This window comes from Streptomyces azureus, assembly GCF_001270025.1.
In the GTDB taxonomy this organism is placed as follows: domain Bacteria; phylum Actinomycetota; class Actinomycetes; order Streptomycetales; family Streptomycetaceae; genus Streptomyces; species Streptomyces azureus.
The window spans coordinates 1-81183 of sequence record NZ_DF968304.1 but is presented as its reverse complement, the minus strand read 5'-3'; the positions used below and the strand labels follow the sequence as shown (position 1 = coordinate 81183).

Genomic DNA, 81183 nt, shown 5'->3' with positions numbered 1-81183 from the left:
GAGATGAGCTCGGGGGTGGCGGGGGGCATTCCGTTCGCTTTCTCAGTAGCTGGCTGCACAGCAGGACCCGCAGGCCGCTCGGCCTGCGGGTCCTTCCGTCACACGGCTCGGAGCCGGCGTCAGGCCGCCTTGGGGGCGTTGACGTCGCTCGGCAGCGCCTTCTGGGCGACCTCGACGAGCGCGGCGAACGCACCGGCGTCGTTGACGGCCAGCTCGGCCAGGATCTTGCGGTCGACCTCGACGTTCGCGGCCTTCAGACCCTGGATGAAGCGGTTGTAGGTCATGCCGTTGGCGCGGGCAGCGGCGTTGATGCGCTGGATCCACAGCTGGCGGAAGTCACCCTTGCGCTTCTTGCGGTCGTTGTAGTTGTAGACCAGCGAGTGGGTGACCTGCTCCTTGGCCTTGCGGTACAGGCGCGAACGCTGACCGCGGTAGCCGGAGGCCTGCTCGAGGATCGCCCGGCGCTTCTTGTGGGCGTTCACTGCCCGCTTGACGCGTGCCACTTTTTAACTCCTTGTAGCGGGGCCGCGGTGGTCTTCACACGGCCCGAAATCGATTGGGTCCCGGTCCTGACGTGCGGCGCTGACGCGCCGGGACGTCACTTGCCGAGAAGCTTCTTGATCTTCTTGGCGTCGCCCGGGGCCATCTCGGCGTTGCCGGTGAGGCGACGCGTCACACGGGACGACTTGTGCTCGAGCAGGTGGCGCTTGCCGGCACGCTCGCGGAGCACCTTGCCGGAGCCGGTGATCTTGAAGCGCTTGCTGGACCCGCTGTGCGACTTGTTCTTCGGCATAGCGCCGTTCTCTCCTCGTCGGTGGCGCTCCGGTGCCCGGTCGCGAAAACCGGGCACGGTGGAGCGTCGTCTTGTTTCGGTTGCTTCCTGGGGACTCGCGTCCCCCGGGATCACGCGTCGGCGGAAGCCTCGGCCGGCGCCTCGGCGGAGTCCTCGGCGAGGTCGGCCTCAGCGGCGTTCTGCGACTTGCCGGGGTTGGCCTTTGCCTCGGCCTTGCGGGCCTCTTGCGCCTGGCGAGCCTCGGCCATCGCCTCGGTCTTCTTCTTGTGCGGACCGAGAACCATGATCATGTTTCGGCCGTCCTGCTTCGGGTTCGACTCGACGAAACCGAGGTCTGCGACGTCCTCCGCGAGCCGCTGGAGCAGTCGGTAGCCCAGCTCGGGCCGGGACTGCTCGCGACCACGGAACATGATCGTGATCTTGACCTTGTCGCCCTGCTTGAGGAACCGGACGACGTGACCCTTCTTGGTGTCATAGTCGTGCGGGTCGATCTTCGGCCGGAGCTTCATCTCCTTGATGACCGTGTGCGCCTGGTTCTTGCGCGCCTCACGGGCCTTCATGGCCGACTCGTACTTGAACTTCCCGTAGTCCATGAGCTTGCACACGGGCGGACGGGCGTTCGCCGCGACCTCGACCAGGTCCAGGTCGTACTCCTGCGCAAGCTCCAGTGCCTTGGCCAGGGGGACGATGCCCACCTGCTCGCCACTGGGACCGACAAGTCGCACCTCGGGAACGCGAATCCGGTCGTTGATGCGGGGCTCGGCGCTGATGGATCCTCCTCGGTAGCACCACGCGACGGTCTGGCGGACGGCCGCGTAACGTCTCTTTTCGATAGACCTAACCGCGCCGAAGCACAAAAAATGCCCCGGACGATTCCCAGGCGGGGCTCCTCGAACTACCGGAGCACCGCCGCGGGGAACCGCGGGGCGCGCTTTCGGACGGATCGCCGCCGCTGGGACGGGACCGTCTGACCGGTGACCCGACGCCCTGGGGGCGGTCAGGTGGGAGTTCGAAAGCCTCCACTTGTGGGTCGGGCTCGCGGGCCGCTAGGCATACGGGTCCGACCGGTCGTTACACGAGATTACCAGCATTGGCCAGGAACGGCTAATTGCGGCGCCCCGGGGCCTGGTACGTCGCCCGCCCCGGCCTGCGCCTATCGTGTGGGGCATGAGTGAGACCCCTCCTGAGTCCCCCGACTTCGACGCCATGGCCCGCGACATCGCCGAGGTCCCGGCGGTCGAGGTGATCGTGACGGTCGCCGTCAACCTGATGAGCGCCGCCGCGGTGAAGCTTGGTCTGACCGAGGAGGGCGACAAGCACAAGGACCTGGACGAGGCCCGCAAGCTGGTGCACGCGCTGGCCGGTCTGCTGGACGCGTCCACCACCGAGATCAGCTCGTTCCACGCGGCACCCCTGCGAGACGGCCTGAAGTCGCTCCAGCTGGCGTTCCGCGAGGCGTCGCTCGTCCCGGACGAGCCGGGCAAGGGCCCGGGCGAGAAGTACACGGGCCCGGTCTACGGCTAGTACGGCCGGCCCGCTCAGGCTACTCAGCGTTCGTACAAGGGCTCGCCCGGTGGCGTCGCCCCGGCCGGCAGGAGTGCCAGGTCGAGGCCGCGCACCAGGCGGGCCCTCAGTGTCTCGTCGGCCGCGAGGCGCCGGGCGACCGCCCGGGCGGCTTCGGCGGGGGCGGCGGACGGGTCCAGGACCAGGGCGAGGGTGCCGTCGGCCTGGCCGGGCCCGAGGTGGGCGCGCAGAACGGCGGGCTCGGCGGCCACGGCCTCGCGTACGGCCTCGACGACGGCCGGGTCGGCGAGCGGGTCGGTGGTCGTGCGGCCCTCCGCGAGGGCGAGCAGGGCGGGACCGGTCAGCTCGAAGGGCACGGGCCCGGCCAGGTCGAGCACGATCGTGTCCGCCTTCTCGTGCGCGGCGGCCTGGAGGGCCTGGTGCAGGGGTACGGCGACGGGGCGCGCCGCCGGGTCCCAGCGGGCGAGGGAGTCCGTGGAGGTGAAGGCGGGGAGGGCGGTGCGGTTCCCGGCCTTCAGGGTCGGTACGGCCATGTCGCTGGTCTTCTCGCGGCGCAGTCCCCGCTCGTCCTCCTCGACCTCGCCGAGCACGGCCACGACGGGGACGAGCAGCCGGGCGCCCTTGAGGGCGTCGAGGACCGGGCCCACGGCACCGCGGTCCTCGGACCAGGCGCCGAGTGCCGCGCTCAGCCGGGGGTCGGCGGAGCCGTCGTCGTCGGAGAAGCCGGAGTCGGGGATGTTCTTGTTCGCCACGGTCGTCGACCCTATCGGCCGGGTGCCGTCGCCTCGGCGGGCGGTCCTGTTGCCCGGCGCTAGTGCCCCGGCAGGCAACGTTCGCCCCGTCGCGACGCCCGGTACGCCCTCTCGCCGCACCGGACGCCGCTCCTTGACGGGCAAACGTTGCCTGCCGGGGCACTAGAAGTCGTCGTGGCCGGCGCGGCGGCCGCGCCACAGGACCACGGCCGCGATCAGCAGCACGCCGCCGGCGCCGCCCGCGAGGGGCGCGGCCCAGTCGGCGGTGTCGGCTCCGGAGCCGATCGCGTCCGGGCCGCTGCCGAAGTACTTCGCGCCGTACGCCGCCGAGCGGAGGCCCTGCGGCTTCAGCCGGTCGGCGGCCTTGATGGCGGCGGCCGGGTCGACGAAGCCGAAGCCGCGGGAGTCGTCGCGGCCCCCGGCGGGGGCGCTGCGGGCGGTGTCCTCCAGGAGCGACTTGATCTGGGCCGGGGTCAGGCCGGGGTGGGCGGCCTTGACCAGGGCGGCGGCGCCGGAGACGAAGGCGGCGGCGGCGCTGGTGCCCCAGCCCTCGTAGTACTTGTGGTCGGGGTCGGCGATGACGACGTCGACGCCGGGGGCGCTGACGGTGGCGTACCAGCGGCGGGTGGAGAAGGGGGCGCGGGTTCCGGCGCGGTCGACGGCGGTGGCGGCGATGACGCCCGGGTAGGCGGCCGGGTAGGAGATGCGGTCGCCCTTCTCGCCGCCGTTGCCGGCGGAGGCGACGACGACCACGCCCTTCTTCAGGGCGTACTGGATGGCCTGGTCCTCGGTGGGTTCGGGGTGCGCGGAGGCGGAGTCGTCGCCGAGGGAGAGGTTGATGACGTCGGCGCCGTGGTCGGCGGCCCAGCGGATGCCCTCGGCGAGGGCGTTGCCGCGGGTGCTGCGGGCCTTGGCGCGGGAGGGGTCGCCGTCCTCCAGGATCACGCGGACGGGGAGGATCTTCGCCTCGGGGGCGATGCCGAGGACGCCGTCGGCGTTGCCCGGGCCGTGTCCGTGCCCGGCGATGATGCCGGCCATGGCGGTGCCGTGCCGGGCCCAGGCGCGGTCGCCGGGTTCGGCTCCGAAGCGGATCAGGTCCTTGCCGGTGAGGACGTTGCCGATCAGGTCGGGGTGGTCGGCCTCGACACCGGTGTCCAGGACGGCGACGGTGACGCCCTCGCCCTTGGTGGTCCGCCAGGCCTCCTGGGTGTGCATGGCCTCCAGGGCCCACTGCTGGGCGCGGATGCCGTCGGCGTGGGCGGTGGCGGAGGGGACCAGGACGAGGCCGGCGGCGAGGAGAACACTCAGGAACCCGCCCGCGCGGGACATGACGGCTTTCACGACGGCTGCTCCGTGGCCGAGCGGACGTTCTTGCGCAGGCCGCGTTCGACGCGGTCGGCGAGGCCCTGTGCCTCGTTGCCGAGGCCGGCCTGGGCGGGGGCGGTGGTGGCGCCGGACTCCATGGCGTCCTCGGCGGGCTGCGGGTCGTCGACGGTGCGGCCGTCGGCCCAGCCGGAGACGGCGTAGACGACGACCGGGGCCTCGGTCAGCACGGAGACGGTCCAGGCGGCGCGCTGCTCCGCGCCGAAGTCGGCGGCGGGCGTGTCCTTCGCGGCGTACGGCAGGGGCATCAGGTCGCTGCGCCGGTCCAGGCGCTCCTTGCGGAAACGGTTCGCGAGGGAGGTCATGCCCGTGGCGTCGGCCTCGGTGAAGAGCAGGCCGACGGTGGTCACGTAGCTCTCGGTGGCGTCGGTGTAGGTGGCCCGCAGGAGCCGCTCACAGCCGACGGGGGCGAGAGCCTTGCGCAGCAGGGGGTCGAAGGCGTCCTTGCAGCCGCTGTCCGGGGCGACGGCGATACGGGTCCAGGTGCGGTCGGCACCGCCGGGGCCGGCGCCCTGACCCTGCACGATGGGCGGGAAGAGCTGGTCGACGGGAACGCTGTGCCAGAGGCTGCCGGCCGTGGTGAAGGTGGAGCGCGAGCCCTCCTCCCCGGAGTCCCCCACGAGCCAGCTCCCGGTGACCGCGCCCGAGATGAGCCCCAGCCCGAGCACGAGACAGACGGCGGCAGCGGCTGCCTGTGACGCCCCGCGCCGCCCGAGCGGCCGGGGCCGCGCGTCGGCGTCGTATCCCTCGGGCTCCCCGAAGGACACGACGGGGCGTGCGCCGGCGGGAGCGGGACCGGGGGACAGGGGGGCGCTCCAGGACAGGGACGGGTCGGGAGAGACGTTGGTGGGGTTGTGGGCGGGCTGCCGGCCGGGGGCGGGCCGGTGAGCGGGCGCCGAGGGCATGCGCATGCCACGCCCGGTAGTGGCACCGGTGCCGGCGTCGGCACCGACCTGCGGCTCCCGCGAGGGGCGCGGCGGCACACCGGGCCGCGCGGGACGGGGGCGGCCGAAGGGTTCAGCAGGCTCGGAGGCCGGGCGCTCGGCCTGCTCGGCGGGTGACGGGCCGGCGGGGACCGGACGCAGGCGGGCGGTCGTCTCCGAGGAGTTCTCGGCGGGGGCACCGGTACGGCGTGACGTGGGGGCGTACCCCGGCCGGCCGGCCGTCTCCGACGAGGCCCCGCCCGGAGCATCCGGACGCCCCGGACGGTCGGACGAGCCCGGCGTGGGGAGGTGACGCGGTCGCGGAGGGGCGTCGGGTGGGGTGGACGGCCTGTTCGGCTCGGATCGCGTCACGCGGCCGACGCTGTGCTGCGCGTCCGGGAAGCGGTCGGAGGCGCGGGGCGGTGGCGGGGCGGCGGGCTCGGTACGCCGGGGTGCGGCGGGCTCGGTACGCCGGGCCATGGTGTCGCCGAAACTGGGGAAACGGGGGCGGCCGTTCGAGCCGTCGGTCCCGCCGGAGGCCGCGGGAGCAGCCGTTTCCTGCCCGGCGGCGGCAGATCCTGACGAGTCCGTGTCCCGCTCCGGCGACGGGCGCCGCGTCCCCGCACTCGGCCCACGCACGCCGGAACGCCCCCGGTCGTCCGAAACCGACGGGGTGTCACCCGTGGTCGCGTCGGAAGATGCCGTCCGGGCGTCCTCGGGCGAGGACGGGGGGCGCGAAGGGCGTGGCGGAGTGCTGGGACGTGGGGGGAAAGAGGCACGCTGTGCTTCCGTGCTCATGCACCCCCCGTTTCCTCGTACCCGGGCCGCTGCGTAATGCGCGGGCCGGTGTCGTCCTGCCCGAGGCCCGGCACTGAGTCGTCCCGGGCACACATACCCGTACGGATGGAGCGTCATCCCAGCGCGGAAGTCCGGCCGGCGCCGCTCCGCCGTACGTGCGCGTCACTCTACGGCGTGTTCCTGCGCGAACGGGAACCAGTCCACGAGCCCGGGGCATCTGCCCGGAACGTCCCCCTACCCTGCGGTAATCCTGTCTGGCAGGCTGCGTTCATGACTGCGCGCGCCTCCGACCGGGCCCGTTACGACCGGGCCACCGCCCATCTCGACGCCCCTCTCGCGATCGTGGACCTGGACGCCTTCGACGCCAACGCCGCCGATCTGGTCCGTCGCGCCGGGGGCAAGCCCGTCCGGGTCGCCAGCAAGTCCGTGCGGTGCCGGGCCCTGCTGGAACGCGTCCTGGCCCGGGACGGTTTCGCGGGGATCATGTCGTTCACCCTCGCCGAGTCGCTGTGGCTGGCCCGGTCCGGGTTCGACGACGTGCTGCTCGCCTACCCGTCCGCCGACCGGGCCGGGTACGCCGAACTCGCCGGTGATCCGAAGCTCGCCGCCGCCGTCACCGTGATGATCGACGACGTCGCCCAGCTCGACCTGATCGACGCGTCGCGGGGCGGTGGGCGTGAAGTCGTGCGCGTCTGCCTGGAGTTGGACACCTCCCTGAAGCTGCTCGGTGGGCGGGTACGGGTCGGGGCCCGGCGTTCGCCGCTGCACTCCCCCGCCGAGGTCGCCGACGTGGCCCGGGCCGTGGCCCGCCGGCCGGGCTTCGAGGTCGTGGGGATCATGGCGTACGAGGGGCACGTCGCCGGTGTCGGGGACGCGGTGGCGGGACGGCCGCTGCGGTCCCGTGCCGTCCGGCTGATGCAGGCCGCCGCCAAGCGTGAACTCGCCGAGCGCCGTGCGGAGGTGGTGCGCGCGGTGCGGGCCGTCGTGCCGGGGCTGGAGTTCGTCAACGGCGGCGGCACCGGCTCGGTGCAGCACACGGCGGCCGAGGACGCGGTGACCGAGATCGGCGCCGGGTCGGGGCTGTACGTGCCGCGGCTGTTCGACAACTACACGTCGTTCAGCGGCCGTCCGGCGGCCCTCTTCGCCCAGCCCGTCGTACGGCGGCCGGGCGTCGGGGTGGTGACGGTCCTCGGCGGCGGGTACCCCGCCTCCGGCGCGGCCGGGCCCGACCGGCTGCCCGTGCCGTATCTGCCGGAGGGGCTGCGTTACGACCCTCAGGAGGGGGCCGGCGAGGTGCAGACGCCGCTGCTGGGCTCGCCCGCCGACGACCTGCTGATCGGTGACAAGGTGTGGTTCCGGCACGCGAAGGCCGGTGAGCTGTGCGAGCGGTTCGACGTGCTGCATCTGGTCGAGGGGGACGCGGTGACGGCGACCGTGCCGACGTACCGCGGCGAGGGCCACACGTTCCTGTAGCCGGCCCAAGGTCGGTACCGGTCAGCCGCGTTCAGTCCGACGGGCCGATGCTGCTGCCCACGCCGCCGCCCGTGTCCGCGTCGCCGAACGGCCGTATGCCCTTGGTGATGCGGTCCATGTCGGCGAGCGGCGGTCCGTCCTCGCCCGCGTCGAAGACGTAGCGGACGAGGACGGGCGCCTCGGTGCCGACGCTGGACGGGAAGACGAGCGACTGGACGTATCCGCCCGGCCCCTTGGCGGTCCGCACGCGCCAGCGCACGAGGTACCCGGCGCGGCCGGCCACCGCGACCGGCCCGGACTTGACGACCTGGTGCGACTCGATGCCCCCGTAGAGCTCGCGGCCGAGTTGGTCGCGGTCGTAGGCCTCGTCGGCGGCGTCCTTGATGTCCGCCTTGGCGAGGGCCTCGGGGGACTTCTCGTCGTTCTCGGTCACCGTGCGGGAGAAGACGAGGCCGTGGCGGCAGAGGCCGACGCCGCCGGGGCAGTCGTAGGTGCCGTCGGTCGTCATGACGACGTCGTCCTGCGCCACGTACTGCGGCCGGGCCCAGCCGTCGAGCAGGGGGAAGGTGACGCCGTTGAGCTGGTCCTCGACGACGGCCGGGTCGTCGGCGGACGGCTCGGAGGTGGACGCCTCGGGAGTCGGCTCCGGCGGGCCGGTCGTGGCCGGGGGCGCGGATGTCGGGGCCGTCCTCGTCTCCGTGCCGTCGCCGTCGTCGCCCAGCACGACGGCTCCGGTGACGATCGCCGCGACGAGGACGGCCCCGGCGGCGATCAGGGCGACGGCCTTCCCGCGCCCGGTGCCGCCGCCCGGGGGCGGGGGCACCGGGCCCGTGGGGGCCTCGGGCGCACGGCGGTGCTCGGTCCAGGCCGTGCCGTCCCACCAGCGTTCCAGATGCGGGCCGTGCGGGTCGGGATACCAGCCGGGCGGTGGCGTCATGCTCATCCCGGCACTGTAGAGCCAGTTCCCGGCCGTCCGGACCGGCCTCTTACAGGGGTGTGACGTACGCCCCCGCGATCCCGCCGTCGACCAGGAAGTCGGTGGCGTTCACGAAGGAGGAGTCGTCGCTGGCGAGGAAGGCCACGGCGGCGGCGATCTCCTCGGCCTCGGCGAACCGGCCCAGCGGGATGTGCACCAGGCGGCGGGCGGCGCGCTCCGGGTCCTTGGCGAACAGCTCCTGGAGGAGCGGGGTGTTGACCGGCCCGGGGCACAGGGCGTTGACCCGGATGCCCTCCCGGGCGAACTGCACGCCCAGCTCACGGGACATGGCGAGGACGCCGCCCTTGGAGGCCGTGTACGAGATCTGGCTGGTGGCGGCGCCCATCCTCGCCACGAAGGACGCCGTGTTGATGATCGAGCCCTTGCCCTGGCGCCGCATGTACGGGATGGCGGCCTTGCAGCAGAGGTAGACGGAGGTGAGGTTGACCTCCTGGACGCGCTTCCAGGCCTCCAGCCCGGTCTCCAGGATGGAGTCGTCGTCGGGTGGGGAGATGCCGGCGTTGTTGAAGGCGATGTCGACGCTGCCGTAGGTGTCGTGGGCCGTCCTGAAGAGGGCCTCCACCTGCTCGGGGTCGGTGACGTCCACCTTCACGAAGATGCCGCCGGTCTCCTCGGCGGCCGCCTTGCCGCGGACCTCGTCGACGTCGCCGCAGACGACGTGCGCGCCCTCGGAGGCGAGGCGGCGGGCGGCGGCGAGACCGATGCCGCTGCCGGCTCCGGTGACGACGGCGCTGCGGCCGACCAGCCGGCGGCAGATGCTTTCCTGAGCGGTCACTGTGCGGGGCCCTCCGTGCTGATGAAGACGTTCTTGGTTTCGGTGAAGGCGGCCAGGGCGTCGGGGCCGAGCTCGCGGCCGACGCCCGACTGCTTGTAGCCGCCGAAGGGGGTCCAGTAGCGGACGCTGGCGTGGGAGTTGACGGACAGGTTGCCGGCGCGGACGGCCTGGGAGACACGCAGGGCACGGCCGACGTCCCGGGTCCAGATGGAGCCGGAGAGGCCGTACGGGGTGGCGTTGGCGAGCCGGATCGCGTCGGCCTCGTCGGTGAAGGGCAGCAGGACGGCGACCGGGCCGAAGATCTCCTCGCAGGCCGCCGCCGAGTCGGGCCGCTCCCCGGTGAGCACGGTCGGCGGGAACCAGAAGCCGGGCCCCTCGGGTGCGCTGCCGCGCAGGGCCGGGGCGTCGTCGGGCACGAAGCCCCGGACGCGGTCGAGCTGCTGCCGGGAGATCAGCGGGCCCATCTGCGTCTTCTCGTCGGCCGGGTCGCCCACCACCACGGCGGCCAGCGTCTCGGCGAGCAGCTCGCGGACCTCGTCGTAGACCTGCTCCTGGACCAGGATGCGGGTGCGGGCGCAGCAGTCCTGGCCGGAGTTGTCCAGGAAGGAGAAGGGGTCGACGGCGGCCTTCAGGTCGGAGTCGGCGAAGACGATGTTCGGGCTCTTGCCGCCGAGTTCGAGGGTGACGGGCTTGATCTGCTCGGCGCCGAGCGCCGCGATCCGCCGACCGGTCCTGGTGGAGCCGGTGAAGACGATCTTGGCGACGCCGGGGTGCCGTACCAGCGCGTCGCCGGTGATGTCGCCGTGTCCGGGCAGGACCTGGAAGAGGTGTTCCGGGAGCCCGGCCTCCAGGGCGAGTTCGGCGAGGCGCAGCGCGGTGAGCGGGGTGGTCTCGGCGGGCTTGAGGAGGACCGCGTTGCCGGCCGCGAGGGCGGGGGCCGTGCCCCAGGCGGCGATCGGCATGGGGAAGTTCCAGGGCGCGATCACGCCGACGACGCCGAGCGGTTCGAGGATCGTGACGTCGAGGCCGCCGGGCACCGGGATCTGCCGGCCGGTGAGCCGCTCCACTCCCCCGGCCGCGTAGTCCAGCAGGTCGCGGACGTTGCCCGCCTCCCAGCGGGCGTTGCCGATGGTGTGGCCGGCCTCGCGGACCTCCAGGCGGGCCAGTTCCTCCAGGTGCTCGTCGACGGTGGCCGCGAAGCGGCGCAAGTGCCGGGCGCGGTCGCCGGGGGTGAGGGCGGCCCAGATCCGCTGTGCCCTGGCGGCGTGGGTGACGGCCGCGTCGACGTCGGCGGGGCCGGCCGCCGCGATGGCGGCGATGACCTCCTCGGTCGCGGGGTTCAGTACTTCCAGAAGGTGCTCGGAAGACAAGTAGGACCTCACATGCGTTCGAAGGAGCGGCGCAGCTCCCAGTCGGTCACCGCGGCGTCGAAGGCGTCCAGTTCGACGCGCGCCATGTTGCGGTAGTGCGCGACGACCTCGTCGCCGAAGGCGGCCTTGGCGATGGGGCTGTTCTCCCAGAGCTCGGCGGCCTCGCGCAGGGTGGTGGGAACGTGGGCGAAGTCGGCGGCGTAGGCGTTGCCGGGGCAGGGCTCGGGCAGCTCCAGCTTCTGCTCGACGCCGTGCAGTCCGGCCGCGACCAGTCCGGCCACGGCGAGGTAGGGGTTGACGTCGCCGCCGGGCAGCCGGTTCTCGAAGCGCATCGAGCGGCCGTGGCCGACCACGCGCAGCGCGCAGGTGCGGTTGTCGTAGCCCCAGGCGACGGCCGTCGGGGCGAAGGAGCCGGGCTGGAACCTCTTGTAGGAGTTGATGTTGGGGGCGTAGAGGAGGGAGAAGTCGCGCAGCGCGGCGAGCTGGCCGGCGAGGAAGTGGCGCATGACGTCCGACATGCCGCCTTCGCCGTCCCCTGCCATGGCGTTGTGGCCGTCGGCGTCCGCGAGCGAGAGGTGGATGTGGCAGGAGTTGCCCTCGCGCTCGTTGTACTTGGCCATGAAGGTGATCGACATGCCCTCCTGGGAGGCGATCTCCTTGGCGCCGGTCTTGTAGACGGCGTGCTGGTCGCAGGTGACCAGGGCCTCGTCGTAGCGGAAGGCGATCTCGTGCTGGCCGGGGTTGCACTCGCCCTTGGCGGACTCGACGGTGAGGCCGGCGGCCGCCATCTCGTTGCGGATGCGGCGCAGCAGGGGTTCGATGCGGCCGGTGCCGAGGACCGAGTAGTCGATGTTGTACTGGTTGGCCGGGGTGAGGCCTGCGTAGTTGCTGTCCCAGGCCTGTTCGTAGGTGTCCTTGAAGACGATGAACTCCAGCTCGGTGCCGACCTGGGCGGTGTAGCCGAGCTCGGCGAGGCGCTCCAGCTGGCGGCGCAGGATCTGGCGGGGCGCGGCGACCACGGGCGAGCCGTCGTTCCAGGCGAGGTCGGCGTGGAGCATGGCCGTGCCCTCGTTCCAGGGGACGCGGCGCAGGGTGGCCAGGTCCGGGTGCATGGCGAAGTCGCCGTAGCCGCGGTCCCAGGAGGACATCGCGTAGCCGTCGACGGTGTTCATCTCGGTGTCGACGGCGAGCAGGTAGTTGCAGCCCTCGGTGCCGTGCTTGAGGACCTCGTCCAGGAAGAAGCGCGCGGCGAACCGCTTGCCCTGGAGCCGCCCTTGCATGTCGGGGAAGGCCAGGACGACAGTGTCGATCTCACCGCCCGCGACGAGGGCGTGCAGCTCCTCGACGCTCAGCGGGGGTGTGCGGTCTGCCACGGGAGGGCCTCCTTGGCTCTGGTTCCGCCGGAAGCCATAAGGTATTCCTGAGAACCATTGCTTGGGAAGGGGGTACGGCCACATGCCGGAGGAAGCTGGCGGCGAGACGCGGGACGGGCTGACGCCAGTGCTGCGGCCGGTGCGTGCGGGCAACGGTTTCGAGGAGGCACTGGAGCAGATCCTCCAGGTCGTACGGCTGGGCCTGGTACCGGGGGGCGAACGGCTGCCGGCCGAGCGGGAGCTGGCGGAGCGGCTGGGGATCAGCCGGGTGACGCTGCGCGAGGTGCTGAAGGTGCTCCAGGACCAGGGCCTGGTGGAGTCGCGGCGGGGCCGGTACGGCGGCACGTTCGTGCTGCCGCGTCACGACGCCGGCGGCGAGGACGAGCTACGGCGCCGGATCGCCGAGGTCGACATAGAGGACATGCTGCGGTTCCGGGAGGTGCTGGAGGTGGGCGCGGCGGGGCTGTGCGCCACGCACGGCCTGTCGGACGAGCAGGAGGAACGGTTGCGTCAGGCGCTGTCCCGCACGCACGACGCGCCGCTGGGCGACTACCGGCGGCAGGACACGCTGCTCCATCTCACGCTGGCCGAGCTGTGCGGCTCGCCGACGCTGACCGCGCAGTACGCGGCGGTTCGGGCCACGGTCAACGACCTGCTCGACTGCATCCCGCTGCTCGTGCGCAACCTGGAGCACTCGCAGCGGCAGCACACCGCCCTGGTGGAGGCGGTGCTGGACCGGGACGCGGACGGCGCACGGGAGATGATGCGGGAGCACTGCGCGGGGACGGCGGCGCTGCTGCGCGGCTTCCTGGGCTGAGCCGGGACGGGTCCCGGCGTTGCGAGGATTTACTGGTGATTAACGCAGGGGTATTGCCTTCCTGTAGCGGACACGGCAAAGGTATGGATCCATTCCATTGGGTCGAACCCTCTCGACCCCGTGTCCGCCTCCCGTGGGGAGTCTGCCCATGTCCCAGGAATCCACCAGCACACCCGCCGCCGTGCAGGCGGACGACTATCTGGAACGCAGGGCGCTCCGCCGCGGCAGCGCCGGCTGGGTGCTGCTCACCGGACTCGGCGTCGCCTACGTCGTCTCCGGCGACTACTCGGGCTGGAACTTCGGCCTGGCCGAGGGCGGCTTCGGCGGCCTGGCGATCGCCATGGTGCTCATGGGCGCGATGTACGCGTGCATGGTCTTCGCCCTCGCCGAGCTGTCCTCGATCCTGCCGACGGCGGGCGGCGGCTACGGCTTCGCCCGGCGGGCGCTCGGCCCGTGGGGCGGCTTCCTGACCGGTACGGCGATCCTCATCGAGTACGTCCTCGCGCCCGCCGCCATCGTCATCTTCATCGGCGACTACGTCGCATCGCTGGGCCTGTTCGGCCTGGAGTCCGGCTGGCCGGTGTACCTGGTCTGCTTCGCGATCTTCCTCGGCATCCACCTCTGGGGCGTGGGCGAGGCGCTGCGCTTCAGCTTCGTCGTCACGGGCATCGCGGTGGTCGCCCTGGTCGTGTTCGCGCTGGCGGCACTGCCCGAGTTCTCCTTCGCCTCACTGGACGACATCCCGGTCGACTCCTCCGCCGCGGGGTCGAACTCCTGGCTCCCGTTCGGCCTGCTCGGCATCTGGGCGGCGTTCCCGTTCGGCATGTGGTTCTTCCTGGGCGTCGAGGGCGTGCCGCTGGCCGCCGAGGAGACGAGGGACCCGGCCCGTACGCTGCCGAAGGCGATCCGCTGGTCGATGGGCATCCTGGTCGTGCTGGCGGTGGTGACCTTCGTCGCGGCGGCGGGAGCACGCGGTTCCGCGGCGATCCAGGAGGCGGGCAACCCGCTGGTCGAGGCGCTCCAGCCGGACGGCGAGGCGACGACCCTGAGCCGGATCGTCAACTACGCGGGCCTGGCCGGCCTGGTGGCGTCGTTCTTCTCCCTGATCTACGCGGGCTCGCGCCAGCTGTTCGCCCTGTCCCGCGCGGGCTACCTGCCCCGCTTCCTGTCCCTCACCAGCCGCCGCAAGGCGCCGTACCTGGGCCTGCTGGTGCCCGGCACGATCGGCTTCCTGCTGGCGGCGGTGTCCGGGAACGGCGCCCGGATGCTGAACATCGCGGTCTTCGGCGCGACCATCTCCTACGCGCTGATGTCCCTCTCGCACATCGTGCTGCGCCGCCGCGAGCCGGAGCTGCCGCGGCCGTACCGGACGCCCGGCGGGGTGCTGACCTCCTCCGTCGCCCTGGTGCTGGCCTGTGCGGCGCTGGTGGCGACGTTCCTGGTGGATGTGACGGCGGCGTTCATCGCGCTCGCGGTGTACGTCGTGGCCCTCGCGTACTTCGGGCTGTACAGCCGGAAGCGGCTGGTGGCGCAGGCGCCGGAGGAGGAGTTCGCCGCGCTGGCCGCGGCCGAGGCAGAGTTGACACGGGACTGAGACGTCGACTGTTGAGGGGGTTCTCGTGGCCAGGCCGTTGATCGGTGTCAGCACCTATCTGGAGTCCGGTGCGCGCTGGGGAGTGTGGGAACTGGAGGCCGCGCTGCTGCCGGTCGGCTACCCCCGGCTCGTGCAGCGAGCGGGCGGCCTGGCCGCGATGCTCCCGCCGGACGACCCCGCGCACGCGGCCGCGGCCGTGGCCCGGCTGGACGGGCTGGTCATCGCGGGCGGGCCGGATGTGGAGCCCGTACGGTACGGCGCCGAGCCGCATCCGCGCACCGGGCCGCCGGCGCGGGAGCGGGACGCGTGGGAGCTGGCCCTGATCGACGCGGCGCTGGTGGCGGGTGTGCCGTTGCTGGGCATCTGCCGGGGCATGCAGCTGCTGAACGTCGCCCTGGGCGGGACGCTGGTGCAGCACCTCGACGGGCACGCGGAGGTCGTGGGCGTCTTCGGCAATCATGCCGTCAAGCCGGTGCCGGGGAGTCTGTACGCCGGTGCCGTGCCGGAGGAGACGTTCGTACCGACGTACCACCACCAGGCCGTGGACCGCCTGGGCGAGGGGCTCGTCCCGTCGGCCTACGCGGATGACGGCACGGTGGAGGCGCTGGAACTGCCGTCCGGTGAGGGGTGGGTGCTGGGGGTGCAGTGGCACCCGGAGATGGGGGAGGACGTGCGGGTGATGCGGGCGTTGGTGGAAGCGGCAGCGGCGGCCTGAGCCGGTGCGCGCAGGCTGGTCAAGCCGTGTGCGCGCAATGACCAGCGCAACCCAGCGCTCTTTTCCCTTCCCGTTTGGAGCATCGCAGGTGAGAAGTGCGGCGCCGGCCGCTCTGGTCCTGCTGCGCGCACGGGAGGAGTATGGGAGACGAGCGACCAAGGGAGGCCCGCCATGAAGACCGCAGCCTCGGACTACGACCTCTGGCTGTACTCGCACACGCCCTCCCAGGCCGAGGGCGAGCGCGATGAACCGTCCGAGCGTGCGGCAGTGGAGCAGCACCCGGACGTCCCCAGGACCGAGCCGTCCCAGGCGGAGGGCGAGCGGGTGGACGACTTCCGGACCGCATGACCGCCGACAAACGATCAATGAACGGCGCGGGGCAGCGCGTGAGCGGCCTTCGGGGCTGAGGAACATCTCGGTCAGATGACGCGTCTGTACACGCGAGGTGCCTGTCATCTCCGCTGAGGGACAAAGCAGACGTCAGTCGACTGTCTCCTCCGGCTCTGGCCAGCAGGGCGGGGGCGAGACGACTACCCCCGCGTCAGCGACAGCAGATCCCGGGCGGGCCCGGTAGGGCGATGACCGGTCGGCCACACCGCCCTGAGGTCCCGCGCCAGCGCGACCCCCTCGACCGGCACCCGCACCAGACGCCGCATCGCCAGCTCCTCCCCCACCGCCAGTTCACTCAGCACCGCCGGCCCCGCCCCGCTCACCGCCGCCGCCTTGACCGCCGTGGTGGACGACAGCTCGATCAGCGGCCGGGCCAGACCCCCCAGCGCCGCGTCCAGGACCTGGCGCGTACCGGAGCCCTTCTCACGCAGGATCAGCGGGGTCGACGCCAGCTCCCCCGCCGCCAGCGGCCGCCGCCGTCGGGCCCAGGGGTGGGCAGGAGCCGTGACCACTATCAGCCGGTCGTGGGCGATGACCACCGAGTCCAGCCCCGTCGGGACCGTCAGCCCCTCGACGAACCCCACATCCGCCTCGTCCGACAACAGCCGCTCAGCGACCACCGTCGAGTTCCCGGCATGCAGGGACACCGCCGTGTCGGGCCGCTGTGCGCGCAGCGCGAGCAGCCAGCCCGGGAGCAGATACTCGGCGATCGTCATGCTCGCCGCCACCCGCAACCGTGAGTCGCGGCGATCGCGCAGCGCCTGCGCCCCCACGTCGAACGCCTCCGCCGCCTCGACGATCCGCCGCGCCCAGTCCGTCACCAGCGCACCGGCGTCCGTGAGCCGGGACCCGCGCGGTGAGCGGTCGACCAGCGCCACGCCGAGCTGCCGCTCCATCGACCGGATCCGGCTGCTGGCCGCGGGCTGGGTGATGCCGAGTTCCCGCGCCGCCCGGCCGAGGCTGCCGAGCCGCGCCACCGCCAGCAGCAACTCCAGACCGCCCAGATCCGGCACCCGGTGCGCCAGGGACCCGGCGGTCGGGACCCCGCCCTGCTCTTCCGTCCTGCTCATAAACCCAGCTTATGTCGCCATAGGGGCACGCTCCCTGGTGGTGGGGTGCCCACGGCCCGACCGTGGAGTCATGGTCATCGCAGCCCAGCCCCTTCCGTGCGCAGTCTCCGTCCGTCACCTCGGGCCCAACTGGTACGCCACCGTCATGGGCACCGCCGTCGTCGCCACCGCCGGGGCCGCCCTGTCGCCGCACGTCCCCGGGCTGCGCGGCGCGCTGGCCGGTGTCTGGGCCCTCTCGCTGCTCGTGCTCGTCACCCTGCTCAGCGCCCGGGCCGTGCACTGGGCCCAGCACCGGGACCAGGCCCGCGCCCACCTCCTCGACCCGGCGACGGCCCCGTTCTACGGCTGCCTCGCCATGGCCCTGCTGGCCGTCGGCGGCGGCGCACTCGCCGTCGGCCGGGACTGGATCGGCGTGCGGGCGGCCGTCGCGCTCGACGCCGTCCTGTTCACCGCCGGTACGGCTCTCGGGCTGGCCGCCGCCGTCGCGGTGCCGTATCTGATGGCCGTACGGCACCGGGTCCAGCCGGGGCAGGCCACACCCGTCTGGCTGCTGCCGCTGGTCGCGCCCATGGTGTCGGCCGCCGTCGGGCCGCCGCTGGTGCCGCATCTGCCTCCCGGGCAGGCCCGGGCGACGCTGCTCCTCGTCTGCTTCGCGCTGTTCGGGCTCAGCCTGCTCGCGACCCTGGTCATGCTGCCGCTGGTCTTCGGACGGCTGATCACCGGCGGGCCGCTGCCGCTCGCCCTCACCCCGACGCTGTTCCTGGTGCTCGGGCCGCTGGGCAGTCCACGACCGCCGCCGGGGCGTTCGCGGACGTCGCCCCAGGGGTCGTACCGGCGCCGTACAGCCAGGGCTTCGGTGTGCTCGCCGTGCTCTACGGCGTGCCCGCGATGGGTTTCGCGTTGCTGTGGTTCTGCCTCGCCACCGCCCTGGTGCTGCGCGCCCGGCGGCACGGGATGCGGTTCTCGATGACCTGGTGGTCGTTCACCTTCCCGGTCGGCACCTGCGTCACCGGCGCCGGGGCGCTGGGCCGGCACACCGGGCTCGTGGCCTACGCGGGGCCGGCGGTCGTGCTGTACGCGGTGCTGGTCGCCGCGTGGGGCACCGCCGCCGTGGGCACCGTGCGCGGGCTGCTCAGGGGCGAGCTGCTCGCAGGGCCCGGCCCAGTACCCGTGGCGCCTCGGCCAGCGACGGCCCGTACCACGTCAGGTGCCGTCCGCTGACGAGCGCGCAGGGCAGGCCCGGGAAGGCCTCGGGGCCGTCGTCGGCGGTGAAGCGGTAGGGCTCGTCCGGGAGGATCACCATGTCCGGTGCTGCGGCGCGGAGTTCCTCCAGCGGGATGCGGGGGTAGCGGTCGGGGTGCGTCGCGTGGAGGTGGTCGACGCCGAGGCGGGCGAGGACGTCGCCCGCGAAGGTGTCGCGGCCCAGGACCATCCACGGGCGGCGCCAGATCGGTACGACCGCCGTCAGACGGGCCGGGGGCGGCGGCAGGGACGACCAGGTCTCCTCCGCCTCGTCGAGCCAGCGCGGGCGGGCCGCCACCCCGCAGGCGTCCAGGACGCGTGCCAGTTCCCGGAAGGCCTGCGGCACGTCGCGGATCTCCGTCACCAGGACCTCGACGCCCGCCGCGCGCAGGGCCGCGAGGTCGGGTGCGCGGTTCTCCTCCTCGTTGGCGATCACCAGGTCGGGAGCGAGGGAGACGATCCGCTCGGTCTTCGGGTTCTTCGTGCCGCCGACGCGTACGACATCGAGTCCGGGCGGATGCGTGCACCAGTCGGTGGCGCCGACCAGGGCGCCGGGCGCGGACCGGGCCACGGCCTCGGTCAGCGACGGGACCAGCGAGACGACCCTCACCGGCGTGGCCGGTTCCGGACCGCCTCGATGTGCTCCGCCACGGCGACGACGATCACCCGGGTGTCGGACTCCGCCGCCCGCCAGCGGTGCCGCACACCGCCGGTGAGGTACAGCGTGTCGCCGCGGCCGAGCCGGTAGGCGCGGCCCTCCGCCTCGATCTCCACCGCGCCGTCGGCGACGTACATCAACTGGTCGTTGCGGTACTGGAACTCACGGCCGGCGTCGTGGTCGCCGGTGAACTCGGAGGCGTGCATCTGGTGGTGACCGCGCACCAGGGACCGGGTCCGGGGCTGGGGCAGCGGTTCCGTGTCGTCGGCGCGGACGACGTCCACGCTGCACGCCGGGTCGGCCGCGGCGAGGAGCTCGACCGCGGTGGTGCGCAGGGCGTCGGCGACCTTCTCCAGGGAGCTTGTGCTGGGCCGCGCCCGGTCGTTCTCGACCTGGCTGAGGAACGGGACCGACAGGCCGCTGCGCTCGGCCACGACGGCGAGGGTGAGCTCCAGCGCGCGGCGCCGCCGGCGCACGGCCGCGCCCACCCGAAGGGGCTGTTCTTTGTGGTCGCCCATCGCTCCGGCTCCCTCCTTCGCCCGTCGATCCGGTCCCTGTGCGCCGGTGTCCCGGCGCACGGCTTCTGTTGAGTTGTCTGCACCCTACGCATGTTCGGCAAACCGTTGCATGCGCCCGTCACATCGATGTCATACAACGCGGTGTGCGACCTCACAGTTCGCGCCAGGGGACCCGCCGTCCCCGGGGCCGCGTCCCTGTTCCTCCTACGGGAGGAACAGGGAGGGAGAAGGGGTTCGCGGGGTGGCGTAGCGCTGTGTGGTTGTCCGGATCCTGCTCGTGGGTCCGGGCCCCGGGTGGGGGTCCGGATACGGGTGAGGGTACGCGTACGGGGCGGGACGCGGCGTGTCGCGTCCCGCCCCGCGACGGACTCACTGCGGCGTCATGCGCTCCACCATGTCGGGGTGCTGCTTCAGCCACGCGGCGACGGCCTCTTCCTCGTGGCCCTGGCCGCGGTCCTTGATCTCGCTCTCCAGGCCGCCGAGTTCGTCCTCGCTCATCCTGAAGTTCTTGATCCACTTCGTGAGCTGCGGGTACTGCTCGGGGAACTTATCGTTGGAGATGGTGCGGATCGTGTTGCCCTCGCCGAAGGCCTTCTTGGGGTCCTTCAGCTTGGTCAGCTTGTAGTCGCTGTACGCCCAGTGCGGCGACCAGAGGGTGACGGCGATCGGCTCCTTCTTGGCGTAGGCGCGCTTCAGCTCGGCCAGCATGGCCGGAGTGGAGCCGTCGACGACCTCGTACTCCTTGTCCAGGCCGTAGCCGGGCAGGACCTTGTTCTTCAGCAGGTCCATCTCGCCGGTGCCGGGCTCGATGCCGATGATCTTGCCGTCGAAGGTGCCGGCCTTGCCCTTGAGGTCCTCCAGGGAGTCGACGCCCTTGACGTAGGAGGGCACGGCGATCTCCAGGGAGGTCGGTTCGTACCAGGTGCCGAGGTCCTTGAGCCGGTCCTTGTTCGTGTCCCAGTAGTTCTTCTGGGCGTAGGGCAGCCAGGCGTCGAAGTTGAGGTCGAGATCGCCCGAGGCCAGACCGGTGTAGACGGGGCCGACGTCCATCTGCTTCAGGTTCATCCTGTAGCCGCGCCGTTCGAGGACGTTCTTCCACAGGTACGTGACGGCGATGTCCTCGTCCCAGGGGAACCACGCCACGTTCAGCGGTCGCTTGGCCTCGGCGGGCGTGCTACCGCCGGTGCCCTTGACCGGGGCGAGCTTGTCGACGTAGCCGGGGTGCTGCTTCAGCCAGGCGCGGACGGCTTCCTGCTGGTTGCCCTCGCCCGCCTTGTTGATCTCGGCTTCCAGGCTGGTGAGCTCCTTCTCGCTCATCTTGAACTTCTTCAGCCAGCCGGCGACCGTCGGGTCGTCGTCCGCGAAGCCCTTGCGGGCCAGCGTGTGCACGCCGTCGCCCTTGCCCCAGGCGCCCTTGGGGTCCTTGAGTTTCTTCAGGTCGTAGTCGTTGTACGCCCAGTGCGGTGACCAGAGCGTGACGACGATCGGTTCCTTCTTGGCGTACGCGCGCTTCAGCTCGGCCAGCATGGCGGGCGTGGAGCTGTCGACGACCTTGTACTCCTTGTCCAGGCCGTACTCCTTGAGGACCTTGCTCTTGAGCAGGGCCATCTCGCCGGCGCTGGACTCGATGCCGGTGATCTTGCCGCCGAACTCCGACGCCTTGCCCTTGAGGTCCGCCAGGGAGTCGATGCCCTTCACGTAGGAGGGCACGGAGAGCTCCAGGGACGTCTTGCCGTACCAGGCGCCCAGGTCGTCGAGCTGCTTGCCGTACTTCTTCCAGTACTGGGCGTGGGTCGTGGGCAGCCAGGCGTCCGTCTGGAAGTCGACGTCGCCCTGGGCGAGGGAGGTGTAGAGCGGTCCGGCGTCGAGCTGCTTGGCCTCGACCTGGTAGCCGCGCTGCTCCAGGACCTCCTTCCAGAGGAAGGTGGAGGCGACGCCCTCGTCCCAGGGGATGTAGCCGATGCTGATCTTCTTGCCCTGGCCGATGTCCTTGGTGCCGGCCGCGGCGGTCGAGCTCGTGCCGCCGCCGAGGACCCCCATGCCGCCCGAGACGAGGGCGAGGACGACGACGCCGATCACGGCGACGGCCGGGCGGGGCCGGTACGACCAGATCTTCAGCCCCTGGGCGGCGCGCAGCCTGGCGGCGGCGCGGCGGCCGAGCGGGGAGACCTGGGTGCCCAGCGCGCTGGTCATGCGGTCGAGGTAGATCGCGAGGATCACGATGCCGACCCCGGCCTCGGCGCCCAGGCCGACGTTGAGCTGGCCGATGGCCTGGTTGACGTCGCCGCCGAGGCCGCCGGTGCCGACCATGCCGGCGATGGCGGCCATGGACAGGCCGAGCATGATGACCTGGTTGACGCCGGCCATGACCGTGGGCAGGGCGAGGGGGAGCTGGACGCGCAGCAGGGTGTTGCGGGGTGTGGTGCCGAACGCGTCGGCGGCCTCGACCAGGTCCTTGTCGACCTGGCGGATGCCGAGTTCGGTCATGCGCACGCCCGGGGCGAGCGCGAAGATCAGGGTGGCGACGATGCCGGCGGAGGCGCCGGTGCCGAAGAAGAGGATCGCCGGGATGAGGTAGACCATCGCGGGCAGCGTCTGCATGAAGTCCAGGACGGGCCGGACCAGACCGCTGACGCGGTCCGAGCGGGCAGCCCAGATGCCCACCGGTATGGAGATCACCAGCGCGATGACGGTCGCCACGAGGACGAGCGCCAGGGTGATCATCGCGTTCTCCCACAGGTCGAGGGAGTCGATGAACGCGAATCCCACGAAGGCGAGGACACCGGCGAGAGTGCCGCGCAGCCAGAAGGCGATCACGGCGAAGATGCCCGCGAGGAGCAGCGGTTGGGGGGCCTGGAGGACGGCGTTGATGCCGTCGTAGAGGCCGAGGAAGACGGTCTTGCAGAAGTCGAACAGCCATCCCATGTGGGTGGTGAGCCAGTCGACGGCGTCGTTGACCCAGGTGCCGAGCTGAATCCTAGGCACGGGCGGTCACCTTCTCTCCGCCCTTGTCCCGCGGGGAGTCGCAGGGCTCCGGGGTGGCGTCCCGCTCGTCACCGAGGAAGCCGACCAGGCGCTGCCGGGGGACGACGCCGATCAGCTTGTTGTCCTCGTCCACGACCGAGACGGGGTGGGAGAGCCGGGCGCTGATCGCGCAGAGCTCCGTGAACGGGGTGTCGGTCGTGGCGGTCCGGCAGTGGCAGCCGGGGTCGTCGCCGGTGACCGAGGTGTCCATGAGCTCGCCCGCGGTCAGGACGCGGGAGCGGTCGACGTCCTGGGTGAAGGAGGCGACGTAGTCGTTGGCCGGGCGCAGCAGGATGTCCTGCGCGGTGCCGTTCTGCACGATGCGGCCGTCGCGCATGACGGCGATGCGGTCACCGAGGCGCATGGCCTCGTTCAGGTCGTGGGTGATGAAGACGATCGTCTTCTTCAGCTTCTGCTGGAGCTCCAGCAGCTGGTCCTGCATGTCGCGGCGGATCAGCGGGTCCAGGGCGCTGAAGGACTCGTCCATCAGCAGCAGGTCGGCGTCGGTGGCGAGCGCGCGGGCGAGGCCGACGCGCTGCTGCATGCCGCCGGACAGCTCGTCGGGCCAGGACTTCTCCCAGCCGGCCAGGCCGCACAGGGCGAGCGCCTCGTCGGCGCGGCGTACGCGCTCGGCGCGGGGCACGCCCTGCACTTCCAGACCGTAGGCGGCGTTCTCGCGCACGCTGCGGTGCGGGAAGAGCGCGAAGTGCTGGAACACCATGCTGATCTTCTTGGAGCGGACCTCGCGCAGCTCACGGTCGCCGAGCGTGGTCAGGTCCTGGTCGTCGAAGCGCACGTGTCCGGCGGTCGGCTCGAGCAGGCCGTTCAGCATGCGCAGCAGGGTGGACTTGCCGGAGCCGGACAGGCCCATGACGACGAAGATCTCGCCGGGCTCCACGGTGAAGGACGCGTCGATCACGGCGGCCGTCACGCCCTCGGCGCGCAGCTCGTCCCGGTCCACCCCGTCGCGGAGCCGCTGGACCGCCTGGTCCGGTCTCCTGCCGAACACTTTGTACAGGCTCTCCGCCTGAAGCCTCGCTGACACGTGCACCTCAATTTCCACGGCAAAAGAACAGAGCGAGGACAGGGCGCAAAAGTTGAACTGCGCAACCAGCCTCGCTGCGGGACGGCGCCTCCCCCCGATTCCGAATCCCAAACGCGCAAGTGGGGCGCGTCACATATGAGGCGAGTGACTGTCGGAGGCGTACGGCATGATGCGTGACGTGACCGGACGACTGATGCTCCTCGACACCGCCTCCCTGTACTTCCGCGCCTACTTCGGCGTCCCGGACTCGGTGAAGGCACCTGACGGCACGCCGGTGAACGCCGTGCGCGGGCTGCTCGACTTCATCGACCGCCTGGTCCGGGACCACCGGCCGGACCACCTCGTGGCCTGCATGGACGCCGACTGGCGGCCGCACTGGCGGGTGGAGCTGATCCCCTCCTACAAGGCGCACCGCGTCGCCGAGGAACACGCGACCGGCCCGGACGAGGAGGAGGTGCCCGACACACTGTCGCCGCAGGTGCCGGTCATCGAGGCGGTGCTGGACGCGGTGGGCATCGCGCGCGTGGGCGTCCCGGGGTACGAGGCCGACGACGTGATCGGCACGTTCACCGCACGGGCGAAGGGCCCGGTCGACATCGTCACGGGCGACCGCGACCTGTACCAGCTGGTGGACGACGCGCGCGGGGTGCGCGTGCTGTACCCGCTGAAGGGCGTGGGCACGTTGCAGCACACCGATGAGGCGGTGCTGCGTGAGAAGTATGGGGTCAACGGCAGCGGGTACGCGGATCTGGCCCTGCTGCGCGGCGACCCCAGCGACGGCCTGCCGGGTGTGCCGGGCATCGGCGAGAAGACGGCCGCCAAACTGCTGGCCGAGTTCGGGGACCTGGCCGGGATCCTGGCGGCGGTCGATGACCGGGGGGCGAAGCTGACGCCGACGCAGCGCAGGCGGCTGGACGAGGCGCGCCCGTACCTGGCGGTCGCGCCGAAGGTGGTCCGGGTCGCGCACGACGTACCGCTGCCGGACGTCACGACGGCGGTGCCGCGGACGCCGCGCGACCCGGCGGAGCTGGAGGCACTGGCGGCCCGCTGGGGACTGGGCGGGTCACTGGAGCGCCTGCTGACGACGCTCGCGGCGTGACCTGTGCGGGGGCCGGTGGCTCTCCTGAGGCCGGTGGCCCTCATCACTTCTCATCCGAGAGGTGTTAAGTGGGGGCGAGGTGCTAACTTAGGTAAGCCTAACTATGCGAATCAGGGAGGTCCTCATGGCAGAGCGACCGGGACGCCAGCCGCGCAAGCCGCACTCCGCTCAGGTCGTCCGCACCGAGCGGCTGACCCCGCACATGCAGCGCGTGGTGCTCGGTGGCGAGGGCCTCGCCGACTTCGCGGCGGGCTCCTGCACCGACCACTATGTGAAGCTGCTGTTCCCGCCGGAGGGCGTGACCTATCCGGAACCCTTCGACATGCAGCGCATCCGCGACGAGCTGCCGCGCGAGCAGTGGCCGGTGACCCGGACGTACACGGTGCGCCACTGGGACGCCGAACACCGGGAGCTGACCCTGGACTTCGTCATCCACGGCGACGAGGGCCTGGCCGGCCCGTGGGCGGCGCGCGTCCAGCCGGGCGAGACCGTGCGGTTCACGGGGCCCGGTGGGGCGTACGCGCCCGACCCGGACGCCGACTGGCATCTGCTCGTCGGCGACGAGAGCGCGTTGCCCGCGATCGCCCGCTCCCTGGAGGCACTGCCGCGCGGGGCCAGGGCGTATGCCTTCGTGGAGGTCTCCGGCCCCGAGGAGGAGCAGAAGATCGACTCGGACGTGGAGGTCGTCTGGCTGCACCGCGGTGACCGGCCGCTCGGCGAGGCGCTCGTCGAGGCCGTGCGGGGCCTTGCGTTCCCCGAGGGCCGGGTGCACGCCTTCGTCCACGGTGAGGCGCACTTCGTGAAGGAGCTGCGGCAGTTGCTCCGCGTCGAGCGGAGCGTCCCGCGCGAGGACCTGTCGATCTCCGGCTACTGGCGCCGCGGCCACAACGAGGACGGCTGGCAGGCCTCGAAGCGGGAGTGGAACGCGCGCATCGAGGCGGAGCAGGAGCGCACCCCCGCCGCCTGAGCGACGCGAGCACGTCACTCCGCCCCGGGCCCGCCGCGGTCAGTCTCCCCGCACGCGCGCGTGCAGATGCATGTCGTGCCAGCCGTCCGGATGCAGGATGGCGCTGCGCTTGGTGCCTTCGAGGGCGAAACCGCTCCGCGAGGCGACACGGCAGGAGGCCTCGTTGCGCACGGCGTGCAGCAGTTCGAGACGGTGGAAACCGATCTCGTCGAGCGCCCAGCGGGCGAGTGTGGTCGTGGCCCGGGCGGCGACGCCCCGGCCACGTGCCGCCGGGACGGTCCAGTACGCCACTTCCGCCATGCCGTCGTCGAGCCGTATCTCGCGCAGTGCCACCCGCCCCAGCAGCCGGTCGGAGTCCGCGTCTACGACGGCCCACTGCGCCTCCCGCCCCTCCTCCCACGCCTGATGCCAGTCGCGGACCCACCCGGCGACCTCCTCCTCGGAGTCGGCGGCCCGGGCGTGCCACTGGTGCATCACGGGGTCCTGGAAGACCTCGAACACCGCAGCGGCGTCCTCGCTCCGCCAGCGGCGCAGGTGGAGTCCGTCGCCGGTGGCCAGGATGGGCTGCGGGCGCCCGGTGAAGACCTTGGGTGTCAGGACCGGGCTGATGAGGAAGGGCATGCCCACATCCTGGCAAGGGGCCGGGGACGGCCCCAGTGGTTTTCCGCCGCTGCCCGCCCCCTCGTACGCTGGGGCGCGATGAGACGCCGGACCCGCATTCCGCCCGCTCCCCTGCCGCAGCGCCACGGGGTGGACCCGGTGCGCGTGCGACTGCCCGCCCAGGGGGCCTGGGCCACGGTGCGCGAGCACCTGGTGGAGCGGCTCTCCGGTGCCGGTGACGGGGCAGTCGACGGGATGTTCGACGCGGGGCAGATCGTCGGGGCGGACGGGCGGGTCGTAGCGGCGGACGCGCCGTACGTACCCGGGATGTTCGTGTGGTTCCACCGCGAGCTGCCCGACGAGGTGCCGGTGCCGTTCCCGCTGGAGATCGTGTACCGGGACGAGCACATCGTCGTCGTCGACAAACCCCACTTCCTCGCCACCACCCCGCGCGGCAGCCATGTCGCCGAGACCGCGCTGGCCCGGCTGCGCCGCGAGCTGGACCTCCCGACGCTCGGCGCCGCGCACCGCCTGGACCGGCTCACCGCCGGCCTGGTGCTGTTCACCGTGCGCCCCGAGGAGCGCGGCGCGTACCAGACGCTGTTCCGCGACCGGCGGGTGCGCAAGGAGTACGAGGCCGTCGCCCCGTACGATCCCGGCCTCGCCCTGCCCCGGACCGTGCGCAGCCGGATCGTGAAGGAACGCGGCGAGCTCACGGCCCGGGAGGCGGCGGGCGAGCCCAACGCCGTCAGCCGCGTCGAACTCGTCGGACACCGCCAGGACGGGGCCGGCGGACTCGCCCGGTATCGTCTCGTGCCCGGCACCGGGCAGACCCATCAGCTGCGCGTGCACATGACCGCGCTGGGCGTGCCGATCCTCGGTGACCCGCTCTACCCCGAGGTCACGGCTCCCGTGCCGGCCGGTGACTTCCGGCGCCCGCTCCAACTGCTTGCCCGGGCCCTGGAGTTCACCGACCCGGTCACGGGCGTGGAGCACCGGTTCCGCAGCGGCCGGGCGCTCGCGGCCTGGGCGTCGTACGACCGGTGGGCCGCCGGGACGTACGACGGCCCGTCGGGCGGTCAGTAACCCCGCCACCAGCTCAGGAAGCGCTGCCAGACGCCCCTGCGGCGGGCCGGTCCCTCCGCCGCCGGATGTGGGGGCTCAGGAACCGGCTGGGGTTGCGCCGGAGCCGGCTGAGGCTGCGGCTGTGCGGAGACCGGTGCCGGCTGGGGCTGCGACTGCGTGGTGCCGATCTGCCAGTCCGAGCGCTGTGCGGGGACCGGCTTGTGGTTCGGCGTCTGCGTCACGTCCTGCGGCGGCTTGGGCGCGAACTGCACCGGCAGTGCCACGAGGTGCCGGGAGGCGATGGACGCCGTCCAGCACAGCTCGTCCTCGTCGCAGTCGAGTTCGACGTCCGGCAGCCGCATCAGCAGCGCGTCGACACCGACGTCGGCGATGGAGCGGCCGATGTCCTGACCGGGGCACTCGTGCGGGCCGCCGCCGAAGGCGAGGTGGGACCGGTTGCCCTGCATGCTGGCCTTCAGGTCCGGCCGCACCCGCGGGTCGACGTTGGCCGGAAGCGGGGCGAAGAGCAGTCCGTCGCCCCGGCGGACACGCTGCCCGCCCAACTCGGTCTCCTGCTTGGCGAAGTAGGCGAAGACCGTGCTGAACGGCGGCTCGTTCCACAGCGACTGCTCCACCGCCTCCGGCACCGTCATCTGGCCGCCGTTGAGCTGGGCCCGGAAGCGCGGGTCGATCAGCACGGTGAGCAGCACGTTGGACAGCAGGTTGGCGGTGGCCTCGTAGGCGGCGAAGAGCACCAGGCGCAGGTGCTCCCTGACCTCGTCGTCGGTCAGCCGGGCCGGGTGGGTGATCAGGTAGCTGGCCAGGTCCTCCTCCGGCTGGGCTCGGCGCCGGGCGGTGAGCCGGCTCAGGGCGTCCATGACGTAGGAGTGGCTGGCGATCGCCGTCTCGGTGCCCTTGAGCGCGTCGCGGGCGGCCTCGACGAGACGGTCGTTGTACTCCTCGGGCATGCCGAGGATCTCGCACATCACCGCCATCGGCAGGTGCTCGGCGAACTGGCCGACGAGGTCGGCCTCGCCCTGCTCGCAGAACCGGTTGACGATGGCCTGCGTGCTGCGGTTGATGTAGCGGCGCAGGCTGCGGAAGTCGATGGTCGAGATGGCGCCCTGCACCGCGCCGCGCAGCCGCTTGTGCTCGTCGCCCTCGGCGTGCGAGGCGATGGGCTGCCAGGCGATGTGCGGCATCAGCGGGTGATCGGGCTTGACCAGGCCGTCCCTGAGCGGGGTCCAGATACGGCTGTCCCGGCAGAACTGCGTGGGCGAGCGCACCATGTGCAGGTTCTCGGCGTGGCCGAGCACGATCCAGATCGGTACGTCGTCGTGGAGCAGCACCGGCGCCACGGGGCCGTGCTCCTCCCGCAGTTGCTCGTACAGCGCTGCCAGGTCCTCCGACTCGTGCAGCCGGTGCAGTCCCCCGGGCCCGAGGCCGTGCGCGGGGCAGCCGGGGGGCGGGCCGGTCCGGGGGGCGTCCGTACCGGTCGGGGCATGGGATTCAGGCGTCACAGTGGTCGCTCCGAAACTGAGGTGAATCCAGGTGTAAGGGGGGAAGGTGGGGCGTGCGCGGACACGGGATCAGGTGAGCGAGCCCGTCATGGCGAGCGAGTGCAGGAAGCGCATGAGGGTCATCAGGACGTCACGACTGGAGGCCCGCCGCCGCGCGTCACACTCCATGATCGGGATGTCCGGGGAGAGGTCGAGCGCCGTGCGCAGCTCCTCGACGGGGTAACGGGGCGCGTCCGGGAAGGAGTTGATGGCGACCACGAACGGCACGCCGCGTTCCTCCAGGCGCCCCATGACGTCGAAGCTGACCTCCAGCCGGCGGGTGTCGACCAGGACCACCGCGCCGAGCGCACCCTCGAACAGGCCGTTCCACAGGAACCAGAAGCGCTGCTGTCCGGGTGTGCCGAAGAGGTACAGCACCAGCTCGTCGGTGATGCTGATCCGCCCGAAGTCCATCGCCACGGTGGTGGCCGTCTTGGACGCCGAACCGAAGTTGTCGTCGACACCGATGCCGGCCTGCGTCATGGTCTCCTCGGTGGTCAGCGGTGTGATCTCGCTGACCGAGCCGACCATGGTCGTCTTGCCGACGCCGAAGCCACCCACGATCACGATCTTGGCCGCGGCCTGTGCCGTGTGGGGCAGCTGGTCCTCGGCCCGGGGGCCCGGGATGGTGTCAGAGCCTTTGAAGTCCATTCATCACCGCTTCGAGGAGGGAACGGTCGGTGCGTGCCTGACGCACGATCGGGGCGCGCGCCTTCACCAGTTCCGCCGTCAGCAGCTCGGTGAGCAGCACGCCCATCGCGCTGAACGGCAGGTGGAGGTAGGCCGACAGCTCGGCCACGGACAGGGGGGCGGCGCAGAGCCGGAGCACCGCCGCCTGCTCGGGAGAGGCGGAGGGCGGCGGATCCGTGGCACGCGCCACGATTAACGTCACCAGGTCGAGCTCGGCCCGTTCACCGTCCGGGCCGGCCACCACGTACATCCGCTCCGGATTCTTGACCTTGCCATCGCCCTCCTGGGGCGTGGACGGTTCCGGGGCCGGGTCGCGCCTCTGGCGTTGCGGAGGAGTCATACGATCTGCCCGTTCCGCCGGGGCGGACTGGTGAGATGCCCGCCGATCCGGACGACCAGATCGCGCATCATCGCGCTCATCCGGCCGGGTTCGCACCGCACGTCGGAGAGCACCGCGAGGAAGGCGTTGGCTCCGGCGTTCATCAGGTAGAAGTAGCCTCGGTCGATCTCGATCATGACGAGCTTCATCTCGCCGTCGCCGACGCTGAGTTCCTGGCAGATGCTGCCCGCGAGCGACTGCAGTCCGGCGCAGGCCGCGGCGACCCGGTCGGCCGCGTCGGGCTCGCCGCCGTAGCGGGCGATGCGCAGACCGTCGGCCGAGAGCACCACGATCATCTCGATGCCCGGCACGCCGTCGGCGAGCTGCTTGAGCATCCAGTCGAAGTTGCCTCGCTGCTGGATCACTTGAGGTCCCCCTCGTCGTCGGCCTCGGTGGGGGCCGGGTCGTTGATCAGGTGCAGGTACTTGGTCGGGTTCCGCAGGAAGTCGGTGGGGTGGGTGCCGGGTTCGATGCCCTGCTTGAGTCCCTCCCAGAAGGCCTCCAGGCCCTTGCCGGGGGCGTCGGGGGCGTTCATGTCGAGCAGGGGCTTGGGCTCGGGCTCCGCCGCCGCCCAGGGGTTCTCCTCGCCCCGTGCGGCGGCCTCCCGGTCTTCCCGCTCATAGGCGGCCTGCTGGGCGATCCGCTCGGTGAGGGACGTCTTCACCCGGCTGCGGCGCTGCGGCAGGCCGTTCGACGTCCACTCGGTGACCTCGGGGACGTCGTCGTCCTCCAGCGAGACCGTTGCGGGGATGCGCGGGCTGGTGGGGCGGCGCTTCTTGGGCGTGCGCTTCGGCCCCTCGGGGATGCCGACCGTCATGGGGATGCCGGTGGCGCCGATGCCGTGGGCGAGTCCGACACCGGGCTCGTGGGTGATCATCCCGCTCGGCACGATGAGGATGGCGCGGACGCCGCCGTACGCGGAGGCGCGCAGCGAGACCTGCATGTTGTACGCCGTGCACAGGCGGCCCACGACTGCGAGGCCGAGGCGCGGGTGCTCGCCGATGTCCTGAAGGTCGACGCCCGCCTTGGCGGCCTCCAGCATGCCCTCGATCCGGGCGCGTGCCTCCTCGTTGAGGTTGACACCGCCGTCCTCGATCTCGATGCAGACGCCGGTCTGCACCTCGGTGGCGGTGACGTGCACCTTCGTCTGCGGCGGCGAGTAGCGCGTGGCGTTGTCGAGGAGCTCGGCGGCGGCGTGGATGACCGGCTCGACGTAGATGCCCTTGACGCTGACCTTGGCGATGGAGGACAGCTGGATGCGCCGGTACTCCAGGATGCGGGACATGGCGCCGCGCAGCGTGCTGTACAGGGACACCGGCTCGGGCCACTGCCGTCCGGGGCGGCCGCCGCCGAGGACGGAGACGGAGTCGGCGAGGCGGCCGATCAGGGCGTTGCCGTGGTCGATGCGCAGCAGGTCGTCGAAGACCTCGGGGTTGCGGCCGTGGTCCTCCTCCATCTCCCGGAGTTCCTCGGCCTGTTGGTGGATGATCGCCTGGACGCGGCGGGCGACACTGACGAAGGAGCGCGCGGCGGCGTCACGCATGGTCACTTCGCGGTCGACGATCTTGAGCACCGTCAGCAGGGTCTCGGCCTGCGGGGCGGGGAGGTCGCGGTACTCGGGGTTGGCCAGGCCGAGCTTGCGGATCACCTCCCTGGGGGATTCTCCGGTGCTCAGCAGCTGGAGCGCCGCGGGAATGATCTCCCTCGAGAAGCGGACCAACTCGTGCTCGTGGGCGGCGATCCGCTGTTCCAGATGCGCGCTGTGACGGGCGTGCTCGCCCCGCTGCTTCCGCAGGACACGGCCGCGGCGCACCGCCTCGGCCGCTGTCGCGATCACCAGCACGGTGGCGATGCCACCGCACCAGCCGACGGCGAGCCGGGCCGGCGCCGTCACCAGGGCGACAGCGGCTCCGGTCGCCACGGCCATAGCTATGGCCGGCAGCAGCAGCACGCGCGCGTAGGGAAGTTCACCGCGACCGGGAGGGGATTGAACACTCACCATGTGGGCCTTCTGAAAGGAGTCGGCTGGGGTTCGGCAGGACTTGCAAAGGGGTATGTCATGAAGCTGTAGGACTCTTCCGCACATTGGGGAACAAGCGCACGAATTCATCTCAAGCCGGTGCGCTGCGGGCGAGCTTAGTCCGACCGGATCATCGCCATGTCATATTCAGCAACTGCCGGAAACCGGTCGCGAAGGGATAGTACGCTCAGACTTTTACACGCTGCGCCATCATTCGAATGCGATGCGTAACGACGAACGGACATGCGAAAGTCCCTCACCCCGACGGGTGAGGGACTTCAGAACAACGCCCTCAAGGGGTGCGGGCCGTGTCGATTTGCGGCTCCGCCGCGTGGGCGCGAGCAACCACTGACAACCGGCACTCGCGCAGCAAGCTCACCCCACCGACGAGTAGGCGACGACTCCCCGCAGCAACAGATCAACGGCCTTACGGGCGTTCTTCACCACCGAAGACCCTTGCGGCGCCGCCGCCGCGATCTGCCCCAGCACATCGATGACCTGCTTGCACCACCGCACGAAGTCCCCCGCAGGCATCTCCGCCTCGCGCAGCACCTCGTCGAGCCCCTTCCCGGAGGCCCACATGTACGCGGGCCAGGCGAACCCCAGGTCCGGCTCACGCTGCCCGACACCCTCGGTCTGGGAGATCCGGAACTCCTCCTCCAGGGCGTCCAGCCGCCCCCAGATCCGCACCATCTCGCCCAGCGCGGCCTTGGCCTTCCCCGACGGCAGCTTCGGCGCCAGCGCGTCGTCCCCGACCCGCGCCTCGTACACCAACGCCGAGACGCACCCGGCCAGTTCAGCAGGGCCGAGCCCCTCCCAGACGCCCTCGCGCAGGCACTCGCTGGCGAGCAGGTCCAGCTCGCCGTACAGCCGCGCGAGCCGCTTGCCGTGCTCGGTGACCTCGTCGCCGCGCAGGTAGTCCATCTCGGCCAGCAGGGCCACGATCCGGTCGAACGTCCGCGCGATCGTGTTCGTACGCCCCTCGATGCGCCGCTCCAGCTGCGAGGTGTCCCGCAGCAGCCGGTGGTAGCGCTCGGCCCAACGGGCGTGGTCCTCACGGTCGTTGCACCCGTGGCAGGGGTGCGCGCGCAGCGCCGTCCGCAGCCGGGCGATCTCGCGGTCGTCGGCCGCCTGGGAGCGCCGCTTGCGGTGCCGGTCGGCCGGGATGTGCCCGGCCTTGGTGCGCAGTGCGGACGCGAGGTCCCGACGGGACTGCGGGGAACGGGGGTTGAAGGACTTCGGGATCCGCATCCGCTCCAGCGCCTCGACCGGCACCGGGAAGTCGATGGCCGCCAGCCGCTTCACCTGCCGCTCGGCGGTCAGCACCAGCGGGCGCGGCCCGTCGTGGTGTTCGAAACCGCGGTGACCGTTCGAACGGCCCGCGGGCAGGCCCGGGTCCAGCACCAGCGCCAGGCCCGCGTACTTGCCGGTGGGCACATGGATGACGTCACCGGGCTTCAGCTTCTCCAGCGCGACGGCGGCCTCCGCACGCCGCTGTGCCGCACCCTGCCGGGCCAGCTCGTTCTCCCGGTCCTTCAGTTCGCGGCGCAGCCGCGCGTACTCCTCGAAGTCGCCGAGGTGGCAGGTCATGGAGGCCTTGTAGCCCTCCAGGCCTTCCTCGTTGCGCTGCACCTGCCGGGAGATGCCGACGACTGACTTGTCCGCCTGGAACTGCGCGAAGGATGTCTCCAGCAGCTCGCGCGAGCGGTGCCGCCCGAACTGCTCGACCAGGTTGACCGCCATGTTGTACGACGGCTTGAAGCTGGACCGCAGCGGATACGTGCGCGTGCCGGCCAGGCCCGCGAGGTGCTCGGGGTTCATGCCGCGCTGCCAGAGCACGACGGCGTGGCCCTCGACGTCGATGCCGCGCCGCCCGGCCCGGCCGGTCAGCTGCGTGAACTCGCCCGGGGTGATGTCCGCGTGCTGCTCGCCGTTCCACTTGACGAGCTTCTCCAGCACCACCGAACGGGCGGGCATGTTGATGCCGAGGGCGAGGGTCTCGGTCGCGAACACGGCCTTGACCAGGCCGCGCACGAACAGCTCTTCGACGACCTCCTTGAAGGTCGGGAGCATGCCCGCGTGGTGGGCGGCGATGCCGCGCTCCAGGCCCTCCAGCCACTCGTAGTAGCCGAGGACGTGCAGGTCCTCGTGCGGGATGGAGGCCGTGCGCTCCTCGACGAGCGCGCGCACCCGGTGGCGGGCCTCCTCGTCGTTGAGCCTGAGGCCCGCGTACAGGCACTGCTGGACGGCGGCCTCGCAGGCGGCGCGGCTGAAGATGAAGGTGATGGCGGGCAGCAGCCCCTCGGCGTCGAGCCGCTCGATGACCTCGGGCCGGCTCGGCGTCCACACCCGGGAGCGCTGCCTGCGCTCACGCTCGCGGTCGGCCTCGCGCAGCCGGCCGCGCCGACGGTCCTGGTACGACGGCCGGGTCGCCTCCATCCGCGCCATGCGCGTGAGGTCGGGGTTGACGGCCTTCTTGTGGCCCTCGCCCTCTTCGAACAGGTCGTACATCCGCCGCCCGGCCAGCACGTGCTGGAACAGCGGCACGGGCCGGTGCTCGGAGACGATCACCTCGGTGTCGCCGCGGACCGTGTCGAGCCAGTCGCCGAACTCCTCGGCGTTCGACACGGTCGCCGAGAGCGAGACGAGCGTGACCGACTCGGGGAGGTGGATGATCACCTCTTCCCAGACGGCGCCCCGGAAGCGGTCGGAGAGGTAGTGCACCTCGTCCATGACCACGTAGCCGAGGCCCAGGAGGGTCTGCGAACCGGCGTACAGCATGTTCCGCAACACCTCGGTGGTCATCACGACCACCGGGGCGTCGGAATTGACGCTGTTGTCACCGGTGAGCAGGCCCACCTTGTCCGTGCCGTAGCGGCGGCACAGGTCGGCGTACTTCTGGTTCGACAGCGCCTTGATGGGCGTCGTGTAGAAGCACTTCTTGCCCTGCTGGAGGGCGAGGTGGACGGCGAACTCGCCGACGATCGTCTTGCCGGAGCCGGTGGGCGCGGCGACCAGCACGCCCTTCCCCGCCTCGAGCGCCTGGCAGGCCTCGATCTGGAAGGGGTCGAGGCCGAAGTCGTACATCTCGCGGAAGGAGGCGAGCGCGGTGGCCTGCTCGGCAGCGCGCTTACGGGCTGCCGCGTACCGCTCGGCCGGTGAGAGATCCTCTGTCATCGTGCTTTCGAGCGTACCGGGCCGCACTGACAACAGGACGATCATTATCCGGATCACTGGGCAGCGGCCAGCCACACAGAACTGACCAGCAAGCGCTTACCGCTGGTGAGGTTCGTCGGCACCGCGCCGGCTGCGGCCGCCGCTGATGCCGTACACCGGGGAAGCACCACCTGTTACAACTGGTCCTGGGGGAAACAGCAAGGGGCTGCAGCGGACGACGGAGAGCGGCGCCATCGCCTGCGTGTGGGTGGCTGGCAAGGACACAAGTACGCTTCGAAGCCGAGGTCCAGCACGTTCCACGACGTGAACAGGTGCCCGCCGGGAACGGGTGACCGACCCGAGCGCAGGTATGGGAAAGGTGCCCCCACCCGCACTGGGTGGGGGCACCTCCTCTTTATCGCTTCGTCTTGATCAGGTCATGAAGGCTTCGATGTCTATGTGACGTCGTCGTACCCGTTCACACGGTCTCGGGTCGTGTCCGCCTGCTGCGGCAGGGCGAGGCCGGTGGTTACGGCTTCGACCTCACCGATGTCCTCCGGGGTGAGATCAAGCTCCGAGGCCTCGTCGTCCGCCGGCTTCGCCGCCTCGCGACGGGCACGCCGCCTGTCGTTCGCGAGGGCGATCGCGCTCGCTGCGAAGTACATGACCCAGATGGGGCCCGCCAGGGCAAGCATGGAGATCGGGTCAGTGCTGGGAGTGGCGATCGCGGCGAACAGAGTAATGCCCATGATCATGCCGCGCCACCAGCCGGCCATCCTCTTGCCGGAGAGGACACCGCCGAAGTTCAGCATGACCAGCAGCAACGGCAGCTCGAAGGAGAGTCCGAAGACGATGATCATCCGCATGACCAGCTGCAGGAGATCATCCAGGGGAAGCTGGTTGTCGCTGCCGATGATCGAGAACTCGAGCATCACAGACGCCATCTTGGGCAGCGACCAGTAGGCGAAGAACCCGCCCATGAGGAACAGCGGGAACCCCGCGGCCACGAAGGCGAGTGAGTACTTCTTCTCATGCCGGTGCAGGCCCGGCGCCACGAAGGCCCACAACTGGTACAGCCACACCGGAGCCGCAAGGGCCACACCCGAGGACAGCGAGACCGTGAGAGCGAGGGTGAACGGGCTCAGCAGACCGTTCTGGACGATCCGCGCACACTGGGTTTCCTCGGTGCCCTTCGCCAATTCGGCGAAGCTGTACTGGCATCCCACCGCATCAAGGATGGGATCAGTGAAGAACTGGATGATGTCCTTGTAGAAGAAAGCGGCGACGATTGTCGTGACAACGATCGCCAGCAGGCTTTTCACGAGCCGGTTGCGGAGCTCGCGAAGGTGCTCCGCGAGGGGCATCCGCCCCTCGGGATCCGTCTCCTTCTTGCGGGCAGACTTCAGCAACCCACGTTCCCATCTCGTGCGGCGGGCCGGAGGTCACCGGCCCTGCGTCAGCGCTTGGTCGTGTCCGTCGGCTCGTTGACCGGGCGCGAGCTGGTCACGTCACCGGGCGCTGCCTGGATGGTGCGCTGCGAGGGCTGCTCGTCGTTGTTCGGCGGGCCGGCCGGGGTCGTGGAGGACTTGTTCTCGTCCTTCATCGCCTTCGCCTCGCTCTTGAGGATGCGGGCGGACTTGCCGAGCGACCGAGCCATGTCCGGAAGCTTCTTCGCGCCGAACAGCAGGATGATGACGACGAGGATGAGAATGATCTCGGGGGCTCCGAGCCTTCCGAACATAAGTCTTTACCTTCTCACCGAGGCGGCTGTGGTGGGGTGCTGTCCGACCGGTCGGACATGTGTCCGAACGATCGTGCTGACAGCGATCGTAACGCTCGGGGGTAAACCTGAGGCAATCCCTCTGCATCCCCCGTGCGTACTCCCGTCCGCGGCCAGTGCCTCGTTAACCGGACCGCGACCAGCAGCGTACCTGTCCGAACCGCCGAGGTGACAGGGCGAAGTGCCCCGAAGCCCGACTAACAGCCGCCCGCCGGACAGCTCACAGGGCGTCCACCGACCGGGCCGCGCTCTCGGCCGCCCGCTCCAGGTCCTCCGCGGCACGGTTGATACGGCGCGCCGAGTCCGTGACCTGGCTGCCCAGGCGCTGTGCCTCGACGAAGACCCGCACGGCGAGCACCCCGAGCACGGCGAGACCCACGAATCCCACGGCAATCGCGAACATCGGCCAGAACATGACGCCGAGCCTAGACCCTCCCGGAACATCGAACGGCCAGACCCCTACAAGGTCGAATGCAGCCGCAGGGTCCGCACCCCGCCGCCGGTGAGCAGCTCCACGATCCGCTCCCCCGCGGGCTTACGGACGGACGCACCACACTCCGGGCAGGTGAAGGAGTAGAAGGTGGTGCGGCTCGTGGCGCCGATGGCGAGGCGCAGGGCGCCTGCGGTGAGTTCGAAGCGCCCCCGGCAGTCCGGGCAGCCCGCCCGGAACACCACCGGAGTCACGCTTGTCATCCCGGCGAACGCGGACTCCACCGTCATGCCCATCGCACCGGACGTCACCGACTCGCTCACAGCCCTGGCTCCTCTTTCTCGGGTCGTTCGCCTTCAGGGCACCCGGGTGGCGCCGGTGCGGGCCGGCTCGTCACCGGCGTCGACCAGGTCCGCGCGCCGCCGGCACGGCGGTGCCGGAGGACGGCCCTGGCAGCCGGCCGTCGGCGCCCTGGGCACCCGCGGGTCACGCTCGCCTGCCGTCCGGCCCGCCCGCCACCACGTGCGGCCCGCGCACCTCGGCCGCCTCCACCCCGTCGGCCGCAGCCAGCGCCTCGATCCCGTCGTACGCCGCCAGCGCCTCGCGGGCAGCCTGCCGGGCGCTGTCAGCCAGCTCGGGCGGCGACACGATCCGGCCGTCGCGCCCGAGCCGCAGCGCAAGGCGCCGCAGCGACGCCGGCTCGGGGGTCCGCAAAGTGATACGCAGCCCGCCGTCCGGGAGCTCATCCGCACTGTCGTGCGGGTAGTACTCGGCGACCCAGCGGCCGCCGGGCCCGACCTCTACCACGACCTCCGGATCCTCGGCCGCGGGCTGCACCAGCGCCTCGGACAAGTCCCGCAGCTCGATCTCCGGCGGTGCCGACGGCTCGTCGAGGATCTTGATCTCGGCGACCCGGTCCAGCCGGAAGGTGCGCCGCGCCTCCGAGCGACGGCACCAGGCCTCGACATACGTGTGCCCGACGCTGACCAGGCGGATCGGGTCGATCTCCCGCTCGGTGACCTCGTCGCGCGCGGGCGAGTAGTAGCGGATCCACAGCCGGCGGCGCTCGGCGATCGCCCGGTCGACGTCCGCGAACACGCCGCCCTCGGACTCGAAGGTCACCGACAGCCGCGAGCTGGCGCCCGCGGCCTCTCCGGCCGCGGTCTCCACCTTGGCCGTGGCCCGCAGCAGCGCCTGCCGGTCGCTCTCGCGCAGTCCGGGCAGCGTGGCCACGGCCCGGGCGGCGACGAGCAGGGCGGTGGCCTCGTCGGCGGCGAGCCTGAGCGGCTCGGCCGCCTCTGCCGCCAGGGCGGCCGGGTTGTGCCACCAGATGCGCTCGCCGTCGGTGTCGATGTCGAGCAGGTCGCCGCCGCGGAAGCTGGTGCCGCACATGGGCAGCACGTCGAGGTCGGAGACCAGCTCGTCCTCGGTGATGCCGAAGGCGCGCGCGACGTCCTCGACCCGGGCCCCGGGGCGCTCCCTCAGATACGTCACCAGGGAGAGCATCCGTCTGGTCTGGTCGATGGCGTTCACGGGCCTGACCGGTTTACCTGCCACTGTCTCGTCCGCTCCCCCTCAGCCCTTGGCCACGGCCCGTAGCCGGTCCACCACGTCGGCCCGCAGCTCCGCGGGCTCCAGGACGACCACGTCCGGCCCGAACTCCACCAGCCAGGCGTCCAGCCCGTGTCCGTACGGAATCTCCAACTCGTCCCAGCCGTCACCGAGTTCCCGTACCGAGGTGGCCTTCGCCCGAAGGGGGTACCCCGCGTCCGAGCGCAGCCGGATCCGCGCCGAGCGGTCGGTGATCTCCCCGGCCCAGCTCGCGACGGTCTCACGGACGGTGACGACGTCCGGCACGTCAGCGGTGTACCGGCCGCCGCGCGAGCGGACCTTGCCGGTGATACGGGACAGCCGGAAGACCCGCTCGGCGCCTCGGTCACGGTCCCAGCCCGCCAGGTACCAGTGGCCCCGCCAGCACTCCAGCGCCCAGGGCTCCACATGCCGCTGCTCGGGGTGGGCGGCGGTGGCCTTGCGGTAGTCGAACACGACGGGCCTGCGGTCCCGGCAGGCGAGCATCAGCGGTTCGAACGCCGCCTCGTGCACGGGGATGCGCGGTTCCAGGGCGCCGTGCGACCCGTACGGGTCGACCTCCTCGGGGAGTCCCGCCGCGCGCAGTTTCTGGAGGGCGCCGCTGGCGGCGCCGGCGAGCCGCGCCTGCTGCCACACCTTGGCGGCGAGCCCGAGCGCGGCGGCCTCTTCGGCGTCCAGGGTGATGGGCGGGAGGCGGTTGCTGTCGCGGCGGGCCAGGTAGCCGACCTCGCCGTCGAGGCTCTCGACGGTCTCGATGACCAGTCCGAGTTCGCGCAGGTCGTCCTTGTCGCGCTCGAACATGCGGTTGAAGGAGTCGTCGTTGCCGCCCGAGCCGTTGCCGGGGCCGAAGGCCTCGACGTAGGCCTCGATGGAGTCGCGCAGCTCACGCTTGCTGAGCGGCCGCCGCGTCCCGAGCAGACACAGCGCCAGGTTCATCAGACGCTCGGCCTTGGCAATGGCCATCGAAGCGCTTCGCCTCCCTATGGTGCTTACGAGCGATGACCGTACCGCCACACGGTGGCCCGGCAAAAGCCGAGGGCCCATGCCCGAACAGGCATGGGCCCCACGTGATCGAGTCTGTTCGGATCGTGCTCAGACTCCGAGCAGGTCGACCACGAAGATCAGCGTCTCGCCGGGCTTGATCGCCGGGGTCGGGCTCTGGTTGCCGTAGGCGAGGTGGGCGGGGATGGTCAGCTGACGGCGGCCGCCGACCTTCATGCCCTGCACGCCCTGGTCCCAGCCCTTGATGACCCGGCCGCCGCCCAGCGGGAAGCGGAAGGGGGTGCCGCGGTTCCAGCTGGCGTCGAACTCCTCGCCCGTGCTGAAGGCCACGCCGACGTAGTGCACGGTGACGGTCTGGCCCGCCTGCGCGACCGGACCGTCGCCTTCCCAGATGTCCTTGATCTCGAGGTCCGCCGGGGGCTCGCCGCCCGGGAAGTCGATCTCGGGCTTGTCGATGCTCACGTCTCTAGCTCCTGCTTGTCTGCGGAAAGGCGAACACGCACAGTCTTACATCCCCCGCGCGTCACAGCTTCGCGAGGATGTCCACCGAAAAGACCAGCGTGGAGTCCTTCTTGATGCCGCTGCCCGGCTGCGGGTTGTCCCCGTAGCCCAGCTTCGGCGGGATGACGATGAGGACGCGGCTGCCGACCTTCTTGCCGGTCAGGCCCTGCGCCCAGCCCTTGACGACCTGCTGGAGCGAGAACGACACCAGCTGCTTGTTGGCGTACGACGAGTCGAACTCCTTGCCGCCGTCCCAGAGGACGCCCTTGTACTGCACGAGGACGCTGTTGTCGGCGGCGACCTCCTCGCCGTCCCCCTCCAGGACGTACTCCGCGACGAGCTTCTCAGGCGCGGCCGACTTGGGCACCTCGATGGAAGGTGCCTTGCCGTCGGTGTTGGTGCCGACCTTGGGCAGGTCCGCGTTGTCCTGCGGGACCTCCTTGCCCTTGGCGGAGCTCTTGGCGTTGAACGTGTCCTGCACGTCGACGACGAAGACCAGGGTGTCGGTGCCCTTGATGCCCGCCTGCGGGTTGCCCTGCGAGCCGTAGCCCCAGGTGGGCGGGACGGCCATCTCGACACGGCTGCCGGCCTTCTTGCCGGCCAGCGCGTACCGCCAGCCGTCGATGATCTTCCCCTGGGCGAGCTGGATGGCCAGGCGGGTCTTGCGGTCGTAGGAGTTGTCGAAGACCTTGGCGGTGTTCCAGACCTGGCCCAGGTAGTTCGCGACGACGAAGTCGTTCTCCGCGATGGCCTTGCCGCTGCCCGCGACCAGGGTCTTCACCGCGAGCTGCTTCGACGGCTCTCCGCTGCCCTTGGCGATCGTCGGCTTCTCGTCGAACTTCGTGCCCGCGGTGACCGCCGGCAGCGGACCGTCGACGATCTTCGGCGGCGGGGCCGCGGACGGGGCCGACGCCGAGGGCGACGGGCTGTCGCTGGCCTTGCTCGAGTCGGACTTGTCGTCGCCGCATGCGGCGAGCGTGGCAAGTCCAGCGGGTACGGAGATGAGAAGTGAGCGTCGGCGCACTGTGGGGGCCTCGTAATCGGTCGATCTCGTTGATGGCGTGCGCGCAACTCTACGGCGTGAGCAGGGCGCCGTACTTGTAACGTACGGCGCCCGTGTGGCGTTCCGGCGATTTCACCGCCGGCGCATTTCCTCACATTCCGGCGATCAGCTTCTCCACCCGGTCGTCCACAGAACGGAACGGGTCCTTGCACAACACGGTGCGCTGGGCCTGGTCGTTGAGCTTGAGGTGCACCCAGTCGACCGTGAAGTCACGGCGCTGTTCCTGCGCGCGCCGGATGAAGTCGCCGCGCAGCCGGGCCCGAGTGGTCTGCGGCGGTACGGACTTGCCCTCGAAGATCTTCAAGTCGTTGCAGATACGCGCTGCCTGACCCTTCTTCTCGAGCAGGTAGTACAGGCCACGACGGCGGTGGATGTCGTGGTAGGCGAGGTCTATCTGCGCGACGCGCGGATGCGACATGGTCATGTTGTGCTTGGCCCGGTACCGCTCGAGGAGCTTGTACTTCATGACCCAGTCGATCTCGGTGCCGATGCGGTCGAGGTCCTCGCTCTCGATCGCGTCCAGCGTGCGGCCCCACAGCTCCAGGACCTGCTCCACGGTGCCGGTGCGGATGCCCCGGCGGTCGCAGAAGTCCAGGGCCTTCTCGTAGTACTCGCGCTGCACCTCCAGGGCGGAGGCCTCGCGTCCGCTGGCCAGGCGGACCTTGCGGCGGCCGGTGATGTCGTGGCTGACCTCGCGGATCGCCCGGATCGGGTTCTCCAGGGTGAGGTCCCGCATCACCGTGCCCGCCTCGATCATGCGCAGCACCAGGTCGGTGGCGCCGACCTTGAGCAGCATGGTCGTCTCGGACATGTTGGAGTCGCCCACGATGACGTGCAGGCGGCGGTAGCGCTCGGCGTCCGCGTGCGGCTCGTCACGCGTGTTGATGATCGGCCGGGAACGGGTCGTCGCCGAGGAGACGCCCTCCCAGATGTGCTCGGCCCGCTGACTCACGCAGTACACGGCACCGCGCGGCGTCTGGAGCACCTTGCCCGCGCCACACAGCAACTGCCGTGTGACCAGGAACGGAATCAGAATGTCCGCGAGCCGGGAGAACTCCCCGTGCCGGGCGACCAAGTAGTTCTCGTGGCAGCCGTAGGAGTTTCCCGCCGAATCGGTGTTGTTCTTGAAGAGGTAGACGTCGCCCGCGATTCCCTCCTCGTGCAGGCGTCGTTCGGCGTCCACCAGGAGTCCTTCGAGAATGCGCTCGCCCGCTTTGTCGTGGGTGACCAGTTCGGTCACGTTGTCACATTCGGGTGTGGCGTATTCCGGATGTGAACCCACGTCGAGATAGAGGCGGGCGCCGTTTCGCAGAAAGACATTGCTGCTGCGGCCCCATGACACGACACGGCGGAAGAGGTACCGCGCCACCTCGTCAGGAGACAGGCGGCGCTGTCCCCTGAACGTGCACGTGACGCCGTACTCGTTCTCCAGCCCGAAAATGCGGCGGTCCATGAGGGAACATTACGCCCGATCCCCTGAACTGAAACGGGGTTCGACGGCACGGTTTGGATCATTTTCCGAACCGGCGGCAACCACCGCTCCCCCACCGGGAGCTGCGAGTACCCGCCCGGTGGCGGTCAAAACCAGCAGGGACACACCACCCGCGACACCCGGCAGGGCGAAGCCCCACAGGGCCCCGCCCGTCTCCACGACGGGCCCCGCGACGCCCGCTCCGACCGAGTGGCCCACGGTGAACGTCGTCACCAGCCAGGAGAACGCCTCGGTGACCGTGCCGCGCGGCGCGTGCCGGTCGACCAGGACGAACGCGCAGGCGATGGCGGGCGCGAGGAAGACCCCGGCGAGCGCCGTCAGCGCCACCATCGGCACCGCGTCCGGCATGAGCATCAGCGGCAGGTAACACACCACCAGAAGCGCCACCAGCACCCGCAGTCGCCGCGCGGGCTCACCGGCCCACTGCCGGGCCCCGTAGACGGAGCCGCCGACCAGCGCCCCGAACCCCAGGGCCGCCATCAGCCAGCCGTACACGACGTCACCCCCGTGGTCGTCCGCGTAGGGCACCGAGGCGACCGTGATGGACCCGAGCGCCATCCCGATGAACAGGAACGCCGCCAGCAGCGCCAGCAGCCCCGCCGAGCGCAGGGCACCGAGCCAGTGCGCCTCACGCGGCGCCGACCGCCACGCGCGCGAGGGCGGCGACACGACCACGGACAGCGCCCCCAGCACCCCGACCACGTTCAGCACGAGCAACGCGGCCTGGGCCGACCACAGGGACACGCACAGCGTCACGAGCAGCGGCCCGACGGTGAACATCACCTCCTGGGCCACGGCGTCCATGGCGTACGCGGTGTGCACGTGTTCCTCCTTGCGGAGGACGGACGACCACAGAGCCCGCAGCCCGCCTTCGAGGGGCGGAGTGAAGAGCCCGGCGGCCGCGACGGCGGCATAGGCGAGGGGCAGCGACCCGATCCCGCCGAAGGCGAAGACGGCCATGGCGAGCCCGGACAGGACGGCCGCCGGCAACTGCACACGCGGCTGTCCGCGCAGGTCCACGAGCCGGCCCAGCACCGGCTGCCCCACGGCGTTGGCGACGCCGTACACGCCCACCAACGCCCCCGCGAGGCTGTACGAACCGCCTTCGGCCCGTACGAACAGCAGGATCGCGACGGCCGCGGTGGCATTGGGCAGCCGGCCGACGAGCGTGCCGACGAGCAGCCGGGCGGCGTGTCGCGCCCGAAGGATCTCCAGGTATCCCGTGGCCATGTCCCCGCCCTAGGTTTTACGTATAACTTCGAGTTCCATACGTACCATGGCCGCTGTTCACGAGTCCAGACGAAGGAGCAGCCCGACGGTGGCACGAGGCAGCACCCGCCCCACGAGCCGGGACGTCGCCCAGGCCGCCGGCGTCTCCCAGGCGGCGGTCTCCCTGGTCCTCGGGGACAAGTGGCGCGGGCGCGTCTCGGAGGCCACGGCGGAGCGGGTCCGCGAGGCCGCGCGCGGCCTGGGCTACCGCCCGAACCTGGCCGCCCGCAATCTGCGGCTGGGCCGCACCCGCACGGTCCTCCTGGTGGTCCCGGCTCTGACCACGGAGTTCTTCGCCGGCGTCTACACGGGCGCCACCCGCGTCGCTGCCGAACACGGCTTCGGCGTGGTCCTCTACCCCTCCCCCGAGGGCATCGGCCCGGCCCCGGACCCCTTCGCCTCCGCCCAGGCCGCTCTGGACGGCGTCATCGCCTCCTCGATGGCCGCGGACGCCCTGACTGCGATCCGCGGGGAGGCGCTGCCACTGGTGATGCTGGACAGCGACCCGGCGGGAAGCCTGGGGGCGGCGACGGTGAACCTGGACATCGCCGACGGTGTCCGCCAGTCCGCGGAACATCTGCTGGCTCTCGGCCACCGACGGTTCCTCCACCTCGCGGCGGACGTACCGTCCTGGACCTTCGAGGTACGCGCCCGGGAGCTGGCGGCTCGCCTGGGTGAGGTGCCGGGTACGTCCGTCCGCACGGCCCGCTCACCGATCTCCATCGAGGGCGCGGTGGCCGCGGCCGAAGCCGCCCTCTCGCGGCCCGGTCCCCTCCCCACGGCCGTGATCTGCGACGACGACCAGCTGGCCGCCGGCACGTACAAGGCAGCGCGCCGCCTGGGCCTGCGCGTGCCGGACGACCTGTCGGTCACCGGCCTGGACGATCTGGCCCTGGCCACGGCGATCGACCCTGAGCTGACGACGGTCCGTCTGGACGCCGAGCTGTTCGGTGAACGGGGCATGCGGGCGCTGCTGGCCGTCCTGGAGGGCCGTGAGCCGCAGAGCGGGGACATTCCGGTGCGACTGGTGGTACGGGGCTCTACGGCGCCACCGGGCTTGCCGTAGGTGCTCGGCCGCTGGTGGTGAGGCCCGGCTGGGTCCGCAACCCGGCGGAACGGGGTGCCGCCGGCGGCTGCCGGGGCGGGGTGGGTCCGCAACCCGGCAGAACGGGGTGCCGCCGGCGGCTGCCCGTGCCGCCCCAGCGGCACGACTGCCCGCAGCTGAGCGGAGCCGCACCCGCGCGCGGCGAGAAGGGGACGTGTCGGGGGGCCGCCCGCAGCGGTAGACGCGTCACGGACAGTGAGCCGGCATCCGACCCCATCGCGCCGTTCCGAGGACGGACACCCACCCCGGCGCGACCCCGTCCCACCACCGGCGCAGGCGGGACACCAGCCCCCACCGAAGCCGCGCAGGCCGCCGCAGGCCCCCGGCCCAACCGGCGGAGGCAAACGGCCCCGGCCGCCGAAACGGCCAGGGCGCGCGGCAGTGGACGATTACTCGCTGTCCCCGGACGCCTCCGCCTCGGCTTCCGCATCCGCATCCGCCTCGGCCTCAGACGCCGTGGTCGCCCCGCCCGCCTCCAGCAGCCGGCTCAGCTGGCGCCCGCTGATCCGCTTGAACTTGCGCTTCTGCGGCCGCGTACGGTCCAGCACGGCCACCTCCAGCCGCTCCGCGGGAATCTCCCGCTCGCTGCCGTTGGTGTCACGGGACAGGGACTGCACCGCCAGCTTCAGCGCCTCGGCCAGCGTCATGCCGTCCCGGTGGCGCTGGTCCAGGTAGCTGCTGATCTGCTCCGCGTTGCCCCCCACCGCGACCGCGCCGTGCTCGTCCACGATGGACCCGTCATGCGGCAGCCGGTAGATCTGGTCCTGCTCGGTCGTCTCCCCGACCTCGGCGACGACCAGCTCCACCTCGTACGGCTTCTCCCCGACACTCGAGAAGATCGTGCCCAGCGTCTGCGCGTACACGTTCGCCAGGCCCCGGGCCGTCACATCGCCCCGGTCGTAGGTGTAACCCCGCAGGTCGGCGTAACGGACACCACCGATCCGCAGGTTCTCGTACTCGTTGTACTTGCCGGCGGCCGCGAAGCCGATCCGGTCGTAGATCTCGCTGAACTTGTGCAGCGCACGGGACGGGTTCTCACCGACGAACACGATGCCGTCGGCGTACTGCAGCACGACCAGGCTGCGACCACGGGCGATGCCCTTCCGGGCGTACTCCGCCCGGTCGGCCATCTGCTGCTGGGGTGAGACATAGAACGGCGTCGACACCGGTTATCCGTCCCTCTCTTGAAGATTCCGTCGGTTCACTGGACCACGCTCATGAAGACAGCCCGCCGCTCACAGCAACGCGGCCCGCGGCCCGTCGGGATGCTCCAGACGCCGCTCCAGAACCGAGCGCGCGATCTCGGACGACTCGTTCTCGGAGAGGCGGCGGAAACCGTCCTCGGTGATCACGGTGACGATGGGATAGATCCGGCGGGCGACATCGGGACCACCGGTCGCCGAGTCGTCGTCTGCCGCGTCGTAGAGCGCCTGGACCACGAGCGTCGTGGCCTCAGCCTCACTCAGGTCCTCCCGGAAGAGCTTCTTCATCGCGCCGCGAGCGAAGATCGAACCGGAACCCGTGGCCGCGTAACCCTGTTCCTCGGAGCGCCCGCCCGTGACGTCGTAGGAGAAGATCCGCCCCTTCTCCCGGTCCACGTCGTACCCGGCGAACAGCGGCACGACGGCCAGGCCCTGCATGGCCATGGCGAGGTTGGACCGGATCATCGTCGACAGCCGGTTCGCCTTGCCCTCCAGCGACAGCTGCGCGCCCTCGACCTTCTCGAAGTGCTCCAGCTCCAGCTGGAACAGCTTCACCATCTCCACGGCCAGACCCGCCGTACCGGCGATGCCCACGGCCGAGTACTCGTCGGCCGGGAAGACCTTCTCGATGTCCCGCTGCGCGATGACGTTGCCCATGGTGGCCCGCCGGTCACCGGCGAGGACGACACCACCGGGGAACGTCACGGCCACGATCGTCGTGCCGTGCGGCGCCTCGATCGCGCCCTGCACCGGCGGCAACTTCTTGTTGCCCGGCAGCAGTTCGGGCTGGTGATCGGACAGGAAATCCATGAAGGAGGCAGACCCTGGCGTCAGGAAGGCAGCTGGCAGACGCCCGGTGCTACGAGTGTTGGCTTCCACGCGATTCCTTCCACGTATGCGACAGCCCGCCCTGTGACGTCGGGCCGATCCTTGGAACAACCCCGGTCCGGCTTGCGACCGGGGGCACGGTATGCCTCGGACCCTACCCGTCCTTCGGCGGTGATCCACATGCCCGGCGGGACCAACTCCGCCGGAGCGACGCCGCACTTGCCCGCCACGCACATCGGGCGGGCCACCGGGCTCCGGAGGCCACCGACGCCCGGAGCGCCGCACGCGAGGGCATCACGTCATGCTCTGCCCCGCGCGCAGCGCTCCGCGCTCGGCTCGTCCATCACCCACGCACCCCGTTCACCTTCGGGATGAAGGCTCAGGCGCCTTACTGGCCACCCTTTTGAACGAAGGACCGCACGAAGTCCTCGGCGTTCTCCTCGAGGACGTCGTCGATCTCGTCCAGAACCGAGTCCACGTCGTCGCTCAGCTTCTCCTGTCGCTCCTTGAGGTCCTCGGAAGCCTGCGCCTCTGCCGCCTGCTCCTCGACCTCCTCGGTGGACCGGGTGGCCTTCTGCTGTCCGCCGCCGGTGTCCTTGGTCGCCATATCCCTCACCCCGCTCGGTTCGCCCGACACAGTTGCTCGGTCAAGATCAGACCCTACTCGCCGGGTCTGACAATGGCCCCGCAGTTGCTCCAACGTACGGGGACCACCTCGATGATTCCCGGACCTGGGATTTTCCACCCTGCCCGGCGGGCCCCACCCGAGTACCCGCTGAACGCGCTCACCCGCCCGAAAGGACCCTGACCAGGTCTTCCGCCGTGCGGCAGCGGTCCAGGAGCTCCTTGACGTGATTACGCGTTCCGCGAAGCGGTTCCAGGGTTGGAACCCGCTGGAGGGAGTCCCGGCCCGGCAGGTCGAAGATCACCGAGTCCCAGGAGGCCGCCGCCACGTCGTCCGCGTACTGCTCCAGGCAGCGGCCGCGGAAGTACGCGCGGGTGTCCTCCGGTGGCGCCGTACGGGCCCGCTCGACGTCCGCCTCGTCCAGCAGCCGCTTCATGCGCCCACGGGCCACCAGACGGTTGTACAGGCCCTTCTCGGGCCGTACGTCGGCGTACTGGAGGTCGACCAGGTGCAGCCGCGCCGCGTCCCAGTCGAGGTCGTCCCGGCGCCGGTAGCCCTCCATGAGCTCCCGCTTGGCGACCCAGTCCAGCTCGCCGGCCAGGCTCATCGGGTCGTGCTCCAGACGGGTGAGGGTGTCCTCCCAGCGGGACAGGACGTCCTTGGTCTGGTCGTCGGCGTCGGCCCCGAACCGCTCCTCCACGTACTTGCGGGCGAGCTCGTAGTACTCCATCTGAAGCTGGACCGCCGTGAGCGTACGGCCGCTGCGCAGCGTGATCAGGCGCTTCAGGGACGGGTCGTGCGAGACCTGGTGGAGGGTGCGGACGGGCTGGTCGACAGCCAGGTCGACGGCGATGAAACCGTCCTCGATCATCGACAGGACCAGGGAGGTCGTCCCCAGCTTGAGGTACGTCGAGATCTCGGACAGGTTCGCGTCGCCGATGATCACGTGCAGACGGCGGTACTTCTCGGCGTCGGCGTGCGGCTCGTCGCGGGTGTTGATGATCGGGCGCTTGAGAGTCGTCTCGAGGCCGACCTCGACCTCGAAGTAGTCGGCTCGCTGGCTGAGCTGGAAGCCGTGCTCGTGCCCGTCCTGGCCGATGCCGACGCGGCCCGCGCCGGTGAAGACCTGGCGGGAGACGAAGAACGGCGTGAGGTGGCGCACGATGTCCGAGAAGGGGGTCTCCCGCTTCATCAGGTAGTTCTCGTGCGTGCCGTAGGACGCGCCCTTGTTGTCGGTGTTGTTCTTGTACAGGTGGATCGGCTGGGCACCGGGCAGCTGGGCGGCCCGTTCCGCGGCCTCCGCCATGATCCGCTCGCCGGCCTTGTCCCAGAGGACGGCGTCCTGCGGGTTGGTGACCTCGGGGGCGCTGTACTCGGGATGTGCGTGGTCGACGTAGAGCCGTGCGCCATTGGTGAGGATCACGTTGGCCAGGCCGATGTCCTCGTCGGTGAGCTGGCTGGAGTCGGCGGCCTCGCGGGCGAGGTCGAAGCCTCGGGCGTCCCGCAGCGGGTTCTCCTCCTCGAAGTCCCAGCGGGCCCGGCGGGCCCGGTGCATCGCCGCCGCGTAGGCGTTCACGATCTGGGACGAGGTGAGCATGGCATTGGCGTTGGGGTGGCCGGGGACGGAGATTCCGTACTCCGTCTCGATGCCCATTACTCGCCGTACGGTCATGCGGCCCTCCTTGCCCGGCGGCGCCCTCGGTCGTGGGCGCCACTCAGATACCGCTGGCGCTCGGTTGCGTGTGCGGTACCCGTCCCCGCACTGCGCGACTTGGCGGTACGCAAGAGCCTAGAACGCCTTTGCGCTGGTGGGGAGATCATTTGCGTCATTGCGTTGCTCCAGCCGTGGCCTGAAAAACAGGCGGCTGCGGGCACCCGCCGAGGGCACCCGCAGCCGCCCTGCCTTTTACAGGTACTGACCGGTGTTCGCCACCGTGTCGATGGAGCGTCCGGTGTCCGCGCCCTGCTTTCCGGTGATGAGCGTACGGATGTACACGATCCGCTCGCCCTTCTTGCCGGAGATCCGGGCCCAGTCGTCCGGGTTGGTGGTGTTCGGCAGGTCCTCGTTCTCCTTGAACTCGTCCACACAGGCTTGGAGGAGGTGGGAGACCCGAAGGCCCTTCTGACTCTTCTCGAGAAAGTCCTTGATCGCCATCTTCTTGGCACGGCCCACGATGTTTTCGATCATGGCGCCGGAGTTGAAGTCCTTGAAGTACAGGACTTCCTTGTCACCGTTGGCGTAGGTGACCTCCAGGAAGCGGTTCTCCTCGGATTCGGCGTACATGTGCTCCACGGCCGTCTGGATCATGTTCTGGACCGTGGCGCCCTTGTCGCCGCCGTGCTCGCCGAGGTCGTCGGCGTGCAGCGGGAGGCGCTCGGTGAGGTACTTGCCGAAGATGTCCTTGGCCGCCTCGGCATCCGGACGCTCGATCTTGATCTTCACGTCCAGCCGGCCGGGTCGCAGGATGGCCGGGTCGATCATGTCCTCGCGGTTGGAGGCACCGATCACGACCACGTTCTGCAGGCCCTCCACGCCGTCGATCTCGGCGAGCAGCTGCGGGACGATGGTGTTCTCCACGTCCGAGCTGACACCGGAGCCACGGGTGCGGAAGAGGGACTCCATCTCGTCGAAGAAGACGATGACGGGTGTGCCCTCGCTGGCCTTCTCACGGGCCCGCTGGAAGACGAGGCGGATCTGCCGCTCCGTCTCACCGACGTACTTGTTCAGAAGCTCGGGGCCCTTGATGTTGAGGAAGAAGCTCTTGCCGGCGGCCTGGCCGGTCACCTCGGCGACCTTCTTGGCCAGGGAGTTGGCCACGGCCTTGGCGATCAGGGTCTTACCGCATCCAGGGGGGCCGTACAGCAGGACACCCTTGGGCGGCCGCAGTTCGTGCTCCTTGAACAGGTCCGGGTACAGGTACGGGAGCTCGACCGCGTCGCGGATGGCCTCGATCTGGCCGCCGAGGCCACCGATCTGCTCGTAGCCGATGTCGGGAACCTCTTCGAGGACGAGCTCCTCGACCTCGCTCTTCGGCACGACCTCGTAGACGTAACCGGAGCGGGGTTCGAGCAGGAGGGCGTCGCCGGCGCGGATGGTGACGTCCAGCAGCGGCTCGGCGAGCCGCACCACCCGCTCCTCGTCGGTGTGCCCGAGCACCAGGGCCCGCTCGCCGTCCTCGAGGATCTCCTTGAGGGTGACGATTTCACCGACGCGCTCGAACTCCATGGCCTCGACCACGTTGAGCGCTTCGTTGAGCATCACTTCCTGGCCGCGCCGGAGCTCGTCGAGCTCGACGCTGGGGCTGACGTTCACCCTGAGCTTGCGGCCGCCGGTGAAGATGTCGGCGGTGCCGTCCTCGTTCGCCGTCAGGAAGACACCGAAGCCGGCCGGCGGCTGCGCGAGCCGGTCGACTTCCTCCTTGAGGGCCACGATCTGGTCACGGGCCTCACGGAGCGTGTTGGCGAGTCGCTCGTTCTGTGCGGACACGCCGGCCAGATTGGTCTGCAACTCGACGATCCGCTCTTCGAGAATCCTCGTGTGTCGCGGAGAGTCGGCGAGCTTGCGTCGCAGGACGGCGATCTCCTGCTCAAGGTAGGCAATCTGCCCGGCCGGGTCGTCGGACCCGCGTCCCGGGCGGATGCCGCGGTTCATGTCGTCGTCGTGGGCTGCCACGGTCCTCACCTCCTCCAAGGGGAGCTGGACGCTTCCAGACCCTACCTGGGCGGGTGTCGATTGAAACCCCTAGATCACAAAGACGGTCGGGGTGTGTCCGATCTTCACCCTTGCGCTCTCCCTCACGCCAGGGGAATACCCAGCGAACATGATTGGAACCCAGCCGGAGGTAGGGTCGAAGCGTTCAACACCCGTCAGAGCTGGCCGGATTCCCGACACGGCTCGACGTATGAAACGGCAGGAGACATGAGCGTGCAGCAGGAGGCCGGGGTCGAGGGCGAGGCGCTGGAGGTCTGGATCGACCAGGACCTGTGTACCGGTGACGGCATCTGCGCCCAGTACGCGCCCGAGGTGTTCGAGCTGGACATCGACGGTCTGGCCTATGTGAAGAGCGCCGACGACGAGTTGCTCCAGGACAAGGGCGCGACAACGCCCGTTCCGCTACCGCTTCTCACGGACGTGATCGACTCGGCGAAGGAGTGTCCGGGCGACTGCATCCACGTGCGTCGAGTTTCGGACAGGGCCGAAGTGTACGGGCCAGACGCAGAGTGACCACTTCTCTACGTTCGGTTACTACTGTCCGATATCTCACACATGGGGCGCACGGGCCTCACACGCTGCGGGCACCGGCCGGTGCCGAGCGCACGAACGCGCCGTTCTGCCAACGCCATTTCACGTCGCTGTGCACATCAGGGCAGCAACGCGGCACATCGGGCGACGAATAGCCGAGGAGCGCGGCCGTGACGGCGCCGTCACGTACGGCGAAGTCGCTGACGGTGGTGCCGTCCTTGGGGTCGAGCAGGGTCGCCACCACGCGCGGTGCGCCGCCGTCGGCGCCCCGGGTGAGGACGTACACGCCGTCCGGCGGAGTGCCCATCGGGGAATCGCAGTGGACCACGGCCACGGTCTCGGGGTGTCCGTCGCCGTCGAGGTCGCCGGAGGCCTTCTTCTTCACCACGGCCTTCACCGGGCCGCACTCGATGGGGAACTCCACTGCGGCCGGGTCGGGCGCAGCCGCGTTCGCCGGCGCGCTTCTGGTCTCGGGGGCGGACGGCTGAGCGGCCGTCGCCGCGCCGGGCTGGAGGACCGAGGAGAGGGCCACGACGCCGGCGACGGCCGTCGCGGTGGCGAGCCAGTGGATGGGGCGGGTGTGGGTGTGGGCGAGCGCCGGGACGGCGGAAGGCTGCACTAGGAGTGTCTCCTGAGGGCTGTGCCGGTGGTGGGGTGGCCAGCATGGTGCCACACGTCACACGGCGAGGGAACGGCGGGGTGTGCACGTCCCGTGCCGGGGAAGCCGGAAGGGTTTACGGTCCCTGCCGCTGTGTCAGCAAGCGCCTGCCGACGCGGGCCGCTGCCGACCCGTGTCAAGTTCGAAAGAGCGGGCTGTGGGGGCCTGTTTCAGGCCAAGGTAGGGACACGTGCTGGTTCACTCGCGGCGGCCCCCCGGACAACAGTGAGGCGCCGTGGTGGAGTTCGGATCGGGTCCGGGAACTCCGCCACGGCGCCTGTGCGTTGTGCGGGGCGGCAGGCTGTCTCAGCGGCCGCTGCCGCCGTCGGCGTTGGGGCCGGCGTAGTCCTCGCCGTAGGCGCCCTTGGCGGGGCGGCGGCGGCGCATGGGCGGCTCGACACCGTCGGCGAGGCGGCGGGCGGTGAGCAGGAAGCCGGTGTGGCCGATCATCCGGTGGTCCGGGCGGACTGCCAGGCCCTCGATGTGCCAGTTGCGGATCATCGTCTCCCAGGAGGTCGGCTCGTTGAAGCAGCCGATCTCCCGGATGGACTCGACGGTCCGGGCGAGCTGGGTGGTGGTCGCCACGTAGCAGCACAGGATGCCGCCGGGGACCAGCGCCTTGGAGACGGCCTCCAGGCACTCCCAGGGGGCGAGCATGTCGAGGATGACGCGGTCCACGTCGGTGTCGGACAGGTTGTCCTGGAGGTCGCCGACGGTGAGCTGCCAGGCGGGGTGCGGGCCGCCGAAGTAGCGCTCCACGTTCGCCTGGGCGATCTCGGCGAAGTCCGCGCGGCGCTCGTAGCTGTGCAGCATGCCCTGGTCGCCGATGGCCCGCAGCAGGAAGCTGCTGAGCGAGCCGGAGCCGACGCCGGCCTCCACGACGCGGGCGCCGGGGAAGATGTCGGCGAAGGCGAGGATCTGCCCCGCGTCCTTGGGGTAGACCACGGCGGCGCCGCGGGGCATGGACAGGACGTAGTCGGGGAGCAGGGGGCGCAGCGCGAGGTAGGCGACGTTTCCTGTGGTGCGGACAACGCTGCCCTCGGGAGCGCCGATCAGTTCGTCGTGCGGGAAGGAACCCTTGTGGGTGTGGAAGTTCTTCCCGGCCTCGAGCGTGAACGTGTAGTGGCGGCCCTTGGGGTCGGTCAGCTGTACCTGGTCCCCGACCTTGAAGGGCCCGCGCCTGCGGGCGGCACCGGTCGGTTCGGACATGTGACCAGCCTACCGGCACCTGAGAGGGCCTCCGACCACGGGCCGACCACTAGGAGGGACGGGCCATGGCCTTGACGAAGGCTCGTTCCACATCGGCCGCGGACAGGACGCCGTAGATCTCGCCGGTCTCCTCGACCACCAGGTACTCGGTCGCCGGGGTGGCGCGCAGGGCGTCCAGGAGCTCCTCGCCGGACAGTTCCGCCGAGACGCGCATGCCGTCGGTCAGGTCCTGGGCGAGGCCGCTGACCGCGACCCAGGGGCGGCGGTGTTCGGGTACGCCGGCGATGGCGGCCTCGCGGACGAGGGAGACGGGGTTGCCGTGGGCGTCGACGACGACCAGGGCGCGGGCGCCGGCGGCGTTGGCGCGGCGCAGGGCCTCGGAGAGCGGGGTGTCGGTCTCGACCGGGACGGCACGGCGGGTGAGCGCACGGGCGCGCAGATCGGGGAGGTGCTCGCGCAGACGGGCCATGCGCAGGCTGTTGCCTGCGCCGGTCCAGATGATCGCGGCGAGGATGGCGGCGAGCAGGGCGTCCAGGACGGTGTCCATGCCGACGTTGTCCACGGCCTCGGTGCCGAGGGCACCGGACTGCGTCAGCAGGGGCAGGCCGATCAGGACGGAGACAGCGAGTGCGCGGCCGACCCAGGCGGCGGCGACGGTGCCGGCCATCGGCTTGCCGGTGATCTTCCAGACGACCGCGCGGAGCATGCGGCCGCCGTCCAGGGGCAGGCCGGGCAGGAGGTTGAACGCGGCCACGATGAGGTTGGAGATCATCAGGCCGGCCAGCAGGACGCCCGGGACGGTCCCGGGTTCCACGGCCTGCACGGCGGCGTAGAAGACGCCGGCCAGGACGAGGGAGAGCAGCGGCCCGACGAAGGCGAGCACGAACTCCCGTCCGGGGGTCTCGGCCTCCTTCTCGATCTCGGAGACGCCGCCGAAGAACTGGAGCTGGATGCGGCGGACCGGGAGCTTGAAGCGGAGGGCGGCGACGGTGTGGGCCAGCTCGTGCACCAGCACGGACGCGTAGAAGGCGACCGCGAAGAACAGGGAGACCAGGTAGCGGGAGGCGCCGAGCTCGGGCAGCACGCGCTCCAGCTGCCCGCCGAACACCCAGGTGATCAGCGCGGCGACGAGGAACCAGCTGGGCGCGACGTAGACGGGCACGCCGAACGGCCGCCCCATCAGCAGTCCGCCTCGCGGCTCCGGGGGGCGCTGGGGCGCGGGGCCCTTGCCGTCCGCGGAGTGCGCGAGGGGGCGGTCACCGAGGCCGGGGGTGGTGTGCTGGCTGTTCGCATCGGGCTCGCCCGCGGCAGAGGCTGCGTGCGGGCCGGTGGCGTAGGCACGGTCGGGGTGCGCGTCGGCCTCCGGCGGACGGCTGCCGCCGTCGTGCTCGCCGTGGGCGGGGGCCTTGCGCGGGGCGGCGGCCTCCGGGCCGTCGGGGTGCGCGTCGGGCTCCGTGCGGTGACCGCCCTCGGGGTCGCCGGGGGCGGGGCCCTTGCGCAGGGCAGCCGCCTCCGGGCCGCCGGGGTACGCGTCGGGCTCCGTGCGGTGACCGCCCTCGGGGTCGCCGTGGGTGTCGGTCTCGGGGGTGTCCGGGTGCTCCTGGTGGGGGGCTTCCGGGGGCTGCCGGTCCGGGAGGCCGTCGGTCGTGGCGGCTGAGTCCTGGCCGGGGGCCGGGTCTCCCGGACGGGCGGCGGCCGGACGGTCGGTGCCGGGGGTCTCGGCCGCTGCCGCGTCAGCCGTCGGTCCGGGTGTCTGTGAGGGCGGGCGGTCGTCCGGCCGGGTCGGCGGCGTCGCGGCAGGGGCGTCGTCGTCGCTCGCGGAGGTGAACCGCCGTACGTCCGTGGACTGTTCGTCGGCGGAGGTGGGGTCGGTGGCCCGGGCCGGAGGCCCTGCGTGGCGCTCGGCCGACTCCTCGTTGCCGGACCGCGGCTGCCCGCGCCCGCCGCTCTCGTCCACCGGTGTCCCCTCGTTCGCTGCGTCTCCCGCGCCTGCCGGACGGGAGGGTCTCGAGTCGATGGTATGCGTCCGTCGAGGTGCGTTCCGCCCCGGCACCCCTGAGTTTCCCTCCGCTCCGCCTCCTCGCTCCCGCCCGCGGCGCCACCGCGACTGGGTCACTGTCAGTGGCGGGCCGTATGGTCTGAGGCATGGAGACGAGCACCGAGGGCGCGGCGCAGCCCGACAGCAGCCCTGCCGCGGCGGTGGACCCGCCGGTCCCGGCCGGGTCCGTGGAGGCGGTCATCGAGACGGCGGTGGAGACGGCGACCGAGACCGCGCCCACCGCCATACCGCCCGCCTCGCTGTCCCCCTCGCGTGCCAGTGACTTCATGCAGTGCCCGCTGCTCTACCGCTTCCGGGTCATCGACCGGCTGCCGGAGAAGCCGAGCGAGGCGGCGACCAGGGGCACGCTGGTGCACGCGGTCCTGGAGCGGCTCTTCGACGCCCCGGCGGCCGAGCGCACGGCACCCCGGGCGAAGTCGCTGATCCCGGGCCAGTGGGACAGGCTGCGGGAGACGCGGCCGGAGGTCGTGGAGCTGTTCGCCGACGATCCGCAGGGCGAGCGGCTGGCGCGCTGGCTGGGCGAGGCCGAGCAGCTCGTCGAGCGCTGGTTCAGCCTGGAGGACCCCAGCCGGCTGGAGCCGGCCGAGCGGGAGCTGTTCGTCGAGGCCGAGCTGGAGTCCGGGCTGCGGCTGCGCGGCATCATCGACCGGGTCGACGTCGCGCCCACGGGCGAGGTGCGGATCGTCGACTACAAGACGGGGAAGGCCCCCAGGCCCGAGTACTCCGAGGGCGCCCTGTTCCAGATGAAGTTCTACGCCCTCGTCGTCTGGCGGCTGAAGAACGTGGTCCCGAGGCGGCTCCAGCTGGTCTATCTCGGCAGTGGTCAGGTGCTGACGTACGACCCCGTCCTCGCCGACCTGGAGCGGGTCGAGCGCAAGCTGCTGGCGCTGTGGGAGGCGATCCGGCTGGCGACCGAGACGGGCGACTGGCGGCCGCGCCCGACGAAGCTGTGCGGCTGGTGCGACCACCAGGCCCACTGCCCGGAGTTCGGCGGCACTCCCCCGCCGTACCCGCTGCCGCTGAGGGCGACCGGCCAGGGCGGCTGAGTCCGGCGGCCTCGCGCAGGGCAGAATGGGGCCGGACTAGCGAAGGAGACTTACGTGGCCATCCGCGTCCTACTGGTCGACGACCAGCCCCTGCTCCGTACGGGCTTCCGGATGATCCTGGAGGCCGAGCAGGACCTCGCGGTCGTCGGCGAGGCCGGAGACGGCCTCCAGGCGCTCGACCAGGTGCGGGCGCTACAGCCCGACGTGGTCCTGATGGACATCCGCATGCCGCGGATGGACGGTGTGGAGGCGACCCGGCAGATCACCGGCCCCGGGCGGGACGGTCCCGCCAAGGTCCTGGTGCTGACCACCTTCGACCTCGACGAGTACGTGGTCGAGGCCCTGCGGGCCGGTGCCAGCGGCTTCCTGCTGAAGGACGCCCCGGCCAACGAGCTGGTGCAGGCGATCCGGGTCGTGGCCGCGGGTGAGGCGATGCTCGCGCCGAGCATCACCAGGCGGCTGCTCGACAAGTACGCCACGCATCTGCCGTCGGGCGAGGAGCCGGTGCCGGACACGCTGCACACGCTCACCGACCGCGAGGTCGAGGTGCTGAAGCTGGTGGCGCGCGGGCTGTCCAACGCCGAGATCGCCGCCGACCTGTTCGTCAGCGAGACCACCGTCAAGACGCACGTCGGGCATGTGCTCACCAAGCTGGGCCTGCGCGACCGCGTGCAGGCCGCCGTGTACGCCTACGAGAGCGGGTTGGTGCGCCCCGGCGCGCAGTGAGCCGTCCCCACCCGGAACACGAAGAGGGCGCCCCCCCGCCGAGCGGGGGGGCGCCCTCTTCACGCGTGTGCGTCAGGAGTCCTTGCTCAGCTCCCAGAAGCGGAACACGGTGGACGCGTCGAGGCAGTACTCCAGTCCGTAGACGCCGTCGCGGACGACCGCGTACTGCTTGGCCTGCCACACCGGCAGGACGGGCAGTTCGTCGGCGACGATGTCCTGGAGCTCGCCGAACTCCTTGTCGGTGGCGGCCCGGTTGGTCAGGGCGGCGGTGCGCGGGATGAGCGTGCCGGTGATGGTGCTGTTGTCGTAGTTGTTGTTCAGCACGTTGCCCTTGCCGAAGAAGGGGGCCGTGAAGTTGTCGGCGTCCGGGTAGTCCGGCACCCAGCCCTTCACGTAGACGCCGTACTTGCCGGCCGCGATGTCCTTCTCGTACTGGCCGAAGGGGACGGACTTGACGTCGGCGTCGAACAGGCCGCTGGCGTTGAGCTGGCCGGCGATGGCCGTCAACTCCTGGTCGGTGGCGGGACCGTAGCGGGACGGCGTCGACCACAGGGTCAGCTTCACCTTGCCGGTGATGCCGTCCTCGCGCAGCGCGGCCTGGGCCCTGGCCTTGGAGGGGCGGGCTCCGTAGGTGTCGAAGAAGGCCGTGTTGTGGCCGGCGATACCCGCCGGGACGATCGAGTACAGCGGGGTCGCGGTGCCCTGGTAGACGTCCTTGATGAGGGATTCGCGGTCGAGCAGATGGGCGATGGCCTTGCGGACGCCGAGCTTTCCGGCGACCGGGTCGTCCATGTTGAACACCAGGTGCTGGACCTCTGCGCTGCTGCCCTCGATGACCTCGGGGCCGGTGCCGTCGTCGGCCTTCTCCATGTCGGCGACGTCGCCGGCGGTGAGGCCGCGGTAGGCGATGTCGACTTCCTCTTTCTGGATGGCCTGCTTGAGGGCGGTCTGGTCGCCGTCGAAGAACTTCAGCGTCACGCCGGTGTTCTTCACCTCGGCGGTGCCCTTGTAGTTCTCGTTGACGGAGAAGACGGCCTGCTCGTCGTCGAACGAGTCGAGCTGGTAGGGGCCGGAGCCGACGGCCTCGCCGTCCTTGCGCAGCCCGTCCGCGTCGTACTCGCGGTGGTCGACGATGGAGCCGGCACCCGAAGCGATCTTGCTCGGGAAGGTGGCGTCGGCCGTGTTGAGCCGGAAGACGACCGTCTTCTCGTCCGGCGTCTCGACCTTCTCCAGCGTGGGGAACATGACCGCGGGCCCGTCCGGGTCGTTGATCTTCAGCATGCGGTCGAAGGAGAACTTGACGTCCTCGGAGGTGAGCGCGTCACCGTTGCTGAACTTGAGGCCGTCCTTCAGCGTGCACTTGTAGACCGTGGTCTGCGTGTCGGTGAAGGAGCAGCTCTCGGCGGCCTCCGGCTGGGGTTCCGTTGCGCCCTTGGGGAAGCTGAGCAGCGACTGGAAGACGTTGTTGAACAACAGCCAGGAGCCGGGGTCGTAGCCGGAGGCCGGGTCGGTGGCCAGGACGTCGTCGGACATCCCCACCACCACGTTGGAGCCGTCCCCCGCGGAGTCTCCGGTCTCCGTGCCACAGCCGGTCAGCAGGCCGGAGGCGAGCCCCGCCACGATGGGCAGGACCGGCCACTGGTTGCGTATGTTCACGTGTGTGCCTTGTCGTCGGTTCTCGAGAACACCCGGAGCACGTCCCTGGCTCCGGGGCACGGTTCCCCGGGGCCGCGGTCACCGGCCCTGGGGTCCCAGCGGGTCCGTCAGCCACTCACGCCCCGGCCGAGCTCCCACAACTGGAGCGTCGACGAGGAGTTGAGCGCGTACGCGGTACCCGTGATGTCGTCGCGCGCGGCGACGTACTGCTTGCCCTGCCACAGCGGCAGCACCGGCACGTCGGAGGCGACGATGTCCTGAATGTCCGTCAGGCTGGATGAGGCGGACAGCCGGTCCGCCTCACGGCGGGACTCCGGGATCAGGGTGGTGCGGATCCGGTCGTTGTCGTACGGCGAGCCGAGGGTGTTGTCCTTGTCCAGGAACGGAGCGAGGAAGTTGTCGGCGTCCGGGAAGTCCGGGAACCAGCCCATGCCGTAGACGTCGTACTCGCCCTTCTTCTCGGCCGGGCGGAACGTGTCCCACGGTGTGCCCTTGATGCCGGCCTCGAACAGGCCGCTGGAGTTCAGCTGGTCGCGCAGGACCTCGAACTCCTTCTTGGTGGCCGGTCCGTAGTGGTCGGTGGTGTAGTGCAGCGTCAGCTTCACCGGGGTGGTGATGTTCGCCCGGTTCAGCAGGGAGCGGGCCTTGGTGACGTTCGGGTCGCCGTACTTGTTGAAGAACGAGTTGGAGTGGCCCGTGACGCTGGCCGGGACCAGCGAGTACAGCGGCTCGGCCTGGGAGCCGTAGACCTTGGAGACCAGCTCGCTGCGGTTGACGATCTGGGCCATCGCCTGGCGCACGGCCTTGGACTTCACGGTCGGGGCGTCGGTGTTGAAGCCCAGGTAGCGGATCTCCAGACCGGGCATCTCGACGAGGTCGACGCCGGTGTCCGCGTCGCCCGAGAGCTTGCGGATCTGGTCGGGCGACATGGCGCGGGTCATCAGGTCGATGTCGCCCTTGTTCAGCGCCTTGCCCATGGCGTCGGCGTCCTTGAAGGAGACCATGTCGATCTTGTCGTTGTTCACCTTCAGGCTCCCCTTGTAGTCGGGGTTCCGGGTGAACTCGGCCTTGACCAGCTCGCCGTTCTCGACGTCGGCCTTGAGGGTGTACGGGCCGGAGCCCTGGAGGTCGAAGCCGTCGCGCAGCTTGTTCTTCGGGTACTCGTCGGGGTCGACGATGCCGGCGACCGGTGTGGACAGCTTGTACGGGAAGGTCGCGTCGGCGGTCTTGAGGTGGAAGATGACCTCGCGGTCGCCCTGCGTCTCGACGGTGTCGATGGTGGACAGCAGCGCGAACACGCCGCTGTCGGCCTTGAGGGAACGGGCCCGGTCGATCGAGTACTTGACGTCGGCCGCGGTGACGGGGTCGCCGTTCGCGAACTTCAGGCCGTCACGCAGGGTGCAGGCGTAGCGCTCGTTGCCGGTGTCGGTGAAGCCGCATCGTTCGGCGGCCTCCGGTACCGGCTCGCCCTCGCCGCGCGGCTGGATCATCAGGGTCTGCACGGCCTGGCGCAGGATGTTCCAGGTGCCGACGTCGTAGGCGTACGCCGGGTCGAGGGGCGCGGGGGCGTCCTTCGAGGCGGTGAACCGGTCCGTGGTGCCGACGACGATCGCGCCGCCGTTGTCGCTCCCGCTGTCGGACCCGCCACAGGCGGCGAGCACCGGCGCGAGCAGGCCGATCACGGCCGGCAGCACCAAAGTCTTGCGGTTCATGCTCGAGTTTCTCCAGAGCTGTCGACTCCGTGTACCCGGCATGCAGGGGTGGCGCAGCGGATCACGGGGGTGGGGCGATGTTCTCGCGACGAGATTAGTCGCGGTCGGCAGGAGGGTTCGCCGCCACCGGAGTTGAGCACCCATCACGCTGCGGAACCGGGCGTGGACACACCGAAAACCCGACAGTGGAAGCTTTGGTGCAGCGTTCCATCAATCGGGACACAAAGGCACGCCGACAGCCCCCCGGAGGGGGTACGCAGCACACGCCGGACTTGGCGTCGACCCCGGACTGCGTGGGGAACGTCACACCCGTAAACGGGTTCGAAGGCACAGGAATTCGATCCTCCGAGGAGTTCGAATTCACCTTCGGAATTACCGTCCTAACACCGCTGCACGCTGGGTGAACACCTAGCGCATTTCCGTCATCAGGCCGTGCAGAAATGTCAGGTCGACCTCTTCGAGAGAGGTGACGACCGTACGCCTGAGGGCCGGGGCGATGGGGGCCACGGAAGGCACCGCCACGACCTGGCAGCCAGCGGCCTCCGCGGCGGCGACTCCGGTCGCGGTGTCCTCGATGACGGCGCACCGGGTGGGGTCGGCGCCGAGCCCGGCGGCGGCCGCCAGGTACGGGTCGGGGTGGGGCTTGGTGCGCGGCACCTCGTCGCCGGCCACGGTCAGGGCGAAGTGATGGGCGCCCAGGGAGGTCAGCACCCGGTCGATGATGCGCCGGTGCGAGGCGGAGACCAGGGCGGTGGGGATCTCGTACTCGTACAGTTCGGCCAGCAGCCGCCCGGCGCCGGGCATCAGCGGCAGGGCGCGGCCGATGCGCTCCTCGAAGCCGTCGTTCAGGAGCACGGTGAGCTCCTCGAGGGTGATGTCCGCGCCGGTGACCTCGATCAGGAACCCCGCGCTGCGGGTCATGGGGCCGCCGACCACGACATGGCGCCAGGACTCGTCGAGCACGTGGCCGAGGGAGGCGAAGACCTCGACCTCGACGTCCCACCAGAAGCCCTCCGTGTCCACCAGGGTGCCGTCCATGTCGAGGAGCACGGCCTGTAGGGCCGAGCCTTCGGCCGTACGTGTACCGAGCGCGGGAACCGTACTGGTCATCCACCTACCTCCTTGAGGGACGATCAGGCCGGTTCCCACATGGGAACCGGCCTGCAGTGGACCGACCAGTCTACGTCGCGCGCGGAGGAAGTGCCTCGTTTAACCGCTGTGCCCCCGGGCACACCGTGTGTACGCCGGGGGCCTCTGTGGTGTGTGCCCGGTGGGGCGGCTCAGCGGGGCGGCTCAGCGGGCGTTGAAGTACTTCGCCTCCGGGTGATGGATCACGATGGCGTCCGTGGACTGCTCGGGGTGCAGTTGGAACTCCTCGGACAGGTGGACGCCGATGCGCTCCGGCTGGAGCAGGTCGGCGATCTTGGCGCGGTCCTCCAGGTTGGGGCAGGCGCCGTAGCCGAGGGAGAAGCGGGCGCCCCGGTACTTCAGCTCGAACATCCCCTGCATCTCGCCCGGGTCCTCACCGGCGAAGCCGAGTTCGGAGCGCACGCGCGCGTGCCAGTACTCGGCGAGCGCCTCGGCCAACTGCACGGACAGGCCGTGCAGTTCGAGGTAATCGCGGTAGGCGTTGGACTCGAACAGACGCGCGGTCTCCTCGCCGATGCGCGAGCCGACGGTGACGACCTGGAGACCCACGACGTCCGTCTCGCCGGACTCCTCCGGGCGGAAGAAGTCGGCCAGGCACAGGCGCCGGCCGCGGCGCTGGCGCGGGAAGGTGAAGCGGGTGCGCTCGTTGCCCTGCTCGTCCAGGATGACCAGGTCGTCGTCCTTGGAGACGCACGGGAAGTAGCCGTAGACCACGGCCGCCTCCAGCAGGTTCTCCGTCTGGAGCTTGTCCAGCAGCCCGCGCAGCCGGGGCCGGCCCTCGGTCTCGACCAACTCCTCGTACGACGGGCCCTCGCCGGTGCGGGCCTGCTTGAGGCCCCACTGGCCCTTGAACAGGGCGCCCTCGTCCAGCCAGGACGCGTACTCCTTGAGCTGGATGCCCTTGATCACGCGGGTACCGCGGAAGGGCGGCTCGGGCACGGGGTTGTCGGTGGCGACGTCGGAGCGGACGTGCCCCTCCTCGGGGCGCTCCTCCACGGCGGCCGGGGCGGTGGCCCGGACCCGGCGCTGCTTCAGCTCGGGCAGCTTCGCCCCGGGCACGCCCCGCTTGACGCCGATCAGGGCGTCCATGAGGCGCAGGCCCTCGAAGGCGTCGCGGGCGTAGCGGACCTCACCCTGGTAGATCTCGTGCAGGTCCTGCTCGACGTAGGCGCGGGTGAGGGCGGCGCCGCCGAGGATGACCGGGTACTTCGCCGCCAGGTCGCGCTGGTTCAGCTCCTCCAGGTTCTCCTTCATGATCACCGTGGACTTGACCAGGAGACCGGACATGCCGATGACGTCGGCCTTGTGCTCCTCGGCCGCTTCCAGGATCGCCGAGACCGGCTGCTTGATCCCCAGGTTGACGACGTTGTAGCCGTTGTTGGTCAGGATGATGTCGACGAGGTTCTTGCCGATGTCGTGCACATCACCGCGCACGGTGGCCAGCACGATCGTGCCCTTGCCGGCCTCGTCGCCCTCGACCTTCTCCATGTGCGGTTCGAGGTGGGCGACGGCGGTCTTCATCACCTCGGCCGACTGGAGCACGAACGGCAGCTGCATCTGGCCGGAGCCGAACAGCTCGCCGACGACCTTCATGCCCTCCAGCAGCGTCTCATTGACGATGTCGAGCGCGGGCCGGGACTGGAGGGCCTCGTCCAGGTCCGCTTCCAGTCCGTTGCGCTCGCCGTCGATGATGCGCCGCTTCAGGCGCTCGTCCAGCGGCAGGGCGGCCAGCTCCTCGGCCTTGCCGGCCTTGAGCGACTTGGCGGTGGCACCCTCGAACAGCTGCATCAGCTTCTGGAGCGGGTCGTAGCCCTCGGCGCGGCGGTCGTAGATCAGGTCCAGAGCCGTCTGGACCTCCTCCTCGCTGAAGCGGGCGATCGGCAGGATCTTGCTCGCGTGCACGATCGCCGAGTCCAGGCCCGCCTTGACGCACTCGTCCAGGAAGACGGAGTTCAGCAGGATGCGGGCGGCCGGGTTGAGGCCGAAGGAGATGTTCGACAGGCCCAGCGTGGTCTGCACCTTCGGGTGGCGGCGCTTGAGCTCGCGGATGCCCTCGATGGTGGCGATGCCGTCCCCCCGGGACTCCTCCTGGCCGGTGCAGATGGTGAAGGTCAGGCAGTCGACGAGGATGTCCTCCTCGTGGATGCCCCAGTTCCCGGTCAGGTCGTCGATCAGCCGTTCGGCGATCTCGACCTTCTTCTCGGCCGTGCGGGCCTGGCCCTCCTCGTCGATGGTCAGCGCGATCAGCGCGGCACCGTGCTCCCGCGCCAGCTGGGTGACCTTGGCGAAGCGGGACTCGGGGCCGTCACCGTCCTCGTAGTTCACCGAGTTGATCACCGCGCGGCCGCCGAGCTTCTCCAGACCGGCCCGGATCACCTCGACCTCGGTGGAGTCCAGCACGATCGGCAGCGTCGAGGCGGTCGCGAAGCGGCCGGCCAGCTCCTCCATGTCGGCCACGCCGTCGCGGCCGACGTAGTCCACGCACAGGTCGAGCATGTGCGCGCCCTCGCGGATCTGCTCCCGGGCCATCTCCACACAGTCGTCCCAGCGGCCCTCAAGCATGGCCTCGCGGAACTTCTTCGAACCGTTGGCGTTCGTGCGCTCACCGATGGCCAGATAGGACGTGTCCTGCCGGAACGGCACGCTCTGGTAGAGGGAAGCGGCACCCGGCTCGGGCTGCGGATCACGCTCGCTCGGGGTGACCTCCCGGACGCGCTCGACGAGCTGGCGCAGGTGCTCGGGGGTAGTGCCGCAGCAGCCGCCGACCAGGGAGAGGCCGTAGTCCCGGACGAAGTTCTGCTGGGCGTCGGCCAGGCCCTGGGGGTCGAGCGGGAAGTGGGCGCCGTCCTTGGTGAGGATCGGCAGGCCGGCGTTCGGCATGCACAGCAGCGGGATGCGCGAGTGGCGCGTCAGGTAGCGCAGGTGCTCGCTCATCTCGGCCGGACCGGTGGAGCAGTTCAGACCGATCATGTCGATGCCGAGCGGCTCCAGCGCGGTCAGCGCCGCGCCGATCTCGGAGCCGAGCAGCATCGTGCCGGTGGTCTCGAAGGCCATCGAGCACAGCAGGGGCACCTCGACGCCGATGGCCTCCATGGCCCGGCGGGCGCCGAGGACGGAGGCCTTCGTCTGGAGCAGGTCCTGCGTGGTCTCCACGAGCAGCGCGTCCGCGCCACCGGCGAGCAGCCCCTCGGCATTGGCCTGGTAGCCGTCGCGGATGGTGCTGTATGTGACGTGGCCGAGCGTGGGCAGCTTGGTGCCGGGGCCGATCGAGCCGAGCACCCAGCGCGGCCGGCCGTCTGCGGCGGCGTACTCGTCGGCCACCTCGCGGGCGATCCGGGCACCCGCCTCGGACAGCTCGTGCACCCGGTCGGAGATCTCGTACTCGGCCGCGGCCGTGTGGTTGGCGCCGAAGGTGTTGGTCTCGACGCAGTCGACGCCGACCGCGAAGTACGCGTCGTGGACGGAACGGACGATGTCCGGCCGGGTCACGTTGAGGATCTCGTTACAGCCTTCGAGATTCTCGAAGTCCTCGAGCGTCGGGTCCTGCGCCTGGAGCATGGTGCCCATCGCCCCGTCCGCCACCACCACACGGGTGGCCAGGGCCTCTCGGAGGGCGGACACACGGGTCCGGCTGTCTGCGGAAGGGGTCGGTGGCAACGAGGCCATGTAAAGGGCTCCCTCGAGTGCGACGGCTGTCGGCTATGCGGCTGCCCGGACACACGGGGGGCATCCGGGGAAAAGGCGCACGGCGCCAGCGTAACCGGGAGCGGGCCGGGATGGGCAGGGCGTCCACGGGACGGACGCGCATGGCGTCCCGGACGGCCGTTGTGCCACTGATGAGCCGCCTGTGACCCACCCCGGCGCGTCGCCGGTGCGCCACATGGCGACCCGCCGGCGCAACAAATGGTGACCCGCCATTAGCGAGAGGTCGGCAACGACCGGTAGTGTTCGGCATTGCCGAACAAAGGCTGCGGGCGCCGCTGGTCGGCGGTCGAAGGGGACGGAGGCAGTACGGCGATGGCACGGAACATCCAGTCGCTCGAACGGGCGGCCGCGATGCTGCGGCTGCTCGCGGGCGGCGAGCGGCGGCTCGGCCTGTCCGACATCGCCTCGTCGCTGGGCCTGGCCAAGGGCACCGCCCACGGCATACTGCGCACCCTCCAGCAGGAGGGCTTCGTGGAGCAGGACGACGCTTCCGGGCGCTACCAGCTCGGCGCGGAGCTGCTGCGCCTGGGCACCACCTACCTCGACGTGCACGAGCTGCGGGCGCGCGCCCTGGTGTGGGCCGACGACCTGGCCCGGTCCAGCGGCGAGAGCGTCTACCTGGGCGTCCTGCACCAGCAGGGCGTGCTGATCGTGCACCACGTCTTCCGGCCCGACGACAGTCGGCAGGTCCTGGAGATCGGGGCCATGCAGCCGCTGCACTCCACGGCGCTGGGCAAGGTGCTCTCGGCTTACGACCCGGTGGCGCACAGCGAGGCCCTGGAGGCCGACCGCAAGGCGTTCACCGACCGGACCGTGTGCGAGCCGGAGGCCTTCGAGCACATCCTCGACGTCACCCGCGCGCGCGGTTACGCGGCGGACGTCGAGGAGACCTGGGAGGGCGTCGCCTCCCTCGCCGCACCCATCCACGACCGGCGGCGCATGCCGGTCGGCGCGGTCGGCATCACTGGCGCCGTGGAGCGGCTGTGCCGGTCCGACGAAGAGCGAGCGCTGCGCCCCGAGCTGATCGCGGCGGTCCGGGACTGCGCCCGCGCGGTGTCACGGGACCTGGGCGCCGGGCGGTTCTGAACGGGACACGAGGGGGCCGGGGCGCCGCAGGGCGTTCCGGCCCTTCGGCATGCCCGCGCTCACCTGCCGCCAGAGATCCACGAGGCCGCGGCGATCAGTAACGATCGTGTTTTCGACAACACAGCCCTTGACGTGCTCGTAACGCCGAAGCAAGACTCCCGTCCATCGGTCGACATTGTCGAACAGCTACCGGCAATACGCGCTAGAGTGTGACAACGCCAGGCCGGTATTAGAACTTCACCCCTGGACGAAGGACAAAGGAGTCGCGGGTGTCCAGCTCCGACATCTTCATCGGCGAGACCATCGGTACCGCCATACTCATCCTCCTCGGCGGCGGAGTCTGCGCCGCCGTCACGCTGAAGGCATCCAAGGCCCGCAACGCCGGCTGGCTCGCCATCACCTTCGGGTGGGGCTTCGCGGTGCTCACGGCGGTCTACACCACGGCGCCGCTGTCCGGCGCCCATCTGAACCCCGCCGTGACCCTGGCGATCGCGATCAAGGACGGCGACTGGAAGAACGTCCCGGTCTACTGGGCCGGACAGGTCCTCGGCGCCATGATCGGTGCCGCCCTGGTCTGGATCGCCTACTACGGCCAGTTCCACGCCCACCTCACCGACCGCGAGATCGTCGGCGGTCCGGGCGCGCAGGCCACCACGGCCAAGGCCGTCGAGGCCCAGGAGAAGGGCGCCGGCCCCGTGCTGGGCGTCTTCTCCACCGGGCCCGAGATCCGGGTCGCCTGGCAGAACCTCGCCACGGAGATCATCGGCACCGTCGTGCTGGTGCTCGCCGTGCTCACCCAGGGTCTGAACGACAAGGGCAACGGCCTCGGCACACTGGGCGCGCTGATCACCGCGCTCGTGGTGGTGTCCATCGGCCTTTCCCTCGGCGGCCCGACGGGCTACGCGATCAACCCGGCCCGTGACCTCGGTCCGCGCATCGTGCACGCCCTGCTGCCCCTGCCCAACAAGGGCGGCTCCGACTGGGGCTACGCCTGGGTCCCGGTGGCCGGTCCGCTGATCGGCGGCGCCATCGCGGCAGGCATCTACAACGTCGCATTCGCTTAGAAGCAATCCTCGCGCCCGTTGCGAAACTTCCAGCACGCGCCGTACGTAAAGCCCCATAAACCCGGAACTTCCAGGAGCACACAGTGACCGACGCGCACACCGCCGGCCCCTTCATCGCCGCCATCGACCAGGGCACCACCTCTTCCCGCTGCATCGTCTTCGACCGCGACGGCCGGATCGTCTCCGTCGACCAGAAGGAACACGAGCAGATCTTCCCGAAGCCGGGCTGGGTCGAGCACAACGCCACCGAGATCTGGACCAACGTCCAGGAGGTCGTCGCCGGAGCCATCGAGAAGGCCGGCATCACCCGTGACGACATCAAGGCCATCGGCATCACCAACCAGCGCGAGACGACCGTGCTGTGGGACAGGAACACCGGTGAGCCCGTCCACAACGCCATCGTCTGGCAGGACACCCGCACCGACGCCCTCTGCCGCGAGCTCGGCCGCAACGTCGGCCAGGACCGATTCCGCCGCGAGACGGGCCTGCCGCTGGCCTCCTACTTCGCCGGCCCGAAGGCCCGCTGGCTGCTCGACAACGTCGACGGGCTGAAGGAGCGCGCCGAGGCGGGCGACATCCTCTTCGGCACCATGGACAGCTGGGTCATCTGGAACCTGACCGGCGGTACCGACGGCGGCAAGCACGTCACGGACGTCACCAACGCCTCGCGCACGATGCTCATGAACCTGCACACCATGCAGTGGGACGACAAGATCTGCGAGTCGATCGGCGTCCCGAAGCAGATCCTGCCCGAGATCCGGTCCTCCGCCGAGGTCTACGGCGAGATCACCGGCGGCAAGCTGGGCGACCTGCTCGGCGGCATCCCGGTCGCCTCCGCGCTCGGCGACCAGCAGGCGGCCCTGTTCGGCCAGACCTGTTTCGCCGAGGGTGAGACCAAGTCGACCTACGGCACCGGCACCTTCATGGTGATGAACACCGGTGACAAGATCATCAACTCGTACAGCGGCCTGCTGACGACCGTCGGCTACAAGATCGGCGACCAGGACACGGTCTACGCCCTGGAAGGCTCGATCGCCGTCACCGGTTCGCTGGTGCAGTGGATGCGCGACCAGATGGGCCTGATCTCCACGGCCGCCGAGATCGAGACGCTCGCGCTGTCGGTGGAGGACAACGGCGGTGCCTACTTCGTGCCGGCCTTCTCCGGCCTGTTCGCCCCGTACTGGCGCTCCGACGCCCGCGGTGTGATCGCCGGCCTGACCCGGTACGTCACCAAGGCCCACCTGGCGCGTGCCGTCCTGGAGGCCACCGCCTGGCAGACCCGCGAGATCGCCGACGCCATGACGAAGGACTCCGGCGTCGAGCTGGCCGCACTGAAGGTCGACGGCGGCATGACCTCCAACAACCTGCTGATGCAGACCCTCGCCGACTTCGTGGACGCCCCCGTGGTGCGCCCGATGGTCGCCGAGACCACCTGCCTCGGCGCCGCCTACGCCGCCGGCCTCGCCGTCGGCTTCTGGAACAGCACCGACGACCTGCGCGCCAACTGGCGCCGGGCCGCCGAGTGGACCCCCCGCATGGACGCGGAGACCCGCGCCCGTGAGTACAAGAACTGGCTCAAGGCCGTCGAGCGGACCATGGGCTGGCTCGAGGACGAGGAGTAAGAAACAGCATGACCACTCAGTCCACCCTGAAGTCCGTGCCTGCCCTGGGGACGCGCCCGTCCTCCGGCTCGAACCCGAGCCGAGCCGAGACCAGGGAGCAGCTCGCCAAGGCGTCGTACGACCTTCTCGTGATCGGCGGCGGCATCCTGGGCATCTCCACCGCCTGGCACGCCGCGCAGTCCGGCCTCAGGGTGGCTCTGGTCGACGCCGGTGACTTCGCCGGTGCCACCTCCTCCGCCTCCTCCAAGCTGCTGCACGGCGGTCTGCGCTACCTCCAGACCGGCGCGGTGAAGCTGGTGGCGGAGAACCACTTCGAGCGCCGTGCGGTCTCCCGGCAGGTGGCTCCCCACCTGGCGAACCCGCTCACCTTCTACCTCCCCGTGTACAAGGGCGGGCCGCACGGCGCGGCGAAGCTCGGGGCGGGCGTCTTCGCCTACTCCGCGCTGTCGGCCTTCGGTGACGGCGTCGGGCATCTGCTCTCGCCGGCCAAGGCCGCGCAGGACGTGCCCGAGCTGCGCACCGAGAACCTCAAGGCCGTGGCCGTGTACGGCGACGACCAGATGAACGACGCGCGCATGGCGCTGATGACGGTCCGCGGGGCCGTCGAGGCGGGAGCGGTCGTCCTCAACCATGCCGAGGTGACCGGCCTGCGCTTCACCCAGGGCCGCGTCACGGGCGCCGAGCTCAAGGACCGGCTGTCCGGCGACGAGTTCGGCGTCAACGCCCGGCTGGTGCTGAACGCGACCGGCCCCTGGGTCGACCACCTGCGCCGCATGGAGGACGCGAACGCAGCGCCGTCCATCCGGCTGTCCAAGGGCGCCCACCTGGTCCTGAAGCGCACCTCCCCCTGGAAGGCCGCGCTCGCCACCCCGATCGACAAGTACCGCATCACCTTCGCCCTCCCCTGGGAGGACATGCTGCTGCTGGGGACCACCGACGAGGAGTTCGAGGGCGACCCGGCGGACGTCGCGGTCACCGAGAAGGACATATCCCAGATCCTCGACGAGGCCGCCTTCTCCGTCCGCGACCAGCAGTTGAGCCGCGACCTGATCACCTACGCCTTCGCCGGTCTGCGCGTGCTGCCGGGCGGGCCCGGCGACACCGCGAAGGCCAAGCGCGAGACGGTCGTGACCGAGGGCAAGGGCGGCATGCTGTCCGTCGCGGGCGGCAAGTGGACCACCTTCCGCCACATCGGCCGCACGATCATGAAGAAGCTGGAGTCGCTGCCGGGCCACCCCCTGGGCGACGACTTCGAGCCCATCAGCTCGCTGCCGAAGAAGCTGCCGCTGCCCGGCATCGCCAACCCGCGCGCGGTCGCCCACCGGCTGCTGACCGACCGCCCGGCGCCCGGTCCGCGCATGGCGGCCGACACCGCCAGGCACCTGGCCACGCACTACGGCTCGCTCGCCTTCGACATCGCCCGCCTGGCCAACGAGAGCCCCGAGCTCGCCGAGCGCGTCCACCCCGACGCCCCGGAGATCTGGGCGCAGGTCGTGTGGGCCCGGGACCACGAGTGGGCCGAGACGCAGGACGACGTGCTGCGCCGCCGCACGACGCTGACGATCCGCGGCCTGGCCACGGACGACGTCCGCGCCAAGGTCCAGGACCTGCTCGACAAGAAGTAGACACGACCCGGGGGACCCCGTTGCCCGGGGACCCGGGTGCCGGGAGGGGCGGTTCCACGCCGACGGAGCCGCCCCTCCCGCGTTCCCGACGCCGTTCGGGACCCCCATAATGACCTGATACGTCGGAGGTCTTGAGCGACAGGGAGGCCGGCCATGGCAGTCACCGACGAGGCGATCGTGAAGATCAAGGACATGATCGTCTCCGGCGCGCTGCGGCCGGGCGACCGGCTGCCCAAGGAGAGCGAACTCGCCGCCGACCTCGGCCTGTCCCGCAACTCCCTGCGGGAGGCCGTGCGCGCGCTGTCCCTCATCCGGATCCTGGACGTCCGGCAGGGCGACGGCACGTACGTCACCAGCCTCGATCCGCAGCTCCTGCTGGAGGCCCTGAGCTTCGTCGTGGACTTCCACCGCGACGACACGGTCCTGGAGTTCCTGGCCGTACGCCGCATCCTGGAGCCGGCCGCGACGGCCATGGCGGCCCTGCGGATCAGCGAGCAGCAACTGGACGCGCTGACGGCCCAGCTGGACAAGCTCGGCGACGACCCGTCCGTGGAGGACCTCGTCGCCAGCGATCTGGAGTTCCACCGGGGCATCGTGCAGAGCTCGGGCAACTCGGTTCTGTGCTCGCTGCTCGACGGGCTGTCGGGCCCGACCACCCGGGCCCGGATCTGGCGCGGCCTGACCCAGGAGGACGCGGTCGGCCGCACCCTGCGCGAGCACCGGGCGATTCTCGCGGCCCTGCGGGACCGGGACGCCGAGGCGGCGCGTTCCTGGGCGACGGTGCACATCGCGAGCGTGGAGCAGTGGCTGCGATCCACGCTGTGACCAGGACCTCACGGACAGCCCGGACGAGTCCGGTGTGTTCAGGGGTGGATCGCGGGGCAGTGATGGGGTCACTCCCCCTGCAAGGGGGCTGCGGGCGCCCCCTTGGCACGCCGTAAGGTTGGGGGGTACGCGAGGGCACGTCGGAAGGAGGCGCTGGGTGATCGAGCTCGAGGGGGTTCCCGAGCTGATCGACCCGGTCATGGTGGCCGCGTTCGAAGGCTGGAACGATGCCGGCGACGCCGCCTCCACCGCGGTCGCGCATCTGGACAGGGAGTGGAAGGGCGAGGTCTTCGCTGCGCTGGACGCCGAGGACTACTACGACTTCCAGGTCAACCGCCCCACGGTGTTCCTGGAAGCCGGCGTCCGCAAGATCACGTGGCCGACGACAAGGTTGTCGGTGGTCCGGGTCGGCGGGGACAAGCCACGCGACCTGGTCCTCGTCCGGGGTATCGAACCGTCCATGCGATGGCGGTCGTTCTGCAACGAACTGCTCGGCTTCGCGCACGAACTCGGCGTGGAACTGGTGGTCGTTCTGGGCGCCCTGCTCGGTGACACCCCGCACACCCGTCCGGTTCCGATCAGCGGGACGACGTCCGACCCGGACCTGGCCCGCCGCATGGACCTGGAGGAGACCAAGTACGAGGGGCCCACGGGCATCGTCGGCGTCCTCCAGGAAGCGTGCACGCACGCGGGGGTACCGGCCGTCTCCCTGTGGGCAGCCGTACCGCACTACGTCTCGCAGCCGCCGAACCCGAAGGCCACACTGGCCCTGCTGAACCGGCTGGAGGACCTGATCGACGTGCGCATCCCGCTGGGCGAACTGCCCGAGGACGCGCGCGCCTGGCAGGTCGGCGTGGACCAGCTGGCCGCCGAGGACAGCGAGGTCGCCGAATACGTCCAGTCGCTGGAGGAGGCCCGGGACACCGCCGAGCTGCCGGAGGCGTCGGGCGAGGCGATCGCCCGAGAGTTCGAGCGCTATCTCCGCCGCCGCGACGGCGGCGGACCGACCGCCTCCGGCGGCCACGCCACGGCGGACGGCAGCGACAGCACGTCGTACCTGCGGGACAACCCCAGCGGCCGCACACGCCCGCCGAAGCCGCCCAAGCCGGGCACCGACGACGAGGAGTCGTCGGAGGACTGAGGGGCGACCTCGCCTGCCGCGGGGCCGCCCCCGCCGGGCGGCGGCGAGCGGGCGCCGGGGGACGCGCCCGCAGCCCTGGCGGCCTGCCCGGGACCACATGGCGGCACCTCGCCGCCATGCCGCCTGCGACGAGCCGCCCGGAGACGCGACTGAACCCCGGCCCGCACCGCCTGCCGGGGTTCCACTGCCGCGCCTTGCCACCCGCGCCGGTGCCCGCGAGCGGGGCCCGGGGCGGCGGCGAGCAACCGCAGCTCTCGCCGCCCGCCAGGGCCCGCTCGCAGCGCCTCGCCACCCATCCCGTCGGCGACGAACAGACAGCAGGGCACCCAAAGCCGTCGCAGCCAGCCAGCGCCCCGAGCCCGCACAGCCCGCCCGCGCCAGCCCGCAACACCCGCACACCAAAGGGGGCGTCTCCGCTCGGGAGGCGCCCCCTGTGTCTGTTGTCGGTTACAGCGCGACGCCGAGCAGCGCGTCCACCGCGCGGGAGACCACCCCGGGGGCGCCCTCGTCCGTGCCGCCGTGCTGCTCCTGCTGCGCGGTCCAGCGGTCGACCGCGGTGAGTGCGGCCGGGGCGTCCAGGTCGTTCGTGAGGGCCTCGCGGATCTCCTCAACGAGCGCCTCCGCCGGCGGTCCGTCGGGCCGGGACACGGCGGCCCGCCAGCGGCCGAGCCGTGTGACGGCGTCCTGGAGGACCTGGTCGGTCCACTCCCAGTCGGCGCGGTAGTGGTGGGAGAGCAGCGCGAGCCGGATGGCGGCCGGGTCGACGCCGTCGCGCCGGAGCCTGGAGACGAAGACCAGGTTGCCCTTGGACTTGGACATCTTCTCGCCGTCGAGGGCGACCATGCCGGCGTGCACGTACGCCTTGGCCATGGGGAACTCGCCGGTCAGGGCCTGGGCGTGCGAGGCGCCCATCTCGTGGTGCGGGAAGGCCAGGTCGGAGCCGCCGCCCTGGATGTCGAAGCCCATGCCCAGGTGGTCGAGGGCGATGGCCACGCACTCGATGTGCCAGCCGGGCCGTCCACGCCCGAGCGATCCGCCGTCCCAGCTGGGCTCGCCCTCCCGGGCCGCCATCCACAGCATCGGGTCGAGCGGGTTCTTCTTGCCCGGCCGGTCCGGGTCGCCGCCGCGCTCGGCGGACAGCAGCCGCATCGCCGCGGCGTCCAGCCCGGAGACCTTGCCGAAGTGCGGGTCGGACTCGACTGAGAAGTACACGTCGCCTTCGAGTTCGTACGCCGCGCCCATGTCCCGCAGCCGCTCGACGAGCGGGACGATCCCGGGTATCGCCTCGACGGCACCTATGTACTGCCGCGGCGGCAGCATCCGCAGGGCCGTCATGTCCTCGCGGAAGAGGGCCGTCTCCTGCTCGGCGAGCGCGGCCCAGTCGATGCCGTCGCGCTGCGCCCGCTCCAGGAGCGGGTCGTCGACGTCGGTGACGTTCTGGACGTAGTGAACCTGCCGCTTGGTGTCGAGCCACACGCGCTGCACAAGGTCGAACGCGTTGTAGGTCGCCGCGTGTCCTATGTGGGTGGCGTCATACGGGGTGATGCCACAGACGTAGATACGGGCGACGGGACCGGGGTCGAGGGTGACCAGACCGCCGGTCGCGGTGTCGTGGATCCTCAGGTCGCGGCCCTGACCAGGCAGGGCGGGGACCTCGGAAGCGGGCCAGGCATGCATGCCTTGAGCCTAACCGGACTGGAGTTCCATATACGAATGGGAGCGGGCCGGACGACCGAGAAGGCGCTCTTGCGGCGAACCGGCGGCTGTGCTGCTACACGGGCGGCCAGGGAATCGCGGGCCACTCCCCGCTCGGCTCCGGATGCTTCCCCGAGGCGAGCAGCGCGCCCACACGCGCGCGCGTGGCGTCGATCTCCGCGCCGGTGATCAGCGGCTGGAGACGGGCGGCGAGGGCACCGCCCTCCGCCAGGTCCTTCCTGAGGCCTTCGAGGACGTCGACGGCCTCCCGCGTGAGGGGCTCCCCCGCCCACCCCCACAGCAGGGTCCGCAACTTGTTCTCGACGTTGAAGGTGACCCCGTGGTCGATCCCGTACAGCCGCCCCTCGCCGGTCGGCAGCAGGTGCCCGCCCTTGCGGTCGGCGTTGTTGACCACGGCGTCCAGCACCGCGAGCCGCCGCAGCCGCTCGTCGTCCGCGTGCACGAGGAGCGCGGTGCGGCCCTCGCCGACCTCGGCGGAGCCGATCGCCTTCCAGCCCGGCTCCGGTTCCTCCCCGTCGACCAGCGCGAGCAGCTCCGCCTCCGGCGCCGCCTCGACCCACAGCTGGCACATGCCCTCGCCGTAGGGGCCGTCCCGCAGCACGGTGGGCGGCACGAGGCCCCAGCCGGTCGCCTCGGAGACCTCGTACGCGGCCACCTCACGCTGGGCGAGCGTCCCGTCGGGGAAGTCCCACAAGGGCCTCTCCCCGGCGACCGGCTTGTAGATGCAGGCCGCGGCCCGGCCGTCGTGGGACACCGTGCAGTACAGGGCCGCGTTGGACGCCTCACGGATGCGTCCGCGCACGGTGAGTTCGCCCCGGGCGAGCAGTTCGGCGGCGTCCGGAGGAGGTGTCACGCTCCGCGGCGGTATCCGTTCTGGCGCGGACATACGTGTCCTTCCGGGTCGAGCGGGAGGCTGCACAGCGGGCACGGCGGCCGCCCGGCGTTGACGATGTCGAGGGCGCGCTTGGCGAAGGCCCTCGCCTGCGCGCCGGTGAGCCGGACCCGCAGCATCGGGGGCCCGTTCTCCTCGTCCTGGAGCAGCCGTTCCTCGGCCTCGGCGAGGTCCTCCTCGGTGTCGGCGTCGAGCTCTACGAGCGCCTGCGCCTCGACGATCATCAGCTGCTCCTCGCCGTCCCAGGCGAGCGCCATGGTGCCGACCCGGAACTCCTCCTCGACGGGAGTGTCCAGCGGAGCGGTGTCGGTGATCTCCGACGGTGCGACGGCGGGGACGGCGGCGCTGCCTCCGCTACGGCGTACGACCTCGTCGAGCAGTTCGTCCATGCGTTCGGCGAGCGCGGCGACCTGGGTCTTCTCCAGGGCCACGCTGGTCACCCGGGAGCCTGCGGAGGCCTGGAGGAAGAACGAACGGCGCCCGGGCAGTCCGACCGTACCGGCCACGAAACGCTCCGGATGGTCGTAGAGGAACACCTGACGGGACACGTCCTGTCTCCATTGGAATCGTGGGAGCCGTGTGACCACGGCACTGCTGCGACCGCTTCACCCTACTGCGGCCGACGATCACGGTGCGCCCGCACCGCCCCCGACGGGGGCCTCCTCGCCCGGCGGTTCCTCGCGCGGCACCAGGGACGTGAAGTCGCCCGTGTCGCCGAGGCGGACGAGAAACGGTCGCAGTCGTGTGTAGCGGATCGCGGTGATGGAACACGGTTCAACGGAAATCCGCTGGAAGAGGTCCAGATGAAGTCCGAGTGCGTCCGCGACGAGCGACTTGATGATGTCGCCGTGCGAGCACATGAGGTAGACGGCGTCGGCGCCGTGGTCGCGCTCCACGCGCGCGTTCCACTCGCGTACGGCCTCGGCGGCACGGGTCTGCATGGCCCGCATGGACTCTCCGCCGGGGAACGCCGCCGCGGAGGGGTGCGCCTGCACGACCTCCATCAGGGGCTGGTCCTTGAGCTCGTCGAGCTTGCGCCCCGACCAGTCGCCGTAGTGGCACTCGCCGATGCGCTCGTCGGTGTGCGGGGTGAGTTCCGGCCGGGCCTGGAGAAGGGGCCGGATCGTCTCCTGGCAGCGCTGGAGCGGGCTGGTGACGATCTCGGCGAGGGGCAGCTCGGCGAGCCGCCCGGGCAGCGCGGCGGCCTGCGCCGCGCCGCGTTCGTCGAGGGCGACACCGGGCGTCCAGCCGGCGAGCAGTCCCTCGGTGTTGGCGGTGGAACGTCCGTGCCGGACCAGGATCAACGTGGGCATGCGGTCCAGCGTAGGCGCACGCGCGCGTACGGTGTCCTTCGAGTGACGGGAGAGTCTCTTCGTGATCGTCGACTGTGCCATCTACCGCGACGGACACCGGTCGGAAGGACCGGAGGACTTCTCCGACGCCCTGGGTGAGGCCCGCGCGGCGGGCGGTTTCGTGTGGATCGGGCTGCACGAGCCGACGGAGCGCGAATTCGACCGTGTGGCCCAGGAGTTCGGGCTGCATCCACTGGCCGTGGAGGACGCCCTCAAGGCCCACCAGCGGCCCAAGCTGGAGGTGTACGACGACTCGCTCTTCGTGGTGCTCAAGCCGGTGACGTACGAGCCGCAGAGCGACACCGTCTCGGCCGGCGAGATCATGATCTTCCTGGGCGACTCGTTCGTCGTGACCGTCCGGCACGGCGAGGGCGGCCCGCTCAAGGCCGTACGGCACCGTCTGGAGCACGAGCCGGACCTGCTGGGCAACGGCCCCACCTCCGTGCTCTACGCGGTCACCGACGCCGCCGTCGATCACTACCTGGACGTCGCGACCGAGTTGCAGGCCGACCTGGAGGGGCTGGAGGCGGAGGTCTTCTCACCGGACGACGCGGGCTCGCGGCACACCGCGTCCCGGATCTACAACTTCAAACGGCAGGTCCTGGAGTTCCGCCGGGCGACCGGGCCGCTGGCCCTGCCGATGAGCCGGCTGGCGGGTACGGCGCCGTCCGGCGTGGCGGTGCCGTTCGTGGACGACCGGGCGCGGCCGTTCTTCCGGGACGTGAGCGACCACCTCACGCGCGTGAACGAGTCCGTGGAGAACCTGGACCGGCTGGTGTCGGACATCCTCTCCGCGCATCTGGCGCAGATGAGCGTCCGGCAGAACGACGACATGCGGAAGATCTCCGCGTGGGCGGCCATGGCCGCGATCCCCACGATGGTCGCGGGGATCTACGGCATGAACTTCGAGCACATGCCCGAACTGCGCTGGGAGTGGTCCTATCCGGCGCTGATCGCGGTGATGGCCGTTCTCGAGGTGCTGGTGTTCCGGCTGTTCAAGCGCCGGGGCTGGTTGTAGACCGGGCCTCTCAGGCGAACTCGGGTGCCGCGGACGCGGGTCCGCCGAGGGCGTCGCGGCGCTCGGGCATCTTCAACGACACCATCCGGCGCCAGCCGCCCAGCCGTTCGTACGCGTACAGCGCGTGGATGCCCGCCGCGAGCACCGCTGACTTGACCCTGGACCAGCCGAGGATGCGGCCCATGTGCGCCATGACCGCGAGGCTGACGTCCCGGTAGATCCGGATCTCGGCGAGCGCGCACGCGCGCAGGGTCCGCTGGATGGCCCGGCCGTGGCCCGCGTGGGCGAAGCGCAGCAGTTCCTCGTGGCAGTAGGCGAGGTGGTTGTCCTCGTCGTTGGAGATCTGCCTGACCGCGCGGCCGATGCCGGGGTCGTCGGCGAAGTGCTTGCGGAGGAGTTCCATCTGCTCGGAGGCGCGCTGTTCGGTGACCCTGCTGTGCGAGAGGTACGTGACGATGTCCTGGACCGTGAGCCGCTCGTCGCGCCCCAGCCGCTCGTGCGCGAGGCCGATGCCGTTCTTCTCCAGGAGCATGGTGTAGTCGGTCTCCGGCGGGACCGGGACGGGGTCGAGGCCGCGCTTCTTCATCAGGGCGTTGAAGATCCGGCCGTGCTTGTCCTCGTCGGCGCCGTGCCGGGTGATCTTGGGGGCGATTTCCCGCTCGCTGTCGGGAACGAGCGCGGCGATACGGCCGTTCTCCCAGCCGCCCTGGGACTCACCGCTCGCGGCGATGGAGCAGAACAAGGCGAAGGACTCGTCGTTGGCGAGGATCTCCTGGAACACACTCTTGGCCGAAAGCATGGTGAGCACCTCTCCCGCGCTCGTGCACGTGCTGCGTGACTCCGCAGGGTTAAGCCGAGAACGAGTCAAGTGCGGGGCGGCAGGTGGTGCAACAGGTACGTCGGACAAGTCCGCCGAATGGAGGACACGGAAGACCGGCATCACTGCGGACGGTCGTGCCCCCGGAGCGAGGGAGATCCCGGCGTAACCGCCGGGGGGCGCACGACGTTGTTCCGCGTGACGGCCGTGGCGGGGAAGACCCCCGAGCCCCCACCACGGCCGCAGGCAACTCCGCCGGGCTCCGCCGGGTCACGCGAGCCCGGCGCGCTCCAGGGCCTCCGTGCCGGCGCGGAGGGACGCGAGCCGCTCGTCGAGCGTGAAGCCCGCCGGGGCGAGGCTCAGGGTGGTGACGCCGGCCTCCGCGTAGGCCTTCATCCGGTCCGCGATCCGGTCGACGGAACCGAGCAGCGTGGTCTTGTCGATCAGCTCGTGCGGTACGGCGGCCGCGGCGCCCTGCTTGTCGCCGGACAGGTACTTGCCCTGGATCTCGGCGGCCTCCTTCTCGTAGCCCATGCGCTGGGCGAGCTGGTTGTAGAAGTTCTGCTTGGGGCTGCCCATGCCGCCGACGTACAGCGCGGTGTAGGGGCGGAAGGTGTCGGCGAGCACGGCGACGTCCTTGTCGTCACCGACGGCGAGCGGGACGGTCGGGCAGACGTCGAACCCGTCGAGCGTCTTGCCGGCCTTCTCGCGCCCGGCGCGGAGGTGCTTGATCGTGGTCTCTTCGAGGTGGTCCGCCGAAGGGAAGATGAGGAGCGCCCCGTCGGCGATCTCGCCGGTCTGCTCCAGGTTCTTCGGGCCGATCGCGGCGATGTACAGCGGAATGTGCTCGCGCTGCGGGTGCACGGTCAGCTTGATGGGCTTGCCCGGGCCGCCGGGCAGGGGCAGCGTCCAGTGCTGCCCCTCGTAGGACAGGCGCTCGCGCGTCATGGCCTTGCGGACGATCTCGACGTACTCACGCGTGCGTGCCAGAGGCTTGTCGAACTTGACGCCGTACCAGCCTTCGGAGACCTGCGGGCCGGAGACGCCGAGGCCGAGGCGGAAGCGGCCGCCGGAGAGGGAGTCGAGGGTGGCGGCCGTCATGGCGGTCATCGCGGGCTGGCGGGCCGGGATCTGGAAGATGGCGGAGCCGACGTCGATGCGTTCGGTCTGGGCGGCGACCCAGGTCAGCACGGTGGCGGCGTCGGAGCCGTAGGCCTCGGCGGCCCAGCAGACGGCGTATCCGAGCCGGTCGGCCTCCTGGGCGACGGCCAGATTGTCCGCGTCCATTCCGGCACCCCAGTAGCCGAGGTTGATACCGAGCTGCATGCCGAATCCCCTTACCGATCAGTAACGTGCGCCTGCGGAGACCTTAGCGCGCGGCTCGGTGGGGGCCTAGACGTGGGCGGTCGTGCCGGGCAACTCTCGGCCGGCCCCCGGAAATCGGCCGTCCACAGCCCCCCACTCGGAAGGTTCTGGCCAGTAATCTCGGCGTTCATGGAGCAGAGGCATCTCGGCCGCACCGGCCTGCGTGTGTCCCGGATCGGGCTCGGCACCCTGACCTGGGGACGGGACACCGACGAGCACGACGCCGCGGACCTGATGAAGACGTTCTGGGAAGCGGGCGGGACCCTCGTCGACACCGCGGACGTGTACGGCGACGGGGAGGCCGAGTACCTGCTCGGCAGGCTCATGGACGGCCTGGTGGCCCGCCGGGACCTCGTCATCTCGACCAAGGCCGGCAGCGTGCCGGACCCCGACCGCCGCTTCGACACCTCCCGCGGCCATCTGCTCTCCGCGCTGGACGCCTCCCTCTCCCGGCTCGGCACCGACTACGTCGACCTGTGGCACGTGCACGCCTTCGACCCGGACACGCCGCTGGAGGAGACCCTCCAGGCCCTCGACCTCGCGGTCGCGAGCGGCCGTGCCCGCTACGCCGCCGTCTCCAACTTCTGCGGCTGGCAGCTGGCCAAGGCCGCGACCTGGCAGCTGGCGGCCCCCGGCACCCGGACCCGGCTGGCGGCCACGCAGCTGGAGTACTCGCTGCTCCAGCGGGGCGTCGAGCGCGAGGTGCTGCCGGCCGCGCTGGACCTGGGCATCGGGCTGCTGCCCTCCTCGCCGCTGGGGCGCGGGGTGCTGACGGGCAAGTACCGGGGCGACACGACGCCGCCGGACTCGCGCGGCGCCTCGGAGCACCTCGCGCCGTTCG

At 70.8% G+C, this 81183-nt stretch carries 70 protein-coding genes and 2 pseudogenes; 22 read left to right on the top strand and 50 right to left on the bottom strand.

What is annotated here, in order from left to right; genetic code table 11:
• Positions 1-119: 119 nt before the first annotated feature.
• The 3 genes from rplT to infC all read right to left on the bottom strand — a co-directional run bounded on the left by rplT (position 120) and on the right by infC (position 1563).
• Positions 120-503 (bottom strand): 50S ribosomal protein L20, encoded by a 384-nt coding sequence (rplT, locus tag AOQ53_RS20990; RefSeq protein ID WP_003989074.1) that lies wholly within the window; start codon positions 501-503, stop codon positions 120-122.
• Between the two features lie 95 nt (positions 504-598).
• Positions 599-793: a 50S ribosomal protein L35 gene (gene rpmI / locus AOQ53_RS20985; RefSeq protein WP_059419477.1), complete on the bottom strand. Its 195-nt coding sequence runs from the start codon at positions 791-793 to the stop codon at positions 599-601.
• Positions 794-903: 110 nt separating this feature from the next.
• Positions 904-1563, bottom strand: a complete 660-nt coding sequence (infC, locus tag AOQ53_RS20980) for a translation initiation factor IF-3 (protein ID WP_099054650.1) — start codon at positions 1561-1563, stop codon at positions 904-906.
• 397 nt (positions 1564-1960) lie between these two features.
• Between infC and AOQ53_RS20975 the strand changes: the two genes are divergently transcribed.
• Positions 1961-2317 carry a DUF1844 domain-containing protein gene (locus AOQ53_RS20975; protein WP_078945418.1) on the top strand — a complete coding sequence of 119 codons (357 nt, stop codon included), beginning with the start codon at positions 1961-1963 and terminating at the stop codon, positions 2315-2317.
• A gap of 23 nt (positions 2318-2340) precedes the next feature.
• Here the strand turns inward: AOQ53_RS20975 and AOQ53_RS20970 are convergent, their stop codons facing one another.
• From AOQ53_RS20970 to AOQ53_RS20960, 3 genes are all read right to left on the bottom strand, one after another.
• Positions 2341-3069, bottom strand: a complete 729-nt coding sequence (locus AOQ53_RS20970; RefSeq protein WP_059419472.1) for an SseB family protein — start codon at positions 3067-3069, stop codon at positions 2341-2343.
• Between the two features lie 162 nt (positions 3070-3231).
• Positions 3232-4398, bottom strand: coding sequence for a type VII secretion-associated serine protease mycosin (gene mycP, locus AOQ53_RS20965; RefSeq protein ID WP_059419487.1), 1167 nt, complete (start codon positions 4396-4398; stop codon positions 3232-3234).
• An 8-nt stretch (positions 4399-4406) separates the two neighbouring features.
• A complete protein-coding gene (locus AOQ53_RS20960; protein ID WP_059419486.1) occupies positions 4407-5219 on the bottom strand; it encodes a hypothetical protein in 813 nt (270 codons plus the stop codon).
• Positions 5220-6443: 1224 nt separating this feature from the next.
• Between AOQ53_RS20960 and AOQ53_RS20955 the strand changes: the two genes are divergently transcribed.
• Entirely contained in the window at positions 6444-7646 is a 1203-nt protein-coding gene (locus tag AOQ53_RS20955) for an amino acid deaminase/aldolase (protein WP_059419470.1), read from the top strand.
• Between the two features lie 31 nt (positions 7647-7677).
• On the opposite strand, the gene AOQ53_RS20950 is transcribed toward AOQ53_RS20955, so the two are convergent.
• From AOQ53_RS20950 to AOQ53_RS20935, 4 genes are read right to left on the bottom strand one after another with little or no spacing between them, the layout of a single operon-like run.
• On the bottom strand, positions 7678-8583 hold the full coding sequence (locus tag AOQ53_RS20950) for a DUF2510 domain-containing protein (protein WP_059419484.1): 906 nt from the start codon (positions 8581-8583) through the stop codon (positions 7678-7680).
• Positions 8584-8632: 49 nt separating this feature from the next.
• Complete coding sequence (locus tag AOQ53_RS20945) at positions 8633-9418, bottom strand: 3-oxoacyl-ACP reductase (protein ID WP_059419469.1); 786 nt, start codon at positions 9416-9418, stop codon at positions 8633-8635.
• Positions 9415-10788 (bottom strand): aldehyde dehydrogenase family protein, encoded by a 1374-nt coding sequence (locus AOQ53_RS20940; protein WP_059419482.1) that lies wholly within the window; start codon positions 10786-10788, stop codon positions 9415-9417. The genes AOQ53_RS20945 and AOQ53_RS20940 overlap by 4 nt, the downstream gene beginning before the upstream one ends.
• Positions 10789-10796: 8 nt before the next feature.
• The gene (locus tag AOQ53_RS20935; RefSeq protein ID WP_059419468.1) at positions 10797-12161 is read right to left on the bottom strand and encodes a glutamine synthetase family protein; all 1365 of its coding nucleotides are present in this window, start codon (positions 12159-12161) and stop codon (positions 10797-10799) included.
• An 82-nt stretch (positions 12162-12243) separates the two neighbouring features.
• On the opposite strand from AOQ53_RS20935, the gene AOQ53_RS20930 reads away from it, so the two are divergent.
• The 4 genes from AOQ53_RS20930 to AOQ53_RS44745 all read left to right on the top strand — a co-directional run bounded on the left by AOQ53_RS20930 (position 12244) and on the right by AOQ53_RS44745 (position 15635).
• Positions 12244-12978, top strand: a complete 735-nt coding sequence (locus tag AOQ53_RS20930) for a FadR/GntR family transcriptional regulator (protein ID WP_059419467.1) — start codon at positions 12244-12246, stop codon at positions 12976-12978.
• A gap of 148 nt (positions 12979-13126) precedes the next feature.
• Positions 13127-14572, top strand: a complete 1446-nt coding sequence (gene eat, locus AOQ53_RS20925) for an ethanolamine permease (RefSeq protein WP_059419465.1) — start codon at positions 13127-13129, stop codon at positions 14570-14572.
• 37 nt (positions 14573-14609) lie between these two features.
• Positions 14610-15287 (top strand): gamma-glutamyl-gamma-aminobutyrate hydrolase family protein, encoded by a 678-nt coding sequence (locus tag AOQ53_RS20920; protein ID WP_167745743.1) that lies wholly within the window; start codon positions 14610-14612, stop codon positions 15285-15287.
• Between the two features lie 171 nt (positions 15288-15458).
• Positions 15459-15635: a hypothetical protein gene (locus AOQ53_RS44745; RefSeq protein ID WP_167745742.1), complete on the top strand. Its 177-nt coding sequence runs from the start codon at positions 15459-15461 to the stop codon at positions 15633-15635.
• A 182-nt stretch (positions 15636-15817) separates the two neighbouring features.
• Here AOQ53_RS44745 and AOQ53_RS20915 read toward each other — a convergent pair whose 3' ends face one another.
• Entirely contained in the window at positions 15818-16747 is a 930-nt protein-coding gene (locus AOQ53_RS20915; protein ID WP_059419463.1) for a LysR family transcriptional regulator, read from the bottom strand.
• Between the two features lie 70 nt (positions 16748-16817).
• On the opposite strand from AOQ53_RS20915, the pseudogene AOQ53_RS20910 reads away from it, so the two are divergent.
• Positions 16818-17968: pseudogene (locus AOQ53_RS20910) on the top strand (TDT family transporter).
• Here the strand turns inward: AOQ53_RS20910 and AOQ53_RS20905 are convergent.
• From AOQ53_RS20905 to AOQ53_RS20890, 4 genes are all read right to left on the bottom strand, one after another.
• Complete coding sequence (locus AOQ53_RS20905) at positions 17880-18599, bottom strand: helical backbone metal receptor (RefSeq protein ID WP_059419461.1); 720 nt, start codon at positions 18597-18599, stop codon at positions 17880-17882. The pseudogene AOQ53_RS20910 and the gene AOQ53_RS20905 overlap by 89 nt on opposite strands.
• Entirely contained in the window at positions 18596-19165 is a 570-nt protein-coding gene (locus tag AOQ53_RS20900; RefSeq protein ID WP_059419460.1) for a helix-turn-helix domain-containing protein, read from the bottom strand. Before AOQ53_RS20900 ends, AOQ53_RS20905 begins: the two co-directional genes overlap by 4 nt.
• 369 nt (positions 19166-19534) lie before the next feature.
• Positions 19535-22150, bottom strand: a complete 2616-nt coding sequence (locus tag AOQ53_RS20895) for an ABC transporter permease/substrate binding protein (RefSeq protein ID WP_059419458.1) — start codon at positions 22148-22150, stop codon at positions 19535-19537.
• Positions 22143-23234, bottom strand: a complete 1092-nt coding sequence (locus tag AOQ53_RS20890; RefSeq protein ID WP_059419481.1) for a quaternary amine ABC transporter ATP-binding protein — start codon at positions 23232-23234, stop codon at positions 22143-22145. The genes AOQ53_RS20895 and AOQ53_RS20890 overlap by 8 nt, the downstream gene beginning before the upstream one ends.
• Positions 23235-23403: 169 nt before the next feature.
• On the opposite strand from AOQ53_RS20890, the gene AOQ53_RS20885 reads away from it, so the two are divergent.
• Both AOQ53_RS20885 and AOQ53_RS20880 read left to right on the top strand, forming a co-directional pair.
• A complete protein-coding gene (locus tag AOQ53_RS20885; RefSeq protein WP_236711741.1) occupies positions 23404-24333 on the top strand; it encodes a 5'-3' exonuclease in 930 nt (309 codons plus the stop codon).
• Positions 24334-24457: 124 nt separating this feature from the next.
• A complete protein-coding gene (locus AOQ53_RS20880) occupies positions 24458-25300 on the top strand; it encodes a siderophore-interacting protein (protein WP_059419456.1) in 843 nt (280 codons plus the stop codon).
• Between the two features lie 39 nt (positions 25301-25339).
• Here AOQ53_RS20880 and AOQ53_RS20875 read toward each other — a convergent pair whose 3' ends face one another.
• On the bottom strand, positions 25340-25921 hold the full coding sequence (locus AOQ53_RS20875; protein WP_059419455.1) for a GNAT family N-acetyltransferase: 582 nt from the start codon (positions 25919-25921) through the stop codon (positions 25340-25342).
• Between the two features lie 78 nt (positions 25922-25999).
• On the opposite strand from AOQ53_RS20875, the gene AOQ53_RS20870 reads away from it, so the two are divergent.
• Positions 26000-26986 (top strand): RluA family pseudouridine synthase, encoded by a 987-nt coding sequence (locus tag AOQ53_RS20870; protein WP_059419452.1) that lies wholly within the window; start codon positions 26000-26002, stop codon positions 26984-26986.
• Here the strand turns inward: AOQ53_RS20870 and AOQ53_RS20865 are convergent.
• The 16 genes from AOQ53_RS20865 to AOQ53_RS20790 all read right to left on the bottom strand — a co-directional run bounded on the left by AOQ53_RS20865 (position 26980) and on the right by AOQ53_RS20790 (position 43857).
• Positions 26980-28485 (bottom strand): cytochrome P450, encoded by a 1506-nt coding sequence (locus AOQ53_RS20865; protein WP_059419450.1) that lies wholly within the window; start codon positions 28483-28485, stop codon positions 26980-26982. The genes AOQ53_RS20870 and AOQ53_RS20865 overlap by 7 nt on opposite strands.
• Before the next feature lie 69 nt (positions 28486-28554).
• The gene (locus tag AOQ53_RS20860; protein ID WP_059419448.1) at positions 28555-29175 is read right to left on the bottom strand and encodes a GTP-binding protein; all 621 of its coding nucleotides are present in this window, start codon (positions 29173-29175) and stop codon (positions 28555-28557) included.
• Positions 29156-29554, bottom strand: a complete 399-nt coding sequence (locus AOQ53_RS20855; protein ID WP_059419446.1) for a DUF742 domain-containing protein — start codon at positions 29552-29554, stop codon at positions 29156-29158. The genes AOQ53_RS20860 and AOQ53_RS20855 overlap by 20 nt, the downstream gene beginning before the upstream one ends.
• A complete protein-coding gene (locus AOQ53_RS20850; protein WP_059419444.1) occupies positions 29551-29958 on the bottom strand; it encodes a roadblock/LC7 domain-containing protein in 408 nt (135 codons plus the stop codon). Before AOQ53_RS20850 ends, AOQ53_RS20855 begins: the two co-directional genes overlap by 4 nt.
• The gene (locus AOQ53_RS20845) at positions 29955-31595 is read right to left on the bottom strand and encodes a sensor histidine kinase (protein WP_078945416.1); all 1641 of its coding nucleotides are present in this window, start codon (positions 31593-31595) and stop codon (positions 29955-29957) included. The genes AOQ53_RS20850 and AOQ53_RS20845 overlap by 4 nt, the downstream gene beginning before the upstream one ends.
• A gap of 393 nt (positions 31596-31988) precedes the next feature.
• Positions 31989-34835 carry a DEAD/DEAH box helicase gene (locus AOQ53_RS20840; RefSeq protein WP_059419441.1) on the bottom strand — a complete coding sequence of 949 codons (2847 nt, stop codon included), beginning with the start codon at positions 34833-34835 and terminating at the stop codon, positions 31989-31991.
• Between the two features lie 389 nt (positions 34836-35224).
• Positions 35225-36178, bottom strand: a complete 954-nt coding sequence (tatC, locus tag AOQ53_RS20835; RefSeq protein ID WP_059419440.1) for a twin-arginine translocase subunit TatC — start codon at positions 36176-36178, stop codon at positions 35225-35227.
• A 47-nt stretch (positions 36179-36225) separates the two neighbouring features.
• The gene (gene tatA / locus AOQ53_RS20830) at positions 36226-36510 is read right to left on the bottom strand and encodes a Sec-independent protein translocase subunit TatA (protein WP_059419437.1); all 285 of its coding nucleotides are present in this window, start codon (positions 36508-36510) and stop codon (positions 36226-36228) included.
• Positions 36511-36769: 259 nt separating this feature from the next.
• On the bottom strand, positions 36770-36964 hold the full coding sequence (locus tag AOQ53_RS20825; protein ID WP_059419435.1) for a hypothetical protein: 195 nt from the start codon (positions 36962-36964) through the stop codon (positions 36770-36772).
• 44 nt (positions 36965-37008) lie between these two features.
• Positions 37009-37302, bottom strand: a complete 294-nt coding sequence (locus AOQ53_RS20820; RefSeq protein ID WP_059419433.1) for a CpXC domain-containing protein — start codon at positions 37300-37302, stop codon at positions 37009-37011.
• Positions 37303-37465: 163 nt separating this feature from the next.
• Positions 37466-38536, bottom strand: coding sequence for a helix-turn-helix transcriptional regulator (locus tag AOQ53_RS20815; protein ID WP_078945415.1), 1071 nt, complete (start codon positions 38534-38536; stop codon positions 37466-37468).
• 18 nt (positions 38537-38554) lie between these two features.
• Positions 38555-39532 carry a helix-turn-helix transcriptional regulator gene (locus AOQ53_RS20810; RefSeq protein ID WP_059419428.1) on the bottom strand — a complete coding sequence of 326 codons (978 nt, stop codon included), beginning with the start codon at positions 39530-39532 and terminating at the stop codon, positions 38555-38557.
• A 129-nt stretch (positions 39533-39661) separates the two neighbouring features.
• Positions 39662-40033 (bottom strand): FKBP-type peptidyl-prolyl cis-trans isomerase, encoded by a 372-nt coding sequence (locus tag AOQ53_RS20805; protein ID WP_019754140.1) that lies wholly within the window; start codon positions 40031-40033, stop codon positions 39662-39664.
• A 61-nt stretch (positions 40034-40094) separates the two neighbouring features.
• Entirely contained in the window at positions 40095-41096 is a 1002-nt protein-coding gene (locus AOQ53_RS20800; RefSeq protein ID WP_059419426.1) for an FKBP-type peptidyl-prolyl cis-trans isomerase, read from the bottom strand.
• Between the two features lie 130 nt (positions 41097-41226).
• Positions 41227-42588, bottom strand: coding sequence for a Pup--protein ligase (pafA, locus tag AOQ53_RS20795; protein WP_059419425.1), 1362 nt, complete (start codon positions 42586-42588; stop codon positions 41227-41229).
• Positions 42589-42597: 9 nt separating this feature from the next.
• The gene (locus AOQ53_RS20790; RefSeq protein ID WP_059419423.1) at positions 42598-43857 is read right to left on the bottom strand and encodes an MFS transporter; all 1260 of its coding nucleotides are present in this window, start codon (positions 43855-43857) and stop codon (positions 42598-42600) included.
• 88 nt (positions 43858-43945) lie between these two features.
• Here AOQ53_RS20790 and AOQ53_RS20785 point away from each other — a divergent pair, with 88 nt between their 5' ends.
• On the top strand, positions 43946-44962 hold the full coding sequence (locus tag AOQ53_RS20785; RefSeq protein WP_059419421.1) for a LacI family DNA-binding transcriptional regulator: 1017 nt from the start codon (positions 43946-43948) through the stop codon (positions 44960-44962).
• 428 nt (positions 44963-45390) lie between these two features.
• Here the strand turns inward: AOQ53_RS20785 and prcA are convergent, their stop codons facing one another.
• The 5 genes from prcA to arc all read right to left on the bottom strand — a co-directional run bounded on the left by prcA (position 45391) and on the right by arc (position 51329).
• Entirely contained in the window at positions 45391-46167 is a 777-nt protein-coding gene (prcA, locus tag AOQ53_RS20780; RefSeq protein WP_059419420.1) for a proteasome subunit alpha, read from the bottom strand.
• A 69-nt stretch (positions 46168-46236) separates the two neighbouring features.
• A complete protein-coding gene (gene prcB / locus AOQ53_RS20775) occupies positions 46237-47082 on the bottom strand; it encodes a proteasome subunit beta (RefSeq protein WP_059419418.1) in 846 nt (281 codons plus the stop codon).
• A gap of 337 nt (positions 47083-47419) precedes the next feature.
• Positions 47420-47638, bottom strand: a complete 219-nt coding sequence (locus AOQ53_RS20770) for a ubiquitin-like protein Pup (protein WP_030244016.1) — start codon at positions 47636-47638, stop codon at positions 47420-47422.
• Between the two features lie 178 nt (positions 47639-47816).
• On the bottom strand, positions 47817-49328 hold the full coding sequence (gene dop / locus AOQ53_RS20765; protein WP_408055175.1) for a depupylase/deamidase Dop: 1512 nt from the start codon (positions 49326-49328) through the stop codon (positions 47817-47819).
• A 234-nt stretch (positions 49329-49562) separates the two neighbouring features.
• Positions 49563-51329: a proteasome ATPase gene (gene arc / locus AOQ53_RS20760; protein ID WP_059419415.1), complete on the bottom strand. Its 1767-nt coding sequence runs from the start codon at positions 51327-51329 to the stop codon at positions 49563-49565.
• Between the two features lie 246 nt (positions 51330-51575).
• Between arc and AOQ53_RS20755 the strand changes: the two genes are divergently transcribed.
• The gene (locus tag AOQ53_RS20755; RefSeq protein WP_059419413.1) at positions 51576-51881 is read left to right on the top strand and encodes a ferredoxin; all 306 of its coding nucleotides are present in this window, start codon (positions 51576-51578) and stop codon (positions 51879-51881) included.
• A gap of 58 nt (positions 51882-51939) precedes the next feature.
• Here the strand turns inward: AOQ53_RS20755 and AOQ53_RS20750 are convergent, their stop codons facing one another.
• The 3 genes from AOQ53_RS20750 to AOQ53_RS20740 form a co-directional block, all read right to left on the bottom strand.
• On the bottom strand, positions 51940-52518 hold the full coding sequence (locus AOQ53_RS20750) for a hypothetical protein (RefSeq protein ID WP_059419411.1): 579 nt from the start codon (positions 52516-52518) through the stop codon (positions 51940-51942).
• Between the two features lie 345 nt (positions 52519-52863).
• On the bottom strand, positions 52864-53766 hold the full coding sequence (locus AOQ53_RS20745; protein ID WP_030576904.1) for a tRNA (adenine-N1)-methyltransferase: 903 nt from the start codon (positions 53764-53766) through the stop codon (positions 52864-52866).
• A 49-nt stretch (positions 53767-53815) separates the two neighbouring features.
• A complete protein-coding gene (locus tag AOQ53_RS20740; protein WP_059419408.1) occupies positions 53816-55723 on the bottom strand; it encodes a site-2 protease family protein in 1908 nt (635 codons plus the stop codon).
• A gap of 188 nt (positions 55724-55911) precedes the next feature.
• On the opposite strand from AOQ53_RS20740, the pseudogene AOQ53_RS20735 reads away from it, so the two are divergent.
• Positions 55912-56911, top strand: a pseudogene (locus AOQ53_RS20735) (RecB family exonuclease).
• Between the two features lie 14 nt (positions 56912-56925).
• On the top strand, positions 56926-57597 hold the full coding sequence (locus AOQ53_RS20730) for a response regulator (protein ID WP_010045368.1): 672 nt from the start codon (positions 56926-56928) through the stop codon (positions 57595-57597).
• 72 nt (positions 57598-57669) lie between these two features.
• Here the strand turns inward: AOQ53_RS20730 and AOQ53_RS20725 are convergent, their stop codons facing one another.
• The 4 genes from AOQ53_RS20725 to metH form a co-directional block, all read right to left on the bottom strand.
• On the bottom strand, positions 57670-59253 hold the full coding sequence (locus AOQ53_RS20725) for an ABC transporter substrate-binding protein (protein ID WP_059419406.1): 1584 nt from the start codon (positions 59251-59253) through the stop codon (positions 57670-57672).
• A 107-nt stretch (positions 59254-59360) separates the two neighbouring features.
• On the bottom strand, positions 59361-60965 hold the full coding sequence (locus AOQ53_RS20720) for an ABC transporter substrate-binding protein (RefSeq protein WP_059419404.1): 1605 nt from the start codon (positions 60963-60965) through the stop codon (positions 59361-59363).
• Positions 60966-61373: 408 nt separating this feature from the next.
• On the bottom strand, positions 61374-62075 hold the full coding sequence (locus AOQ53_RS20715; RefSeq protein WP_059419402.1) for an HAD family hydrolase: 702 nt from the start codon (positions 62073-62075) through the stop codon (positions 61374-61376).
• A 183-nt stretch (positions 62076-62258) separates the two neighbouring features.
• Entirely contained in the window at positions 62259-65780 is a 3522-nt protein-coding gene (gene metH / locus AOQ53_RS20710) for a methionine synthase (protein ID WP_059419400.1), read from the bottom strand.
• A 351-nt stretch (positions 65781-66131) separates the two neighbouring features.
• Between metH and AOQ53_RS20705 the strand changes: the two genes are divergently transcribed.
• The 6 genes from AOQ53_RS20705 to AOQ53_RS20680 all read left to right on the top strand — a co-directional run bounded on the left by AOQ53_RS20705 (position 66132) and on the right by AOQ53_RS20680 (position 73182).
• The gene (locus tag AOQ53_RS20705) at positions 66132-66905 is read left to right on the top strand and encodes an IclR family transcriptional regulator (protein WP_059419398.1); all 774 of its coding nucleotides are present in this window, start codon (positions 66132-66134) and stop codon (positions 66903-66905) included.
• A gap of 269 nt (positions 66906-67174) precedes the next feature.
• Positions 67175-67969 carry an MIP/aquaporin family protein gene (locus AOQ53_RS20700; RefSeq protein WP_059419396.1) on the top strand — a complete coding sequence of 265 codons (795 nt, stop codon included), beginning with the start codon at positions 67175-67177 and terminating at the stop codon, positions 67967-67969.
• A gap of 83 nt (positions 67970-68052) precedes the next feature.
• Positions 68053-69591: a glycerol kinase GlpK gene (gene glpK / locus AOQ53_RS20695; protein WP_059419394.1), complete on the top strand. Its 1539-nt coding sequence runs from the start codon at positions 68053-68055 to the stop codon at positions 69589-69591.
• An 8-nt stretch (positions 69592-69599) separates the two neighbouring features.
• The gene (locus tag AOQ53_RS20690) at positions 69600-71216 is read left to right on the top strand and encodes a glycerol-3-phosphate dehydrogenase/oxidase (protein ID WP_059419392.1); all 1617 of its coding nucleotides are present in this window, start codon (positions 69600-69602) and stop codon (positions 71214-71216) included.
• Positions 71217-71369: 153 nt separating this feature from the next.
• On the top strand, positions 71370-72041 hold the full coding sequence (locus AOQ53_RS20685; protein WP_059419390.1) for a FadR/GntR family transcriptional regulator: 672 nt from the start codon (positions 71370-71372) through the stop codon (positions 72039-72041).
• 157 nt (positions 72042-72198) lie between these two features.
• Positions 72199-73182, top strand: coding sequence for a PAC2 family protein (locus tag AOQ53_RS20680; protein ID WP_059419387.1), 984 nt, complete (start codon positions 72199-72201; stop codon positions 73180-73182).
• A 447-nt stretch (positions 73183-73629) separates the two neighbouring features.
• Here AOQ53_RS20680 and mshC read toward each other — a convergent pair whose 3' ends face one another.
• The 4 genes from mshC to AOQ53_RS20660 all read right to left on the bottom strand — a co-directional run bounded on the left by mshC (position 73630) and on the right by AOQ53_RS20660 (position 77103).
• The gene (gene mshC / locus AOQ53_RS20675) at positions 73630-74859 is read right to left on the bottom strand and encodes a cysteine--1-D-myo-inosityl 2-amino-2-deoxy-alpha-D-glucopyranoside ligase (protein WP_059419385.1); all 1230 of its coding nucleotides are present in this window, start codon (positions 74857-74859) and stop codon (positions 73630-73632) included.
• Between the two features lie 94 nt (positions 74860-74953).
• Positions 74954-75784 (bottom strand): SCO1664 family protein, encoded by an 831-nt coding sequence (locus tag AOQ53_RS20670; RefSeq protein WP_059419383.1) that lies wholly within the window; start codon positions 75782-75784, stop codon positions 74954-74956.
• Positions 75748-76338: a DUF3090 domain-containing protein gene (locus AOQ53_RS20665; protein ID WP_059419381.1), complete on the bottom strand. Its 591-nt coding sequence runs from the start codon at positions 76336-76338 to the stop codon at positions 75748-75750. Before AOQ53_RS20665 ends, AOQ53_RS20670 begins: the two co-directional genes overlap by 37 nt.
• Positions 76339-76416: 78 nt before the next feature.
• Entirely contained in the window at positions 76417-77103 is a 687-nt protein-coding gene (locus AOQ53_RS20660) for a histidine phosphatase family protein (protein WP_059419380.1), read from the bottom strand.
• 61 nt (positions 77104-77164) lie between these two features.
• Between AOQ53_RS20660 and corA the strand changes: the two genes are divergently transcribed.
• Positions 77165-78160 (top strand): magnesium/cobalt transporter CorA, encoded by a 996-nt coding sequence (gene corA / locus AOQ53_RS20655; protein WP_059419378.1) that lies wholly within the window; start codon positions 77165-77167, stop codon positions 78158-78160.
• 10 nt (positions 78161-78170) lie between these two features.
• Here the strand turns inward: corA and AOQ53_RS20650 are convergent, their stop codons facing one another.
• Both AOQ53_RS20650 and AOQ53_RS20645 read right to left on the bottom strand, forming a co-directional pair.
• Positions 78171-78959 carry a ferritin-like domain-containing protein gene (locus tag AOQ53_RS20650; RefSeq protein WP_059419479.1) on the bottom strand — a complete coding sequence of 263 codons (789 nt, stop codon included), beginning with the start codon at positions 78957-78959 and terminating at the stop codon, positions 78171-78173.
• Between the two features lie 288 nt (positions 78960-79247).
• The gene (locus AOQ53_RS20645; RefSeq protein ID WP_059419377.1) at positions 79248-80303 is read right to left on the bottom strand and encodes an LLM class F420-dependent oxidoreductase; all 1056 of its coding nucleotides are present in this window, start codon (positions 80301-80303) and stop codon (positions 79248-79250) included.
• Positions 80304-80471: 168 nt separating this feature from the next.
• On the opposite strand from AOQ53_RS20645, the gene AOQ53_RS20640 reads away from it, so the two are divergent.
• A partial coding sequence (locus AOQ53_RS20640; protein WP_059419375.1) for an aldo/keto reductase occupies positions 80472-81183 on the top strand: 712 nt, incomplete at its 3' end.

Coding starts and splice junctions, on each gene's coding strand:
- AOQ53_RS20870 (WP_059419452.1), top strand. CDS start 26,000: ATGAGACGCCGGACCCGCATTCCGCCCGCTCCCCTGCCGCAGCGCCAC.
- AOQ53_RS20855 (WP_059419446.1), bottom strand. CDS start 29,554: ATGACTCCTCCGCAACGCCAGAGGCGCGACCCGGCCCCGGAACCGTCC.
- AOQ53_RS20770 (WP_030244016.1), bottom strand. CDS start 47,638: ATGGCGACCAAGGACACCGGCGGCGGACAGCAGAAGGCCACCCGGTCC.
- AOQ53_RS20790 (WP_059419423.1), bottom strand. CDS start 43,857: ATGGCCACGGGATACCTGGAGATCCTTCGGGCGCGACACGCCGCCCGG.
- mycP (WP_059419487.1), bottom strand. CDS start 4,398: ATGTCCCGCGCGGGCGGGTTCCTGAGTGTTCTCCTCGCCGCCGGCCTC.
- AOQ53_RS20840 (WP_059419441.1), bottom strand. CDS start 34,835: ATGATCGTCCTGTTGTCAGTGCGGCCCGGTACGCTCGAAAGCACGATG.
- dop (WP_408055175.1), bottom strand. CDS start 49,328: ATGACCGTACGGCGAGTAATGGGCATCGAGACGGAGTACGGAATCTCC.
- AOQ53_RS20900 (WP_059419460.1), bottom strand. CDS start 19,165: ATGGGCGACCACAAAGAACAGCCCCTTCGGGTGGGCGCGGCCGTGCGC.
- AOQ53_RS20705 (WP_059419398.1), top strand. CDS start 66,132: ATGGCACGGAACATCCAGTCGCTCGAACGGGCGGCCGCGATGCTGCGG.
- AOQ53_RS20880 (WP_059419456.1), top strand. CDS start 24,458: ATGGCAGAGCGACCGGGACGCCAGCCGCGCAAGCCGCACTCCGCTCAG.
- AOQ53_RS20645 (WP_059419377.1), bottom strand. CDS start 80,303: ATGCAGCTCGGTATCAACCTCGGCTACTGGGGTGCCGGAATGGACGCG.
- tatA (WP_059419437.1), bottom strand. CDS start 36,510: ATGTTCGGAAGGCTCGGAGCCCCCGAGATCATTCTCATCCTCGTCGTC.
- AOQ53_RS20650 (WP_059419479.1), bottom strand. CDS start 78,959: ATGCTTTCGGCCAAGAGTGTGTTCCAGGAGATCCTCGCCAACGACGAG.
- AOQ53_RS20930 (WP_059419467.1), top strand. CDS start 12,244: ATGCCGGAGGAAGCTGGCGGCGAGACGCGGGACGGGCTGACGCCAGTG.
- AOQ53_RS20690 (WP_059419392.1), top strand. CDS start 69,600: ATGACCACTCAGTCCACCCTGAAGTCCGTGCCTGCCCTGGGGACGCGC.
- AOQ53_RS20755 (WP_059419413.1), top strand. CDS start 51,576: ATGAGCGTGCAGCAGGAGGCCGGGGTCGAGGGCGAGGCGCTGGAGGTC.
- AOQ53_RS20685 (WP_059419390.1), top strand. CDS start 71,370: ATGGCAGTCACCGACGAGGCGATCGTGAAGATCAAGGACATGATCGTC.
- AOQ53_RS20885 (WP_236711741.1), top strand. CDS start 23,404: ATGCGTGACGTGACCGGACGACTGATGCTCCTCGACACCGCCTCCCTG.
- AOQ53_RS20975 (WP_078945418.1), top strand. CDS start 1,961: ATGAGTGAGACCCCTCCTGAGTCCCCCGACTTCGACGCCATGGCCCGC.
- metH (WP_059419400.1), bottom strand. CDS start 65,780: ATGGCCTCGTTGCCACCGACCCCTTCCGCAGACAGCCGGACCCGTGTG.
- AOQ53_RS20745 (WP_030576904.1), bottom strand. CDS start 53,766: ATGTCCGAACCGACCGGTGCCGCCCGCAGGCGCGGGCCCTTCAAGGTC.
- AOQ53_RS20845 (WP_078945416.1), bottom strand. CDS start 31,595: ATGGTGAGTGTTCAATCCCCTCCCGGTCGCGGTGAACTTCCCTACGCG.
- AOQ53_RS20720 (WP_059419404.1), bottom strand. CDS start 60,965: ATGAACCGCAAGACTTTGGTGCTGCCGGCCGTGATCGGCCTGCTCGCG.
- AOQ53_RS20670 (WP_059419383.1), bottom strand. CDS start 75,784: ATGTCCGCGCCAGAACGGATACCGCCGCGGAGCGTGACACCTCCTCCG.
- AOQ53_RS44745 (WP_167745742.1), top strand. CDS start 15,459: ATGAAGACCGCAGCCTCGGACTACGACCTCTGGCTGTACTCGCACACG.
- AOQ53_RS20860 (WP_059419448.1), bottom strand. CDS start 29,175: ATGGACTTCAAAGGCTCTGACACCATCCCGGGCCCCCGGGCCGAGGAC.
- AOQ53_RS20810 (WP_059419428.1), bottom strand. CDS start 39,532: ATGGCCATTGCCAAGGCCGAGCGTCTGATGAACCTGGCGCTGTGTCTG.
- AOQ53_RS20825 (WP_059419435.1), bottom strand. CDS start 36,964: ATGTTCTGGCCGATGTTCGCGATTGCCGTGGGATTCGTGGGTCTCGCC.
- AOQ53_RS20915 (WP_059419463.1), bottom strand. CDS start 16,747: ATGAGCAGGACGGAAGAGCAGGGCGGGGTCCCGACCGCCGGGTCCCTG.
- AOQ53_RS20875 (WP_059419455.1), bottom strand. CDS start 25,921: ATGCCCTTCCTCATCAGCCCGGTCCTGACACCCAAGGTCTTCACCGGG.
- AOQ53_RS20950 (WP_059419484.1), bottom strand. CDS start 8,583: ATGACGCCACCGCCCGGCTGGTATCCCGACCCGCACGGCCCGCATCTG.
- AOQ53_RS20955 (WP_059419470.1), top strand. CDS start 6,444: ATGACTGCGCGCGCCTCCGACCGGGCCCGTTACGACCGGGCCACCGCC.
- eat (WP_059419465.1), top strand. CDS start 13,127: ATGTCCCAGGAATCCACCAGCACACCCGCCGCCGTGCAGGCGGACGAC.
- rpmI (WP_059419477.1), bottom strand. CDS start 793: ATGCCGAAGAACAAGTCGCACAGCGGGTCCAGCAAGCGCTTCAAGATC.
- pafA (WP_059419425.1), bottom strand. CDS start 42,588: ATGGACCGCCGCATTTTCGGGCTGGAGAACGAGTACGGCGTCACGTGC.
- AOQ53_RS20660 (WP_059419380.1), bottom strand. CDS start 77,103: ATGCCCACGTTGATCCTGGTCCGGCACGGACGTTCCACCGCCAACACC.
- AOQ53_RS20715 (WP_059419402.1), bottom strand. CDS start 62,075: ATGACCAGTACGGTTCCCGCGCTCGGTACACGTACGGCCGAAGGCTCG.
- mshC (WP_059419385.1), bottom strand. CDS start 74,859: ATGCATGCCTGGCCCGCTTCCGAGGTCCCCGCCCTGCCTGGTCAGGGC.